Annotated in this window: 122 protein-coding genes (1 of these 122 running past the window's edge); 58 read left to right on the forward strand and 64 right to left on the reverse strand. The window is 59.8% G+C overall.

From position 1 onward, the window contains the following. The coding region (locus tag ACR0JW_RS18065) for a hypothetical protein (protein WP_480441028.1) at positions 1-192 on the forward strand (192 nt) is incomplete at its 5' end. A 14-nt stretch (positions 193-206) separates the two neighbouring features. Here the strand turns inward: ACR0JW_RS18065 and ACR0JW_RS18070 are convergent. Beyond that, positions 207-1,409, reverse strand: a complete 1,203-nt coding sequence (locus ACR0JW_RS18070) for a Zn-dependent hydrolase (protein WP_480714267.1) — start codon at positions 1,407-1,409, stop codon at positions 207-209. A 155-nt stretch (positions 1,410-1,564) separates the two neighbouring features. Between ACR0JW_RS18070 and ACR0JW_RS18075 the strand changes: the two genes are divergently transcribed. Genes ACR0JW_RS18075 through ACR0JW_RS18090 form a run of 4 tightly spaced genes read left to right on the forward strand, consistent with a single transcriptional unit; the run spans position 1,565 to position 5,065 of the window. Continuing rightward, the gene (locus ACR0JW_RS18075) at positions 1,565-2,215 is read left to right on the forward strand and encodes a histidine phosphatase family protein (protein WP_170679797.1); all 651 of its coding nucleotides are present in this window, start codon (positions 1,565-1,567) and stop codon (positions 2,213-2,215) included. A 19-nt stretch (positions 2,216-2,234) separates the two neighbouring features. Beyond that, positions 2,235-2,849 carry a glutathione S-transferase family protein gene (locus tag ACR0JW_RS18080; RefSeq protein WP_170679800.1) on the forward strand — a complete coding sequence of 205 codons (615 nt, stop codon included), beginning with the start codon at positions 2,235-2,237 and terminating at the stop codon, positions 2,847-2,849. 14 nt (positions 2,850-2,863) lie between these two features. Continuing rightward, complete coding sequence (locus ACR0JW_RS18085) at positions 2,864-3,919, forward strand: saccharopine dehydrogenase (protein ID WP_170679803.1); 1,056 nt, start codon at positions 2,864-2,866, stop codon at positions 3,917-3,919. Positions 3,920-3,922: 3 nt separating this feature from the next. Further along, positions 3,923-5,065, forward strand: coding sequence for a saccharopine dehydrogenase family protein (locus ACR0JW_RS18090; RefSeq protein ID WP_480714268.1), 1,143 nt, complete (start codon positions 3,923-3,925; stop codon positions 5,063-5,065). A 68-nt stretch (positions 5,066-5,133) separates the two neighbouring features. Here ACR0JW_RS18090 and ACR0JW_RS18095 read toward each other — a convergent pair whose 3' ends face one another. The 4 genes from ACR0JW_RS18095 to ACR0JW_RS18110 form a co-directional block, all read right to left on the reverse strand. Then, positions 5,134-5,334: a DUF1127 domain-containing protein gene (locus tag ACR0JW_RS18095; protein ID WP_170613123.1), complete on the reverse strand. Its 201-nt coding sequence runs from the start codon at positions 5,332-5,334 to the stop codon at positions 5,134-5,136. A gap of 54 nt (positions 5,335-5,388) precedes the next feature. Next, positions 5,389-5,622 (reverse strand): YjiS-like domain-containing protein, encoded by a 234-nt coding sequence (locus ACR0JW_RS18100; protein WP_170679806.1) that lies wholly within the window; start codon positions 5,620-5,622, stop codon positions 5,389-5,391. 177 nt (positions 5,623-5,799) lie between these two features. Then, on the reverse strand, positions 5,800-6,117 hold the full coding sequence (locus ACR0JW_RS18105; RefSeq protein WP_170613119.1) for a DUF3775 domain-containing protein: 318 nt from the start codon (positions 6,115-6,117) through the stop codon (positions 5,800-5,802). A 99-nt stretch (positions 6,118-6,216) separates the two neighbouring features. Continuing rightward, a complete protein-coding gene (locus tag ACR0JW_RS18110; RefSeq protein ID WP_170679807.1) occupies positions 6,217-6,987 on the reverse strand; it encodes a DUF1365 domain-containing protein in 771 nt (256 codons plus the stop codon). Between the two features lie 149 nt (positions 6,988-7,136). Here ACR0JW_RS18110 and ACR0JW_RS18115 point away from each other — a divergent pair, with 149 nt between their 5' ends. Next, positions 7,137-7,793: a sigma-70 family RNA polymerase sigma factor gene (locus tag ACR0JW_RS18115; RefSeq protein ID WP_170680285.1), complete on the forward strand. Its 657-nt coding sequence runs from the start codon at positions 7,137-7,139 to the stop codon at positions 7,791-7,793. A gap of 7 nt (positions 7,794-7,800) precedes the next feature. Next, positions 7,801-8,451, forward strand: coding sequence for a ChrR family anti-sigma-E factor (locus ACR0JW_RS18120; RefSeq protein WP_170679810.1), 651 nt, complete (start codon positions 7,801-7,803; stop codon positions 8,449-8,451). A gap of 9 nt (positions 8,452-8,460) precedes the next feature. Here the strand turns inward: ACR0JW_RS18120 and ACR0JW_RS18125 are convergent, their stop codons facing one another. The 6 genes from ACR0JW_RS18125 to ACR0JW_RS18150 all read right to left on the reverse strand — a co-directional run bounded on the left by ACR0JW_RS18125 (position 8,461) and on the right by ACR0JW_RS18150 (position 15,785). Further along, positions 8,461-9,690, reverse strand: a complete 1,230-nt coding sequence (locus ACR0JW_RS18125) for a DNA recombination protein RmuC (RefSeq protein WP_480714269.1) — start codon at positions 9,688-9,690, stop codon at positions 8,461-8,463. 52 nt (positions 9,691-9,742) lie between these two features. After that, positions 9,743-11,608 (reverse strand): DNA mismatch repair endonuclease MutL, encoded by a 1,866-nt coding sequence (mutL, locus tag ACR0JW_RS18130; protein ID WP_170679815.1) that lies wholly within the window; start codon positions 11,606-11,608, stop codon positions 9,743-9,745. Positions 11,609-11,888: 280 nt separating this feature from the next. Further along, a complete protein-coding gene (locus ACR0JW_RS18135; RefSeq protein WP_170679817.1) occupies positions 11,889-12,818 on the reverse strand; it encodes a metal ABC transporter permease in 930 nt (309 codons plus the stop codon). Continuing rightward, positions 12,815-14,020, reverse strand: coding sequence for a metal ABC transporter permease (locus tag ACR0JW_RS18140; RefSeq protein WP_170679819.1), 1,206 nt, complete (start codon positions 14,018-14,020; stop codon positions 12,815-12,817). The genes ACR0JW_RS18135 and ACR0JW_RS18140 overlap by 4 nt, the downstream gene beginning before the upstream one ends. Positions 14,021-14,023: 3 nt before the next feature. Beyond that, complete coding sequence (locus ACR0JW_RS18145; RefSeq protein WP_170679821.1) at positions 14,024-14,827, reverse strand: metal ABC transporter ATP-binding protein; 804 nt, start codon at positions 14,825-14,827, stop codon at positions 14,024-14,026. A 4-nt stretch (positions 14,828-14,831) separates the two neighbouring features. Beyond that, complete coding sequence (locus ACR0JW_RS18150; protein WP_170679823.1) at positions 14,832-15,785, reverse strand: metal ABC transporter solute-binding protein, Zn/Mn family; 954 nt, start codon at positions 15,783-15,785, stop codon at positions 14,832-14,834. A gap of 199 nt (positions 15,786-15,984) precedes the next feature. Between ACR0JW_RS18150 and deoC the strand changes: the two genes are divergently transcribed. Genes deoC through ACR0JW_RS18165 form a run of 3 tightly spaced genes read left to right on the forward strand, consistent with a single transcriptional unit; the run spans position 15,985 to position 20,200 of the window. Next, positions 15,985-16,983 carry a deoxyribose-phosphate aldolase gene (gene deoC / locus ACR0JW_RS18155; protein ID WP_170680287.1) on the forward strand — a complete coding sequence of 333 codons (999 nt, stop codon included), beginning with the start codon at positions 15,985-15,987 and terminating at the stop codon, positions 16,981-16,983. Positions 16,984-17,031: 48 nt separating this feature from the next. After that, positions 17,032-19,365: an aldehyde dehydrogenase family protein gene (locus ACR0JW_RS18160; RefSeq protein WP_170679826.1), complete on the forward strand. Its 2,334-nt coding sequence runs from the start codon at positions 17,032-17,034 to the stop codon at positions 19,363-19,365. 25 nt (positions 19,366-19,390) lie between these two features. Next, positions 19,391-20,200, forward strand: coding sequence for an SDR family oxidoreductase (locus ACR0JW_RS18165; protein ID WP_170679829.1), 810 nt, complete (start codon positions 19,391-19,393; stop codon positions 20,198-20,200). Between the two features lie 21 nt (positions 20,201-20,221). On the opposite strand, the gene ACR0JW_RS18170 is transcribed toward ACR0JW_RS18165, so the two are convergent. The 7 genes from ACR0JW_RS18170 to ACR0JW_RS18200 form a co-directional block, all read right to left on the reverse strand. Continuing rightward, positions 20,222-21,532: a M16 family metallopeptidase gene (locus ACR0JW_RS18170; RefSeq protein WP_170679831.1), complete on the reverse strand. Its 1,311-nt coding sequence runs from the start codon at positions 21,530-21,532 to the stop codon at positions 20,222-20,224. Beyond that, a complete protein-coding gene (locus ACR0JW_RS18175) occupies positions 21,529-22,869 on the reverse strand; it encodes a M16 family metallopeptidase (RefSeq protein WP_170679840.1) in 1,341 nt (446 codons plus the stop codon). Before ACR0JW_RS18175 ends, ACR0JW_RS18170 begins: the two co-directional genes overlap by 4 nt. An 81-nt stretch (positions 22,870-22,950) precedes the next feature. Next, positions 22,951-23,469: a DUF3035 domain-containing protein gene (locus ACR0JW_RS18180; protein ID WP_480714270.1), complete on the reverse strand. Its 519-nt coding sequence runs from the start codon at positions 23,467-23,469 to the stop codon at positions 22,951-22,953. Between the two features lie 50 nt (positions 23,470-23,519). Continuing rightward, positions 23,520-23,996: a signal peptidase II gene (gene lspA, locus ACR0JW_RS18185; protein WP_170679842.1), complete on the reverse strand. Its 477-nt coding sequence runs from the start codon at positions 23,994-23,996 to the stop codon at positions 23,520-23,522. Then, a complete protein-coding gene (gene purH / locus ACR0JW_RS18190; protein WP_170679844.1) occupies positions 23,996-25,585 on the reverse strand; it encodes a bifunctional phosphoribosylaminoimidazolecarboxamide formyltransferase/IMP cyclohydrolase in 1,590 nt (529 codons plus the stop codon). Before purH ends, lspA begins: the two co-directional genes overlap by 1 nt. A gap of 22 nt (positions 25,586-25,607) precedes the next feature. Then, the gene (locus tag ACR0JW_RS18195) at positions 25,608-27,347 is read right to left on the reverse strand and encodes a heparinase II/III family protein (protein WP_480714271.1); all 1,740 of its coding nucleotides are present in this window, start codon (positions 27,345-27,347) and stop codon (positions 25,608-25,610) included. A gap of 90 nt (positions 27,348-27,437) precedes the next feature. Next, positions 27,438-28,694, reverse strand: coding sequence for a transcription antitermination factor NusB (locus tag ACR0JW_RS18200; protein ID WP_170679848.1), 1,257 nt, complete (start codon positions 28,692-28,694; stop codon positions 27,438-27,440). 89 nt (positions 28,695-28,783) lie between these two features. Here ACR0JW_RS18200 and ACR0JW_RS18205 point away from each other — a divergent pair, with 89 nt between their 5' ends. Further along, positions 28,784-28,966: a DUF1674 domain-containing protein gene (locus tag ACR0JW_RS18205; RefSeq protein ID WP_170613083.1), complete on the forward strand. Its 183-nt coding sequence runs from the start codon at positions 28,784-28,786 to the stop codon at positions 28,964-28,966. A 4-nt stretch (positions 28,967-28,970) separates the two neighbouring features. On the opposite strand, the gene ACR0JW_RS18210 is transcribed toward ACR0JW_RS18205, so the two are convergent. Beyond that, positions 28,971-29,825: a LysR family transcriptional regulator gene (locus ACR0JW_RS18210; RefSeq protein WP_170613081.1), complete on the reverse strand. Its 855-nt coding sequence runs from the start codon at positions 29,823-29,825 to the stop codon at positions 28,971-28,973. 98 nt (positions 29,826-29,923) lie between these two features. On the opposite strand from ACR0JW_RS18210, the gene tmpA reads away from it, so the two are divergent. From tmpA to ACR0JW_RS18225, 3 genes are read left to right on the forward strand one after another with little or no spacing between them, the layout of a single operon-like run. Further along, positions 29,924-31,060, forward strand: a complete 1,137-nt coding sequence (tmpA, locus tag ACR0JW_RS18215; RefSeq protein WP_170679850.1) for a 2-trimethylaminoethylphosphonate dioxygenase — start codon at positions 29,924-29,926, stop codon at positions 31,058-31,060. Continuing rightward, positions 31,057-31,647: a (R)-1-hydroxy-2-trimethylaminoethylphosphonate oxygenase gene (gene tmpB / locus ACR0JW_RS18220; protein WP_170679852.1), complete on the forward strand. Its 591-nt coding sequence runs from the start codon at positions 31,057-31,059 to the stop codon at positions 31,645-31,647. Before tmpA ends, tmpB begins: the two co-directional genes overlap by 4 nt. After that, the gene (locus ACR0JW_RS18225; protein WP_170679854.1) at positions 31,644-32,312 is read left to right on the forward strand and encodes an ureidoglycolate lyase; all 669 of its coding nucleotides are present in this window, start codon (positions 31,644-31,646) and stop codon (positions 32,310-32,312) included. The genes tmpB and ACR0JW_RS18225 overlap by 4 nt, the downstream gene beginning before the upstream one ends. Here the strand turns inward: ACR0JW_RS18225 and ACR0JW_RS18230 are convergent. Together ACR0JW_RS18230 and dapB are read right to left on the reverse strand one after the other, a co-directional pair. Further along, positions 32,299-32,982 carry a DUF2306 domain-containing protein gene (locus ACR0JW_RS18230; RefSeq protein ID WP_170679856.1) on the reverse strand — a complete coding sequence of 228 codons (684 nt, stop codon included), beginning with the start codon at positions 32,980-32,982 and terminating at the stop codon, positions 32,299-32,301. The genes ACR0JW_RS18225 and ACR0JW_RS18230 overlap by 14 nt on opposite strands. 38 nt (positions 32,983-33,020) lie before the next feature. Continuing rightward, a complete protein-coding gene (dapB, locus tag ACR0JW_RS18235; RefSeq protein WP_170679858.1) occupies positions 33,021-33,830 on the reverse strand; it encodes a 4-hydroxy-tetrahydrodipicolinate reductase in 810 nt (269 codons plus the stop codon). 103 nt (positions 33,831-33,933) lie between these two features. Between dapB and rbfA the strand changes: the two genes are divergently transcribed. From rbfA to pnp, 9 genes are all read left to right on the forward strand, one after another. Then, a complete protein-coding gene (rbfA, locus tag ACR0JW_RS18240; protein WP_170613070.1) occupies positions 33,934-34,329 on the forward strand; it encodes a 30S ribosome-binding factor RbfA in 396 nt (131 codons plus the stop codon). After that, positions 34,326-35,069 (forward strand): phosphodiester glycosidase family protein, encoded by a 744-nt coding sequence (locus ACR0JW_RS18245; RefSeq protein WP_480714272.1) that lies wholly within the window; start codon positions 34,326-34,328, stop codon positions 35,067-35,069. Before rbfA ends, ACR0JW_RS18245 begins: the two co-directional genes overlap by 4 nt. Positions 35,070-35,123: 54 nt before the next feature. Continuing rightward, positions 35,124-36,032 (forward strand): tRNA pseudouridine(55) synthase TruB, encoded by a 909-nt coding sequence (gene truB / locus ACR0JW_RS18250; RefSeq protein ID WP_170824934.1) that lies wholly within the window; start codon positions 35,124-35,126, stop codon positions 36,030-36,032. Between the two features lie 46 nt (positions 36,033-36,078). Further along, the gene (locus ACR0JW_RS18255; RefSeq protein ID WP_170613064.1) at positions 36,079-36,843 is read left to right on the forward strand and encodes a DNA repair protein RecN; all 765 of its coding nucleotides are present in this window, start codon (positions 36,079-36,081) and stop codon (positions 36,841-36,843) included. Positions 36,844-36,886: 43 nt separating this feature from the next. After that, positions 36,887-37,390, forward strand: a complete 504-nt coding sequence (locus ACR0JW_RS18260) for a DUF1643 domain-containing protein (RefSeq protein WP_170613062.1) — start codon at positions 36,887-36,889, stop codon at positions 37,388-37,390. 84 nt (positions 37,391-37,474) lie between these two features. Beyond that, positions 37,475-38,497 carry a calcium-binding protein gene (locus ACR0JW_RS18265; RefSeq protein ID WP_480714273.1) on the forward strand — a complete coding sequence of 341 codons (1,023 nt, stop codon included), beginning with the start codon at positions 37,475-37,477 and terminating at the stop codon, positions 38,495-38,497. A 144-nt stretch (positions 38,498-38,641) separates the two neighbouring features. Further along, the gene (gene rpsO / locus ACR0JW_RS18270; RefSeq protein WP_170613058.1) at positions 38,642-38,911 is read left to right on the forward strand and encodes a 30S ribosomal protein S15; all 270 of its coding nucleotides are present in this window, start codon (positions 38,642-38,644) and stop codon (positions 38,909-38,911) included. A gap of 162 nt (positions 38,912-39,073) precedes the next feature. Then, positions 39,074-39,763: a hypothetical protein gene (locus ACR0JW_RS18275; RefSeq protein ID WP_170824936.1), complete on the forward strand. Its 690-nt coding sequence runs from the start codon at positions 39,074-39,076 to the stop codon at positions 39,761-39,763. A gap of 9 nt (positions 39,764-39,772) precedes the next feature. Next, positions 39,773-41,923 carry a polyribonucleotide nucleotidyltransferase gene (gene pnp, locus ACR0JW_RS18280; protein WP_170679870.1) on the forward strand — a complete coding sequence of 717 codons (2,151 nt, stop codon included), beginning with the start codon at positions 39,773-39,775 and terminating at the stop codon, positions 41,921-41,923. Between the two features lie 73 nt (positions 41,924-41,996). Here pnp and ACR0JW_RS18285 read toward each other — a convergent pair whose 3' ends face one another. Beyond that, complete coding sequence (locus ACR0JW_RS18285; RefSeq protein WP_480714274.1) at positions 41,997-42,860, reverse strand: LysR family transcriptional regulator; 864 nt, start codon at positions 42,858-42,860, stop codon at positions 41,997-41,999. A gap of 133 nt (positions 42,861-42,993) precedes the next feature. Between ACR0JW_RS18285 and ACR0JW_RS18290 the strand changes: the two genes are divergently transcribed. The 4 genes from ACR0JW_RS18290 (at position 42,994) to ACR0JW_RS18305 (ending at position 46,005) form a co-directional block, all read left to right on the forward strand. Then, a complete protein-coding gene (locus ACR0JW_RS18290) occupies positions 42,994-44,301 on the forward strand; it encodes an aminotransferase class I/II-fold pyridoxal phosphate-dependent enzyme (protein ID WP_170679874.1) in 1,308 nt (435 codons plus the stop codon). Positions 44,302-44,517: 216 nt separating this feature from the next. Further along, positions 44,518-44,820 carry a hypothetical protein gene (locus tag ACR0JW_RS18295; protein WP_480714275.1) on the forward strand — a complete coding sequence of 101 codons (303 nt, stop codon included), beginning with the start codon at positions 44,518-44,520 and terminating at the stop codon, positions 44,818-44,820. Continuing rightward, positions 44,721-45,212 carry an outer membrane protein gene (locus tag ACR0JW_RS18300; RefSeq protein WP_480714276.1) on the forward strand — a complete coding sequence of 164 codons (492 nt, stop codon included), beginning with the start codon at positions 44,721-44,723 and terminating at the stop codon, positions 45,210-45,212. Before ACR0JW_RS18295 ends, ACR0JW_RS18300 begins: the two co-directional genes overlap by 100 nt. A 70-nt stretch (positions 45,213-45,282) precedes the next feature. Then, positions 45,283-46,005 carry a glycosyltransferase family 25 protein gene (locus tag ACR0JW_RS18305; protein ID WP_170679878.1) on the forward strand — a complete coding sequence of 241 codons (723 nt, stop codon included), beginning with the start codon at positions 45,283-45,285 and terminating at the stop codon, positions 46,003-46,005. A gap of 82 nt (positions 46,006-46,087) precedes the next feature. Here the strand turns inward: ACR0JW_RS18305 and ACR0JW_RS18310 are convergent, their stop codons facing one another. Beyond that, on the reverse strand, positions 46,088-46,738 hold the full coding sequence (locus ACR0JW_RS18310) for a peroxiredoxin (RefSeq protein WP_170613045.1): 651 nt from the start codon (positions 46,736-46,738) through the stop codon (positions 46,088-46,090). A gap of 202 nt (positions 46,739-46,940) precedes the next feature. Here ACR0JW_RS18310 and ACR0JW_RS18315 point away from each other — a divergent pair, with 202 nt between their 5' ends. Next, positions 46,941-48,380 (forward strand): aldehyde dehydrogenase family protein, encoded by a 1,440-nt coding sequence (locus ACR0JW_RS18315; RefSeq protein ID WP_170619085.1) that lies wholly within the window; start codon positions 46,941-46,943, stop codon positions 48,378-48,380. 54 nt (positions 48,381-48,434) lie between these two features. Here ACR0JW_RS18315 and ACR0JW_RS18320 read toward each other — a convergent pair whose 3' ends face one another. Then, positions 48,435-49,277: a bifunctional helix-turn-helix domain-containing protein/methylated-DNA--[protein]-cysteine S-methyltransferase gene (locus ACR0JW_RS18320; RefSeq protein WP_170679880.1), complete on the reverse strand. Its 843-nt coding sequence runs from the start codon at positions 49,275-49,277 to the stop codon at positions 48,435-48,437. A gap of 120 nt (positions 49,278-49,397) precedes the next feature. On the opposite strand from ACR0JW_RS18320, the gene ACR0JW_RS18325 reads away from it, so the two are divergent. The 6 genes from ACR0JW_RS18325 (at position 49,398) to ACR0JW_RS18350 (ending at position 53,342) form a co-directional block, all read left to right on the forward strand. Then, positions 49,398-49,847 (forward strand): MarR family winged helix-turn-helix transcriptional regulator, encoded by a 450-nt coding sequence (locus ACR0JW_RS18325; RefSeq protein ID WP_170679882.1) that lies wholly within the window; start codon positions 49,398-49,400, stop codon positions 49,845-49,847. Position 49,848: 1 nt separating this feature from the next. Continuing rightward, positions 49,849-50,487, forward strand: a complete 639-nt coding sequence (locus ACR0JW_RS18330; protein WP_170679884.1) for a cysteine hydrolase family protein — start codon at positions 49,849-49,851, stop codon at positions 50,485-50,487. 101 nt (positions 50,488-50,588) lie between these two features. Then, positions 50,589-51,233, forward strand: coding sequence for an endonuclease III (nth, locus tag ACR0JW_RS18335; protein WP_480714277.1), 645 nt, complete (start codon positions 50,589-50,591; stop codon positions 51,231-51,233). Further along, the gene (locus ACR0JW_RS18340) at positions 51,230-52,219 is read left to right on the forward strand and encodes an adenosine kinase (protein WP_170679888.1); all 990 of its coding nucleotides are present in this window, start codon (positions 51,230-51,232) and stop codon (positions 52,217-52,219) included. The genes nth and ACR0JW_RS18340 overlap by 4 nt, the downstream gene beginning before the upstream one ends. Positions 52,220-52,226: 7 nt before the next feature. After that, entirely contained in the window at positions 52,227-52,442 is a 216-nt protein-coding gene (locus ACR0JW_RS18345) for a hypothetical protein (protein WP_170679890.1), read from the forward strand. A gap of 126 nt (positions 52,443-52,568) precedes the next feature. Then, positions 52,569-53,342, forward strand: a complete 774-nt coding sequence (locus tag ACR0JW_RS18350) for an extensin-like domain-containing protein (RefSeq protein WP_480714278.1) — start codon at positions 52,569-52,571, stop codon at positions 53,340-53,342. 49 nt (positions 53,343-53,391) lie between these two features. Here ACR0JW_RS18350 and ACR0JW_RS18355 read toward each other — a convergent pair whose 3' ends face one another. Beyond that, on the reverse strand, positions 53,392-53,877 hold the full coding sequence (locus ACR0JW_RS18355) for an RNA pyrophosphohydrolase (RefSeq protein WP_170679894.1): 486 nt from the start codon (positions 53,875-53,877) through the stop codon (positions 53,392-53,394). Between the two features lie 138 nt (positions 53,878-54,015). Here ACR0JW_RS18355 and ACR0JW_RS18360 point away from each other — a divergent pair, with 138 nt between their 5' ends. Genes ACR0JW_RS18360 through ACR0JW_RS18370 form a run of 3 tightly spaced genes read left to right on the forward strand, consistent with a single transcriptional unit; the run spans position 54,016 to position 56,766 of the window. Then, the gene (locus ACR0JW_RS18360) at positions 54,016-56,043 is read left to right on the forward strand and encodes a 2,4-dienoyl-CoA reductase FMN-binding domain-containing protein (protein ID WP_480714279.1); all 2,028 of its coding nucleotides are present in this window, start codon (positions 54,016-54,018) and stop codon (positions 56,041-56,043) included. After that, positions 55,976-56,392 carry a hypothetical protein gene (locus ACR0JW_RS18365; protein WP_480714280.1) on the forward strand — a complete coding sequence of 139 codons (417 nt, stop codon included), beginning with the start codon at positions 55,976-55,978 and terminating at the stop codon, positions 56,390-56,392. Before ACR0JW_RS18360 ends, ACR0JW_RS18365 begins: the two co-directional genes overlap by 68 nt. Continuing rightward, positions 56,389-56,766, forward strand: a complete 378-nt coding sequence (locus ACR0JW_RS18370; protein WP_170679898.1) for a hypothetical protein — start codon at positions 56,389-56,391, stop codon at positions 56,764-56,766. The genes ACR0JW_RS18365 and ACR0JW_RS18370 overlap by 4 nt, the downstream gene beginning before the upstream one ends. Positions 56,767-56,791: 25 nt before the next feature. Here ACR0JW_RS18370 and ACR0JW_RS18375 read toward each other — a convergent pair whose 3' ends face one another. Beyond that, positions 56,792-57,232 carry a DUF4399 domain-containing protein gene (locus tag ACR0JW_RS18375; protein ID WP_170679900.1) on the reverse strand — a complete coding sequence of 147 codons (441 nt, stop codon included), beginning with the start codon at positions 57,230-57,232 and terminating at the stop codon, positions 56,792-56,794. A 229-nt stretch (positions 57,233-57,461) separates the two neighbouring features. Between ACR0JW_RS18375 and ACR0JW_RS18380 the strand changes: the two genes are divergently transcribed. Further along, a complete protein-coding gene (locus ACR0JW_RS18380; protein ID WP_170679902.1) occupies positions 57,462-58,367 on the forward strand; it encodes a LysR family transcriptional regulator in 906 nt (301 codons plus the stop codon). Positions 58,368-58,450: 83 nt separating this feature from the next. Here ACR0JW_RS18380 and ACR0JW_RS18385 read toward each other — a convergent pair whose 3' ends face one another. The 4 genes from ACR0JW_RS18385 to ACR0JW_RS18400 are packed head-to-tail and all read right to left on the reverse strand — an operon-like array spanning position 58,451 to position 61,366. Then, positions 58,451-59,353: an OmpA family protein gene (locus ACR0JW_RS18385; RefSeq protein ID WP_170679904.1), complete on the reverse strand. Its 903-nt coding sequence runs from the start codon at positions 59,351-59,353 to the stop codon at positions 58,451-58,453. Next, positions 59,350-59,922 carry a peroxidase-related enzyme gene (locus ACR0JW_RS18390; RefSeq protein ID WP_480714281.1) on the reverse strand — a complete coding sequence of 191 codons (573 nt, stop codon included), beginning with the start codon at positions 59,920-59,922 and terminating at the stop codon, positions 59,350-59,352. The genes ACR0JW_RS18385 and ACR0JW_RS18390 overlap by 4 nt, the downstream gene beginning before the upstream one ends. Before the next feature lie 14 nt (positions 59,923-59,936). Further along, positions 59,937-60,647 (reverse strand): GNAT family N-acetyltransferase, encoded by a 711-nt coding sequence (locus ACR0JW_RS18395; protein ID WP_170679906.1) that lies wholly within the window; start codon positions 60,645-60,647, stop codon positions 59,937-59,939. Next, positions 60,644-61,366, reverse strand: coding sequence for a competence/damage-inducible protein A (locus tag ACR0JW_RS18400; RefSeq protein ID WP_480714282.1), 723 nt, complete (start codon positions 61,364-61,366; stop codon positions 60,644-60,646). Before ACR0JW_RS18400 ends, ACR0JW_RS18395 begins: the two co-directional genes overlap by 4 nt. Before the next feature lie 49 nt (positions 61,367-61,415). On the opposite strand from ACR0JW_RS18400, the gene sfsA reads away from it, so the two are divergent. Further along, complete coding sequence (sfsA, locus tag ACR0JW_RS18405) at positions 61,416-62,117, forward strand: DNA/RNA nuclease SfsA (RefSeq protein WP_170679910.1); 702 nt, start codon at positions 61,416-61,418, stop codon at positions 62,115-62,117. A 123-nt stretch (positions 62,118-62,240) separates the two neighbouring features. Here the strand turns inward: sfsA and ACR0JW_RS18410 are convergent, their stop codons facing one another. Next, entirely contained in the window at positions 62,241-63,917 is a 1,677-nt protein-coding gene (locus tag ACR0JW_RS18410) for a tetratricopeptide repeat-containing sulfotransferase family protein (RefSeq protein ID WP_170679912.1), read from the reverse strand. A gap of 179 nt (positions 63,918-64,096) precedes the next feature. Between ACR0JW_RS18410 and map the strand changes: the two genes are divergently transcribed. Beyond that, a complete protein-coding gene (gene map, locus ACR0JW_RS18415) occupies positions 64,097-64,909 on the forward strand; it encodes a type I methionyl aminopeptidase (protein ID WP_170679914.1) in 813 nt (270 codons plus the stop codon). On the opposite strand, the gene ACR0JW_RS18420 is transcribed toward map, so the two are convergent. The 4 genes from ACR0JW_RS18420 to ACR0JW_RS18435 all read right to left on the reverse strand — a co-directional run bounded on the left by ACR0JW_RS18420 (position 64,897) and on the right by ACR0JW_RS18435 (position 67,590). Then, positions 64,897-65,076: a hypothetical protein gene (locus ACR0JW_RS18420; RefSeq protein WP_170679916.1), complete on the reverse strand. Its 180-nt coding sequence runs from the start codon at positions 65,074-65,076 to the stop codon at positions 64,897-64,899. The genes map and ACR0JW_RS18420 overlap by 13 nt on opposite strands. Positions 65,077-65,100: 24 nt before the next feature. After that, positions 65,101-65,736, reverse strand: coding sequence for an HAD family hydrolase (locus ACR0JW_RS18425; protein ID WP_170824944.1), 636 nt, complete (start codon positions 65,734-65,736; stop codon positions 65,101-65,103). 85 nt (positions 65,737-65,821) lie between these two features. Further along, positions 65,822-66,382 carry a 16S rRNA (guanine(966)-N(2))-methyltransferase RsmD gene (gene rsmD / locus ACR0JW_RS18430; protein WP_170613002.1) on the reverse strand — a complete coding sequence of 187 codons (561 nt, stop codon included), beginning with the start codon at positions 66,380-66,382 and terminating at the stop codon, positions 65,822-65,824. Continuing rightward, complete coding sequence (locus tag ACR0JW_RS18435) at positions 66,379-67,590, reverse strand: NAD(P)/FAD-dependent oxidoreductase (RefSeq protein ID WP_170824946.1); 1,212 nt, start codon at positions 67,588-67,590, stop codon at positions 66,379-66,381. Before ACR0JW_RS18435 ends, rsmD begins: the two co-directional genes overlap by 4 nt. 99 nt (positions 67,591-67,689) lie before the next feature. Between ACR0JW_RS18435 and ACR0JW_RS18440 the strand changes: the two genes are divergently transcribed. From ACR0JW_RS18440 to ACR0JW_RS18455, 4 genes are all read left to right on the forward strand, one after another. Next, positions 67,690-68,175 carry a peroxiredoxin family protein gene (locus ACR0JW_RS18440; protein ID WP_170612998.1) on the forward strand — a complete coding sequence of 162 codons (486 nt, stop codon included), beginning with the start codon at positions 67,690-67,692 and terminating at the stop codon, positions 68,173-68,175. Between the two features lie 107 nt (positions 68,176-68,282). Next, on the forward strand, positions 68,283-68,525 hold the full coding sequence (locus ACR0JW_RS18445) for a glycine zipper 2TM domain-containing protein (protein ID WP_480714283.1): 243 nt from the start codon (positions 68,283-68,285) through the stop codon (positions 68,523-68,525). Between the two features lie 11 nt (positions 68,526-68,536). After that, positions 68,537-68,884, forward strand: a complete 348-nt coding sequence (locus ACR0JW_RS18450; protein ID WP_170612994.1) for a hypothetical protein — start codon at positions 68,537-68,539, stop codon at positions 68,882-68,884. A 53-nt stretch (positions 68,885-68,937) separates the two neighbouring features. Next, positions 68,938-69,249 carry a hypothetical protein gene (locus ACR0JW_RS18455; protein WP_170612992.1) on the forward strand — a complete coding sequence of 104 codons (312 nt, stop codon included), beginning with the start codon at positions 68,938-68,940 and terminating at the stop codon, positions 69,247-69,249. Here the strand turns inward: ACR0JW_RS18455 and ACR0JW_RS18460 are convergent. From ACR0JW_RS18460 to ACR0JW_RS18475, 4 genes are read right to left on the reverse strand one after another with little or no spacing between them, the layout of a single operon-like run. Then, positions 69,246-69,539, reverse strand: a complete 294-nt coding sequence (locus tag ACR0JW_RS18460) for a 4a-hydroxytetrahydrobiopterin dehydratase (RefSeq protein ID WP_170612990.1) — start codon at positions 69,537-69,539, stop codon at positions 69,246-69,248. The genes ACR0JW_RS18455 and ACR0JW_RS18460 overlap by 4 nt on opposite strands. Continuing rightward, a complete protein-coding gene (locus tag ACR0JW_RS18465; protein ID WP_170679924.1) occupies positions 69,536-70,723 on the reverse strand; it encodes a GNAT family N-acetyltransferase in 1,188 nt (395 codons plus the stop codon). Before ACR0JW_RS18465 ends, ACR0JW_RS18460 begins: the two co-directional genes overlap by 4 nt. A 46-nt stretch (positions 70,724-70,769) precedes the next feature. Beyond that, entirely contained in the window at positions 70,770-71,537 is a 768-nt protein-coding gene (locus ACR0JW_RS18470) for a glycerophosphodiester phosphodiesterase family protein (RefSeq protein WP_480714284.1), read from the reverse strand. Then, complete coding sequence (locus ACR0JW_RS18475) at positions 71,534-71,989, reverse strand: RidA family protein (RefSeq protein WP_170612984.1); 456 nt, start codon at positions 71,987-71,989, stop codon at positions 71,534-71,536. Before ACR0JW_RS18475 ends, ACR0JW_RS18470 begins: the two co-directional genes overlap by 4 nt. Positions 71,990-72,283: 294 nt before the next feature. On the opposite strand from ACR0JW_RS18475, the gene ACR0JW_RS18480 reads away from it, so the two are divergent. Both ACR0JW_RS18480 and ACR0JW_RS18485 read left to right on the forward strand, forming a co-directional pair. Continuing rightward, complete coding sequence (locus ACR0JW_RS18480; protein ID WP_480714285.1) at positions 72,284-73,099, forward strand: MlaA family lipoprotein; 816 nt, start codon at positions 72,284-72,286, stop codon at positions 73,097-73,099. Beyond that, positions 73,089-73,697 carry an MlaC/ttg2D family ABC transporter substrate-binding protein gene (locus tag ACR0JW_RS18485; RefSeq protein ID WP_170612982.1) on the forward strand — a complete coding sequence of 203 codons (609 nt, stop codon included), beginning with the start codon at positions 73,089-73,091 and terminating at the stop codon, positions 73,695-73,697. Before ACR0JW_RS18480 ends, ACR0JW_RS18485 begins: the two co-directional genes overlap by 11 nt. Positions 73,698-73,755: 58 nt before the next feature. Here ACR0JW_RS18485 and ACR0JW_RS18490 read toward each other — a convergent pair whose 3' ends face one another. From ACR0JW_RS18490 to ACR0JW_RS18505, 4 genes are read right to left on the reverse strand one after another with little or no spacing between them, the layout of a single operon-like run. Beyond that, positions 73,756-74,853 (reverse strand): sn-glycerol-3-phosphate ABC transporter ATP-binding protein UgpC, encoded by a 1,098-nt coding sequence (locus tag ACR0JW_RS18490; RefSeq protein WP_170679928.1) that lies wholly within the window; start codon positions 74,851-74,853, stop codon positions 73,756-73,758. A gap of 3 nt (positions 74,854-74,856) precedes the next feature. Further along, positions 74,857-75,756: a carbohydrate ABC transporter permease gene (locus ACR0JW_RS18495; RefSeq protein ID WP_170444061.1), complete on the reverse strand. Its 900-nt coding sequence runs from the start codon at positions 75,754-75,756 to the stop codon at positions 74,857-74,859. Further along, a complete protein-coding gene (locus ACR0JW_RS18500; protein ID WP_170612976.1) occupies positions 75,749-76,621 on the reverse strand; it encodes a carbohydrate ABC transporter permease in 873 nt (290 codons plus the stop codon). The genes ACR0JW_RS18495 and ACR0JW_RS18500 overlap by 8 nt, the downstream gene beginning before the upstream one ends. 57 nt (positions 76,622-76,678) lie before the next feature. Further along, positions 76,679-77,923, reverse strand: coding sequence for an ABC transporter substrate-binding protein (locus ACR0JW_RS18505; RefSeq protein ID WP_170679930.1), 1,245 nt, complete (start codon positions 77,921-77,923; stop codon positions 76,679-76,681). 218 nt (positions 77,924-78,141) lie between these two features. On the opposite strand from ACR0JW_RS18505, the gene ACR0JW_RS18510 reads away from it, so the two are divergent. Further along, positions 78,142-78,879, forward strand: coding sequence for a response regulator transcription factor (locus ACR0JW_RS18510; RefSeq protein ID WP_170824950.1), 738 nt, complete (start codon positions 78,142-78,144; stop codon positions 78,877-78,879). After that, a complete protein-coding gene (locus ACR0JW_RS18515; protein ID WP_480714286.1) occupies positions 78,876-80,327 on the forward strand; it encodes a sensor histidine kinase in 1,452 nt (483 codons plus the stop codon). The genes ACR0JW_RS18510 and ACR0JW_RS18515 overlap by 4 nt, the downstream gene beginning before the upstream one ends. Before the next feature lie 9 nt (positions 80,328-80,336). On the opposite strand, the gene fliP is transcribed toward ACR0JW_RS18515, so the two are convergent. From fliP to fliF, 4 genes are read right to left on the reverse strand one after another with little or no spacing between them, the layout of a single operon-like run. Then, entirely contained in the window at positions 80,337-81,068 is a 732-nt protein-coding gene (gene fliP / locus ACR0JW_RS18520) for a flagellar type III secretion system pore protein FliP (RefSeq protein ID WP_170679936.1), read from the reverse strand. Beyond that, a complete protein-coding gene (locus ACR0JW_RS18525; protein ID WP_170679938.1) occupies positions 81,068-81,355 on the reverse strand; it encodes a FliM/FliN family flagellar motor C-terminal domain-containing protein in 288 nt (95 codons plus the stop codon). The genes fliP and ACR0JW_RS18525 overlap by 1 nt, the downstream gene beginning before the upstream one ends. Continuing rightward, positions 81,348-81,944: an ABC transporter ATP-binding protein gene (locus ACR0JW_RS18530; RefSeq protein ID WP_170679940.1), complete on the reverse strand. Its 597-nt coding sequence runs from the start codon at positions 81,942-81,944 to the stop codon at positions 81,348-81,350. Before ACR0JW_RS18530 ends, ACR0JW_RS18525 begins: the two co-directional genes overlap by 8 nt. Next, on the reverse strand, positions 81,944-83,539 hold the full coding sequence (gene fliF / locus ACR0JW_RS18535) for a flagellar basal-body MS-ring/collar protein FliF (protein WP_170679942.1): 1,596 nt from the start codon (positions 83,537-83,539) through the stop codon (positions 81,944-81,946). Before fliF ends, ACR0JW_RS18530 begins: the two co-directional genes overlap by 1 nt. A gap of 119 nt (positions 83,540-83,658) precedes the next feature. Between fliF and ACR0JW_RS18540 the strand changes: the two genes are divergently transcribed. From ACR0JW_RS18540 to ACR0JW_RS18560, 5 genes are all read left to right on the forward strand, one after another. Next, positions 83,659-84,150 (forward strand): flagellar basal body-associated FliL family protein, encoded by a 492-nt coding sequence (locus ACR0JW_RS18540; RefSeq protein WP_170679944.1) that lies wholly within the window; start codon positions 83,659-83,661, stop codon positions 84,148-84,150. A gap of 9 nt (positions 84,151-84,159) precedes the next feature. Beyond that, positions 84,160-84,678, forward strand: a complete 519-nt coding sequence (locus tag ACR0JW_RS18545; RefSeq protein ID WP_170824954.1) for a hypothetical protein — start codon at positions 84,160-84,162, stop codon at positions 84,676-84,678. Between the two features lie 626 nt (positions 84,679-85,304). Next, positions 85,305-86,174 (forward strand): flagellar motor stator protein MotA, encoded by an 870-nt coding sequence (gene motA, locus ACR0JW_RS18550; protein ID WP_480714302.1) that lies wholly within the window; start codon positions 85,305-85,307, stop codon positions 86,172-86,174. Beyond that, complete coding sequence (locus ACR0JW_RS18555; protein WP_480714287.1) at positions 86,171-88,306, forward strand: hypothetical protein; 2,136 nt, start codon at positions 86,171-86,173, stop codon at positions 88,304-88,306. Before motA ends, ACR0JW_RS18555 begins: the two co-directional genes overlap by 4 nt. A gap of 498 nt (positions 88,307-88,804) precedes the next feature. Next, positions 88,805-89,134: a hypothetical protein gene (locus ACR0JW_RS18560; RefSeq protein WP_170612952.1), complete on the forward strand. Its 330-nt coding sequence runs from the start codon at positions 88,805-88,807 to the stop codon at positions 89,132-89,134. A 25-nt stretch (positions 89,135-89,159) separates the two neighbouring features. On the opposite strand, the gene ACR0JW_RS18565 is transcribed toward ACR0JW_RS18560, so the two are convergent. Both ACR0JW_RS18565 and trhO read right to left on the reverse strand, forming a co-directional pair. Further along, on the reverse strand, positions 89,160-89,702 hold the full coding sequence (locus ACR0JW_RS18565) for an ion channel (protein ID WP_480714288.1): 543 nt from the start codon (positions 89,700-89,702) through the stop codon (positions 89,160-89,162). A gap of 41 nt (positions 89,703-89,743) precedes the next feature. Beyond that, on the reverse strand, positions 89,744-90,649 hold the full coding sequence (trhO, locus tag ACR0JW_RS18570; protein ID WP_170679952.1) for an oxygen-dependent tRNA uridine(34) hydroxylase TrhO: 906 nt from the start codon (positions 90,647-90,649) through the stop codon (positions 89,744-89,746). A gap of 96 nt (positions 90,650-90,745) precedes the next feature. Here trhO and pncA point away from each other — a divergent pair, with 96 nt between their 5' ends. Then, positions 90,746-91,339, forward strand: coding sequence for a bifunctional nicotinamidase/pyrazinamidase (pncA, locus tag ACR0JW_RS18575; RefSeq protein ID WP_170679954.1), 594 nt, complete (start codon positions 90,746-90,748; stop codon positions 91,337-91,339). Here the strand turns inward: pncA and ACR0JW_RS18580 are convergent. Further along, a complete protein-coding gene (locus ACR0JW_RS18580) occupies positions 91,336-91,785 on the reverse strand; it encodes a hypothetical protein (RefSeq protein ID WP_480714289.1) in 450 nt (149 codons plus the stop codon). The two genes, pncA and ACR0JW_RS18580, sit on opposite strands and share 4 nt — an antisense overlap. A 272-nt stretch (positions 91,786-92,057) precedes the next feature. On the opposite strand from ACR0JW_RS18580, the gene pncB reads away from it, so the two are divergent. Further along, a complete protein-coding gene (gene pncB / locus ACR0JW_RS18585) occupies positions 92,058-93,350 on the forward strand; it encodes a nicotinate phosphoribosyltransferase (RefSeq protein WP_170679958.1) in 1,293 nt (430 codons plus the stop codon). 1 nt (position 93,351) lies between these two features. Here pncB and ACR0JW_RS18590 read toward each other — a convergent pair whose 3' ends face one another. The 6 genes from ACR0JW_RS18590 to ACR0JW_RS18615 all read right to left on the reverse strand — a co-directional run bounded on the left by ACR0JW_RS18590 (position 93,352) and on the right by ACR0JW_RS18615 (position 100,842). Next, positions 93,352-94,806, reverse strand: coding sequence for an aldehyde dehydrogenase family protein (locus ACR0JW_RS18590; protein ID WP_170679960.1), 1,455 nt, complete (start codon positions 94,804-94,806; stop codon positions 93,352-93,354). A gap of 34 nt (positions 94,807-94,840) precedes the next feature. After that, the gene (locus tag ACR0JW_RS18595) at positions 94,841-96,439 is read right to left on the reverse strand and encodes an ABC transporter ATP-binding protein (protein ID WP_480714290.1); all 1,599 of its coding nucleotides are present in this window, start codon (positions 96,437-96,439) and stop codon (positions 94,841-94,843) included. Next, positions 96,436-97,251: an ABC transporter permease gene (locus ACR0JW_RS18600; protein ID WP_170824956.1), complete on the reverse strand. Its 816-nt coding sequence runs from the start codon at positions 97,249-97,251 to the stop codon at positions 96,436-96,438. Before ACR0JW_RS18600 ends, ACR0JW_RS18595 begins: the two co-directional genes overlap by 4 nt. Next, positions 97,248-98,195: an ABC transporter permease gene (locus ACR0JW_RS18605; protein WP_170612937.1), complete on the reverse strand. Its 948-nt coding sequence runs from the start codon at positions 98,193-98,195 to the stop codon at positions 97,248-97,250. The genes ACR0JW_RS18600 and ACR0JW_RS18605 overlap by 4 nt, the downstream gene beginning before the upstream one ends. Positions 98,196-98,235: 40 nt before the next feature. Continuing rightward, positions 98,236-99,270: a ligand-gated ion channel gene (locus ACR0JW_RS18610; RefSeq protein ID WP_170679966.1), complete on the reverse strand. Its 1,035-nt coding sequence runs from the start codon at positions 99,268-99,270 to the stop codon at positions 98,236-98,238. Positions 99,271-99,366: 96 nt separating this feature from the next. Next, positions 99,367-100,842, reverse strand: coding sequence for an ABC transporter substrate-binding protein (locus ACR0JW_RS18615; RefSeq protein WP_170680297.1), 1,476 nt, complete (start codon positions 100,840-100,842; stop codon positions 99,367-99,369). Positions 100,843-101,025: 183 nt separating this feature from the next. On the opposite strand from ACR0JW_RS18615, the gene panB reads away from it, so the two are divergent. The 3 genes from panB to glpK all read left to right on the forward strand — a co-directional run bounded on the left by panB (position 101,026) and on the right by glpK (position 104,250). After that, positions 101,026-101,865, forward strand: coding sequence for a 3-methyl-2-oxobutanoate hydroxymethyltransferase (panB, locus tag ACR0JW_RS18620; protein ID WP_170679968.1), 840 nt, complete (start codon positions 101,026-101,028; stop codon positions 101,863-101,865). After that, a complete protein-coding gene (gene panC, locus ACR0JW_RS18625; protein WP_170679970.1) occupies positions 101,862-102,704 on the forward strand; it encodes a pantoate--beta-alanine ligase in 843 nt (280 codons plus the stop codon). Before panB ends, panC begins: the two co-directional genes overlap by 4 nt. 67 nt (positions 102,705-102,771) lie before the next feature. Continuing rightward, positions 102,772-104,250, forward strand: coding sequence for a glycerol kinase GlpK (gene glpK, locus ACR0JW_RS18630; protein WP_170679973.1), 1,479 nt, complete (start codon positions 102,772-102,774; stop codon positions 104,248-104,250). Positions 104,251-104,263: 13 nt separating this feature from the next. Here glpK and smpB read toward each other — a convergent pair whose 3' ends face one another. The 8 genes from smpB to ACR0JW_RS18670 all read right to left on the reverse strand — a co-directional run. Next, on the reverse strand, positions 104,264-104,740 hold the full coding sequence (smpB, locus tag ACR0JW_RS18635; RefSeq protein ID WP_170679982.1) for an SsrA-binding protein SmpB: 477 nt from the start codon (positions 104,738-104,740) through the stop codon (positions 104,264-104,266). A gap of 47 nt (positions 104,741-104,787) precedes the next feature. Further along, on the reverse strand, positions 104,788-105,330 hold the full coding sequence (gene idi / locus ACR0JW_RS18640; protein ID WP_170679984.1) for an isopentenyl-diphosphate Delta-isomerase: 543 nt from the start codon (positions 105,328-105,330) through the stop codon (positions 104,788-104,790). A 209-nt stretch (positions 105,331-105,539) separates the two neighbouring features. Beyond that, entirely contained in the window at positions 105,540-105,953 is a 414-nt protein-coding gene (locus ACR0JW_RS18645) for a c-type cytochrome (RefSeq protein WP_170612926.1), read from the reverse strand. A 113-nt stretch (positions 105,954-106,066) separates the two neighbouring features. Next, positions 106,067-107,083 carry a P1 family peptidase gene (locus tag ACR0JW_RS18650; RefSeq protein WP_170679986.1) on the reverse strand — a complete coding sequence of 339 codons (1,017 nt, stop codon included), beginning with the start codon at positions 107,081-107,083 and terminating at the stop codon, positions 106,067-106,069. Between the two features lie 71 nt (positions 107,084-107,154). Beyond that, positions 107,155-107,901: an SDR family oxidoreductase gene (locus ACR0JW_RS18655; RefSeq protein ID WP_170612922.1), complete on the reverse strand. Its 747-nt coding sequence runs from the start codon at positions 107,899-107,901 to the stop codon at positions 107,155-107,157. 60 nt (positions 107,902-107,961) lie between these two features. Beyond that, positions 107,962-108,381 carry an alternative ribosome rescue aminoacyl-tRNA hydrolase ArfB gene (arfB, locus tag ACR0JW_RS18660; protein WP_170679988.1) on the reverse strand — a complete coding sequence of 140 codons (420 nt, stop codon included), beginning with the start codon at positions 108,379-108,381 and terminating at the stop codon, positions 107,962-107,964. 263 nt (positions 108,382-108,644) lie between these two features. Further along, a complete protein-coding gene (locus ACR0JW_RS18665) occupies positions 108,645-109,289 on the reverse strand; it encodes a queuosine precursor transporter (RefSeq protein WP_170679990.1) in 645 nt (214 codons plus the stop codon). A gap of 96 nt (positions 109,290-109,385) precedes the next feature. Then, positions 109,386-109,400: the final stretch of an esterase-like activity of phytase family protein gene (locus ACR0JW_RS18670; RefSeq protein WP_480714291.1), read on the reverse strand. 870 nt of this gene lie beyond the right edge of the window; only the last 15 of its 885 coding nucleotides appear in the window; its start codon lies off the right edge, out of view — the gene reads right to left on this strand; the stop codon is at positions 109,386-109,388.

Here is a 109,400-nt window from a genome sequence, read left to right on the forward strand (position 1 = left end):
CAACTTCTCCTTCAACTCGCAGCCACTCGTGCTCTTCAGAATAATACGTCGACATTCCTGTTCTCTCCTGACTTCAACGCTTGTAGTTTTGCAAAACAAACGGCAACGACACAATCTCAGATGGCTGAGGCGCAAACGTTGTTTTTGGCAGCAGTTGTATACCAGGATATACAACCAACAATTCCCCTTTAGGAAACTTTTCTCCGTCAGGCAACGGATTTGCCCGAAGGCAGCGCGTTGACTGCATGTTCAAGAACATGCAGCCCCGCGATCAGATCATGTTCGGACGTATCTTCTGAGAAGTCATGACTAATCCCGTTGATCGACGGCACGAACAGCATAGCAACCGGCATCAGGCGGGACACATTGGTTGCATCATGCAACGCGCCGGACGGCATGGAGCGCCAGCGGGATGGGGCAATTCTTTCCGCCCCCTGTTCCAGCGCCGCGCGGAGTTCCCGATCCATCGCCACGGGCTCCAGCCCCAGCAACGGCCCGTAGGTCACCGACATGTTCATCCGATCGGCGACCTCCTGCGCGGTCGTGCGGATGATCTGCTCCATCCGTTCCAGCCGGTCAGATGTACCGTCGCGCCATTGCATCGAGAAACGCGCAAGCCCCGGCACGATGGACGAGGCGTTGGGATGCAGATCGACATGGCCAATGGTCCAGACCGTTTCGGGCGCAACCACATTCCGGAACCGGTCGTTGATCAGCGAATTGAACAGGGACACTGCCTGAAACGCATCCCGACGCAGATGCATCGGTGTAGTGCCCGCATGATTCTGCTGTCCTTCAAAGGTGATTTTCATGTCGCGGATGCCAACGATGTCGGTCACGACACCGATCTGATCCCCGCTTGTGTCCAGCGCGGGTCCCTGTTCGATATGCATCTCGAGAAACCCGGTGAACTGATCGGGATCGACGAAGTCCTGAGCCAGACCACTCATCAAGGCACGGGCCTCGGAAAATGCCGTGCCTTCATGATCGGTGAGAGCATCCGCTGCGGACAAAGGCAGCGTTCCCGACCACACGGCAGACCCGGTGGTCACGCCAAACCGCCCTTCTTCATCCTGAAAGCTGACGACCGAAATCGCGCGATCCGTTGCGCGCGCCACTTCAAGTGCCGCGATGACGCCCAGCGCACCATCCAGCCAACCACCTTCTGGCTGGCTGTCGGAATGCGACCCCATCAGCCGCGACGGACCGGCGGCCAACCCAAACAGGTTTCCGACCGGATCGAAATGCGGGCGCAGTCCGGCGTCTTCCATCCGACCGGCCAGCCAGCGGCGCGCCGCGATATCCGCGTCGGAATAGGCGGGCCTGACCACGCCCTTCCCAACACCCGCCGCCCCAAATGAACGCAATTTGTGCAGATCGGCCAGAAACCGGTTTTCATCGACAGCCATGATTGCCCCCTTTGTGCCGATCAACCTTATGGGCTGCGCCTTGACCTGCAAGTCTTCCGCTGCATCAAATCCGCGATTTTTCACTCCGGGCGGGTGCAACACCTCTGGCCCCGGCAATGAAGCTGTCTTAAGACATGACGCCAAGAGGAACCACCATGTCACATATTACACTGGTTCGTCACGGACAGGCCAACACCTCTGCGCGTGATGAAAAAGACTATGACAAGCTCAGCGAGCTGGGCCATCAGCAGGCGCGGTGGCTTGGGGGGTACCTCAAGGAAACGCATACGCATCACACGCGGGCGTATTGTGGCACCCTGACCCGGCATGTGGAGACCGCTGCCAGTATGGGTCTCCTCAACCCGGTGCGCGACGCGCGGCTGAACGAGATTGAATATTTCACAATCGCAAAGCTGTTCGAGGAACAGCATGGCGTGGCCGTCCCAATCGACCGGGAAGGTTTTGTCGAACACCTGCCCCGAACCTTTGCGGCCTGGGCAAGCGGCGATATCCGCAACACACCAGAGACCTTCGCTGAATTCGAAGCCCGGGTTTCGGCGGCATTGCGGGATATCGGAACCGAGGGCGGCCCGGCCATCGTTGTCACCTCGGGCGGACTGATTTCCATGGTCGTGCGGCAGGCTATGGGGCTGGACATACCTTCCATGGCTCGCGTGGCTCTTGCCATCATGAACACGTCCATGCATCGTCTGCATCCGATCGGCCCGCAGCTCAGCACGGTTCTGTTCAATGCCGTGCCACATCTGGAAGCGCCCGACCGGCAGTTTGCCCAGACCCATCTGTAAGGAAACCGGAGGCCATCTGATGCAACTCTACTACGCGCCCCGCACGATTTCAGTCGCCGTCGCCATCGCGCTGGAGGAAGCGGGTTTGGAATACGAGGCCATACGTCTGGATTTTGCAGAAGCCGAGCAGACCAAACCGGCCTACAAGCAGATCAACCCCAAAGGACGCGTGCCGGCATTGGCCGTTGACGGCGGTATTCTGACCGAAACAGGCGCGCTGCTGGACTACATCGCGGCCAAAGCGCCCGAGGCCGGGCTGGTGCCTGACGACCCGGTCATGGCGGCCCGTATGCGCGAAGTGATGTACTATCTGGCCTCAACCATGCATGTGAACCACGCGCACAAGCTGCGCGGGCCGCGTTGGGCAGACAAGAAAGCCAGCTGGAAGGATATGAAGGACAAGGTACCGCAGACGATGACCGCATCCTGCGACTATATCTCGTCGAACGGTCTGCGCGGACCGTTTGTGCTGGGCGACGCGTTCTCGCTGGCTGATGCCTATCTTTATGTTGTCTGCAGCTGGCTTGAGGGCGACGGCGTGGACGTCTCGGCCTTTCCCAAGATTGTCGCCTTCCGCGAGGCGATGGAAGCACGCGCATCGGTTCAGGCGGTGCGCGCCACCGGAATGCTCTGACAAAAGGACAACGAATGACACATCTCTGGGTCCGGGCAGAACAGCGCCCGAACGAAGAACGGGTCGGCCTGACCCCCGAAGGCGCCGCCGCGCTGCTTGCCGCAGGCATCCGCGTAACGGTCGAGGAAAGCCATGTCCGTGCGATCCCGATCGACGGCTACAAGGACGCCGGGTGTGAGATCGCGGCCGAGAATTCATGGCCCGACGCCCCGCGTGACGCGATCATCTTCGGCCTCAAGGAACTGCCCGAGGATCGCACGCCTCTGCCGCATCGACACATCATGTTCGGCCACGCCTTTAAGGGCCAGCATTCTGGCCGCGCGCTGCTGGAGCGGTTCAAGACCGGTGGCGGCACGCTTTATGACCTGGAATATCTGGTCGACGAAAACGACCGCCGGGTTGCGGCTTTCGGGTACTGGGCCGGGTACGCAGGCGCGGCGGTGGCGCTGAAGACGTGGGCCGCACAGCAGCGCAATGAGGTATGTCCGCCCGTGGGTGTTTATCCCAGCAAAGATGCGCTGAACGCGGAGCTTCTGGCCGAACTGGACGCGACCGGCACCGACCGCCCCCGCGCCATTGTCATCGGTGCCTTGGGCCGCGTTGGCACGGGCGCGGCTGATCTGTGCGAAGCCATGGGCGTTACTGTTACCAAATGGGACATGGCCGAAACCGCCAGCGGCGGGCCCTTTCCGGAAATTCTCGACCATGACCTGTTCCTGAACTGCATCTTCGCCCGCCCCGGTACGCCCGTCTTCGTCCCGCGTGAGGCATTGACCGCAACTCGCAAGCTGACCGCCATCGGTGACGTGGCTTGCGACCCGGACAGCGACTACAACCCGGTTCCGGTCTATGACCGAGCCACCACCTGGGACGTCCCCGCCCTGCGCGTGGCAAGTGATCCGGTGATGGATGTGATGGCGATCGACAACCTGCCGTCGATGCTGCCGGTTGAAAGTTCCGAAGACTACGCGGCGCAACTGCTGCCCTCTCTGCTGACTCTGACCGATCTGGAAAGTGGTGTCTGGGGCCGGGCAGAAGCAACCTACAAAACACATATCGAAGGGATCTGAGCGATGACGATTCACTGGTGTGGCACCGGCCTATCGGCCATTCCCGGCCTGCGCCGCCTGTTCAAGGGCGGGCACAAGATCACTGTCTGGAACCGGACCATCGAAAAAGCCAAAGCCGAGGTCGGAGACCTGACGGATGACATCCGCGCCTTCGACATCGACGCAATTGGTGCGGTACTGGAAAAGGGCGACGTGATCGTGTCCATGCTGCCGGGCGACTGGCATGTGCCGCTGGCGGAGCTGTCGATTTCGAAAGGGGCGAATTTTGTCTCGTCGTCTTATATCGCGCCCGAAATGCGCGCGCTGGACGACAAGGCGCGCGAGGCCGGCGTGGCGCTGGTCAACGAGGTCGGTCTGGACCCGGGTATCGACCATCTCATGGCGCATGCACTGGTCGATGTGTACCGCGCCTCGGATGCGTTCGATCCGCAGAACCACCTGAGCTTCATCTCGTATTGCGGCGGCATCCCGAAGAACCCCAACCCGTTCCGGTACAAGTTCAGCTGGTCGCCGTTGGGTGTGCTCAAGGCGCTGCGCTCGCCCTCGAAATCGATCCGCGATTACGCCCCGCTGGATGTCGCACGCCCATGGGATGCTATCAGCAGCTATATCGCGCCGCTTCCAGCGCCGGAAAGCTTTGAGGTTTACCCGAACCGCGACTCGATCCCTTTCATGGCGCAGTATCACTTCGAGGATCACTGGCCGGTCAAGGAATTCGTCCGCGGTACTCTGCGTCTGAACGGCTGGGCGGACGCCTGGTCGGACGTGTTCCGCGAAATCGAAACCCTGACCGGACCGGACGGCGATGCGCGGCTGAAAGAGATGTCCGATCAGTTCTGGGAAGAAAACGCCTATGACGACGGCGAACCCGACCGCGTGGTTCTGTGCGTCGGCCTGAAGGCCGAAAAAGACGGGGCCGAGGTCTGGCACAAAACCTACGTCATGGACGCATGGGGCGATGAACGCGGCACTGCCATGGCCCGTCTGGTATCGATCCCGGTCTCATTGGCCGTCGAAGCCGTCCTGAACCGCGCCATTCCCGCTGGCGTTCACGCGGCGCCCAGCGATCCCAAGCTGGTGGGGGCGTGGATGGGCGAAATCGACACGCTGGCGCAGCATTTGCAGATTGTGGATCACACAAGCTGAGCTTTTTCTAAGCGCGCAAGAAGACAGCCACATCGGCGTGACGATGCGGCTGTTCCGACATCCCGCTTTCAGATGTAAAGCTGGATCGTTTCATCAAGGTCAGACCGATTGATTCCAAGCTCGGACAGCTGGTTATCGGACAGACGATTCAGCTCCTGAGCGGCTCGCACAATATCGGACCGAACAGCACGGATTTGCATGGCCCGGTCAAAAAGCAGCAATGCGCTGGCAATGGGGCGCTCCTGGTGTACTCCAATAGTATCTAACATCGTTTTGTTCCTTGAATTGCAGACAAAGATCGGTCCGTGCCGGGACGAACCAGCTTAGCGACGCAGTTCCAACGGGGACTGACCATAGACGCTTTGATAGGCGGATCGTGCGATCCGATGGCGCGGAATGCCGATGTCGTCCAATTGTCGGTCAGTCATTTTTTCCAGCGTTTGCATCGACTCAGCGACCTGCCGGCGACGCGCAAACTCATCTCTGAGCGCGCGATAATCTGAACTTAAACCGGCAAAGAAGCTGCGCTGCGGTCTGGCTGTGTGTACATGTGCCATCGCCTTCTCCTTCTCATCCGAACAACGTTTCTGGTCACAGTTCTGATAAAGGAGCGGAGTGTTAACGATGCCAAAACACCGGATTAATCCGAATTAATGTTCGGCTTGCGGGTATTCGAAATCCAAAGTTGGGATCAGACGACTCTGGCCCTGTTCGATGGTTCAGGCATATGGAGCCTACATCAGGTCATTCTCGACATCCTCGGCCGAAATCCCCAGCGCATCCAGCCCGTTTTCCAAATGGTCAGACAGGTGCGGCGTGCCAATCAGGTAGTCGGCACAGGGGGTCGAGGCCTCGGACTTTGCGGTTGCGATGGCTTCGGCCAGATCTTCGGCGAAAAAGCTCTCGCGGCCGATCCACATGATCGCCACCAGTTCGGCCTGCTCATCTTCACTCATGCGGTCGACGAAAGCGCGCAGCTCTGCTTCGGCACGCCCCAGCTCGCGCCCCATCATTGCCACCTGGGCAACCTTTCTGGCCGAAATTTCCAGCATGTCCCATCTCCTTGTGTTCGCGGGTTTCAGGCTATCACAATCACGACGCAACGGCCGCGTCTTTGATCTTACGCAAACGTCGCCTGGTCTGAGGGAATCTTACATGCGGGGGCGCGACACCGGCTGTTCTGGCACCGGTGCGGTTCGAAAGGGTCGGAACGTGGCCTTCTTGATCCACAGCTTCAAAGCCTGCCACAGGATCAAGGCAAATCCCCGGCGCGCCCCAAAGGGGCGACGGACAAGCGCCGAAAGGATGGAGCGGTTGGTCAACGGTGCCCGCAACCCGGTCAGGGTTGCCACCAATCCGCCATCCTTCCGGGAATAGTCGATCATGACGCCAACTCGGTCCGGTCGGAAGTCAAACCGGAAGCTGTACGTCCCTTCGATCTTCTGAAACGGAGAAACATGCATCTTCTTGTCCGCCACTATTCGATCTTCGGGCCGGATCGGCGACAGATCGGGCTTGTGACAAAGATAGCTGTGCCGCGTCCCATAGGTATTGGTCACTTCGGCGATCACCGCAAACAGTTGCGCCTCCGGGTCAAGGCAAAGCCAGAAGCTGACCGGGTTGAACACGTGCCCCAGTACGCGCGGTTGCGTCAGCAGCAAGATTCGAGACGGCGAGGGCAAGCCCGTCTCCTCAAGCCGACTGCGCAGCCAGTTCACGCCCTGCCCTTCACCCGGGCTGCCACCATGATCGCGGTCGCGCCAGTTCATCAGGTTGGCACGCCGAAACGAGAACAGATATGGTGTTTTCGGCAGGTTTTCGGGGTCGAACAGAATGAAATCGACCGAATACCGAAACGCGTTCTCAATCGCACCTTTCCGGCTGTGATAGGTGTGCCCCGCGATATGGTCGATTTTATTCATGCGGCTTCGGGTTCCTGTCAGTCTACCGATAATACAGTGTCTGCAAACTTAGTGCGCTGATTTCAGTTTTTTTACGGCCAGATAGGCAAATCGGATCAAAAAATGCAGGACTATATGATCCGGCTTTGGCGCTGCCACGTAATGTGGTTATGTTTACCGAGATCGACACCGCGACGCTTGACGATCCTGCGCCCCCAAGTGGCGCGGGCCAGCCTTGGGTCGCAAAGAAACGCATCAAGGGTAAACAATTGAACGGAACGCAAAAGAAGTGCGGTGTCAGGTCCGAATGGGTTGATCACGTAAAGCGCATCCGCGACGCGCAGGATCAGGCGGCTTTTGCCGAGCTGTTCCGGCATTTTGCTCCACGTATCAAGGCGTTCCTGATCAAGTCCGGTGCCGATGGCACCACCGCTGAAGAATGCGCGCAGGAGGTGATGGCAACGTTGTGGCACAAGGCGCATCTGTTCGATCCGACCCGCGCTACCGTGGCAACCTGGGTGTTCACGATTGCAAGGAACAAGCGGATCGACATCCTGCGCAAACAACGCCGCCCCGAACCCGAGGATCTGGGCTGGGGACCCGAAGCCGAACCGGATCAAACCGAGGTTGTTGCCCTGCAACAGGAAACCGACCAATTGCGGATTGCGATGAAGGCTCTGCCCGAAGCGCAGCGCCAACTGATCGAAAAAGCATATTTCGGCGATCTGAGTCACCGCGAAATCGCGTCGGAAACCGGATTGCCGCTGGGAACAATCAAATCACGAATTAGACTGGCGCTGGATCGTCTGCGCCATGCGATGAACTGAGAAAACGATGACAGACGCAATTAAACATCACCTGACCGACGACCTGCTGATGGCCTATGCAGCAGGTACGCTGCCCGAAGCATTCGATCTGATGGTCGCAACACATTTGTCACTGTGCGACCGCTGCCGGGCTGCGGCTGAAAGCTACAACATCATTGGTGGTGAGGTTTTGGAGGATCAGGCCGAGATGCCCACAATGAGCGAAGACTGTTTGGCGGCGACCATGGCCTTGATTTCTCAGGGCGCGCCAACGCCCAAGCCGGCACAGCCAGCCTGCTCCGTTCTGCCCGCGCCCTTGCAGGATTACGTCGGTGGCGATGTGAACGCGATCCGCTGGAGGCCGATTGGCATGGGCGTCAAGCAAGCGATCCTGCCGACGACACGCGAGTCAACGGCCCGGTTGCTGTTTATCCCTGCAGGGTCTGCCGTACCGGATCACAGCCACCATGGAACAGAACTGACCATGGTGTTGCAGGGCGCGTTTTCGGATGAGGTCGACCACTTTGCGCGTGGTGATGTCGAAATCGCCGATCAGGACCTGCATCACATGCCGGTGGCCGACATCTCGGCAGACTGCATCTGTCTGGCGGTGACGGACGCGCCCCTGAAATTCACCAAACTGATGCCGCGCCTGTTCCAGCCATTCCTGCGCATCTGACCCGCGCGATCAGGCCTGGGTTTTGCCCAAGGGCACAAAGTTGGCGTGATCGTCCGGGGACAGTTCCTCAAAATCGAAATTGTCCAGCCGTTGTGCCCGGCGTCCCGCCTTTTCGGCGCTTATCTTGATGTCCGAGATATCTTTGGCGGCCTGCCCGAAATGCCGGTCCAGATTGGCCACGCGATCGCCCAGCCTTTCGACATCCTTGTGCAGCATCCCCAACTCCCGGCGGATCGCGCCAGCCTGTTCGCGCATCCGGGCGTCCTTGAGGATCGCGCGCATCGTGTTCAGTGTTGCCATGCAGGTCGTGGGTGAAACGATCCAGACACGGGCCGCGAACCCTTCGCGGACCACTTCGGGCAGGCGCGCGTGCAATTCGGCATAGATGGCTTCGGACGGAACAAACATAAGCGCACCGTCGGCTGTTTCACCGTCCAGAATGTACTTCTCCGAAATAGTCCTGATGTGCACCTTCACCGCCGCACCAAAGGCCTTCAGGCATCTGTCCACTTCGGCTCGTGTCTGAGCAGCGGCCAGCGCTTCGAAATCTTCCAGCGGAAACTTTGCGTCAATCACGATGGGGCCGGGCGGGTTGGGCAGGTGGATCAGGCAATCCGCCCGTTTGCCGTTCGAAAGGGTGGCCTGCAAAGAATAGCTGTCGGTCGGCAGCGCCTTGGACACGATGTCGTTCAGCTGGATTTCCCCGAACATCCCGCGCCGCTGTTTGTTGGAAAGAATATCCTGCAAGGACAGCACATCCCCTGACAACTTGGTGATGTTGTCCTGCGCCTTGTCGATGGCGGCCAGCCTTTCCTGCAATTGGGTCAGCGAGGTCGCGGTCTGTTTCGACGACCCGTGCAGCGATTCCTTCATCCGTTCCTGCATCTCGGCCAGGGCGCGGGCCGACTTCATCGCGTTGTCCGCCAGCCGGTCGTTCATCTGCTGCTGGACCGAAGACAGGCGCGCCTCGACCGTCTGGATCACCTGAACCTGCGCATTGGCCTGCGTGTCCGACACGTGCTGCAGCCCTCCACGCAGCTGCTCCTGCCCTTGCCCCAACTGCTGCACATGCTGGCCCAGATGCGCCATCTGCCGCGCCAGCGGTTCCGCCATCCGGGCTGAGCGGTTGGCCGCCCGCAGCGACAGGAACAACAGCAGCAAGATCAGCGCAACCACTCCACCCACGATCAGGATCAATGGGTCGTTCAACGCGTATTGTGTACCTGTAATCTCGATCATGCTGCCTCGGGTGTTCTTGTTTTATTCCCCTTAGCCTGTATTGGGCACAGGATCAACTGCGCCCAAACAGGCGTTCGATATCGCTCAGCTTCAATTCGACATAGGTGGGCCGACCGTGGTTGCACTGGCCTGAGTGAGGCGTGGCTTCCATCTCGCGCAGCAGAGCATTCATTTCTTCGGCCCGCATCCGGCGGCCTGACCGAACGGAACCATGACAGGCCACCCGGCTGAGGATCGCCTCGATCCGCGCCTGTACCTTCTGGCTCTCGCCCTGATCGGTCAGCTCATCCAGGATATCCAGGGTCATCGCCCTGGCATCGACCTCACCCAGAATGGCCGGGGTTTCGCGAACGGCGATTGCGCCGCCCCCAAAGGGTTCGATCGTCAGGCCAAGGCGGGACAGATCTTCGGCCACCGCCATCAGACGCGAACAATCCCCTTCAGACATTTCAACGATTTCGGGGATCAGCAAGGCCTGCGCGGCAACGCCATTTGCGGCCATCTGGTTTTTCAGCTTTTCATAGACCAGCCGTTCATGCGCCGCGTGCTGATCAACGATCACCATGCCATCGGCGGTCTGGGCAATGATGTAGTTCTCATGCACCTGCCCGCGCGCCGCACCCAGCGGCAGGTCCTGTGCAGGCGGTTCTTCCACCGTCGCAATCGCAGACGCCAAGGGCGTCGCGTCAACGATGCTCCCGCTGTAGTCGTTTGCCAGTTCGGCAAAGCCTGGGGCCTGCGCCCGGTAGGCCGTCTGGCGCGCGGCTGGTGAAGGGCGGTCCATCTGATAGACCCGCGCCGGCGCCGATTGCGCCGGTTCCGGCCGCATCGCACCCAAAGTGGCATTGGCCACGGTCGAGGACGCCCGGTGCCCGGCATCAGCCAGCGCATGACGCAAGGCGGACACGATCAACCCGCGCGCCAGACCCGGGTCGCGGAACCGCACTTCGGATTTGGCGGGATGTACGTTCACATCCACAAGCGTCGGATCACAATCGATGAACAGGGCTGCTGCCGGATGGCGGTCTCGGCTGAGGAAATCGAAATAGGCTGCCCGCAACGCGCCGGTCAGCATCTTGTCGCGAACGGGTCGCCCGTTCACGAACAGGTACTGCGCCACCGCTGCCCCCCGGGAATAGGTCGGCAACGCGGCGTAACCGTAAAGCCGGATGCCCTCGCGCGTGGCATCGATCTGCAACGCGTTCTCGGCAAACTCGCGCCCGATCACGCGGGCCAGACGGGCGTGCAGGGCGTCAAACAGATCGCCGTTCTCGCGGCCGGCGCGGAAGGTCACGCGCCCCTCTCCCCCGCCTGAGACGTCGCGCAGGGCGAAAGTGATCGAGGGCTCGGCCATGGCCAGACGTTTGACCGTGTCGGTGATCGCCTGTGCCTCGGCCCGGTCAGTGCGCATGAACTTCAGGCGCGCGGGTGTGGCAAAGAACAAGTCGCGCAATTCGACCACGGTGCCTGCGCGCAGAGCCGCCGGCTTAACCGGCTCTATCTTCCCGCCCGACACATGGACCTGTGCCGCATCCGCCCCCGGCACGCGGCTTGTGATGGTCAGGCGGCCAACGGCACCCAACGACGGCAGCGCCTCACCCCGGAAGCCGAAGGTGTGGATGTTCAGCAGATCCGTCCCATCGATCTTTGACGTCGCATGGCGGGACAAGGCCAGCGGCAGATCCTCGGGCGCGATGCCGCAGCCATCGTCTGTGACTCGAATCAGCGTCTTGCCGCCATCGGCGATATCTATGGCGATCCGCGTCGCTCCCGCATCAATGGCGTTTTCGACCAGTTCCTTAACCGCCGAGGCAGGGCGCTCCACCACTTCACCTGCAGCGATACGATTAATAGCCGCGTCGTCAAGTTGACGGATTTTGGGGCGATTTTCGCCGATATTGGGGTATGCCTGCGCCATACCACCAGACCTAGCACAATCACGAGCGATTCTGCCACCGATTTGAAACCTGTATTTCGGGAAACGAGGGGGCGTTCGGACAATTGCATCGCGCCGGTCTGATAGCGGCGTCATGATCACAATTGCCCGAACGTTCTTTGGTGAGTGGTGGTCGTTCGAAGTTCAATTGACCCGTCCCTAGCACGGGACCTGATGAATTTCGCGTTAACTCTGAATGCGCATTCACTTGGGCAGGTTTTGGCCGAGACGTTGCGTCAACGGTTGGCGGGAAAGCGCCGCTTCAGGCAGCCGCAGGCGCCCCGGCACGGGTCCGGCACGGGCCGAATACGGCGGCCAACGCGAGTATCAGACCCGACATGGTCGCAATCATCCCTGCCGCGCTGACCGCATCCGCACCGCCCAGCCACAGTGGCCCGTACCCGGCCAGTATGTAGCCGGAAACGGCGGACAGTACGGCGAAGAGAACACTCCATGCGATCTGGGTTTCCAGCCGGTTTGTCATCATCCGCGCCGCGGCAGGCGGGCAGATGAACATCGCGATCACGATGATTGACCCTACCGCGTCAAACGCCGCAACCGCTGCGACCGCCGCCACGATCACAAGCGCCATACCCAAGGCACCCGTTCGTATGCCCATCGTGCGCGCGAACCCTTCGTCGAAGGTCGAGATCTTGAGCGGTCGCCAGAACAGCCAGGTGAACAGAACCACACCGGCCAGCGTCAGGGCGATGCGCGGCAGTTCCGGCGGCAGGCCCGCCAGCGCCGCGGCGTCCAGCAGCGAGGCCCAGCCCGTGGCGTCCAACCAGATCAGGCTTTCCAAGTTTCCGTAAAGCGCATGCTCGACGTCCAGATGCACGGTCGAGGTGTCGGTCTGTTCCAGCAAAAGCACACCAGCGGCGAACATGGTGGTGAAGACCACGCCCATCGCTGCGCCGGGTTCAATCTGACCAAGACGCCGGATCGCCTCGATCATCACAACGGCGACAACGGCAGCACCCGCTGCGCCCAGCATCATCGGCCAGGTCGAAATCGCTCCGGTCAGCAGAAAGGCCACAACGATACCGGGCAGCACGACATGGCTGATGGCATCCCCGATCAGCGCCTGCTTGCGCAGCACCAGAAAGTTACCGGGCAGAGCGCATGCAATCGCCGCAAACGTTCCGATCAGCAATGGCGTCAGGGATAAGGGAACGAATTCTTCACCGCTCATGGCATGACCTCCTGCGGGCCACCGATGCGGCGGTCGATTTCAGTGATCTGATCGCGGGTCAGTACAGATTCGATGTCGCGCAACCCGTCATACAATGCCGCTGTTGCCTCGTGCGCCTGATCGGCGCGCACGATCTCCCACCTTTTTTCATCACGCAGGGCTTTGGCGGCGCGCGCCTTGCCCGCCTCAGTCGCCACGCCATCGGCACGCACAAGCCCGGCCCGGCGCAGCAACCGCAAGGTCAACGGCTCGTATATCTTCTGCCCCTGCGCCATTGCCAGCAAACCCTGACGGATATGAACGCGACGCTGGAACCTCAGGTGGCGCAAAATCGCGGCCAGAACGCCGCGAACCGGCGCAAAAAGCAGCGACAGGGCAAAAAAGCCAAAGCTGACCAGCACGATGATCGGCCCCGTCGGCAGATTGGGGGCCGAGGCTGAAATCCCAGCACCCAGATACCCAGCCATCCCACCGGTCAACCCGGCCAGCAGGACGACGCGGTCCGACCGGTCGGACCAGAACCGCGCAGTCACGGGCGGGATGATCAGCAGGGCGACGATCAGGATCAGCCCAACGATTTTCAGGCCCACAACCGTGACGGCCATGACCAGCCCCATCATGGCCAGATCGACCCGGTGCACCGGCACTCCTCGGGCGGCCGCGTATTCCGGGTCAAAGGCCACCATCATCATGGGGCGGCGAATAATCATCACCAGCAGCAGCGTAACCGCCCCGCCCATGGCGATGATCAGTGCGTCAGCCCAAAGCATCCCTGCGGTCGAGCCCAGCAGGAACCCCTCCAACCCGGCCTGACGGCCTACACCCATGGTCTGGATCACGGTCAGCAGAACGATCCCCATCCCGAAGAACACGGACAGGACGGCGCCGATGGCGGCATCCTCGGCCAGACGGGTGTGCCGGGTCAGCCAGTTCATGCACAGCAGACCCACCCAGGCAGATACAGCCGACCCCGCCAGCAGGCCAATCAGATTGCGCCCGTCGCCGCCCAGCGCAACCAGCACCATGAAGGCCAGGCACACGCCCGGAAGGGTCGCATGGCTGATCGCATCGCTTACCAACGCGCGTTTGCGCAGAAACAAGAAGGTTCCAGCCACACCGGCAGACACGCCCAGCAAGCTTGCACCTATGGCGACCAGCGTGGCGTTATAGCCAAGCTGCAGGGTCAGGGCGTCCCAAAGCATGATTTACCCCAGCGCGCGGGAAATCTGGTCGATCTGTGCGGTTGCCAGACGACCTCCATAGGCGGATTGCAGGGTTTCGGCCGTAAAGGCCTGCGCCACGGGGCCTTCGGCAACCTTACGGGTGTTGATCAGGAAGACATGGTCGAAATAGTCGGTGACGGTGGCCAGATCATGATGCACGACCACGACGGTCTTGCCGGCTTCTTTCAGTGATTTCAGAACCGCGATGATGGCTTTTTCGGTAGCTGCGTCGACACCGGCAAAGGGTTCGTCCAGAAGATACAGATCGGCATCCTGCGCCAGCGCGCGGGCCAGGAACACACGTTGCTGCTGCCCGCCGGACAATTGGCCAATCTGACGATCGGCGAAATCGCGCATCCCGACGCGGTGCAGGCAGTCCATCGCCCGCGACATATGCCGCGCACGTACGCGGCCCAGCAGCCCAAGTTCGCGCGACAGCCCCATCAGCACCACATCAATCACGCGGGTCGGGAAATCCCAATCCACGCTGGCGCGCTGCGGCACATAGGCAATACGAGCGCGCTGTTTCTCCAGCGGCTGACCATAGACCGTGACTTGCCCCGACAAAGGCGACACGATCCCCAGAGCCGCCTTGAGAAGGGTCGACTTACCAGCGCCGTTCGGCCCGATAATCGCCGTCATCGCCACCGGTTGGACTGTCATGTCCACCGAAAACACCGCCGGTTTCTGACCATAGGAAACGGTCAGCCCGCGAATGGCCAGCGGGCTGTCTCCGGCGCTTTGGTCGGTCACTGAAACACCCTGATTTGCGGCCAGTTCAAGCATCGCCTCAGAACCCCGCCGACAATTTGCCGTTCATGCCGCGTGCAGGCACATCAGCCCCAAGCGCGCCGGCAATAACCGTAATGTTGTGATCCAGCATGCCGATATAGGTACCCTCATACGTGCCCGGTTCGCCCATGGCATCTGAATACAGCTCGCCACCAACGCCCACTTCATGGCCTTTCGCTGCGGCGCCTTCAATCAGTGCACGCATCGAGCGGTCGGAGACCGAGCTTTCCACAAAAACTGCGGTCAATTGCTTCTCGACCAGCGCATCCACCAGCTCTCCGATCCGGTTCAGACCAGCCTCGGACTGGGTCGAGATGCCTTGAATACCCATCACTTCATAGCCGTACTCGGCCCCGAAATAGCCAAAAGCATCATGCGCGGTGACAAGTACACGGTTGTTTTCCGGAACAGACGCCAGGGCCTGACCGGCATAGGCTTCAAGCTGTTCGAGTTCGGTCAGATGCGCCTGTGCGTTGGCGGCAAAGATGCCCGCTGCTTCGGGGCGCGCCTCGGTCAGCGCCTCCTGCACTTCGATCACAACATCACGCCACAGGGCCGGGCTCATCCACACATGCGGGTCGTATTTGTCGGCATAATCGTCATGCGCCCGCAGCTTGGATTTGTCGACTCCTTCGGCAACGGCAACGACGGTGCGCTTGCGGCCAAGGTCATGAAAGAAATCTTCCATTTGCGCTTCAAGGTACAGACCGTGCCATAGAATAAGATCGGCGCGGGTCATCGCAACGATGTCGCTGCGAGTCTGGCGATATGCATGCGGGTCGACGCCGGGGCCCATAAGACCCTTAACCTCGACCTGATCACCCCCGACCTGACGGGCGGCATCGGCGATCATGCCGGTAGTGGCGACCACCTTCAGCGGCGCTTCGGCCAAGGCGGACAAAGGCAGAATGGCGACCACGGCCAGTACTGCAAGAAAGCTGCGACGAATCATATTCAGCCCCAAAATGGCATCCTCTTGAGAATGAATATGCGAACCATTCGCAACTAAGTCAATGCTATTGCGAATTACTCGCAAGAAAACGCCTGTTTTTGTCCAAATGGTCAAAAAATTTGTGCTGAGAGCAGCCGAACACCTTCCCTTTCACCTCGTCCCGTGCGATTTTGGCGCAAACCTCCCAAAGGACGTGATGATGGATACGCAGAGCTCAGAAAGCCCCGTGCGCACCGCGCATCTGCCGCAAGTGACAGAACCCAGAAACCCCGGCATGGAACTGGACATGGACTGGGTGCGCGCCGTTCAGGCCAACACCTCGGCGATCGAGCGCCGCGCGGCGACGCTGCCCGGCCGCCGTTCAGTCAAAAAGGAATATCAGGCGGCCTGGCTGCTCAAGGCGATTACCATGATCGACCTGACGACCCTGTCCGGCGACGACACCGTCGGACGCGTGCGTCGCCTGTGCGCCAAAGCCCGGCAGCCTGTGGCGCCTTCGGTTCTGCAAGCGCTGGATATGCCGCCGATCACCACAGGGGCGGTTTGTGTCTATCACGACATGATCGAAACTGCCGTGGACGCGCTGAAAGGAACGGGCATTCCGGTTGCGGCTGTCTCGACTGGTTTTCCGGCGGGTTTGTCACCCTTCCACCTGCGCGTGGCCGAGATTGAAGAAAGCGTGAAGGCTGGTGCCGAAGAGATCGACATCGTGATCTCGCGCCGTCACGTGCTGTCGGGCGACTGGCAGGCGCTGTACGAGGAAATGAAGGCCTTCCGCGTGGCTTGTGGCGATGCACATGTCAAAGCAATCCTTGCAACCGGAGAACTGGGCAGCCTGCGCAATGTCGCGCGCGCCTCGCTGGTCTGCATGATGGCCGGGGCGGACTTCATCAAGACCTCGACCGGGAAAGAAAGCGTCAACGCCACTTTACCCGTGTCGCTGGTGATGATCCGCGCGATCCGTGACTACTATGACCGCACCGGCTATCGGGTTGGCTACAAGCCTGCGGGCGGAATTTCGAAGGCCAAAGATGCGCTGGTGTACCTGTCGCTGATCAAGGATGAGCTGGGGGACCGCTGGCTGGAACCCGATCTGTTTCGCTTTGGCGCGTCATCGTTGCTGGGCGATATCGAACGGCAGTTGGAACACTATGTCACCGGGGCCTACTCGGCTGGTTACAGACATTCTATGGGCTGAGCCCCGTTTTGAAGTCTGGACAGTGAGTATTTGGGAAAAGATGAAGTCATGACAGTCAAAGAGATATTCGAAACCATGGACTATGGCCCCGCCCCCGAAAGCGCTGCCGAGGCGCTGGCCTGGCTGGTCGATCAGGGCGACAAGTTCGGTCACTATATCGATGGCGCCTTCACCAAGCCCGGCAAGGGCTTTGACAGCCGCAATCCAGCCACCGGAGAAGTGCTGGCCAGGCTGACGCAGGCCAAACAGGCAGACGTGGACGCCGCTGTTGCTGCCGCACGCGCGGCGCAGCCGAAATGGGAGAAACTGGGTGGCGCTGGACGTGCGCGGTATCTCTATGCCATTGCACGGCTTTTGCAGAAACATTCGCGCCTGTTTGCGGTTCTGGAGAGCCTGGACAACGGAAAGCCGATCCGCGAGTCGCGCGATATCGATATCCCTCTGGCGCAGCGGCATTTCTATTACCACGCGGGCATGGCGCAGCTGATGGAGAGCGAATTGCCCGGTGCCGAGGCGTTGGGGGTTTGCGGCCAGATCATTCCGTGGAACTTTCCCCTGCTGATGCTGGCGTGGAAAATCGCTCCGGCGCTGGCGATGGGGAATACGGTGGTTCTGAAGCCAGCCGAATACACCTCGCTGACTGCGCTGCTATTTGCCGATATCTGCTCGCAGGCGGGCCTGCCTAAAGGGGTGGTCAACATTGTAACCGGTGATGGTGCAGTGGGCGAGATGATCGTGGCGTCGGACGTTGACAAGATCGCCTTTACCGGCTCGACCGTCGTTGGCCGCCGGATCCGGGAAGCGACAGCTGGATCGGGCAAGGAACTGACGTTGGAACTGGGCGGAAAGTCCGCCTACATCGTGTTTGACGACGCCGATATCGACAGCGCCATCGAAGGTCTGGTTGACGCGATCTGGTTCAATCAGGGTCAGGTCTGCTGTGCGGGATCGCGCCTTTTGGTGCAGGAAGGCATTGCCGACCGCTTCCACGACAAGCTGCGCGCACGCATGGACGGTTTGCGCGTCGGCAATCCGCTGGACAAATGCATCGACGTGGGAGCCGTTGTGGACCCGGTTCAGTTGCAAACCATCAAGGGCATGGTCGAAAGCAACACGGCTGGTCATGTGCATCAGGCCGCTTGCGAGCTGCCCGCGAACGGCTGCTACTATCCTCCGACGCTGATCTCGGGGCTGGAGACGTCCGATCCGCTGATGCAGGAAGAGATCTTTGGTCCCGTGCTGGTGTCCTCGACCTTCCGCACGCCGGAAGAGGCGGTCGAACTGGCCAACAACACCCGCTACGGGCTGGCCGCGACTGTGTGGACCGAGAATGTGAACCTCGCGCTGGACATCGCTCCCAAGCTGGTCGCGGGTGTGGTCTGGGTGAATGCCACCAACCTGTTCGACGCCGCCGCAGGCTTTGGCGGCGTGCGCGAAAGCGGCTTTGGCCGTGAAGGCGGCTGGGAAGGTCTGGCGGCCTATACCAAACCCAAGGGCAAGGCCAAGCCACTGGCGAAGGTCGAAGCAACGACGGGCGAAGGCGCACCGGTCGACCCCATCGACCGCACCGCCAAGATGTATGTCGGCGGCAAGCAGGCGCGGCCCGATGGGGGTTATTCGAAACCGGTCTGGGGCAAATCCGGCCTGCTGGGTCATGTCGGCCTTGCCAACCGCAAAGACGTTCGCAATGCGGTTGAAGCTGCAGCGGGGGCCAAAGGCTGGTCAAAGACCACCGGCCATCTGCGCGCGCAAATCCTGTATTATATCGGTGAGAACCTCTCGGCCCGTGCTGATGAGTTCGCCGCTCGTATCGACGCCATGACCGGAAAGAAGGACGGCGCCAAAGAGGTTGAATCATCAATCCAGCGCCTGTTCACTGCCGCTGCCTGGGCCGACAAGTATGACGGTCAGGTGCACGGCGTTCCGATCCGCGGCGTGGCGATTGCCATGAAGGAACCCGTTGGCGTGATCGGTGCGCTCTGTGCGGATGAGACACCTTTGCTGGGTCTGGTCTCTGTAATGGCTCCGGCGATTGCGATGGGCAACCGCACGGTTCTGCTGGCCTCGGAGCCTTATCCTTTGGCGGCAACCGATTTCTACCAGATCCTCGAAACCTCGGACGTGCCCGCTGGTGTGGTCAACATCCTGACCGGCAGCCACGCGGAACTAGCGAAACCGCTGGCCTCGCATCTGAACGTCGATGCGGTCTGGTCGTTCTCTTCCACCGACCTGTCGAAAGAGATCGAGGTGGTCTCGGCCGGGAACCTGAAACGGACCTGGGTCAATAACGCGACGGCATTTGACTGGAGCATGGACCATTCCCGCCGCTTCCTGCAGGCTGCCACGGAAGTGAAGAACATCTGGGTGCCTTACGGCGAGTAGGGCTCCCGCATCTCGGGAGGCCTACATGGACTTTTCAGGAAAGACCGTCATCGTCATCGGCGGAACCAGCGGTATCAACCGGGGCATTGCCGAGGCCTTTGCGGCCTCGGGTGCCAAACTGGCCGTTGCCAGCCGGTCGCAGGAGAAGGTCGATGATACGGTTGCCGCACTGAAAGCTGCGGGCGCACAGGATGCCGTCGGTGCGGCGTTTGACGTGCGTGACCCTGAGGCTGTGGCTGAGGGCCTCAAGCAATTCCACGGGGCATTTGGAGATTTCGACGTTCTGGTGTCGGGCGCGGCGGGCAATTTCCCCGCCTTGGCGGCCGAGATGTCGGTCAATGCGTTCAAGACCGTGATCGATATTGATCTGATGGGCACGATCCACGTGATGAAGGGGGCCTATCCTTACCTCAAGCGCCCCGGGGCCAGCATCATCAACATCTCGGCCCCGCAATCCTATCTGCCTTACGAAGGTCAGGCCCACGTCTGTGCCGCCAAGGCAGGCGTTGATCAGATTACCCGCACATTGTCGATGGAATGGGGTGTCGAGGGCATCCGCGTGAACTCGGTCGTGCCCGGATTCATCGAGGGCACAGAAGGGGCCAGACGTCTGGCCCCCACCGAAAACGCCCACGAAGAGCTTCGCAAGGACGTGCCCTTGGGCCGCTGGGGACAGCCGAAGGATGTGGCCAATGCCTGTCTGTTCCTCGGCTCTGACCTGGCCAGCTATATCAGCGGCACGGTTCTGGCCGTTGACGGAGCACTTTACCAGCGTGGTTCGGGTAAGTTCGGACAGATGATGGGTGAGATGTTGCGGAGTATGAAAAAGGGCTGAACATTGCTCAGCCCCTGATCATCAGTTTGTCGTTTCCAGACCGACCGGCTTGCCCACGACGGTAAAGTGCAGGCCTTCGGGGTCCAGCAGTTCGGATGCCACACGGTTCACATCCTCAAGCGTCACGGCATTCACCTTATCGTTGCGGGTGGCGATATAATCGATGGGCAGGCCTTCCATCTGCATCCCGACCATGATCCCGGCAATCTGGCCATTGCCGTCAAAGCGCAGCGGATAGGCACCGGTCAGGTAGGTCTTGGCATCATCCAGTTCCTTCTGAGTCACGCCTTCGGACGCGGCGCGCGCCCATTCATCTCGGATCACCTCGACCGCTTCTGCGATCCTGTCATTGGCCGATGACACCGACCCCAGATAGACCGAGGCCAGATCCTTGGGCACAAGATAGGTTCCGACACCGTAGGTCAGGCCCCGCTTTTCGCGAACTTCCTGCATCAGGCGGCTTTCGAACCCGCCGCCACCCAGAATGTGGTTCAGAATAAAGGCGGGAAAGAAATCCGGATCGTCACGGTCAATCCCCTTCTGGGCAAACAGGGCGACCGATTGCGGGGTATCGAAATCAACGACGCTGATGCCGCCCGTGATTGAAACCTGCGCCTTGTCCGGGATCGGTTTGCCGGTTTCGGGCAGATCGGCCAGCAGCTTGTCCAGCAGCGCACCCAGGTCTTCTGCCGATATGTCGCCGACGGCCCCGACATACAGCCGGTCCCGGGCAAAGACGTTGTCGTAGGCCGCAACGATGTCGTCGCGCGTCAGGGCGGAAACGCTTTCGATCGTTCCTTTGCCCTCGGACCCGTAGGGATGGTCCCCATAGGCCATACGGGCAAAGCTCCGGCCAGCTATGTCGTTGGGATCGGTCTCATCCGACCGCAAACCGGACAGTACCTGAGCGCGAACCCGGTCAATCGCGTCCTGATCGAAGCGGGGCTCATGAATCGTGGTGCGCAGCAGATCGATCACTTCATCCCGGTTTTCGGTCAGAAACCGCGCCGAAATCGAAACCGTGTCATCGCTGGCGTTGTAGGTGAATGAGGCCGCAAGCGATTCCAGTTCTCGCGCGTAGGACCGCGCGTCCATGTCGCCCGCGCCTTCCTCAATCAGGCCGCTCATCAGATAGACCGCGCCACGCTTGTCCGGGTCATCCAGCGAGGTGCCGCCGCGAAACCGCAACTCTAACGCGGTGAAAGGGATCGACGGGTCCTCGACCAGCCAGGCCTTGATGCCGCCGGGCGAGGTGACTTCCTGAATCTCGATCTCGGCCCATGCGGGCATCGCAATGACCAAGGCGATCAGGGTTGCGAATATCCGTTTCATTGCGTCACCTCATCGTCACGCATCAGCCATCCGGTGACAGACGCTTCGGGCTGCAGCACCTCGCGCGCGGCCGCGATGATCTCTTCCCCGGTCACGGCCTGCAGAATGTCGGGCCAGGCCTGCACATCCTCGATCGTCAGGCCGGTGGTCAGCGCGCGGCCATAGCGGTTGCCGATCCCGTCGACATTGTCGCGCGCATAGGTTTGGGCGGCACGCAGCTGCATCTTGATCCGGTCAAGATCCTCTGCGTTCACACCTTCGGCAATGAAGTCCGCAACCGCCTGATCCATCGCATCCTCAGCCTCTTGCAGCGAGACGCCCTCGGCCGGGACGACCACCATATCGAAGGTCGTGTCATCCAGCGATACGCCCCGATAGAACGCGCCTGCATAGACGGCCATCTGCTTCTCGAACTGCAGTCTTTCATTAAGGTACGAGGTGGTGCCGCCGCCCAGCAATTCGGCCAGCAAATACAGCGCTGCGGCCTTTTCTTGCGCGCCGGCGTCACGTTCCGGCGCCAGATAACTGCGCTGCAGGTAGGGCTGCGCCACGCGCGGATCCTTGAAGGTCAGGCGTCGTTCGGCGGTTTGCGGCGGTTCCTGCGAGCGGACCCGTTCAGGCAGGTCCGGGTTGGCCGGGATCACGCCATAGTATTTTTCGGCCAGAACGCGGACCTCCTCCGGGTCGACGTCACCCGTGACCACCAAAATCGCGTTGTTGGGCGAATAGTGTATCCGATAGAAGGAAAGCGCATCGTCCAGATCCAACTCCTCCATCTCGTGCTTCCAGCCGATGATCGGCACACCATACCGGTGGTTGAGATACTGCGCCGCGCTCATCTGCTCGCCGAAGAGGGCACGAGGGTTGTTTTCGGTGCGCTGGTTGCGTTCCTCAAGGATCACATCGCGTTCGGTTTCGATATCGGCTTCGGTCAGGCGGATGTTGCGCATCCGGTCCGATTCCATCTGCATCATCAGTTCCAGCCGGTCGGCGGCGACGCGCTGGAAATAGGCGGTGTAATCATACGACGTGAACGCGTTGTCATTGCCGCCATTGGCCGCCACGGTGGCCGAGAACTCTCCGGCCTCTAGCGTGTCAGTGGCCTTGAACAAAAGGTGTTCCAAGAAATGCGCCACACCGGACGCGCCGATGGGCTCGTCCGCCGAACCGGCCCGATACCAGACCATATGCTGTACGACCGGGGCGCGATGATCCTCGACCACCACGACATCCATGCCGTTATCCAGTGTAAAAGTCGTGACTGCCTCCTGCCCGTCTTCGGCCAGAAGCGGGGTCGCGGTCATCAGGGCGGCAAACAACGCCAGTGCCCGAACCATGCGGCATCCTCCGTTTGGTTTATGCGTTTCAAACTACGGTGGCGCCGCGCGGGTTCAAGGGCGATGACGGAAAGTTAAGAATTATTCATCGGCAGGCGGGGCCGAGGGAGTCTCAATCCCTGCCGCGCGGGCTGCTTCGTTTTGTGCATTCGCGTTGATCGCCTGCCGCTCGTAAACCTGCTCATAGCGGTCAACCGGGAACAGTTTCAGACCAGTCCAGCGGCCACGGCGCTTGCGGAAATCGGCATCTTCCTGCGCCACGACCTGCCGCGTATTGGCCGGAACGCCGTAACGGCTGGAGGCGGTGACCAGTGCCGCATCCGAAGACGGAATGCTGGTATTCGAGTTCAGCGCCGCCGCACTGCCCCCCAGCGCCACGACAGCATCCGCCTTGGGCGTCGGATCAACCAGATTGCCGCCGCCCGGTGTGGGGGCCGGCAGGAAGCTGTAATCCTTGGGTGCTGTCAGCGGCTTGACCGGCTGCACCGAAAATTCGTCCGGACCCGGTCCGGGTGGCTGAAGATCGCGCAGACCACGTTTGGAACAGCCCGCCACGGCAACGGCAAGTGTCAGTGCAAGTATGGCAAGCGGCATCCGCATTTGTGTCTCCAGCCTGTTTGAGGCGCTTTTATCGCATATCGTCCGGCGCGTCACGAGGGCTTTTTGCCATCAAACAGAACAAGTCCCAGCGCTCCGGCAAAAATGAACACATCGGCCAGGTTGAAGACAAACGGGTTATCGATGCCACAACAGGACATGTTCAGGAAGTCCAGGACATAGCCATAGAGAACCCGGTCCACCACATTTCCAAGCGCCCCGCCAATCAGCAAGCCGCCGCAAATCTGCATCAGCTTCGACGGGGTCGTCCGCATCAACCAGATCAGAACGGCCGTGCAGATCACGACCGATATGCCAATCAGAAACCAGCGGGCTGCGTCCGTGTTCCCCTGAAACAGGCCAAAGTTAATCCCGCGATTCTCGCCGTACTTGAACACAAGCAGCGGCGGCAACACGTCGACACCCCCGGGCCTTTCGGCCACGCGCATCACGTGAACGACCAGATATTTACTGATCTGGTCGATCAACAGCGCCGCCAGCGCGGCCCAGAGCAGCAGGCGATAACGCATCAGTGACGGAAATGGCGCATGCCGGTGAAGACCATTGCAAGGCCTGCCTCGTCCGCCGCAGCGATCACCTCGTCATCGCGCATCGAACCGCCCGGCTGGATCACGCAGGTCGCGCCAGCTTCGGCGGCCTCCATCAGCCCGTCAGGGAAGGGGAAGAACGCATCGGACGCCACGGCCGAGCCAATGGTCAGCGGTTGCGGCAAGCCAAGCGCATCGGCCATGCGTTCGGCCTTCTTGGCGGCAATCATGGCAGAGTCCAAACGGCTCATCTGGCCCGCGCCCACGCCCACGGTCGCACCGTCTTTGACGTAGACGATGGCGTTGGATTTGACGTGCTTGGCGACTTTCCAGGCAAACAGCAGGTCGCGCATCTGCTCTTCGGTCGGGGCCTTTTTGGTGACAACCTTCAGGTCATCCATTCCGATGAACCCATTGTCCTTGTCCTGCACCAGCAGGCCACCGGCCACCTGTCGCACGGTTTTGCCACCAGTGGTCACATCCGGCAGGCCTTCGGTGGTCAGCAGACGCAGGTTTTTCTTGGCCGCGAAGATCGCCCTGGCCTCGTCCGACGCGCCGGGGGCGATCACGACTTCGGTGAAAATCCCGGTGATTTCCTGTGCGGTTTCCGCGTCGAGCGGCTGGTTCAGTGCCACGATCCCACCAAAGGCCGAAGTCCGGTCGCAGTCGAAGGCTGACTTATACGCTTCCAGCAAGGTCGTGCCTGTGGCTACGCCGCAAGGGTTGGCATGCTTAATGATCGCACAGGCCGCACCTTTTGCAGGATCGAACTCGGCCACCAATTCAAAAGCCGCGTCTGTGTCGTTGATGTTGTTGTAGCTCAGTTCCTTGCCCTGGTGCTGAACGGCGGTCGCCACACCCGGACGGTTGGTTCCATCAGTGTAGAATGCCGCCTGTTGATGGCCGTTCTCACCATAGCGCAGGGTCTGTTTCAGCTCACCCGCAAAAGATCGGCGCTTGGGCGCTTCAAGCTGCAATGCGTCGGCCATCCAATTCGAAACTGCGGTGTCGTACGCCGCGGTGCGGGCGTAAGCCTTTTGCGCAAGCCACTGACGGAAACCATAGGAAGTCTTGCCGTAGTTTTCTTCCAGTTGATCCAACAGTGAGGAATAATCCTCGACATCCACGACCACGTTCACGAAGGCGTGGTTCTTGGAGGCCGCGCGGATCATCGCAGGTCCGCCGATATCGATATTTTCGATACACTCGTCGTAGCCCGCGCCTTTGGCCACTGTCGCCTCGAACGGGTAGAGGTTCACCACCAGCAGGTCGATTGGACCGATGCCGTGTTCTTCCATCGCAGCAACGTGGGTGTCGTTGTCGCGTAGCGCGAGCAGCCCGCCATGCACCATCGGATGCAGGGTTTTCACACGGCCATCCATCATCTCGGGGAAGCCTGTGATGTCACTGACGTCCTTCACCTCAAGCCCTGCCTCGCGCAGCGCCTTGGCGGTGCCGCCGGTCGACAACAACTCGACCCCTCGCTCGGCCAGCGCCTTTCCCAGCTCGATCAGCCCGGTCTTGTCGGAAACGGAAAGCAACGCGCGGCGCACGGGGTGAAGGTCGGTCATGGGTCCAAAGGTCCTTTTGGCGTCAGTCAAACTCGGGCTCTTCCCGGTGCAGATCGCGTACGGCATAGGCTGTATCCTGTGCCTTGCTCAGCGTCCACCGGATGCGGGTCGCATACTCCATTGCGCGCCCGGATAGAACGATCTGTTTTGTCGCGCGCGGCTTCAAACGCCCTTTCTCAAGGTAAACGCTTGGCTCGACTGACAATTTTCCCGCGCCATCATGGCGAAAAACCCAGATCTCACCGCTTTTGAGAGCCATCGACACCGCAGCGCCCCCCAAATCCAGCGCTGCATCCACGTCGGGGTGCAGGTGAAACCGGATATCAAACGCGATCCCCGACAGGCCCGAGGCATCCATCGCCTTGTCAAACTGCCGCTTCGCCTTGTCGGTTGCGGTCAGCAAAATGTCCTCACCCACAAGTTCGCGGCCGTCAAAACGCAGTTCAAAAGTACGGGCGTGGGTCAGACCAAACACTTTTGCGTACCCGTCATGACCAGCCATGAAGCGGGTTCCTTCAAAACCGGCCTCAACCTCGGTCAGGATCTGCGAGGGCGCATCGACCAGCGCTTCGTATTCCGTGCCCGGGGCCGGATCGGTCAGGCGGGCGCTGGAGTATCCGTCCAGGCACAGGGTGGAATGCGAAGGCGTCGCCCGCCCGGCCCGACGCCATTCGACCCCGAAACTAGCGCCGGACCCGCAATTCACGACCAACGGCCTGCGTCCGGATGTCAGCTCAAACGCCAGGGTGGAAGCGTGCGCGTTATAGGATGCAGCCCCTTTGGGCGGTGCGCTGGCATCGATGATCACGCTGGTTCTTGCGGCGTAGAGACGGGCATATCCCATTGACAGCCCTGTTGAATGGTCCGGCTTCACGCCACTTTGCGCCAGGGCCTGATCCAGCCGCCCTTCGAGGCCGCGCCCGCCACCATGAAACCGGGCCAGCGCGCCGTCCGAATGCCGCAGACTGCGCAGGGTCGGTGCAATGCGTCTGATCGCGTTCAGCTGAGATCCCGGCGTCCCCCGGCCCAGTTCACTCAGCGCGGCGGATGTCCAGGACAGAAGCGTAAATACCTCAAGCAATTCTTCGGGGTTCCGGGTGCTGATCCCGCCCTGCTTATCCACCTGCCGCTCGCATTCCCGCGACAATGCGCTGAGGGCGGGATCGGCCAGTCTCTCCAATCCCTCCAGCGCCAGACCGGCCTGCACCAGACCGGTCAACGCTTCGAACCGGGGCAAGCCCGGCGTCGCGGCGTGCCAGCGTTTGGACAGATACCACGTTTGCTGCGCCAGAGAGCGGAAGAACAGCCTGCTGTGCTGCTCGTCCACACCGCGCAACAGGAAAATGGCGTGGTTGATCCAGCGGATCACCCGGCGACCTGTCAGGTCGGGCGCCCAGCCGGGTCCCTGCCCCCGGCCATGTGTCGCGATCCAACCCCAGACCCAACGCTGGGCTTTTTCCCGCGCGCGCATGTCTCCAACTGCGGCCAGATCGTCCAGCCAGGCAAATCCGTGACGCTCATTGTCAAAACCGGCACTGGGCGCTGCGACATCCCACAGCCCGGTATCCTGCGCCTCGACCAAGTAACCGGCGAACAGCAGGTTCCCGGCCACCAACTGCCTGCCGCGCGCGAATGAGCCGACAGCGCGGGGTTCGGGCTGGCTGACAAATCCGGTGACCGCCTTCTGGCGCTGGCTGAGGCGCGCGTAGAAACGGTTCTGAAACCGCATCCACCGGTTGGCCATGGTGTCCGACTTCGACATGACGCTTGTTTCTCTGCCCCTTGCGCTCTGCTGGCGCCTGAGACCCAACGATAGACCGGGCGGCGCGTCAAGTCATCGAAAAGCGTGCCTTCAGGCGGATTTGTTCAGGCAGGCGATATAGAACCCGTCCATGCCGCCCCGATCCTCCCAAAAGTCTGGCCGCAGGCGCAACCCGCCTTCCTGCGTGATCCAGTCGGAATCGACACCTTCGATGCCCAGCCCGCCTCGGTCGATCTGCATATCGGGATATTGTTCCAGCGCCTCTTCGACCTGCACCTCGCCTTCATCCGGCAGCAGCGAGCAGGTGCAATAGACCAGCCGCCCGCCCGGTTTCAGAAGGGTCCAGGCATGAGCCAGCATCTGGGCCTGCAATTCGATCAGCCCGCCAAATTCCGAACCATCCTTGGCAAAGGGCAGGTCAGGGTGCCGACGAATGGTGCCCGTGGCGGAACAGGGGGCATCCAGCAGGATGGCATCATATTGACCCTGATGCTCCAACGCGTCGCCGGCGATGACCTTCGCTGACAAACCGGTGCGGGCAAGGTTCTCGCGCACCCGCTCCAGCCGCCCTTCCGAGATGTCCAGCGCAGTGACATCTGCCCCTGCCGCCGCCAGTTGCAACGTCTTGCCGCCGGGGGCGGCACAAAGGTCCAGAATTCGCTCACCCGCTTTTGGCGCCAGCACCCGCACGGGCAAGGCCGCCGCTGCATCCTGTACCCACCACGCACCCCTGTCATAACCCGGCAGGGTCGATACCTGGCCGGCATCGTGAACGCGCATTGAACCCGTTGGCAAAGCCTCACCGGGTCCGGTCGCGCCGGGCTTCAGCGTGATGTCCAGTGGCGCGCCATTGAAATGAGCCCTCTCCATGCCCGCAACGGCATCGGGACCCCAGGCCATGATCAGCGGTTCCCGCAGCCAATCCGGCAGGCGCGGCACCCGCATTCTCGGCCAGGCATCCGGCCCTTCAGCGGCGACTTTACGCAGCACGGCGTTCACCAAGCCCTTTAGGCGTCCATGCTTGCGCGACCGGCCTACGATCTCGACCATGGAGTTGACGACGCCATGTGCCGCCTCACCGTGGCACAATTCGACCGCGCCAAGGCGCAAGGCGTTTTGGACAGTCAGCGCCGGTGTCCGGTTCAGGTGATTGTCCAGCAGGCGGTCCGCCCGTTCCAACCCGCGCAACGTTTGCAGCGCAAGACGCTGAGCCCTTGCACGGTCCTCGGGTTCAAGACGATCCAGCGCGCCTGCGGCCAGGCATTCCGACAGCAATCGCCCTTCTCCCAAAATCTGATCCAGCAGATAGATCGCGCTGCGCCGCGCCGCTGTTGCGCTGTCAGACATGGATTCGCCTTTCCTGTGACCCAAGCCCGCATTGCCAAGGGCGGACGCGGGCGTATATCAAGCCCATGCACGGAAAGGAACCCGATGTCATGACCGATCAGCGCAAAGACCTGCCGCCTGCTGCCCAGCGCGCGCTGGCCGAAGCCGAAGAACGCCGCAAGAAGGCCGAGACCGAAGCCAAGGAAATGCCAAAGGAACTGGGCGGGCGCGACGGTCCCGACCCCGCCCGCTATGGCGACTGGGAGAAAAAAGGCATCGCCATCGATTTCTGATCGTTCAGCCCCGCAAAGCCTGCAGAAAATCAGCAATCAGAGCGCGCTGCTTGTTCGATTTCGCACGCTCTTCGGGCCATGTCAGCCAATAGCCATCCTTGGTCGGCAACTCGGGCAGATCCAGCCTGCACAATCGTCCCGCATGTAAGTCCGAATGGGCCAGAGGCACCGAACCCAGCGCCACGCCGATCCCCTGCCGAGCTGCGGAAATCGCGTGTTCCATCGAATCGAGACTGATCTTTGACGGCGGCAATTCCGCATTGTCCGTCTTGCGGGCCCAGTCCCGCCATGCTGGTCGTTCCCCGCGCAGATCAATCAGCGGCGCGCCCCATTCGACACCCGGCGCGGCCATCGGCACCAGAACCTCACGCGCGATCAGCGCCGCATCGCGCCCGGGCCAGGTTCCGCGGCCGTAGCGGATTTGCAGCCATGTCCGCTCCTCGTCCAGCGACGACCGGCGCGCAACCGAGTCGGTCATCACCCGCACCTTGGGCCGCACCTCCTGAAACCGCGCGACGGCCGGCAGAACCAGTGCGTGGATGTTCGAGGACAGGCCCGCGACACGCAGCTCTCGCGGGGATTTGCCGAACAGGTCCTCCGTATTTCGCTCCAGTGCCTGCAGGCTGTCTTGCACCAGCGGCAGGTAACTTTCGCCTTCAACAGTCAGGGACACGCCGCGCGCTTCGCGCACGAACAATGTTCGGCCCAGCCAGGATTCAAGGTTGCCGATCCGCTGGCTTACCGCCGCCTGCGTCAGGCCAAACTCACGCGCGGCGGCTGAAAACCCGCCAAGACGCCCGGCGGCCTCGAACACGCGCAGCCAATCCAGAGGGGGCAGACCGGCTTTCTTTCTATCCATTAGTTTTTCCGGGCCTCAGCAGAAAGAAGGATTAATTGTATTAATGCCACAAGCACCGTATCTCCTCAACCAAAGCCGCGCTGAACAGGAGATTCCCAATGCTGCGCACCGCCACTTTCACCCCTTCCGTCGTAACTGTCACTTTTGCCGACGCGTCCCAATCGCGCTTTCACGCCATCTGGCTGCGTGACAACGCGCTAGACCCCGACACCCGCGCGCCGGGCAACGGACAACGTCTGATCACCATCGGTGACATTCCCGCAAATGTTTCGGTCAGTGCGGCAGAAATTGTCGGCGGCGATCTGCAGGTCACCTTCCAGCCCGAAGGCAAGACCGTTTCCTTCCCGGCCGACTGGCTGGCCGACCACGGCTATGATCACGATCACGGCGGTGCAGTCGGGCGAGTCGCGCAGGGCATCACAACCTGGGAACGCGGCATGAACGCGCCCTCCGGCGACTGGACTGCGGTTCATGTCAACCCCGGTGCCAAACGGGACTGGCTGGCCGCAGTGGCCGAGTTCGGTTTTGCCAAACTGACCGGCGGTCCCGCCGAACCGGAATCGCTGCTGAAAGTGGCCGATCTGTTCGGTTACGTCCGCGAAACAAACTACGGCCCCTATTTCGAGGTCCGGACCGAGGTGAACCCCACCAACCTTGCCTATACCGGCCTTGGTCTGCAGGCCCATACCGACAATCCCTACCGTGATCCGGTTCCGACGCTGCAAATCCTCTATTGCCTGGAAAACAGCGCCGAAGGCGGTGACTCGATCGTGGTCGATGGCTTCCGGGCCGCTGAAAAGCTGCGGGACCTGAACCCTGAAGGCTTCGCCCTGCTGGCGGGCTATCCGGCAAGGTTCGAGTATAAGGGTTCGGACGGTGTCTGCCTGCGCTCACGCCGCCCGATGATCGAGCTTTCGCCTGACGGAGAACTGATCTGCATCCGCTTTAACAACCGCTCATCCGCGCCGTTTGTGGATGTGCCGTTCGACAAGATGGAAGCCTACTACGCCGCCTATCGACAGTTCGGTGAAATCATCGACGACCCGGCCATGGGCGTGTCGTTCAAGCTGGAACCGGGCGAAAGCTTTATCGTCGACAACACCCGCGTGCTGCACGCCCGTCTGGGCTATTCCGGTGCCGGATCACGCTGGCTGCAGGGGTGTTATGCCGACAAGGATGGATTGCTGTCCACTCTAGCCGCGATGGAGATGGCACAACCGGAGGCGGCGGAATGAAACCCGATTTCTCGACCTTGAACCGCGACAATATCGTGGCTTTCATCGGTGATATTTTCGAGCGCCGTGGCGGAGAGGAGTATCTCGGCGAGCCCGTCACCATGGCTCAGCACATGTTGCAGGGGGCCACGATTGCCGAGCAGAACGGCCAGACCGAAGAGATCATCGTCGGAGCATTGCTGCACGATATCGGCCATTTCACGTCCGAATTCGGCACCTATCATCCCGACGACACCGAGGATCGCCACCACGAGGACGCTGGTGCCGAGGTGCTGGAGCAGTTTTTTCCGTCGGTCATCACCGATTGTTGCCGCTATCACGTCGCGGCCAAGCGCTATCTCTGCGCCACCAAGCCCGAATACTTCAACCGCCTGTCCGCCGCGTCGGTCCACACGCTGGAACTGCAGGGCGGACCCATGAGTGCCGATGAAGTGGCAGAGTTCGAGGCCAACCCGAACCTGAAAGAGATTATTCAGGTGCGGTATCTGGATGAGGCGGGCAAGCGTGCCGACATGGAAACTCCGGAATTCGCCCATTTCGCACCGATGGTGCAGCGTATGGTCGACAGACATTTGGGGGCATCATGAACGCGCCGGAATACATCTTCGAAGCGAGCTCCAAGCCGTCGCTGCCATGGCATGAGGTTCCGCTGATCCGGGCGACGGAGCAGTCGGTAAAAGGCTACGGCTGTCTGGTCGATGATCCTGATACGTTCGAAATCGAAATCGTCCGCTGGCCCCAACAGGGTTGGCGGCCGATCGACGACGGCACCGGTGACGAAGGCGGCTGGGTCGAGGGCACATTCCATGGAGAATGGAAGGGTGATGTGCTTTATGGTCGAAACGAGGCCGTCAATGGTCACTATGTGCTCGGCTGGTCGACCGATCCGCAGCAAGCGCAATCACAACAACAAACCGCGCCGCGCGATCAGGTGTTGTTGTGGCACATGAACTATCACCCGGATGGCGGGCAGATGTTCTGGCCGCTGGACAACAAACCGTTCATCGTGCCTGCCGCGCTGCCCGGCGACAACCTGACCCCCGACAAGGTGGTGGCGTTCTGGTGCGACGGCTCGCGCGGTCTCTATATCCATCCCGGCATCTGGCACGAGGGGATTTTTCCCGTTGAGGACAATCAACGGTTCCTGGACCGTCAAGGCAAAGTCCACGCCCGGGTCAGCGCTGACATCGGGAAGGAATTCGGTGTCTACCTCGCCTGCCCGCTGCGTGCGGACAAGATCAGGGATCTGTGACCAACGCCCGCTGATGGTCGTTACGTCGCCCTGAAATCCAAACCTGCACGGCCAGCAGATAGGGAAGAAAGAACGCGAAATTCTGCACCAGATCAAAAGGGCCCGAAAAATCGGGCTCTGACCCAAGCCCTCCGGTCAGCAGGTACCATAATGTGTAGTGCACACGGTATAACCAAGACCCAAGCGCCAGCCAGAACAGTCGCAATCCCCACGCCCAGTGACCAGCGCGATCACCTGCCACTGCCTTTTGGGCCAGCATCCGAGCCGAAACAAACAGGCACAGGCCATAGAGGAAGAAGCCCACAGACATCACCGGGCCACCAATCGTTCCCCGCAACAGGATATAGGCCATTCCCGCCGCGCCTGTGATCAATGCCAGCGAAATCAGAACAGAACCCAATGCACGGTGAAATCGGTTGAATCCAAGCCGAAGCCTTTTGATCAGTTGCAGCGGCACCAATGCCACCAGCACCGTTCCGGCCAGTATGTGCACCATCATCATCGTATTGCCGATGCTCTGACCGTCGGCAAACAAATAGCTGCGCTGGGCTGCATCGTCAGACAGCCCAATACCGATCATGCCAAACCCATGCACCAGAAAAGGCAGCAGCGTCAGGTAAAACGCCACGAGCAACAGGCCGGACGCCACTGGGGATTTCAGGATACGCATACCCGGACTTTAGCGCCGGCTTGCGACCTGTCTACGGGTCAGAGCCCCAGCACATCCACCATGTCATACTGACCGGGCGCCTTGCCCTGCCCCCACAGCGCCGCCTTCAGCGCACCGCGTGCAAAGATGGCGCGGTCCGAGGCAAGATGGCGCAATACGATGCGTTCGCCGGGGGCTGCGAACAGTACGTCATGCTCGCCGACAACGTCCCCGCCCCGAATGGCGTGGAACCCAATGTCACCGCGCTTGCGCGCGCCGGTAATGCCGTCGCGGCCCCGGTCGGACACATCGGCCAGATTGACGCCCCGTCCTTCGGCGGCCGCCTCGCCCAACATCAGCGCGGTACCTGAAGGTGCATCGACCTTGTGGTGATGATGGCCTTCGATGATCTCGATATCGAAATCCTCATCCAGCGCGGCGGCAACCTTTTTGGTCAGTTGTACCAGCAGGTTGACCCCCAGACTCATGTTACCGGCCCGCACGATTACGGCATGGCGCGCGGCCGGTTCCAGCGCCGCGATCTGTTCTTCGGTCATGCCGGTGGTGCCGATCACGTGCACGCAACGCGCTTGCGCTGCCAGGGCGGCAAATTCCAGCGTCGCCTCGGGTGCGGTGAAATCGATGACAGCCTGCGCCTGCGCGAAAGCCTCGAGCGGGTCATCGGTCACGGCCACGCCCAGCGCCTGCCCACCCATCGCCTCGCCGACATCCTGACCGATCCAGTCGTGGCCGTTACGCTCGACCACGCCGACCAGACGAACCTGATCACTGTCCGTTACGGTCTTGATCAGCATCTGCCCCATACGGCCCGAAGCCCCTGTGATGACGATCCCCGGAATATGGGTCATTGCGCTGGTCCTTTCGCGTTGCCTGCCGGATGGTCGGCTCAAAGCCTCCTACCCCGTTCGCGCCCGCTTGGCAAAGCCCCGCTTTGCGCTTAGATCGGGGTTTATGGCAAAGAACAAATTCCACGATGGCCCCGGCCCGTCCCAACGACAGCTGCGCGTCGGCGAACTGATCCGCCGCACCCTGTCCGAGGTTCTGGCGCGCGGAGATGTCCACGACCCCGACCTGAATCGCATGTCGATCACCGTGGGCGAGGTGCGCACCTCGCCCGATCTGAAGATTGCCACTGCCTACGTGCTGCCGCTGGGCGGCAAAGGGCAGGAGGACGTGATCGCGCTGCTCGCCCGCAACAAGGGCGAGCTGCGGCGCATGGTCGGCAAGAAGGTCGGTCTGAAATTCTCGCCCGATCTGCGGTTCCGGCTGGACGACACGTTCGACCGGCTGGACGACACCCGCCGCATGTTCGATCAGGACGCGGTGCGCCGCGATCTGGACGAGTGATCCGCCCCGCCGTCTCGCTGATCGCGGCCTTCTGGGCCGCGCAAGCCTCTGCGGTGACCTGTGATAAGCTGACCCATGAGGGCAAGCGGTACACAGTCTGCGAGGTGGATGCCGCGAACGAAGATCTGCGTCTGTTTCTGAACGATGAAAACGGCGAGCTGCTGGGGCATTTCTCTTCCGTCAATGATGCACTGAAACCGGGCGACAAACGGCTTGCCTTCGCGATGAACGCGGGCATGTATCACGAAGACCGCTCACCTGTCGGTCACTATGTCGAAGACGGCCAGGAACAGATGCGCGTGATCGCCAATCCGGGCCCCGGCAATTTCGGTCTGTTGCCCAATGGCGTGTTCTGCATTCGCGAGGGTCGCGCCGACGTGTTCGAGACGCTGGATTTCGTCGATCAGGTTCCCGACTGCCGTTTTGCCACACAATCCGGCCCGATGCTGGTCATCAACGGCGAGCTGCATCCGCGCTTCCTGCCAGATTCGACCTCGCTCTATGTGCGCAACGGTGTGGGCACCAGTGCCGACGGCACCCGCGCTGTGTTTGCAATTTCGGATGATTACGTCACTTTCCACGAGTTCGGCGGCCTGTTCCGGGATCTTCTGGGTACGCCCAACGCGCTGTTCTTCGACGGCAATATCTCTCGGATGTATGACCGGGCGAACAAACGGTCCGATGTCGGGTTTTCGCTGGGGCCAATCGTCGGCGTGGTCGAGGATGCGCCAGCAAATTGACAGCAGTGGGGCGATCCGCTAACCCGCGCGCCTCAGCAATCTTCTAGGTGCAGTATGGGACGCAAACGCAAGGGCCGCGATATTTCCGGTTGGCTGGTGGTGGACAAGCCCGCGGGCATGACCTCGACCGCAGTGGTCAACAAGGTGCGTTGGGCGATGGATGCAAAAAAGGCGGGCCATGCGGGTACACTTGACCCTGAAGCGACCGGTGTTCTGGCCGTAGCTCTGGGCGAGGCGACCAAGACCGTTCCCTACATCACCGATGCTTTGAAAGCCTATACTTTCACCGTGCGTCTGGGTCAGGCCACCAACACCGACGATGCCGAAGGCGAGGTGATCGCTGAAAGCCCCGCGCGCCCCTCGGATGACGACATCAAACAGGCACTGGCCCCGTTTCTGGGTGACATCATGCAGGTGCCGCCCAAGTTCTCAGCCGTGAAGATCGACGGCCAGCGCGCCTACAAGCTGGCCCGCGACGGCGAGGATGTGAACCTGTCCGCCCGCCCGTTATGGGTCGAGGAACTGGTACTGGTCGACCGCCCCGATGAAGATCACGTCGTGCTGGAAATGACATGCGGCAAGGGCGGCTATGTCCGTTCGATCGCACGCGATCTGGGCGAGGCACTGGGCTGTCACGGCCACGTCAGAGAGCTGCGCCGCATCTGGTCCGGCCCGTTCGAGGCCGAAGACGGACTGAGCATCGAACAGATCGATGAAATGGCCAAGACCGAGGCGCTGGACGATTACCTGCACCCGCTGGAGACCGGCCTGTCCGACCTGCCCGAGCTGAAATGCACCCCCGAAGGTGCTACCCGCCTGCGCAATGGCAATCCGGGCATGGTTCTGGCATCGGACGTTGAATACGGCGATGAGGCCTGGGCATCACTGGATGGCAAGGCTGTGGCCGTGGGTATCTACAAATCCGGCGAATTGCATCCCAGCCGGGTGTTCGTCGACAGCTGAGCGATGTTCCCCCAACTGGGTTTTGCCGCTACGGTCGGATTACCGATTGCAACGATGGGGGTTCACGTTGGAAAACGATGCGGTCTTCCAATACCTGAAGCTGTTTCTTGAAAACATCTCGATCTGGTCGCTGATCGCCCTGGGGCTGGTCATATGGATCATCCGCAAGCCCGAGCGCCTTAAGGCGATCCCTCGCTACATTTCGTCCGCAAAGCTTGGCGAGTTCGAAGTTCAGCTTCGTGAAGTCAAGCAAAAGCTCGACGAAACAGAGGCGCATGTCGCCGAGTTGGAAGAGGAAAACGCGCGTCTGAACACGTTGTATTCGGCCTTCGACATTCACGCGCCGGTGTCCGAACTGGAAGAAACCCGGCAGTCGCTGAAAGTTCTGGCGGGGAACCTGCCCGATACGGCGCCGATCCATGACGGGTTGAAACCCGGCGCGGACCCTGCAGATGTTTACGTGGCCGCCGAGATTTTGCGGACAAACAGGGACCTGACCTTCTATGACGTTTTGGTTGCCGTCATCGCCCGCATCGCGGCGCACCCAAAACTGGAAGGCCTGCGGTATCATACGGTCTGGACACTGGCTTCGGCGCTGCATCGGATGACACTGGCAGCCGTCAAGCACAGCGACGTACCCAAAGTCACCAAGGACCAGTTGGCTGCGGCCAGGGACGCGCTCACGCTTCTTCGTGACAATCCGCATGTGCAGCTTGATTGTCCCACGAATCCGAAACAGGGCATACGCGGGCCAGCGGGATATGCCTTGAACTGGGTCGACAAAGGTTTGGACAAATACACCGACCGCTGAGCTTGCGCTTGCGAAAGCCGGCGCAATTGGTCACTAACCCATCATGATCACCCGTTCCCACACCAAAGGCGACGCGCCCTCGACCGCCGTGTATTCCGATTGCGAGAACTATCGCTATAGCCTGACACGCATCTGGGATCCGACGGGGCGCAAGGCGCTGTTCGTCATGCTGAACCCATCGACCGCGACCGAGGTACAGAACGACCCAACGGTGGAACGGTGCGAACGTCGGGCGCGGGCATTGGGGTTCGGCGCATTTCAGGTGACCAACATCTTTGCCTGGCGCGACACCGACCCGCGCAAGATGCGAGCCGCCCCCGATCCGGTCGGACCCGAGAATGACGCGGCCATTCTGGACGGTGTCCAATGGGCCGACCAGGTCATCGCCGCCTGGGGCACCCACGGCGCACATCTTGAGCGTGGCCCTGCTGTTGAAAACCTGCTGCGCGGAACCGGCCAGCCCCTGTTTCATCTTGGGCTGACAAAAGACGGGCATCCCAAGCATCCCCTCTACATCGCCTACTCTCAGCAGCCCCAAGCGTGGTGACAAAAGGTTAACCACACCTTCAGGCTTGCTTTGACCAAACTTCTGAATCCATGGGATATTTCACCAGGCTTTCGGAGGATTTTCATGTTTCTGATCGGTTTGCTTGGACTGGCGGCCGTAGGCGGTGCCGCCTACGCGGTCAGCGATATCTTTTCGTCCGAAGATGAAGAATCAGATGACGACGTCGCACCGGATCAGCCGGATGACGCCGGACAGGGGGCATTTCTGGAAATCGACGACAATGTCGATGACCCGGCCCCTCCCGAGGTTGAAGACCTGCCCACCGGAACTGAAGAACCCGAGTTCGAGGGCACTGAAGTCCCCGAAACGGGCGATGACACCGAGACGCAACCAGACGCGGCCGGGGACGATCCGACTGACGTTCAGGACAGCAATTTGATCATCGAAGGCAGCCATGAGGACGACATGTTGTTCGGGGACACCGGCGACGACATCGTGTCCGGTGCAGAAGGCGATGACCTGATTCATGGCATGGATGGGGATGATCTTCTGAATGGCGATTGCGGGGATGACGAGCTTTATGGACATGGCGGTTCGGACGAGATGCACGGTGGGCAGGGTGACGACACGCTTATTGGTGGGCAAGGTGATGACATTCTGACCGGCGGGGAAGGCGATGATGTGCTGCAGGGCGGCTATGGCAATGACACGCTAAGCGGCGGGGCCGGTGAAGACGTCGTTTTCGGCGGCGATGGCGATGATCTTATTTCAGGCGACGATGGCGACGCGGAACAATCAGCAGACTTCCTGAACGGTGGCGCAGGGGAAGACACGATTCTGGCGGAAAGCGGCGATATCGTCACTGGCGGACAGGACGCGGATACATTTGTTCTGAGCACCGAGGACGACGACGATCAGGTCACAGTGACGGATTTTCAGCCAGGTCAGGACAAGTTGCTGATTTCCTGGAACGACGCTGAAGAACCCGATATTCGCCTGGAAACCGACGCCGAAGACGAAAACCTGATCCGGGTGATGGTCAACGGGCAGGATGTGGCGCATCTGCTCGGTGCCGAAGGTATCACGGCAGATGATATCCAGTTGATGACCGATGCAGAACTGGAACAGCTGGGCCTTCCGGACTGAGCCAGGAGATTCCCTTTGCCATTTGCCGCAAATGCGCCTATACGCGCGCATCCGCATCGGAATCGGTGCGGTTTTCTCCATGGGCCTGCGCTGGACGACATCCCGGCCTGCGCCATTCACTCTAACCTTTCAAAGGAGACCCCGATGTCGATCACTGCCGCTGAAAAAACACGCGTCATGAAAGAATTCGCAACCAAAGAGGGCGACACCGGTTCGCCTGAAGTCCAGGTTGCCATCCTGACCTCGCGCATCAACACCCTGACCGAGCACTTCAAGACCCACAAGAAAGACAACCACGGTCGTCGTGGTCTGCTGAAGATGGTTGCTCAGCGCCGTAAGCTGCTGGACTACCTGAAAGGCAAGGAAGAAGCGCGTTACCAGGACCTGATCAAAAAGCTGGGCATCCGCCGCTAATCGCTTTTTGCATTTGTTTCAAACGCCCGCCATTCTGGCGGGCGTTTTTTGTTGTGGCCATCGAACCTCTTTTTCAGAACGGTCGACCCACTCAGTTGACATTGCCAATGGGTTGAGATTTATCCACCTGCACAACTTAAGGTTATGTCAAAAGCCTGTTTAATGCTTCTAATTCTGAACTCATTCGTGCTGTCGCTCCGCGTCACTCCCCGCATGATTTTCCCCATCCTTGCGATCAGCCTCGCCTCAATAGTTGTGTGGATGGTTCTGGATATTTTCACCCTCGGGCTGGCCGGTAATGTCAGCGAGCCGATTACAAGCGCCTTCATCAGCCTGTTCGGGATACGCGCTGCTCTGGCATTGAAGGGGGAAACGCGGCGCACGGATTACAGGGCTTTGGTTCTGTATTCGGTAATGTACGGGTTGTTCTTTGCGGCGGCACTGTGGTGCCTGACCTTCATTGTGAACCTGTCCGCTATCTTGTTTGCCATCTGGCAGGTGGGTGAACCCTTCTCTTGGAGCGCTCTGCAAAATGCAGCCGAAAGCACTCAGGTCGCGTTCGCGCTAATCGCAGTGGGCAGCAAGTGCCACAACCGCGCCGACGGCAGAGCCCGCGCAAGACATCCGCGCGCTGCGCAAATCGCGCGAACGGTCTTTCTAAACGCTTTCGGCACCCTTTCGCTATCGGCATCCGGTTTCCCTTCCCTTCGGGCCAAAACTCATGTATGCGCGCGGGTATCTGAGACGTTGTGCCCTGACCCCGGCACTCGAATGGAAGATAAAGTGGGGTCGGCGGCAATGGGGCCGCCATGCAAACGGGAGACCCGGAGGGCCGGGAGTGCTCCCTTCTAGGATACGCATATGTTTGATGTAACAAAGAAATCAATTCAGTGGGGCGAGGAGACGCTTACACTGGAAACCGGCAAGGTTGCCCGTCAGGCCGACGGCACCGTGATTGCCACGCTGGGTGAAACCAGCGTCATGGCCAACGTGACCTTTGCCAAGCAACAAAAGCCCGGTCAGGATTTTTTCCCGCTGACCGTGCACTACCAAGAGAAATACTATGCCGCCGGTAAGGTTCCGGGTGGTTTCTTCAAGCGCGAGGCGCGCCCGACCGAGAAAGAGACGCTGACCGCTCGTCTGATCGACCGTCCGATCCGCCCGCTGTTCGTTGACGGCTTCAAGAACGAAGTTCTGGTGATGTGCACTGTGCTCAGCCACGATCTGGTCAACGACCCCGACATCGTTGCGATGATCGCCGCCTCGGCTGCCCTGACCATCTCGGGCGCGCCGTTCATGGGCCCGATCGCTGGTGCCCGTGTTGGTTTCGTGGATGGCGAATACGTCCTGAACCCGACTGTGGACGACATGCAGGACCTGCGCCTGAACCCCGAACAGCGTCTGGATCTGGTTGTCGCCGGCACCAAGAACGCCGTGATGATGGTGGAGTCCGAAGCGTACGAGCTGTCCGAGGCCGAAATGCTGGGCGCCGTGAACTTTGCGCACGAGCAGATTCAGCCGGTTCTGGACCTGATCATCGATCTGGCCGAAGAAACCGCTAAAGAGCCGTTCGATTTCCAAGCGCCCGATTATTCGGACCTCTACGCCGCTGTTGCCGCAGCCGGTGAAGAGCAGATGCGCGCCGCCTTCGCGATCACAGACAAGCAGGAGCGCACCGCCGCTGTTGCCGCTGCCCGTGAAGCGATCAAGGAAGCGTTGACCGAGGAACAGCTGGAAGACGCGAACCTGGGTTCCGCGATGAAAAAGCTGGAAGCTGGCATCCTGCGCGGCGACGTCGTCAAAGGCGGCAAGCGCATCGACGGCCGTTCGACCACCGATGTCCGCGCCATCGAAGCCGAAACCTCGCTGCTGCCGCGTACGCATGGCTCCGCCCTGTTCACCCGTGGTGAAACGCAGGCGCTGGCCGTGACCACGCTGGGCACTGGTGACGATGAGCAGTTCATCGACGCGCTGCACGGCAACTTCAAATCGAACTTCCTGCTGCACTACAACTTCCCTCCGTATTCGGTTGGTGAAGTTGGCCGCGTTGGTTCGCCCGGCCGTCGTGAGATCGGCCACGGCAAGCTGGCATGGCGTGCGCTGCAGGCGGTTCTGCCTGCGCCGACCGACTTCCCCTACACCATCCGCGTGGTGTCGGAGATCACTGAATCCAACGGCTCGTCCTCGATGGCGTCTGTCTGCGGCGGTTCGCTGTCGATGATGGATGCAGGCGTTCCGCTGAAAGCGCCGGTTGCCGGTGTGGCCATGGGCCTGATCCTGGAAGATGACGGTGATTACGCCGTTCTGACCGACATTCTGGGTGACGAAGATCACCTGGGCGACATGGACTTCAAGGTGGCGGGTACCGAAAACGGCATCACCTCGCTGCAAATGGACATCAAGGTCGCAGGCATCACGCCGCAGATCATGGAAACTGCTCTGGCACAGGCCAAAGAAGGCCGGATGCACATTCTGGGCGAGATGGGCAAAGCCCTGTCCGAGACCAACGAATTCTCGGTCCACGCTCCGCGCATCGAGACCATGAACATCCCGACCGACAAGATTCGCGAAGTAATCGGCTCGGGTGGCAAGGTCATCCGCGAGATCGTCGAGGTTTCGGGTGCCAAGGTCGACATCAACGACGACGGCGTCATCAAGATCGCCTCGCCGGATGGTGAATCGATCAAGAAGGCCTATGACATGATCTATTCGATCGTGGCCGAGCCGGAAGAAGGTCAGGTCTATACCGGTAAAGTGGTCAAAATCGTCGACTTCGGTGCCTTCGTGAACTTCTTTGGCAAGCGCGACGGTCTGGTCCACGTGTCCCAGATCGAGAACCGCCGCCTCAACCATCCGTCGGATGTTCTGAAAGAAGGTCAGGAAGTGAAGGTCAAGCTGCTGGGCTTTGACGATCGTGGCAAGGTCCGCCTGTCGATGAAAGTCGTCGATCAGGAAACCGGTGAAGAGATCGTCCCCGAGAAGAAAGAAAAGAAAGAGGAAAGCGCAGAGTAATCTGCCCCTTTTTCGGGAATACAGAAGACCCCGGCTTTGGCCGGGGTCTTTTTTATGGGCTTTGGTTTTCAGGTCAGGTTACCGGCGACTGAACGCTCTGGCTCAGCAGGTCGGCGATTTCATCGACCTCTGGCCTGCGCCGGGTCCTGTGCGGGCGGTTCAGGACCAGTGAGAGGCCGCTCTCGCATCTTTCGGGAAATAACGGGCAGAGCAATCCAGTGTTCAGCGCCTGTTCGATCAGGCAGGCATGGCCCATCAAGACCCCCGCCCCGGATTTGGCTTCCTCGACAGCCAGACTGTACAGGGAATAGCGCGGTCCTTTTTGCGGATCAGCCAGCGCCCGCCCGGATTTATCCGACCAAATCGCCCAATCGTCCTGCCATGTCTGATCGTGCAACAATGGAAGGGTGCCCGGATCGCGACCCTTTGCGACGTCTTTGGCCAATGCCGGAGTGCAGACGGGAAAGATGATATCCCTGGCCAGGACCACCTGCTCGGCGCTGCCATCGGGGATGGCGAAGAATACGGACAGGTCGAAAAACTCGCGCGTCAGGCTGGGCGGTGTTTCCAGTGCGGTGACCGAGAAATTGATATCAGGATAGATTTTCCGGATTCGCCCAAGCCGGGCGGGCAGCCAAAGCTGCGCGACCGACGGCAGAGCGGCGATATGGATATCCGCATTGGGTCGCTGGTTCCTCAGGCTTTGCGTCGCGGATGCAAGCGCGTCAAAGGCCTCGGTAAATTCGCGGCTCAGACTGCGGGCAGCCGGGGTCAACTGTACGCCCTGCGCATTCCGGCGGAACAATGTCACCCCTGCCCAGCCCTCCAACGCCTTGATATGCTGGGAAATCGCACCGGGTGTGACGTTCAGTTCATCCGCAGCGGCGACAAAACTGCCGTGACGCGCCGCGGCCTCGAAGGCGCGCAGGGCGTTCATGGGTGGCCCCTTGGGGCGGCGTGGTGAAACGGGCAAATTCCTAGCCTTAGCTTTTCTACGCCAAGAAATAGCAAATCTGATTTGCGCTGTCATTCGAAGTGATCAATCTTGGCCACAAATGGAGGACACAGATATGACAATCGAACTACGGGCCTGGGTTCCTGCGGCATGCGAGACACTTGTGCAGGATATCGCGGCCAGGACGGCACAGGCGTCCTCGGCAGATCTGCTGGGGCGGATTGACCAGCTTGTGGCACGAAACCGGGACATCCACGAGAAAGAGTGCTTCAACCTCAACCCTGCCACAAACGTGATGAACCCGAAGGCCGAGGCATTGCTGGCATCGGGCATCGGCTCGCGCCCTTCGCTGGGCTATCCCGGCGACAAGTACGAGATGGGCCTGGAAGCCATTGAAGAGATCGAGGTGATTGCGGCCGAGCTGTGTGCCGAGATTTTCGATGCAAAATACGCCGAGATCCGGGTGCCTTCTGGGGCGATTGCGAATCTTTACGGCTTTATGGCCACCTGCAAACCGGGCGACACGATCATCGCACCACCCGCGTCAATCGGCGGGCATGTCACCCATCACCTGGCCGGCTGTGCCGGACTGTTTGGCCTGAGAACCATCGAGGCGCCGGTCAATCCCGATGGCTACACCGTCGATCTGGACCAGCTGCGGCAGATCGCGCTGACGGAACGGCCTCGCCTGATCACGATTGGCGGCAGCCTGAACCTGTTTGAACATCCGGTCGCCGAAATCCGTGCCATCGCCGATGAAATCGATGCCAGGGTCATGTTCGATGCCGCACATCAATGTGGGATCATTGCCGGAAAGGCTTGGCGCAACCCACTGACCGAAGGCGCACATTTCATGACCATGAGCACCTACAAAAGCCTGGGCGGACCTGCAGGGGGACTGATCGTCAGCAATGACGCCGAGATTGCGCAGGCGCTGGATCGCATCGCCTTTCCCGGCATGACGGCAAATTTTGACGTGGCCAAATCGGCGGCCCTGGCTGTGACGATGCTGGACTGGCGCGATTTTGGTGCAGAATACGCGGCGTCGATGATCGCGATGGCCAAAGCGCTGGCCGACGCGTTGGATGCCAGAGGGGTTCCGGTTTTTGCGGGTGCCGGGGGCTTTACCGCCTCGCATCAGTTCGCCGTGCTGGCGGAGCCCTTTGGCGGCGGGCAAGCGGCCTCAAAAACACTGCGGCATGCGGGTTTCCTGGCCTGTGGTATTGGGTTGCCCGTTGACGCTGTCGCCGGCGATCTGAACGGCCTGCGCATCGGAACACCGGAACTGGTCCGGTGGGGCATGACTGCCGCTAACGCCGAACAGCTGGCCGCGCTGATTGCAGACGGTTTAGCGAAAAAGGATATCGCAGAACAGGTTTCAGACTGGCGGCAAAGCTTTTCGACCCTGCATTTCATGCACTAAGACGATGCGGGCGCGTGAGCCGCAAACTCATGCGCCTGCGGTTGTTTTCCTCCTACATTACAGCAGCTTGTATCATTGCCAATGGGGCCGATGCCACCGGCGAAATTATTCACTCACGCTGTTCAAATCCACCGTGACCCGAGTTGATCGGGGACCGGCTTTCGTTTGTTCCGATCCGCCCCACATGTGCCCCGTGCATCTTACGGAACAAAGGACATGACCATGATCACCCGTTTCATCCTCGCCTCTGCCGCATTGGGCCTGGGCGTTTCCGCCGCTGGCGCGCAAAGCCTGACCGAGGGCGCTTATATTCAGGGCTTCGCCGGCTACAGCCAGTTACAGGACAGCGATTTTGCGGGCTCGATCGGTAGCGCGAACCAATCGGTGATACCGATTTCGACGCAGGCTATGGGCTTGGCGTGGCAATCGGGACGGAAGTTCCGCAATGGTCCAACGACAGGATCGGAACCCGGATCGAGCTGGAATTGTCCTATCGCGAAAATGATGTGGACGGGGTGAACTTCTCTGGCAACGGTCCGGCGACCGAGGGCAATATCTCGGGCGATGTCACCCAGACCTCGCTGTATGCAAACATCCTGTTCGACATCAAGCAAAGCGGACCGCTGACACCCTATTTCGGCTTTGGCCTGGGCGCGACCTATTCAGATCTGGATTTCGCCTATGGTCCGGGGGTTGAGCTGAACGACAGCGGCACCGATTTCACGGCGCAATTGATTGCCGGGGCGGCGTATGACATCAATGACAACACCGCATTCATCGTCGATGCCCGCTATTCGCGCGCCTTTGATGTTTCGTCCGATCGTTTGGCGCCAAACGGCGCGCTGACCGGGTCGGTCGAGGACGATCTGGATACGTTCAGTATAAATCTCGGACTGCGCTACAGGTTCTGACGCGGTACGGGAAAGTGTTTCCCTCCGGTTTCGCTTTCCCCGCGTGCCCGCGTGATCTATGCACGGGGGCATGCGATCCTTTGTCATTCATATGTCCTCAAGCACAGCGCGCCGCGCCAATGCCGATCAGTTGTGCCAAGACCTTCCCAATGCCGAATTGTTCGAGGCCGTGAACGGTCGCGACCCGGACCAGATCGCACATGTCAGACTGCATCCCGGCAACCTGCACCGCCCCCATTATCCGTTTCCCCTGCGCCCCGCTGAAATCGGCGTCTTCGAAAGCCACAGGCGGATCTGGAAAAAGATAGTCGATGAACAGATCGATCTGGCCATCATCACCGAGGATGATCTGCGCGTAGATCCCCCCCGCATGGCCCAAGCACTGGACATGCTGGACTCTCTTGCGACACCCGACCAATACATCCGCATCCCTGTGAAACAGCGCGAAGTGCCGGTGCAGACCCTGGCCGAGAAGAACGGTTTGAAACTGATCCTGCCAAAAGTCATCGGACTGCAATGCGTGTGCCAGATGGTTGGCCGGCGCGCCGCAGAACGGTTGCTGGCCGCAACCAACGAAATCGACCGCCCCGTGGACACGTTTCAGCAGATGCACTGGCTGACCGGCCAGCCGATCCACACCCTGCTGGGCAGCGGCAACCGTGAAGTGGCGCGGGAAATCGGCGGCTCCACCATTCAGATAAAACCGCCGCTCAGCGACAAGCTGACACGGGAATTCAAGCGCGCTGCCTACCGGGCGAAGCTGCACCTGCACCCACAAAGACCACTGCCGTAAGCAGATAGACAGTACCTTCGGGAGAAATCGCGCCCCGAGGGGCGCGATGGGGGGGGCAACCCCCCCTGGACCCAAGCAGCCGTTACGACGGCGCCTTGGTCTTGCGCAGATATGGGAAGATCGTCTCGAACTCGCCAAACTTCGCTTTGGCGTCTTCATTCGACACGGTGGGCGGGATAATCACATCCTCACCCGGAACCCAGTTTGCCGGGGTCGCTACGCCCTTCGCGCTCATCTGCAGCCCGTCCAGCGCGCGCAGGATTTCAGCAAAGTTGCGGCCGACAGTCATCGGATAGGTCATGGACAGCTTCAGCTGCTTGTCCGGCCCGATGATAAAGACCGACCGCACCGTGGCGCTGTCGGCAGGTGTGCGGCCATCGGGCAGGTAGGCTTCGGCAGGCAGCATGTCAAAGGCCTTGGATACCGCCAGACCGTCATCGGCGATAATCGGGAAACCGGGGTTGGCATTGCCATAGGCCTCGATATCCTTTTTCCATTTCTTGTGATCTTCCACACCGTCGACGGACACGCCGATCACTTTGGTGTTACGTGCAGCCCATTCATCGTTCAGCTGCGCCACAGCCGAGAATTCGGTGGTGCAGACCGGGGTAAAATCCTTGGGGTGCGAAAACAGGATGGCCCAGCTGTCACCGATCCAATCGTGGAACTGAACAGTGCCCTGATCCGTTTCTGCAGTGAAATTCGGGACGGTATCGTTGATGCGCAAACCCATGGGGCATCTCCTTTCCTGTGAAAAAACCGAGTCGGTTGCCGTAAACCTAAACACTTTCCGCAATTGTTAAACCATATGCAGAGCAAAGCAGTCAGCAATTCGCAGAAATAATTTGATCAAATTATCTCTTGCCCGTATTTGGCGGCAGTGACAGAGTGACGCCGAGCCCGAAGCCGGAGCAACAGGGTCAGGAGGACAGGCCATGATCGAGAAACGCAATTTCTACATCAACGGACAGTGGGTCGCGCCGTCAGCGCCCCAGGATTTCAACGTCATCAACCCCTCGACCGAGGAACCATGCGCGGTGATTTCACTGGGCTCGCAGGCGGATACCGACGCTGCAGTCGCTGCTGCCAAGGCGGCTCTGCCGGGTTGGATGGCGACACCGGTGGCGCAGCGGATCGCAATGGTGGAAAAACTTGCAGATATCTACCAGACCCGCAGCGAAGATCTGGCGCAGGCGATGTCGCTTGAGATGGGTGCGCCGATCGACATGGCGCGCACCCAGCAATCAGGTGCAGGTATCTGGCACCTGAAGAACTTCATCCGGGCCGCCAAAGCCTTTGAGTTCGAGCGTCCGCTGGGCGACCACGCCCCAAATGACCGAATCATCTACGAGGCCGTCGGCGTGGCGGCCCTGATCACCCCGTGGAACTGGCCGATGAACCAGATCACGCTCAAGGTCGGTGCGGCGGCGATCGCGGGCTGCACCATGGTGCTGAAACCCTCGGAACAAAGCCCGCTGAACGCGATGATCTTTGCCGAGATGATGGACGAGGCAGGCTTTCCGCCCGGTGTGTTCAACCTCGTGAACGGTGATGGCGCCGGGGTCGGCTCGCAACTGTCTGCGCATCCGGATGTGGATATGGTCAGCTTCACCGGCTCGACCCGTGCTGGGACCGCAATTTCGAAAAGCGCGGCTGATACCTTGAAGAAAGTTCATCTGGAACTGGGCGGCAAGGGCGCCAATGTCGTCTTCGCCGACGCGGACGAAAAGGCGGTCAAGCGCGGTGTTCTGCACATGATGAACAACACGGGCCAAAGCTGCAACGCGCCCAGCCGTATGCTGGTGCAACGTCCGATTTATGATCAGGCGGTCGAAACGGCGGCCGAAGTGGCCGGTAAGGTCACTGTCGGCAGCGCCGCCGAAGAAGGTCGCCACATTGGCCCGGTCGTGAATGAGGTGCAGTGGACCAAGATTCAGGACCTGATCCAGAAAGGCATTGACGAAGGCGCACGCCTGGTCGCGGGCGGCACCGGTCGGCCTGAAGGTTTGAACAAGGGCTACTATGTTCGGCCCACAGTGTTTGCCGATGCCAACAACCAGATGACCATCGCCCGCGAGGAGATCTTTGGCCCGGTTCTGACCATGATCCCCTTCGACACCGAGGAAGAGGCCATCGGGATCGCCAATGACACGCCCTACGGCCTGACGAACTATGTCCAGACACAGGACGGTGCGCGCGCCAACCGGATGGCCCGCGCCCTGAGGTCCGGCATGGTTGAGATGAATGGCCAGTCCCGCAGTGCCGGCTCGCCCTTTGGCGGCATGAAGCAATCCGGCAATGGGCGCGAAGGCGGCGTCTGGGGGCTTGAGGATTTTCTGGAAGTCAAAGCCGTCGGCGGCTGGGCGGCAGAGTAACGCGCCACAACAAGTCAGATGCGCGGCACCCGAGGGTGCCTCGCTTACTGGGCGTCAGGCATCCGCCTGCGCGGCTTCGTATGCCAGCATCGCGCGTTTCACCGGCAACCCCCAGTGATAGCCACCCAACCCGCCGGATTTGCGCAGGGCGCGGTGGCAGGGGATCAGCCAGCTGACCGGGTTGCGGCCCACGGCTGTTCCCACGGCGCGCACGGCTTGTGGTGAACCGACCCGCTGCGCAATCTCGGAATAGGTCGTGACCTGACCCGACGGGATGTGCATCAGCGCTTCCCACACCTTGATCTGTAGAGGAGAGCCAAGCAGGTGCAGCGGCGTCTCGGCGCGGCTGGGCCCGAAGGCACCTTGCACCCAAGGGTTCAGGCGTTCGGAATTTTCCACAAACTCCGCATTCGGCCAGCGCGCGACCATGTCCTCCATCGCTGCTTCCCCGCCCGTCTCGGACGCAAACGCGATACCGCAGATGCCCTTTTCCGTTCCCATGACCAGAGCCGGGCCAAAGGGGCTTTCGAACCAGCCCCAGAAGATCGCCAGTCCTTCGCCTTTGCGGGCGTATTCGCCGGGGCTCATGGATTCCCATTTGAGGAACAGATCGTGCAGGCGGCCACTGCCGGACAGGCCGACATTGTGCGCGGTTTCCAATGTGGTGAACCGTTCCCTCAGCAGCGCCTTGGCGTGGCCCAACGTCAGATATTGCTGGTAACGTTTCGGCGACACCCCGGTCCAGCGCGAGAACAACCGCTGAAAATGCGCGGGGCTCATATCCATCTGGCGAGCAAGCTCATCAAGGCTGAGCGCTTCGCCGCCCTGGTCGATCAGATCGATGGCCCGGCGCATGACGTTGTAGTGATAGCCGGTTTCTGGATTCTGGACGTTCATGTTGCACCTCTTCGCTTGCACTAACATTACCGCGCTCAGACCAATGCCGCGACCCGGAACCTGCGCATATTCTTGTCAACTGAGTTGACGAATTGTTTTTCGCCCATCAAGATTGAGGTCATGGAACATTCGTTGGATCAGCTCTATCAGGCAGTTCAGGCCACACGGCCCCTGCTACGCAACATTACAGCCGCGGTTGAACGCGGCAGCAATCGCGAAGGCGTAACTGTTGGACAACGTGCGATCCTTGAGGGGTTATCCCTTTTCCCCGGAGCGACGGCCCCACAGTTGTGCACCGAGTTGCAGCTAAAACGGCAATACGTCGCGCGCATCCTGCAGGAAGTGAAGAAGGCCGGTCTGGTCGACAGTCGCGCCAACCCCAAGCGCGCGCGTTCTTATTGCTATAGGCTGACCCCCACCGGCCAAGACATCATCACTGCGATCAGAACAGATGAAATGTCAAAACTGGCCGGTTTTTCCAAAGACTTCTCTCCCGAAGAGCTTGCGACTTACCATAAGGTGCAACTGGCGCTCACACGGTTTTTTGCCAATCTGACTGAGGAGGTATGAGATGTCAGTTCTTTGGATCATCGTCGCCGGAATTGTGATCGCGGTTCTCTATGTTCTCAATGAAATTCGCAGGATCGGCACGCCAACAACCGGACCGGCAATTGATCTGGCCGCTCGCCCGGCAACGGCGCTGGTGGTGATCGACATGCAAACTGATTTCACCTCAGTGCCCGGATGGGATGCAGCGGAGTTGGATGGTACCATTTCGAACATCAGAGACTCCGTCAGGCAGGCTCACGAGGACAGAATGCCCGTGATCGCCATTCGGCACGTTTTCAAGGGCAGGCTGGCGAACCTTCTGAACGGCTGGTTTAATCAGGGGCGTGGCAATGAAGGGTCGGCCGGGATCGAGACCGATCCGCGCCTCGGGCTGGATGCGGAAACGGAATTTGTGAAATCCATAGGTGATGCCTTTTCCTCGAATGCGTTTGAACAGTTTTTGGAAGACAATCGGATCGGAACACTGATCCTGACCGGTCTTGATGGTTGTCATTGCGTCAACAAGACGGCGCAGGGGGCGCTGAACCGGGGGTATCGGGTGCACATAGACCCGACGGCTGTTCTGGCGGCCAATCCAGCAAACTGGGCGAAGGTCAAGGAGCGGCTGGAGTTAAATGGGGCGGAGCTTCGAGGTCTGTAGGCGTGAAATTCCGATAGCAGCCCCGACACTCGGCCATTCGTATTGTCAATTTCCCGCCTTTTTAATTGCGGGCAGCGATCCGGCAGGGCATACCGTTCTGGATGGCTAAACAACTCGACTACCACACGATCCGAGAGATCTTCACACGCTTTCAACAAGCCGACCCGGAACCCAAAGGCGAGTTGGAACATGTCAATGTCTACACCCTGGTCGTGGCGGTGGCGCTTTCGGCGCAGGCAACAGATGCGGGTGTCAACAAGGCCACGCGCGCGCTGTTCAAGATCGCAGATACACCGCAGAAGATGCTGGAGCTGGGCGAAGAGGGTCTGACCGAACACATCAAGACCATCGGATTGTTTCGTCAGAAAGCCAAGAACGTCATCAAGCTGAGCCGAATTCTGGTCGAGCAATATGGCGGCGAAGTTCCCAACTCCCGTGCCGCGCTGCAATCGCTGCCGGGGGTGGGGCGCAAGACGGCCAATGTGGTGCTGAACATGTGGTGGCGGCAACCGGCGCAGGCGGTGGACACACATATCTTTCGCGTTGGCAACAGAACCGGGATCTGCCCCGGCAAGGACGTGGATGCCGTCGAGCGTGCCATCGAGGACAACATTCCGGCCGATTTCCAATTGCACGCGCATCACTGGCTGATCCTGCACGGCCGCTATCATTGTAAAGCGCGCAAACCTCTGTGCGGAACCTGCATTATCCGCGATCTCTGTCAATTCGAGGACAAGAACCTATGAAAACCTACCAGCTTGTCGGCATCGGAAATGCCGTCGTTGACGTGATTTCCCAAGCCGATGACAGCTTTCTTGAGCTGATGGGTATCGAGAAAGGCATCATGCAACTGATCGAACGCGAGCGAGGCGAGGTGCTGTACGCCGCGATGGGCAGTCGGGTCCAGACGCCCGGTGGCTCGGTGGCCAATACCATCGCCGGGGCCGGAGCGCTTGGGCTGGACGCTGCCTTCATCGGTCGGGTGCATGACGATGCGCTGGGCCGGTTCTATGCCAACGCGATGAACGAAGACGGTGTGGATTTCGTGAACGCCCCGGTCCCGGGTGGTGAACTGCCGACCTCGCGCTCAATGATCTTTGTCTCGCCCGATGGTGAACGGTCGATGAACACCTATCTGGGGATTTCCTCGGAACTGTCGTCCAAGGATGTTCCAGCGGACGTGGCAGGCAACAGCCAGATCATGTTTCTTGAGGGTTATCTGTTTGACAAGGAAAAGGGCAAGGCTGCGTTCCTTGAGGCCGCGCGCAATTGCCACAAAGGCGGCGGCAAGGCGGGTATCGCCATTTCAGATCCCTTCTGCGTGGAACGCCACCGGGTGGACTTCCTTCTGCTGATCGAGAACGAACTGGATTTCGTAATCGGCAACGAAGCCGAGATCAAGTCGTTGTTCGAAACTGACGACCTGGAAGAAGCGTTGGCCAAAACCGCCGAGATTTGTCGGCTGGTCGTATGCACCCGCTCGGGCGACGGTGTGACGATTCTGCACGAAGGACAGCGCATCGACGTTCCCGTTCAGAAGGTTGTACCGGTGGATGCGACCGGCGCGGGCGACCAGTTCGCCGCCGGGTTCCTGTTCGGCATGGCCACAGGCCGGGATTATGAGACCTGCGCCCGGATCGGCAATATCTGCGCCCGTGAAGTCATCAGCCATATCGGACCGAGGCCCGAAGCGGATCTGGTCGCGCTGTTGCGGGAAGAAGGATTGCTCTGACCCCTGCATGGATGCATTCCTGACCCGCCTGCCGGATCGGCTGGCGGGTTTTCTTTTTCAGGATCGGCGGATCGGGCGCGGGTATTTCTGCGAAACATTGCGCCGACGTGTCCTGATCGCTTGGAAAAAACTGTTTAACAACAGAAGGCATTTCTTCTTATCATTCAGCCGAAGCCCTTCGCTGCTCCCGGCGTTCTGGCACTGTTTGAAAAGCGAAACTTAATTTGGCACGTAAATCCGATAATTCCTTTCTGGGCCCATTCTTTATCCGTTCCCGATCCGGATGTACCCACAAGTCAGCGGCGTCCCAGGATTTGAAGGTGAAGAACCTTTCGGTGGATTCAGCGCGTTGAGGCGGGGTCTGGTCGCACTTCTGGTGCTATGGGCCGCCGCAGCGCAGGCCGAACCGGATTGTGCCGAAAGCCCGGTGCGAAACGCGGTCGATCTGGTTGCCTTTGAAATCGACGCACTTGAATCGGACAAGGCATCGGACCTGCCTGCCGAAACACCCGGGACCGAAGTCACCGAGTCACGGCGACCGCAATTAAGGCCCTGCAAGTTCCGCAACATTGCCCGGGGACGCGAACGCATGCGCAATCGGGGTGCGGTGTGCAAAGACTGGACCATTCTGGGCGAAACGCTCAAACAGATATCGGGGCCATACAGGGGGTGCAGGATCGCGAACCCGGTTCGTGTCCGAAAGATCTCGGATGTCGCGCTCAGTCAATTGGCGTTGATGGATTGCGAAACCGCAATCACGCTGAAGACCTGGATTGAAAACACGGCCAAACCGGCGTTCGCGGATCAGGGCGGCGGCCTGAAAGGAATGCGGCTTGCGGGCCACTACGCCTGTCGGACGCAGAACAACCGGCCACGCGCGCGCCTGTCGGAACACGCCAGAGGCCGTGCCGTGGACATTTCTTCCTTTGTGCTCTGGGACGGCACCATCATCACGGTGGGCGACGGTTGGACAGATGAGGACAACAGCGACGTTTTGCGTGAACTGCACAAGGGTGCCTGTGGTCTGTTCGGAACAGTTCTCGGCCCAGATTCAGACCGGTTTCACAAAGGCCATTTTCATTTCGACACCGCCCGACGCGGCGGTGGGCCGTTGTGCCGGTAGGCGCAAGGCATAGTCATCACGCAGTCAAGTCGGCCGACGGACGCCTGACTTAGGACAGGTATTCTTCAAAGGCCTCCAACACACTTTGGTACACGTCCCGCTTGAACGGAACGATCTCGTCGACCAGGTGTGCGGGTTCCTGCCATTTCCAGCGTGTAAATTCCGGGTGTTCGGTCTGGATATCGATCTGATCGTCACGGCCTGTAAAGCGTAGCAGAAACCATTTCTGCTCCTGCCCGCGAAAGCGGCCCTTCCAGATTTTCGGAACGATGTCATGCGGCAGATCATAGGGCAGCCAGCCGTCGGTCTCGGCCACGATCTGAACCAGGTCCGCGGTGACGCCCGTCTCTTCCATCAGTTCGCGCAGGGCCGCATCGCGGGGGTCTTCGCCCTCGTCCACGCCACCTTGCGGCATTTGCCAGGCCTCGGCGTGGCGGTCGTTGCGCTGACCGACGAATATCCTGCCCTCGCCATTCATCAGCATCAGCCCGACGCAGGGACGATACGGCAGTCTGGCGATTTCTTCAGGTGTCATGTGCGGCCTCGTGAAAATGCTGTGTAGCGTCTGTAACAAGCGGCACGGCGAAGGCAAAGAGTATGACGTTAGGTTTCACGTGACAATGTTGACGCGAACGTCAATCTATCAGCCGAGTTTACGAGGGAGAGTTCCGCCATGACTGCGTACCCAAACATGCTGGCCCCGCTGGATCTGGGCTTTACCACGCTGAAAAACCGCGTGTTGATGGGGTCGATGCATACTGGGCTTGAGGAAACCGGCGACTGGAACCGGGTGGCCGAATTCTATGCCGACCGGGCGCGGGGCGGCGTGGCGCTGATGGTGACAGGCGGAATTGGCCCGAACCTTGAGGGATCGGTACTGCCCGGGGCGGCGATGATGACCAACGAGACAGAAGTGGCGAACCATTCCATCGTGACCCAGCGCGTGCACGACGCGGGCGGCAAGATCGCCATGCAAATCCTGCATGCGGGCCGTTATGCCTATGGCCCCAAATGCGTGGCCCCCAGCCCGGTCAAATCCCCGATCTCGCCGTTTCCCCCGCATGAGCTGGATGAAGAGGGTATCGAGAAGCAGATCAGCGACATCGTGACTGCCGCCGTTCTGGCGCAGAAAGCGGGCTATGACGGGGTCGAGATTATGGGGTCCGAGGGGTATTTCCTCAACCAGTTTCTTGTGACGCACACGAACAAGCGCACCGACCGCTGGGGCGGTTCCTACGAAAACCGGATGCGCCTGCCGATCGAGGTTGTGCGCCGCACGCGCGAGGCGGTGGGCGCCGAATTCATCATCATCTATCGCCTGTCGATGATCGATCTGATCCCCAACGGCTCGACCCATGACGAAGTTGTGCAACTGGCGCAGGAGATCGAAAAGGCGGGGGCCACGATCCTGAATACCGGGATCGGCTGGCACGAAGCGCGAATTCCGACGATTGCCACCAGCGTCCCACGCGCAGCTTTTGCGTGGGTGACCAAGAAGCTGATGGGCAAGGTGTCGATCCCGGTGATCACCTCGAACCGGATCAACACACCCGAAGTTGCCGAAGAAGTTCTGTCGACCGGTTGCGCCGACATGGTATCCTTGGCGCGGCCAATGCTGGCGGATGCGGATTTCGTGAACAAGGCCATCGCTGGCGACGGCGCAAAGATCGCGCCCTGTATCGCCTGCAATCAGGCCTGTCTGGATCATACATTCAGCGGCAAGCTGACCACCTGCCTGGTCAACCCGCGTGCCTGCAATGAAACTGAGCTGGTGATTTCCCAGGCGGAGGCGCCAAAAACCGTTGCCATTGTTGGCGCAGGGCCTGCCGGACTGTCCACCGCGATGACCGCCGCCCAGCGTGGTCACGACGTGACGCTGTTTGACCGCGCCGCCGAAATCGGCGGCCAGCTGAACATGGCCAAGCAGGTTCCGGGGAAAGAAGAATTCTGGGGCCTCGTCGATTGGTACCGCACCATGATGAGCGATCTTGGCGTGAAGCTGGAGCTGAACCGCGAGGTGCGGGCAGAGGACCTGACCGGATATGACGAAGTGGTGATTGCCACCGGCGTCACCCCGCGCGATCCGCAGATTCCGGGGCAGGATCGGGACAATGTCCTCAGCTATGTCGACGTATTGCGCAACAAGGCCGAGGTCGGGAAGTCCGTGGCCGTGATCGGCGCGGGCGGCATCGGGTTCGACGTGTCTGAGTATCTGGTCGAAGAAGGCCACAGCCCGACCACTGACCTGCCAGCTTGGATGAAGGAATGGGGTGTTACTGACCCGGCCAGGCACCGCTCGGGCCTTGCGCCGGAAGGGCCGCAACCCGAAGCGCCAAAACGCCAGGTCACGCTGCTGCAGCGCAAAAAACAGGCGCATGGCAAAGGTTTGGGCAAAACCACCGGCTGGATTCATCGAACGACACTGAAAATGAAGGACGTCAATTTCGTGGGCGGCGTGAACTATGAGCGTATCGATGATGAGGGCCTGCATGTCAGCTTTGGCGAAGAACGCGCCGACCCGACGGTGATTGCAGCGGACACGATCGTTCTGTGTTCCGGTCAGGTGTCCGAACGCAGTCTGGCAGATGCGCTGATCGAACGCGGAATTACGCCACATGTCATCGGTGGCGCGGATGTTGCGGCCGAACTGGACGCCAAACGGGCAATCAATCAGGGCACGCGGCTGGCAGCTGCGTTTTGACAGGAAGATCACAATTGCGCTGAGGGAAGCCGTCTCGAAAGAGGCGGCTTTTTTTGTGTCGCTTGACTCCTTTGGTACTAATGTACATATGTACCCAATGAGTCTAAAAATAGAGCGCACCCAGACGGGAATTCGAATCGAAAAGCGCCTGCTGAAAGTCCTGAAAGGACTGGCAGAGTCGCTGGACATGACCCTTGGCGATCTGATCGAAGGCATCGCCTTACACTGTTTTGAAAACAAGCCCGCGTTTTCTCAAGAGACGCTGGAGAAGATCAAACAGCTCAAAAGTGTCTATGACCTCGACTGGACAGCCGAGGACAGTCACCGTTTCAAGGAGGACGGAGAATGAGCGCCGATATCACCAACGCGTTTGAGGCACACGCCATCGACAACACGACGTTCGGACATGCTGAACATGTGCGGGTCGCTTACGACCTGCTTCGCAAATATGATTTTATCGATGCCGCCGCAATCTACGCCAAAGGAATTCGCACGCTTGCGGCCAAGGCCGGCGCTCCGGACAAATTCAATCTGACGATCACATATGCATTCATGAGCCTGATTGCAGAGCGCCTTGCCGATACTCAAACCGATGACTTTGAGTGTTTCACGCGGGAAAACCCCGATTTAATGGCCAAGACCGTGCTCGACCAGTGGTATTCAAAGGAACGGCTGAATTCCGCATTGGCGCGCGGTGTTTTCCTGCTGCCTGCCGCCGCTTAGAAGCATAGACTGCGCGACCTTTAGCTTATTCCACCGTAATCGTAATCACCTCGGACACAATCGGGGTCGCATGCGGTACGTGGCCCGCATCGCCCAAAACCAGTTGCAGCGTGTGTTCGCCCGGCGCAAGGTCCAGCGTTACCTGGGTCTGGCCGCCACCGAAATGCAGGTGATTGTCGTCTGCGGGCAGGCCATAGGACAGCTCGTCCGCTCCGTCCTCGCCCTCACCCAATGGCGGGCGGTCGATCAGCAGGTGGTGATGGCCGGTGTTTTCCTTTTCCGTCCCCGCAGGGGCAACCCCCATGCCGCTGAGGCCAAACACCACCGTGACCGGCGACTGGACGGTGGCACCATCCGCGAGATTGACAAAATAGACCCGGGCGTCGGGGTTTGACGGCGTCTCACCCTGGGCCAGCGCAAGCGAAGCGGACAGGCAAAGCGCGGCAACACCAAAAAATGATTTCATGATTCCCTCCCTGGACACAAATTTGCCATTCTCAACATAGCACGATTGGGCAATTATCCCCTGATTTGCTGACAAGGCACGTCCTGTAGCGCGCATGGAAACCACTGTTTCAGCGTTTCCCATGTGCAAACGATCCGAATCAAATCCCAGATATTATCCCATGTCTGCCCCGTTTCCGCCCAAGTTCAGGGCCATGGTCAGGCAAAGAACCAAGACCTGGGGTACGCGAATGGACCGATTGACCGAAATGGAAGCCTTTTCCAATGTAGTGGATCAGGGCGGCTTTACAGATGCGGCCAAAAAGATGGGCATCTCCAAATCGGCTGTCTCCAAGCATGTATCGAGCCTTGAGGCACGATTGGGTGCTAGACTGCTGAACCGGACAACGCGCCGCGTTTCGCCCACTGAGATCGGGCTGGCTTATTATGATCGTGCCCGCCGGGTGCTGAATGACGCAGGCGAAGCGGACGCGCTGGTGACATCGATGCAGTCCGCACCGTCCGGTCTGCTGCGGATCAGCGTGGCCACGGATTTTGGTGTGAATCACCTGTCGCCTGTGTTGTCCGGCTTTTTGTCGGCCTATCCCGACATCACCGTGAACATGGTGCTGAACAACCGGTACGTGGAGCTGATCTCAGAGGGGTTCGACGTCGCAGTGCGAATCGGAGAGCTGGAAGACAGCACGCTGCGCGCACGCAAGCTGACCGAAACCGTCAAACGGATGGTTGCGGCCCCCAGCTATATCGAGAAATACGGACGCCCGCAGAAGATTGACGATCTGAACGAACACAAGCTTCTGCACTATTCCAGCCAGTCATCCGGCAATGTCTGGAAACTGACTGCACCCTCGGGCGAAAAGCGGCAGGTTCGCACCGCCGGATGGCTGAGCGTCAATGACGGCCAATCCCTGCTGAACGCCGCCATCTCAGGGTTGGGTATCGCCTACCTGCCCAGCTATCTTTATGCCGACGCGATGAAGTCCGGCGCGGTACAGGACGCGATGCCGTCCCTGCCGGATGAGGTACAGGGCGTCTATGCCGTCTACCCGCCCGGCCGCTTCACGCAGCCCAAGGTACGAGCATTCATTGATTTTCTGGCTGATTCATTCAGCGACAAGGGTCCGATGGACTGGTAAATTCTCCCCGTGGCAACTGAACGGCCCGCACGCCTTTTGTGCGGGCCTTTTTTTGTCGCAGCCTAGGCAGGTCTGTTTGACACCTAATTGATCAGCAAAACCGCCTCGACCCGGCGATTGAGATCACGGCCTTCCGGCGTTGCATTCGAGGTGATCGGTGCCAGATATCCAACGCCTTCCGCCTCGATCCGGTCCGGCGCGACGCCATGTGCCTCGATCAGGCGGGTACGGACCGATTGGGCGCGTTTTGTGCTGACCGAGATATTGGCTTGCAGGTCGCCGGTGTCATCGGTGTTGCCCACAAGCGCCAGGCGCAGGTCGGGATTGTCGCCCAGAAACCCCGCCAGCAGCGCCAATGAGGCAAACGGACCCTCGCCCAAATTAACTTCACCGGTGCTGAAATGCAGGTCGTCCAGAATGACATGCCCATTCTGCTGCAAGTCCGCCAGCAGGCCACCTTCGGTTTCGACCGTTTCCTCGACCACAACCGGGGGCGGCGCGGTTTCCGCCACTGGTGTAACACGGATCATCTGCACGTACCCGTCGGGCGGATTGCGGCTGACCAGCAGGCTCAGCACTTCCAGATCGCGCGAGGCGGACAGAAAACGATAATCCTGAATGGCGACATACATGTCGGGCGTCGGAACCACTTCGATGCCAAAGCGGAAATCGAAACCGCCACAGGCGCGGGCCTCACATTCGAACCCAATATCAAAGCCCTGCGCGACAAGCTGATCCCTGAGCGGGGCCAGAATCTGCAACGTCGTGCTGGATCCGGCCTGAAGCTTCCAGGTAAAGCGTTCGACCCGCCCCTCGACCTCGCGTGTCGGGACTGCGCCATCGGCGAACGGACCGGTCGGCAGTGCGTAACTGTCCAGCGGGCTGGTACGGTCGCTGATCTGACGGGCACCGGTTGGCATCGTCAGGTCCTGCGCCGCTGCCGGAGCGGCCAGCATCAACAGGCAAAGGGCAACGCGGCGGATCATCTGAACTGGGCGTGATAATCGTCGTTCGGGACCATACCCGTGGCGCTGGCCACCCGGTTCGACATGTTGAAAAAGCCGGTCACGTTGGCGATGTCCCAGATATCACGATCCGAGAAACCAACGTCACGCAGCCGCTGGCGGTCGGTTTCCTCGATCTCGGCGCTGGCTGTCGTCATTCTGGCGGCGAAATCCAGCATCGCACGCTGCTTGTCGTCCAACGGCGCCACGCGGTAGTTCATCACCAGCATCTCGCCCAGCTGCGGGTTGCCGGACAATTGCCGGACGGCTGCGCCATGGGCCACAAGGCAGTAGAAACACTTGTTGATGGACGAGACCACAACCGCGATCATCTCGCGTTCCAGCTTGGTCAGCCCGCTGTCTGCCAGCATCAGATCGTTATACATCGCGGTGAACGCGTTCAGCTTGTCGATATCAAACGCATTGGCCTTCAGCACATTTGGCACCATGCCCAGCTTTTCGACGCAGATGTCGAAATACTTCTGTGTCTCGGGCGGCAGCGGGTCGACCATGGGGAGGTTCAGCGCTGTGGGCATGTCTTGATCGGGCACGGCTGTCTTTCTCCTCAGGCCAGCTGGCGGTAGTGATACTCTCCGGCGATCTCCATCCCAAGCGAGTGATAGAGACGATTGGCGCCGGTATTTGCCTTGGTGCAGATCACGCTAAAGGTATGGGCGCCGTTGTCCAGCGCCCATAAGGCCGCGGCGCGCATGGCCCATTGTCCCAGACCCTGTCGGCGATGGGCGGGCAGGATTTCCAAAGCATGCATCATGGCAACCCCTTCATGTACAGCCACAAATCCAACCCCCGCCGGTTGGTCCTTGCGCCGCAGAAGCAGGCCGGTCTTCGGGCCATCCGCCCGGTCCATGACGGCCAGACGCTGTGGCCCGATACCGGCCGTTGCCCAAATCTCGCACATGATCGCAAGCGGTTTCCAGATGGTAAAAACAGTCACGCGCGGCACCGGCACGTCCGTCAAATGCCCGACCGGGCAGGTGTAGATGTTGACCGGATCAAGCACCGTGTAGCCGCGTCCGGCAAGCTGGGCATCCAGCGCGTCGTCCCCCGGACGCAGACAGAAGAGGCGTTTCTGCCCCAGTTCCACCATAGCTTTCTCGGCCGCATCAATATCGGCTTCGGTCGCGGAAGAAGTCGCACTGGCGGCGGACACCCGAGAGCCGCCACCCTGCCCTTGCCGCAGCCGGAACGGCCCGATTGTTTCGTACGCGGCGGCTGGCCATGTGCCATCCACCACGGCTTCCCAGTTGACGCTCAAAGCTGAAGCTCTTTCGCCAGGCGGGTGGTTGCGGCGTCGATGCGGGCACCATCGGTGCCGCGCACGACGACGTTGGCACCAAAGACCCCGTTGATCTGGAACGGGTAGCAGCCGATGGTCAGATCGGAAAACTCCTCGGCCAGCGACGCCAGGGTTTGCGCGATATCCCCTTCACCGCGGTCAATGCGCAGGGTCTGCGACAACAACGGGCTGCCGCCGGTCAGCGTGGGCAGAACGCTGGCCACCATGGCCTGAAAGACGGAGGGCACCCCAGCCATCACATGCACGTTTTCGATGGTGAAGCCTGGCGCCGTCGAGACCGGGTTTTCGATCAGTACGGCACCGTCCGGAATGCGCGCCATGCGCAGACGGGCAGCGTTCAGGTCCAGCCCCGACTTGTCGTAATGCGCCTCCAGCAGGGCACGTGCGTCGGCGCGAATATCAATTGGGGTTTCAAACGCGCGGGCGATGCAATCGGCGGTGATATCGTCATGGGTCGGGCCGATGCCACCGCTGGTGAAGACATGATCGCGCGCATCGGACAGCGCCCTGACCGCCGCCTCGATGGCCGGTGCCTCATCTGAAACGATGCGGACCTCTTTCAGGTCGATGCCGTGCTTGGTCAGCTCCTGAGCAAGATAGTGCATATTGGCGTCGCGGGTGCGGCCGGACAGGATTTCATCCCCGATCACCAGCATTGCGGCGGTTGGATTGGCCATGTGCGCTCCCCTCTTGATCGACCGTTTGGGCAGGTATAGGCCGTGAGACATGCGATTTGAAACCCCTCTTGTCCCCGCCCGCCTGATCCGCCGATACAAACGCTTCTTGGCCGACTGCACGCTTGAGGACGGGCGCGAGGTTACAGCCCATTGCGCCAACCCAGGCTCGATGATGGGGCTGGCCGAACCGGGTGAGCAAATCTGGCTGGAGCCCAATGACGATCCGAAGAAAAAGCTGAAATACGGCTGGCGGCTGGTCGATCACGAAACCGGACATTTCACCGGGGTCGATACATCGGTTCCGAATAAAGCCCTGCGCGCAGCACTGAACGCCGGTGAAATCCCGGAACTGGCGGCATATGAAACCATCCGAGCCGAGGTGAAATACGGCCAGAACAGCCGCATCGATTTCCTTCTGACCGGGCCTGGGCTGCCGGACGCCTATGTCGAGGTCAAAAGCGTCACACTGTCCCGCCAGCCCGGTCTGGCCGAGTTCCCAGACAGCGTAACCGCGCGCGGCACCAAACATCTGGGCGAGCTGGCGGCGATGGCCACACAAGGACACCGCGCCATTATGCTTTATCTGGTGCAGCGCACCGATTGCGACCGGTTTGCGCTGGCCGACGATATCGACCCCGCCTATGCGGCAGCCTTCGAGGCCGCGCAGGCGCAGGGCGTCGAGCGGCTGGTTTACGGAACGCGGATTTCGCCGGAAGGTGTTTGGGTAAACCCGAGACCCATTCCCACCTAAAGACGCCTTGCACGGCGCAGGCGTTTCGTTTCAACCCAGATTTGGATCACCACACTGATATCGACGGGTTACCTGCGTTTCCTGGCAAGGTGGAGTTCATGGGTCTCCTTGAATTTGGGCCTCTTACTTCACGGCGTCTTGAGCCTCTCCGTACACCTCCGGCCAAAGCTCCGCATCCAGTCGCTTCACAAATGGCGCCAAGTGATCCGCCACCTCGCGCCAACGCCCGACCGACGACGTGCTGACGGGCCGGCGGACCTGAAGGCTGCTGGCGGTTTTGACCGCGTCCGATGAGGATTGCGGCGCCAGCATGCTTTCTTCGAACGACAGGTCGCAAACCCGGGCAAGCTCTGCTGCGGCGTCCTGCAGATTGTTGACCAGATACTCGTACCGGATCTCGTGAATACGGCCCGGTAGTTCCTTGTGCCAGTGCTGTATGTAGCGGCGGTAACGGTTGGCCTCGGCCGCCATCCATTTGAAGTCATGGGTGAAATACATCCCCTGCGCACCGAAATTCTCGCGCCACATCGACAGGGCGACGTCCCTTGGATCGCGCTGGACGTTCAGGATCAACGCATTGGGAAAGGCCTGTGCAATCGCGCCGAGATAGGCGTAGTTGCCCGGCATCTTGTCCACAAAGGCCGCGGCGTCCCGGTTCAGCTCGGGCAGGCGCTCGACATAGTAATCCGTCAGCGGTTGCGCCTGTGAATGCAGGCTTTCCTCCTTCATCACCCAGAACTGAACGGTGGCAAGCTCTCCAAGCCCCTGTACCCGTGAATGTGCCGACAGGATACGCTCGACCAGAGTCGTGCCCGATCTGGCAAGGCCGACAACGAAGATCGGGCGGGGAATGTCGGTTCGCGGGTCCGAAGATTCCTTCGGCAAAGGCGCAGCAAGACGGTCGCGGCATTCCTTCTCGCGGCTCTCCTCAAGACTTTCCAAACCGTCGCGCCGCAGTTTGTGCGCCTCGTCCAGATGATGCATCTCCTGCGCCATGTCCTTGTCCAGACGCGCAAGGCTTGCGGCGGCGAAGTGAATCAGCGAGGCACTTTCACGGTTGGCGATCGGCCCCTCGCCGAGGAATTTTGAGACCTGAGCCTGCAAGGCAGGCAGATCGTCCTGCTTCAGGCCCGGCAGCTTGCAAATGAACTCCAGTGTTTCCGGATGACCGGGCGCCAAGGCAAGCGCGAGACGTGCGTGTTTCAGGGCTTCGTCCAGCCGACCGACCCCGGCCAGAGCCTTGGACAGTCGCAATTGCCCGTACTGAAACTTGGGATGCTGTTTGACAAGCGCCGTCAGGAGCCCGACCGCATCATCCCAGCGGCGCAATTCGTCCAGAATGTCGGCTTTCAGGCACTGCGCCTCGAGATTGCCGGGCTGGCGTTTCAGCACCAGATCAACGGCTTCCAACGCCTTTTGTTCCTTCTGCTCTCGCAGAAACGCCATCGCGCGAATGAACTGCTGGGGTGGCGTCAGGGGTGCGCGCGCGCCGATTTTGTCAATGAACGCCAGCGCCTTGCCAGCGTCGCCACCCTGAACAAGGCTCATGCCGTAATTCTGGATCAAATCCGCGTTTCCGGGTTCCAGCCGCCATGCCCGTTCGAAATAAGTCTGGGCCAGAGGGAACTTGCCCTGCTGGATCGCACACAGACCGGCAAGTCTTGGCAATGCCGACACGTTCGGCCATTTCTTGGCGGCCTTGGTTGCCCGTTTGAAAGCCCGATCGGCCCGGCCTTTCCTGAGCAGATCGCTGATGCTGGCGATTTCGGCCCTCAGCTGATCAGCTTTTTGCATTGCCATGCCTTTCTATCATTTGCACAAACCCGGCGGCTTTTGCCATGTGCTATTTCATTCTGCCCGCAGGGTCTACCAGAGATGAGGCAACCCTCCGACTGCAGGTGCTACCCTGCACCCTCTGGTACTTTCTGCACAAGCAGCGTAAAAGGAATGCTGCGCGACACATTTGGAGCTTAGCGTCGATGAAAGAGCATCGTGGCCGTCTGACCAAGGACGGCATCCGCATTTATGAACAGGGTGACTTTGCCGGGATGCATTCGGCAGGGGCGCTGGCGGCGCGGATTCTCGACGACATTGCCGACCACGTATTTCCGGGTCAGACGACGGGCGCGATTGACGGTCTCATCACGCGGATGGTCGAAGATGCGGGCGCGACATCGGCAACTATCGGTTACAAGGGCTATCAGCACGCAAGCTGCATCAGCGTGAACCACGTGGTCTGCCACGGCATCCCCGGCGACAAGAAGCTGAAGGACGGCGATATCCTCAATGTCGACGTCACCGTCATTGTTGATGGCTGGTTCGGCGACACGTCGCGCATGTATGTTGCGGGCAAACTGCCGCGCAAGGCGGAACGGCTGATCCAGGTAACCCATGACGCATTGTTTAAGGGCATCGAAATGGTCAAGCCCGGCAATACGTTCGGCGATATCGGTCATGCCATTCAGACCTATGTCGAGGCCCATCGGATGAGCGTTGTCCGCGATTTCTGCGGCCACGGTCTGGGCCGGGTCTTCCACGCCCCGCCGAACGTGCTGCATTACGGTCGTCCGGGTACCGGAGCCAAACTGGAAGAAGGCATGTTCTTTACCATCGAGCCGATGGTGAACCTGGGCCGTCCCGAAACCAAGACCCTGGCCGATGACTGGACCGCTGTTACCCGCGACAAGTCGCTGTCGGCGCAATTCGAGCATTCGGTAGGGGTGACTTCGGACGGGGTCGAGATCTTTACCCTGTCACCAGGCGGAAAGTTCCACCCGACCTATTCTTCCTGATCGGCAGCCTGCTCGCGCAGCAGTTTCAGCAGCATCGTCTCCTCACCCCATGGGGTGATTGCGTCGTGGATAAACACGGGCGCGCGACGCGGCTTTGGCGGCGGGCCGGTCGTTGTGTCGGTATCGGATGTGATCGTCCAGAACGGAGACGGTAAGGCGCGGTCCATATCAGGGATGGTAGCACGCCCAGCTCAGATTCCCAAAAGCCGCGGGGCGTCGGCCATGTCGTGAAACACCTCTGCCCCCAATTGCGCCAGAGATGCCCCATCGTCATGGGCGGCAAACCCCAGGCACCGCATTCCGGCACGAATGGCGGCAGTGACGCCATTCACGCTGTCTTCGATCACCACCGGGGACATCGAACCGAAACGTTCAGCGGCGGCCAGAAACATATCCGGCTCGGGTTTGCCGGTTCCCAGCACATGGGCGGAAAACATCACATCGCTGAACCGGTCCCACAATCCATTCTGGCCCAATGTGATCCGCATCTTGTCCGGGCTTCCATTGGACGCGACACAGAACGGAATGCCCTTCTGATCCAATAGCGTCAGCAGGCTTTGCACACCTGCCACCAACGGCACGCCCGCTCGCAGCTTTTCGTATGTTTCCGCATAAACCTGATCGGTCCAGTCCTCGGGCAGGTCCGCGCCCAAAGCCCGCGCTTTGTCCCGGACACCTGCCATGGTTCCTCCCACGAACAGAGACATACAATCCGGCAGTGACAGGCTCAGCCCGTATCGCGCCAGATTTTCCATCAAGACCCGGTTCGAGATGACCTCACTATCAACCAGAACTCCGTCGCAATCGAATATGACCAGATCGTGCATGGGGTCCTCCGCCTTTTTCGGTTGAGCTAGCCGAGGATCGACCAGCCTGCAAATCTGGGCTCGGCGTCACTCCGCGCAGGCCGTTTCAATCTGAAACGCCACGCTGCATCAATGAGATATGGGTGTCGCCGTATTTCCGTGCATCCAGCAGGCTGAACCCCTCAGGTACAACCATGGCAGAGTTTTCTTCCCAGACCAGAACCGCGTGGTCGCTGATCCAGCCGCCGGTCAGGGCAGCGGCGATTGCCTTCTGGCCCAGCGCCTTGCCGTAAGGCGGATCCAGAAAGATCAGATCACAGGGCGCGCCGGGGTTTTCCCCCAACCGGGTCGCATCGCGGCGGATCAGGTTGGTGCGGTCGGCACTGCGGGTCAGGTCGATATTGCGTCGGATCAGCCCCTGCGCCACGCGCCCGTCATCGACAAAGGTCACATGAGATGCTCCGCGTGACAGCGCCTCGAGCCCCAATGCGCCTGTGCCCGCGAACAGGTCCAGCACACGCAGACCGTCAAAATCGATCTTGTGGGCCAGAACGTTGAACAGGCTTTCGCGGACCCGGTCCGTGGTGGGGCGCAAATGCGCGCCTGCGTCCCCCTTGCCGACCGGGGCCAGCGCGCGGCCCCGGAAGTCTCCGGCGATGATCCTCACGCCTTGAGCAGCGGTTTCAGGTCCGCGTCGGGGTCGGCCACAGTGGCCGGATCCGCCGTCTTGCCCATTTCGATCAGGCGCTTGCCGACCATGTAGGCGCGCGGGTCGTTCATCGCATCAACGGCAATCAACCGATCCCCGCTGTAATACCAGAACGACACCGTCTGACCCTCGCCCTTTCGGGTCACAACGCGGTCATAACCGGTGTTCAGCCCCGCGATTTGCAGTTTCACGTCGTACTGGTCTGACCAGAACCACGGCGTTGCAACATAGTCCTTTGCAGCCCCCAGCATGTTCTGGGCCACGATCTCGGCCTGATCGATGGCGTTTGGCACGCTTTCAAGGCGGATACGATCGCCCTTGTGCGGGAAGGACGCGCAGTCGCCCGCCGCCCAGATCGACGGGTCAGAAGTGCGGCCATGGGCGTCGGTCTTGATGCCGTTGTCCAGTTCCAGGCCTGCCATTTCAGCCAATTGGGTCGACGGGGCGATACCAACGCCGACCACCACGAAATCAACCGCAAGCTCGGTGCCGTCGGTCAGTACCGCGCCGGTGACCTTGCCGTTGTCGCCAACCAGACGGTCCAGCCCGACGCCTTCGCGGATGTCGGCGCCATATTCACTGTGCAGGGCGCGGAAATAGTCGCTGGTCTCGCGGGCAGCGACCCGTTGCAGGATGCGGTCGGCCATCTCGACCAGCGTCACCTTGACTCCGCGCTTGGCGCAGACCGCCGCAGCCTCGAGGCCAATGTAACCGCCGCCCACGATCAACGCGCGTGCGCCGTCTGTCACACGGGGCTCCATCTCGTCGATATGGGCCAGATCACGCACCACGTGCACGCCGTCCAGATCCCCGCCTATGGATGCGGGCAGGCGGCGCGGGTCCGATCCGGTGGTCAGTGCCAGCTCGTCGTAGGGAATGACCTCATCGCCCAGAGTCACGGTTTTTGCCTTTGGGTCGATGGCGGTGACACGCTGGCCGAGACGCAGGGTGATATTGTTCTCGGCATAGAAGCTTTCGGGTCGCAGGAACAGGCGTTCCAGCTCCATCTCACCCAACAGGTAGGCTTTGGACAATGGCGGGCGCTGGTAGGGCAGATGCGGCTCGGCCCCGATCAGGGTAATGTCCCCCTCAAACCCGTCCTTGCGCAGTCTGGCAACTAGCGAAGACCCGGCCTGACCGGCACCAATCACGACAATATGGCTCATGTTCCTCTCACCCTGTCGAATTCCCGTGGTTAACTTGATTCGCTCACCTATATTGCGGCAGGGACCGACTCTGCAAATCCAAATGACAGGAGCGCTAAAATGATTTCAACAGGTGATATGCTGCCCGAGGCCACGCTGACCCAGATCGGTGCGGAAGGCCCGGAAGAGGTTCGGGTGTCGGACAAGACCAAAGGGCGCAAGGTGGTGATTTTTGCCGTACCGGGCGCATTCACGCCGACCTGCCATTCGGCGCATGTGCCCAGCTTCATGCGCACCAAGGATCAGTTCAGCGCCAAAGGCGTCGACGAGATCATCTGCATCTCGGTCAACGATCCGTTCGTGATGAAAGCATGGGGCGAGGCGACGGGCGCCTCGGATGCGGGCCTGACCATGCTGGCCGATGCAGCATCCGAGTTCACGAAAGCCATCGGAATGGACTTCGACGCCCCGCCCGCGGGTCTGATCGCGCGGTCGAAACGTTATGCGATGCTGGTCGAAGATGGCCGGGTCGTGGCGCTGAACCTCGAAGAAAGCCCGGGCGCATGTGAAATTTCGGCCGGCGAAGGTCTGCTGGACGTCATCTGAAATTGGAAGGCCCCGGGGCAAGCCGGGGCCGGTTAAAGTGCATTTAACTTGATGCAACGCCCCGAAGTGCGAATACTTGGCACATATAACCGGGGAGTTTGTTTATGATGCTAAAGATTTTTCCTTTGATTTTAGGTGGCGCAGGCTTGTTGGCGGCCTGTGGACCGGCCCCCACACCGCAGCAGCAAGCCGCACGGCAGCATGAGATTGCCTGCCTCAGCGGGACCTTGGGTGGTGCGCTGATTGGCGGGGCCATCGGCAATCAGTTTGGCGGCGGATCGGGCCAAACGATCCTGACGGCAGCCGGTGCGGCAGCCGGTGGCGTGTCCGGTCAACGTTACGCGTGCTGAGGAGAGGCAGGATGAAACGTGGTATTATAGTGATCATGGCCATGATGATGGCCGGTGCCGTTTCCGCGGAAAGCGTCGCCGAATTGCATGAGGGCGAGCTGAACGCCATCGACGGAAACAACGACGGCTTCCTGTCGCGGGACGAGTTCAACGCCTTTTCCGACTATGCCTTTCAGGCAATGGATGAGGACAAGAATGGCACCCTGGGTCAGGCCGAAGCGAAACCCTTTCTAAGTCTCGACATGTTCCGGAAAGTGGACCGCAACAACGATAGCCAGGTTTCTCGTGCCGAATATGACGCACAGATGAACCAAGATTTTCTGGCCGCCGACCAGGACGGCAATGGCCAGCTGGACTGAAACGGACCGGCCGCGGAACAACCGGGGCTGATCTGATGGGACAGGAGCCTTTGATGAACAAATGGATTGGCCTTGGTGTTCTGAGCGTGATGGCGGCCTGTAACGTCCCGCAGGCCCCGGTAGTGACAGGCCCCGACGGGCAGGCGCGTATCCAGATCAACACCAATGGTCTGACCTGTTATCAGACACGTTGTCTCGATATTAACCCGGCGGCGCGCAGCGTCCGGTCGATCGGCAACAAGACAACCCGGATTCCAGGCGGCATCAATGTCAGCGATGGCACGGTTACTCCGGCTGAATTCGAACAGATGGGCGTAGCCGCATCATTGGCGGGCGGTGTGGGCTCGGGTAGCGACCGGGGCTAGAGCAGACTGTCCATCTTGCGCGCCAGCTTGGCATCCAGCGCGGAAAGGCCGCCTACGTCATGGGTGGACAGGACCACTTCGACCGTGCGGTAGATATTCGACCATTCGGGGTGGTGGTTCCACTTTTCCGCAAAGATCGCCACCTGCGTCATCCAGCCAAAAGCGTGGACAAAATCCTCGAAGATAAAGGTTTTTGTGATTGCATCCCGGTCATCGACCATCGTCCAGCCGTTCCTGAACAACGGATCCAGTAGCGGGCCGCGTGTCTCGGTCGACAATAGTTCGGTCATTGCTGTTCCTCCGGGTTCGATTTTCTGAACGGGCCATAGTCCGTCAGAATCTCAATCTCTTCTCCCACCGCGCGGGCTTCGGCGTCCAGATAATTCTGCACAGCGTCCGCAAATCCCGGATCGCCGATCCAGTGCAGACTGTGCGTACGCGTGGGCAGATAGCCGCGGGCCAGCTTGTGCTCGCCCTGCGCGCCCGCCTCGACCCGTTTGAGGCCATGAGCGATGGCGAAGTCGATCGCTCTATAATAGCACAACTCGAAATGCAGACAGGGGTGATGCTCGACACAGCCCCAATAGCGTCCGAACAGCGTTTCACGCCCGATGAAGTTCAGCGCCCCGGCAACCGGATACCCATCGCGTTCAGCCAACACCAACGCCATGTCCTCTGCCATGGTTTCCTGTGCAATATCAAAGAACTGGCGCGTCAGATAGGGCGCGCCCCACTTGCGCGACCCGGTATCCTGGTAAAAGCGCCAGAAAGCGTCCCAGTGGTCGGGATGCAGATTCGTGCCCGTCAGTGTGCGAATGTCTCCGCCGAAGCCGTTTGCCTGTGCCCGTTCCTTGCGGATGTTCTTACGCTTGCGGGACGACAGTGCCCTCAGAAACGCATCGAAATCGGTGTAGTCGTCGTTGAGCCAGTGAAACTGCTGCGAGGTTCGGTGCATCAGTCCCATCTGCTCACCTGCACGCGCCTCATCATCGGTACAAAAGGTTATGTGGATTGACGAGACCCGGTTGTCGGCTGCCAGCTGCACCGCGCCCTGAACCAGCGCCGACGTGCCGACACCTTCATAGCCGGGGCGCACCAGAAAACGGCGCCCGGTTGCCGGGGTAAAAGGTACTGCGATTTGCAGCTTCGGATAGTAGCGCCCGCCGGCATTCTCATAGGCATGGGCCCAGCTATGGTCGAAGATATACTCGCCCTGGCTGTGCGATTTGGCATACATCGGGGCGGCAGCAATCAGCATCCCGTCCAGATAAGCCGCCAGATATTGCGGCTGCCAGCCGGTACCGCGCCCGACCGAGCCGCTCTCTTCGAGCGCCAGCAGGAACCGGTGCGTGGTGAACGGGTCCAGCGGACGCCCACCATCATCAGTCTCGGGACAAGCGCAACTGTCCCACTCGACCGCAGGTATCTGCGAGAGCGACCCAAGAACCCGAACCTCAATCTGTGCCTGATCCATATCCCCTCCCGCGTCTGTTCTTTATCTGTGACGGCCCGGGGCGTGATCAACCCGGATGTGCCGCCAGATACCCCTCGAAGGTCACGTTGTCGGCAACCTTGCGCGCCTCGGCCTCCTGCCCGGGCGAGCGAACGGTCCAGCACAGGATCGGCACGCCACGCGCCTTGAGTTCAGCCACGCGGGGGCGGGAAAGGTCCTCCGCCTCGTGACTGATGAAAGCGGCACCGACCCGGTCGAAATCCGGGATTTCGCGCAAGTGGTCGCAAACCTTTTGCGGCAGAAGCTCCACCTTTGGATCGTAGGAACACGTGACCAGACCACGTGGCAGATGCGGCGCAAGCCGCGCCAGTTCCGCAACGCTGTTGGGGTTGAAGGACATCAGCGCCACGGGGCCTTCATACCCGCGCAGTGCCCGCACGGTGTCGTGTTCCAGCGGCCCGATATCAGTGCCCATGGCACCGTCCTGATCCTTGAGCTCGATCAGCAGTGGTACCTTGCCCCTAATCAGCTCCAGCACCTCGTCCAGCGTGGGAATGCCGTCATCGCCATGCAGCAGAGACGTGGCCTGTGCCTGCGCGCAGGTGGTCTGACGTATCGGGCCAGGCCGCCCGGTCAGCCGGGTCATGTCATAGTCGTGAAATACCATGGCCCGGTCATCGGCCGTCAGTTGCAGATCAACCTCAATGCCGTACTCGGCCGCGACAGCCGCGCGAATGGCCGCCCGGCTGTTTTCCGGGCGGTGATCCGCAATGTCGTGCAACGCCCGATGTGCAATCGGGGCTCGCAGGAACTCTGCTGGCAGAGATGGCGTCATTGGACTTCGAAAATGCCTTCGATCTCGACCGCGACACCCAGCGGCAGGGATGCCGCACTGACAGCCGAGCGCGAGTGGCGACCGGCTTCGCCCAGCGCCTCGACCAGGAAATCGGACGCGCCGTTGATGACCTGCGGCTGGGCCGTGAAATCAGCGGTCGAGTTCACAAAGCCGGTCAGCTTGATAACGCGCACGAGTTTCTCGATATCGCCGCCACAAGCCGCCTTGACTTGGGCCAGCAGGTTAATGGCGCACACCCTGGCTGCAGCTGCGCCTGCCTCGACATCCATGTCGTCGCCCAGTTTGCCGGTGATCAGATCGTCGGCCTTGGAAATCTGACCGGAGACATAGACGATGTTGCCAACACGTACGAAGGGCACGTAGTTCGCGGCCGGTGCGGGTGCGTCGGGAAGGGCAACGCCCAGGCTTTCCAGTTTCGCTGCAATGCTCATGTGATGATCCTCACCTTGTTTGACTTGGGCGGACGCTAACCGCGAACACGCGGTTGGGAAAGCTGGAAACCGTCATTTTTCATCGCTGATCGGCCTTGGCGAAACTTTTCTTATTCTGAACTGTTGAACTTGAGTCACTTTACCTACTTCCTTTCGGCGGGTTAAACGCTATGTGTTTCAAAGTGATTGCGAAACACATATGTGACGGCGAATTGGGCCTTGAAGCGCTGAAAAAGGCCACATTGATTAAGTATCCGGTGTACCCGCAACGGATGTATTGGAGTAACGAAGACCGTGTCGAGTAAATTCAGCCTGAAATCTCTGATCCTGCTGTCTGTGTTTGCTGTCCTGAGCGCCTGCGCATCCCAACCGCAGGACGAAGCCGCACGCGGAGAAATCTTTGATCCGTATGAAAATGCCAACCGGGGTATCCACAAATTCAACCTTGGAGTTGACCGGTTTCTGTTTCGTCCCGCCTCGAAAGGCTACGTGAAGATCGTGCCCGACCCGATGGTCACAAGCTTCAACCATTTCGCCGAGAACCTGACCATGCCCGGTCAGGCCCTGGACTATCTTTTGCAGGGCAATATCAAACAGTCCGGCAATGCGCTGCTGCGGTTTCTGATCAATACGACCGTGGGCGGTGTGGGCCTGTCCGACCCGGCAAGCGAATTGAACCTGCCGCCTGTGGATACGGATTTCGGTGAAACACTGCATGTCTGGGGGGTCGGTGAAGGCGCCTATGTCGAACTGCCTTTCTATGGTCCGTCGACCGCGCGGGACTCGGTCGGGGTGATCGTCAACCTGTTCTCGAACCCGATCAATTTCAGCCCGGTCCGCCCGGTGGACAACATCGGCGTCTATGCCGAAGTTGTACGCCGGATGGGTGACCGGGGACGGTTTGCAGACACGATCGACTCGATCCTGTATGAAAGCGCCGACAGCTATGCCCAGGCGCGCACGATCTACCTGCAAAATCGCCGCTTTGAACTGGCCAGAGACGATGAGGACGCCTATCTGGGTCTTTATACTGACCCCTATGCCGAAACCGGAACCGACCCTGTCAGGGACCCCTATCTAGACCCTTACGAGGACCCCTATGCCGAATAACCCTCTGAACAGACGCGATTTTGTTGCCACCGGATTGGCAGGCCTTGCGCTTGCCCTAGTCCCCCTGCCCGCGCTCGCCCAGACCGAAGCCAGTGCCAAGGCTTTGGTTGTCAGCGTTGTTGACGACATCAATCGCGTGATCGCCTCGGGCAAATCCGAAAATGCCATGTTGCGCGATTTTGAAAAGATCTTCGTGCAATATGCCGATGTGCCGATCATGGCGCGTTATGTGCTGGGCGCCGACGGCCGCGCGGCCAGCCCAACGCAGCTGAAACAGTTCACCAAGGCGTTTCAGGGCTACATTTCCACCAAATACGGACGCCGGTTCCGCGAATTCATCGGTGGCGAAGTAACTGTTCGCGACGCGCGGAAAATCAAGGCTGGCTACGAGGTCCGAACCTCGGTCAAGCTAAAGGGATCCGCGCCGTTTGATGTAACCTTTCTGGTCTCGGACAAATCCGGGCGTGACCGGTTCTTCAATATGTTCATCGAAGGGGTGAACATGCTGCTGACCGAACGGACAGAAGTCGGAGCGATGCTGGATGCGCGTGGCGGCGACCTGAACAGGCTGATCAAAGACATGAACCGGCTCAGCTGATCCCATTCGAGAGATCAAAAAAGCGCCGCGCGAAATCCTCGCGCGGCGCTTTTTCATTTCAGTTGAGGCGTTCGCCGGTCTCTTCGGCGAAATAAGACACTTTGCTCATGTCGAAAGCCAGGTTCAGCATCTGACCGGCCTGTGCGCTGGTTTCCGCATGCAGGCGCGCCGTGACTTGTTTGCCGCCCAGTTCCGAGACCACATAAGTGTCCGCGCCTGCCGGTTCGACCATATCGACCATGCACGCAGCCTCCTGTACGCCCGCTCCGGCGCGGAAACCCGCTTCGGCGATATCCTCGGGGCGCAGGCCCAGGATCACATCCTTGGGCAGGGACAAGTCGCGGGCATCGTTCAGCACCAGTGTTTCGCCCTCTCCGCGCGAGATTGCGATCTCGGTGCCTGACCCGGTGTTCGATGCTTTTGCCGGAATCAGGTTCATCGCAGGTGAGCCCATGAAGTCAGCGACAAACAGGTTGGCCGGATTGTTGTAGATCTCGGCCGGGCTGCCGATCTGTTGCACGATCCCACCTTTCAGAACGACGATCTTGGTGGCCAGCGTCATCGCCTCGATCTGATCATGGGTCACATAGACGATTGAGGCATCCAGCGTCTGGTGCAACTTCTTGATCTCGGTCCGCATCTCGACCCGCAGCTTGGCGTCAAGGTTGGACAGGGGTTCATCAAAGAGAAACAGCTTGGGATCGCGCACCAGCGCCCGCCCCATCGCCACACGCTGACGTTGGCCACCAGACAACTGGCTGGGGCGACGGTTCAGCAACTGCTCGATCTGCAGCAGTGACGCGACCTCTTTCAGTTTCGCGTCCTGCGTGGCCTGATCGACGCCTCGCACCTTCATACCAAAGGTGATGTTTTTGGCGACAGTCATGGTCGGATACAGAGCGTATGATTGGAACACCATCGCGATGTCGCGATCCTTGGGGCTGACATGGGTCATGTCGTTGCCACCGATGGAAAGGGTGCCGCCCGAGATCGGCTCCAGACCTGCAATGCAGTTCAACAGGGTGGACTTGCCGCAGCCCGAGGGGCCGACCAGCACCAGGAAATCGCCCGGTTCGATCGAGATGTTGATGTCCTTCAGAATCTCGGTCGCACCGTAATTCTTATACAGGTTGTTGATATCGAGGATGGGAGCCATGGGTTATCCCTTCACGGAACCGGCGGTCAGGCCGCGGATGAAATACTTACCGGCAACGACATAGACGAGCAGCGTCGGCAGCCCCGCGATGATCGCGGCCGCCATGTCGACGTTGTATTCTTTGACGCCGGTGGTGGAGTTTACGATGTTGTTGAGCGCCACGGTCACGGGCTGTGTACCCGCCTGGCTGAATGACACGCCGAACAGGAAGTCGTTCCAGATCTGCGTGAACTGCCAGATCACGGTCACCACGATAATGGGCAGTGACAGCGGCAGGAAGATCGACCAGAAGATCCGCAGGAACCCGGCCCCATCGACGCGGGCCGCTTTGGTCAGTTCGGACGGAATGGTGACATAGTAGTTGCGGAAGAAGAGCGTGGTGAAGCCCAGCCCGTAGATCACGTGCACAAAGATCAGGCCCGGAATGGTCCCGGCAATCCCCATCATGCCCAACAGGCGCGCCATCGGCAGCAGGACGACCTGAAACGGGATAAAGCAGCCAAACAGCATCAGCGAGAAGATGATATTCGCGCCTTTGAACCGCCATTGCGCCACGACATAGCCATTCAGCGCGCCCAGCAGAGTCGAGATGGCCACTGCGGGCACCGCGATCAGGACCGAGTTCCAGAAATAGGGCCGCAGGCCCTCGCACTGGATACCGGTGCAGGCACCGGACCACGCGGTTTTCCAGGCCTCAAAACTGACCTCGCGCGGCAGAGAGATCAGGCTGCCTGTGCGGATTTCTTCAAGGCTTTTCAACGATGTGGTCAACATCACGAAGAGCGGCATCAGGTAATAGAGCGCGAACAGTCCCAAAAGGACATAGAGCAGCCAACGCAGGGCAATCTTGCCGGTGGCACTTTGGGTGCGGGTTTGGGTTTGGGGCATCGACAGATCAGTCATTTTTCGCCCTCAGCTCTGAGTAAAGGTAGGGAACCACGATCGCAAAGACGACCAGCATCATGATCATCGCGGAGGATGCTGCCTGACCGATATCGCCACGCGAAAACGCCATGGCGTACATGTACGTGGCCGGAAGGTCGGTCGCGTAACCCGGACCGCCACCCGTCAGGGCGATGACAAGGTCAAAGCTCTTGATCGCAAGGTGGGCCAGCACGATGAAGGCGGACAGGAAGATCGGGGCCATCGAGGGGATAATGATTGCAGTATAGATGCGCCATGTGGGGATACCATCGACCTGCGCGGCCTTGATGATTTCACCATCCACCGAACGCAAACCGGCCAGGAACAGCGCCATGACAAAGCCCGAGCTCTGCCAGATCGCAGCAATGACGATGGTGTAGATGGCGTAATCCGGGTTCACCAGCCAGTCGAATTCGAAGTTCGGAAAGCCCCAGCCCTGCACCATCGCCTCGATACCCAGGCCCGGGTTGAGGATCCACTTCCACGCGGTACCGGTCACAATCATCGACAGTGCCATGGGGTACAGATAGATCGTGCGGATCGCCCCTTCGACGCGGATCTTCTGATCCAGCAGAATGGCCAGCAACAGGCCCAGCATCATCGCGATTACGATGAACAGCGCGCCAAAGATATACAGGTTGTTGATCGCCGTATCCCAACGGGGCGAGTCAAACAGGCGTTCATACTGGATGAAGCCCTTGATCTCGTATTTCGGCAGTAGTTTCGATCGGGTCAGCGACACCCACGCGGTCCATCCGATAAATCCGTAGACAAAGATCAATACGGCGATGAACGACGGTGCCAGCACCACCTTGGGCAGGTGGTTTTCCAGCCATTCGGACATTTTTTCCTCCGGGGAAAGATGCTCTGCCCCTCAGTATAGGGGGCAGAGCGAGTTGGATCAGTAGCTGTTTGCCACCGCGTCCGCCAGTTGCTGAACCGCGTCAGCCGAGGACATATCCGAGTTGAAATGCGCGGTCACAACGTCGGTGATCGCACCAGCCTGCGCACCGCGCAGAGCCATACCATGCGCGTAGGACGGCAGCAGAGAACCTCCTGCCGACGTCGAGCCCATGTCTTCGGCCGAAATTTGCGCGCAGATGTCGAACGCATCCAGTGCAACATCGGTCCGGGCCGGGATCGAGCCTTTGTTCAGGTTGAACACTTCCTGGAAGTTCGGCGCAACGATCAGCTTGGCCAACAGTTCCTGACCGGCGCGCTTGTCGTCACCTTCCACGTCAAACATGGCAAAGCTGTCGACGTTGTACAGGTAGCCGTCGCCGGGGGTCGAGGCGCACAGGAAGTCTTCGCCGGGCTTCTTGCCAGCCGCCAGGAATTCACCCTTGGCCCAGTCACCCATGATCTGGAACGCCGCTTCGCCATTCATCACCATGGCGGTGGCCAGGTTCCAGTCACGGCCCGAGAAGTTTTCGTCGACGAACCCGCGCAGGGTGCGCATCTGGTCAAAGACCTGAACCATGGTGTCCGAGGTCAGCGTTTCCGGGTCCAGATCAACAAAGGCCTTCTGGTAGAACTCTGGTCCACCCAGACCCAAAGCAACCGCTTCGAATACGGTCGCGTCCTGCCAGGACTGACCACCATGGGCCAGCGGGATCACACCGGCGGCCTGAAGTTTCTCGGCCGCAGCGTTGAACTCTTCCCAGGACGTGGGCATTTCGATGCCATTCGCGGCCAGCACGTCAGCGTTCGCCCAGATCCAGTCGATGCGGTGGACGTTTACCGGAGCGGCGCACCACGTGCCTTCGCACATCATGTGACCGGCGATCGACGCGGGCAGGACATCCGCCCAGCCTTCGGCCTCGGCCACGTTCGAGATGTCAGCCAGAACGCCTTCTTCGTACCATTCCTGAATGGCCGGGCCTTTCAACTGAACTGCGGTCGGCGCGTTGCCGGCCAGAACACGGGCCCGCAGCGCGGTCATTGCCGCATCACCACCGCCGCCAGCAACGGGCATGTCAGTCCAGGTACCGCCATTCGAGGCGAATTCTTCCTGCAGAACGGCGACCGATTTGGCCTCGCCGCCGGATGTCCACCAATGCAGAACTTCGGCCTGCGGCTCGGCCGTAACCGAGGTGCCTGCGACCACAGCCAGTGTCGAAACTGCGGACAATGCAAAACGTTTCATAAAGGGATCCTCCCAGATACTTTTTTAGCCACCGGACCGGCGGCGATGCGCGATACTACGGATAGCGGATGGCCGTCTGGCAATGATTATCCGGGGTAAATCCCGGCAATGGTGGAATTTTTCCCACCATTTGTTACAGCCTGTTACGTTGAACTTGAATCTGTTGCCGTTCGTTACAATTGGCGAGCCGGACAGAAACCGTGACAGGGAGGAGAAGCGTGACCATTTCGCGCTTGTTGGTGGTGGATGACGACCCCGAAATGCGGTCGATGATGACCCAGTTTCTGCAACAAAACGGGTTCATCGCACTTCCCGCCAGTTCGGACATGGAGATCCGCACGCATATGTCCTCGGGGCGCATCGATCTTATTCTTCTGGATGTCATGCTGGGAGATGAGAACGGCGTGGACATCTGCGCCCGATTGCGGCGCGAACAGGATGTCCCGATCATATTCGTGTCCGCCTTGTCCGCCGATCATCAGCGCATGGCCGGGTACGAGGTGGGCGCGGATGACTATATCGCCAAGCCTTTCAACCCGCATCTGCTGCTGGCGCGGGTGCGGGCCGTGATGCAGCGGACACGGCGCACGCCGTCTCTGGCCTATCGGCGCCGCACCCGGACCTTTCGCTTTGCCGGCTGGGTATATGACGGCAAACGGGACGAGGTTTTTTCGCCCGAGGGCTATCTGGTGCCACTTTCTCAGCGCGAAAGCGCATTGCTCAAGGTGTTGCTGGCCAATCCGCATATCCCGCTGACCCGGGTCGAGATCGCCGCAGCGTTGGACGTCACCGGTGATGGCGACAAGAGCGAGGCACAGGGCCGCGCCATCGATATGCTGGTGGGACGTCTGCGTTCGAAGATCGAGGCCAATCCCAAAGAGCCGCAAATGCTGCGAACCGAACGGGGGCTGGGATATGTCTTTGCCACGGACGTTTCGGTGGAAGAGGACGCATGAACAGGCCTGCGTTGCGTCTGCGCAGCCTGGGCTGGATCTGGACAATCGCCGCGTTTTCCGCCGGTTTGGTTTCAGCCGGGCTTTGGTTTGCGTCTGCGCAGGCGTGGGAGGGCTTCCTGACGCGGGCGCAAGTTGCGGGCTTCGCGGTCTATGAGGACCTGCGTGTCGGCAAAACCCCGCCCTCCGGCATCACGATAACCCGATTGCCCGTGCCAAGCGCCGCCCTGGCCGAGGTCGGCCAGTTCGAACAACTGCCCGGCATGTCGGACCGCAGTTTTGTCACCAACCTGTCGATCTTCACCGACAGTTCCGCCCCGCTGAGCGGGCGCGAACTGACCCTGGCCGTCATGTCGGACCGCCTGGTTTACCCCGTTTCGGACATTCTCTCGGGCAGTGATCAGACTGGGCCGGAAAAGATGGGCAGCCTGACCCGGCTCCTGGCGACCTATTGCAGCGAACCGGTTCTGATCGCCCGCTTTGGGCGCAGTGCGTGGCAGATGGTGGACGGAACCGACGTCTGGGGCTGCGGTGCCGCACCAACTGATCTCCGGCTGCCTGCAATTCTGGTGGCCGTTGTTGCGTTGGCGATCCTTCTCACTTCGGTCGGGAATGTCAGCGATACATTTACCCGTTTCTCACACGCACTGCGCGACCGAAAGCGGCGCGGCGGGCCGGACAGCTACGATACCGAGGGTCCCGGCGAACTGCGCGAAATCGTCGAGGCCGTGAACGACCATCTTGATGCGGAACGGGCGCAGCTGAAAAAGCGCGCCATTGTCTTGTCTGGCGTCAGTCACGATCTGGGCACACCGGCTACGCGCGTTCGGTTGCGCGCCGCTCTGATCCCCGACCGCGACCTGCGCGAGAAACTCGAGGCTGACGTGGACCAGATGACCGGAATGATCGAAAGCGTCCTGACTTTGACACGGTCCGAACTCAGTGTCGAGGAACCACGTCAGATCTCGCTGACGGCGCTGGTTGAATCCGTGGTGGCCGATTACCAGGACATGGACCGGCCCGTCACCCTGAAACAGGCCGCCCCGGTTCTGGTCGAAGGCGGGCGTTCGGTTTTCATGTCGCGCCGCGGCCATGGCTCCATGCCCGAAACGCGGCGCATTCTGGTTATCGGGCGGCCAATTTCGCTGAAACGCGCATTGACCAATCTGATCGACAATGCGCTGAAATACGGGCGGCAGGCCGAGGTCGAGCTTGCGACAGATGCCCAGACGGCCACCATTACGGTCGAGGACAAAGGCGCCGACCTGACCGCCGCGGATATCGAGGCGCTGATGGCACCGTTCCGGCGCGGGTCGAATATCGGATCCTCTGACGGCTATGGCTTGGGTCTGACGATCGCAGCAACCATCGCCGAACAGCATGGTGGAACACTTAGCTTCGAGGCCGGAGAACAGGGATTGCGTGCCCGTCTGCACATCACACGGCAGTAGTGACTCTTGTCAGATCGTGTAACTGCGCACCAATGCGCTTGCGATCATGGACCACCCGTCAGCGATGACAAAAAACGCCAGTTTAAACGGCAGTGACACGGTAGCCGGGGGAACCATCATCATGCCCATCGACATGAGAACCGCTGCGACCACAAGATCAATGATCAGAAACGGCAGGAAAACCAGAAATCCGATCTGAAAGGCCCGCGCAATTTCCGACAGCATGAAAGGCGGCATCAGAATCGATACCGGCGCGTCCGGCGACAGCGCAATCGTGTCGCCGCCCGGACGCAGGGCCGCCATGGCTTGAAACGTGTCCGGGTCGATTCGTGCGGCCATGAAGGCGCGAAATGGAACCAACGCACGTTCCAGCGCCGGTTCCACATCCATTGTCTCTTCAACCATCGGGCGTATTCCGGTTTCCCAGGCCTCGGTGAAAACCGGCTCCATGATAAAATAGGTCAAGAACAGGGCCAAGCTGACGATCAACATGTTCGGCGGTGACTGCTGCAGGCCGATGCCCTGCCGCAATATGGCCAGAACCGTAACCAGAAACGGAAAGCAGGTGATCATGATGGCCAGTCCGGGCGCCAGACTCAGCACCGTGATCGACAGGATCAGCTGCACAGTGCGCGCCGAGATCGACCCACCCTCGCCCAGCGACAAGGTCACATCCTGCGCCGCCGCCAAGGACGGGGTCAGCAGCGCCAGCGCCAAGGCAAGCCAGACCAGCGGACGCATCAGCCGATCCCGCGCTGATGGTCCGATATCTCGGTCAGGCGCACGGCCAGTTGACCGGCCTGATCGCCCTCCAATTCTTCCAGAAGCCCCCGCGCAACCAACTGGTCGCCGACATACAAGTCAACGGGATCCTCGATACGCTTGTCCAGGGTCAGTACCGCGTTTTCGCCCAACGCCAGCAGGTCGCGGATCAATGGCCGCGCCCGACCGACCGAGACCGTCACTTCGATCGGGGCAGTTTCAAATGGATTTGATTTTCCGTTATTTAGGGTCTGATTTTCACTCATTTGACAGTGCCTTTTTTGCCTCGAACAGATAAGCGTCGAATGCGTTGGAAATCGACGCCAGCAAGGCGTTGCAATCCACCTCCTGCTGCGACATGCCAACCTGCAGCCGCGCCTTCCCCGGTTCCAACGATGAATCCTCGATCACTTTTGGGGGTGGGCTCAGACCCAGCGGCACAAGAGCACCGACACCATCCGCCTGCCCCACAGGAACCAGTATTTGCATGGACTGACCGATCTGCTCGCCAGCCAATTCGCACAACTGCTCCACCAGACGGGTCCCAAAGCCCCGCTCCAGCGTTTCCGGCAGAACAAGACGGACGAGCCCCTCGAACATCGGCTCAAGCGACAGCGACATCCGGTTCAGCGCCTCGTGATAGGTGAAGGACATGTCTTCAAGCGAGGCGGCCAGCGCAGCGGACGCCTGATCAAGGCTTTGTTCCTGTGCGGTCAGGGCATCCTCCCAACCTGCCTTGTAGCCGTGTTCAAATGCGGCAAGGCGATGCTCTTCCAGCGCGTCCTCGTCCAGCAGATGCACCTGAACACCACTGGCCTGTGCCGAGAAGTCTTCAAGGAGATGTGCGATGGACATCACACAGCCTCCTCACCTTCTTCAAGCCAGCTGCGCAGAATTTCGACTGTTTCTTCCTGCTTTTCACCGATCAGTGCGCGCAAGCGGTCAACCGGGTCAGTGCCGGCAGGCGATCCCAGCGCGGGAACCTCTGCCTGCTTCGCCTGACTGGGTATTTGCGCAAACTCTACCCCATCCGCCGTCGCGATTTCACCAACAAGAAACGGAGCGTCCTCAGACTCGGGCGTACGGTCCGCAGGCAAAAGCGCGGTGGCCGCAATCGGCTTTGTCAGAATCGGGCGAATGACAAACAACCCCAGGATCAGAGAGACAATCGCCAGCACCGCCATCTGAATCAGAGACATGGCGTCCAGATGGAGTTTCGGCCAGAAGGAACCGGAAACCAGCACTCCTTGAGGCTCTATTAAAGGCATATCCATCGATTTGAGTGTAATCACGTCGCCCCGCGCAGCGTCGAAACCAACGGCAGACGCGACCAGCTCGCGAAGCGCGTCCAGTTCGGTCTGCGGCAACGGCACAAAGCTTTCCGTCCCTTCATCCGTCACTTCCCTGGAACCGTTGACGAGAACTGCCACTGTCAGTCTCTTGACCGCACCAGGGGCGTTGTGCACTTCCAGTTCGGTCTCGGACACTTCGTAATTCACCCGTTCCCGGGTCTGGGTCGCAGTGGAGTTAGATTCGTCACCGCTTGCAGCGTTGCCATCCGGAAGGTTCGACGCGACAGTCACATCCGAGGACTGGTTGCGCGCACTGTCCGAACGTTCTTCTACATCCGTGCTGATCGCCACGCGCGTTTCGGGATCGATGCGGCGTTCGCGGATCGATTCAGTTCTTGTCACCGTATCGACACTGACTTCGACCACTGCGTTTCCCGCACCAACGCGGGCCTCGACCAGGCGCAAAACCCGCTCGCGCAGGGTTCGGGCCTTGTCATCAGCCGTGTCTGCCGCGGCCTGGCTTTCCTGCGCGCCGATCACCGCTCCGTTTGAATCGATAACCGCCACGTTTTCCGGGGTCAGGCCACTGACCGCCGACGACACCAGAAAGCGAATAGCACGGGCCTGATCTGCTGTAATCTGACCACCCGAAGGCACCAGATACACCGATGCTGTTGGCGCGGCGCTGCGCTGGAACGGGTTGGAAGAACTGTTGGCGATATGAACACGGGCCTGACTGACATAGGCACTGCCGACGATGGTCCGGGCAAGCTCACCTTCCTTGGCGCGCCAGTAGGCGGCATCGAACATCTGCGACGTGGTGCCGAACCCGCTAAGCGAGTCGAGCAGTTCGTACCCGCGGTTGCCGTTTGCAGGCAACCCCTCGCTGGCGAGCGTCATGCGCAGTTCATCCCGCTGCGTTCCGGGGACATAAATCGAACCGCCGCGAATCTCGTATGCAACCCCGCGCTGATCCAGAGCCCGGACAATATCGCCAGCGGCCCCACTTTCGAGCCCGGCATATAACAACGTCATCGACGGTGCCGTCACCAGCCGGGACATGGCAAGAACCCCAAGAAAAACCAGCACCACCGCACCGGCGACGACAATTTGCCTACGCCTGTCCAAATTTGCCCAGACAGTTCCGATCTGCTGCACTCTCACCTCCGACTCGCCGACATTCTGCCCGGCGCAACCTCTGTTTGGACGATTGCCCTTAACAATCGGTTAGTCCCTGCGGGGTTATGACGGTGGCCGAACGGATGGATGAGGACGCCATGGCTGACGCAACGGCTGAAGAAAGCGAAGCCCCGGTAAAACCGAGGAAAACGGGCCTGATCGTCGGGGCGGTTTTGGCCGTTCTGGGTGCGGCCGGCGGTTATTTTCTGGCAACGTCCGGCCTGTTGCCGCTGGCTGGCAACGGTACCGAATCCGATGAAGAAACGGCTGAAATCTCTGCCGAAGCAGTGCCCGAGATTGGCTTTGTCGACCTGCCACCCGCGATCATTTCGGTGGATGTCGGCGATTCGCGTCATCTGAGGTTTCATGCCCAGCTTGAAGTGAATGCACCCTACATCGGTGATGTCGAAAAGATGAAGCCCCGCATCATGGACGTTCTCAATGGTTATCTCCGCGCGATCGAAGTCGAAGACTTGGAGGATTCGCTGGCTTTGATCCGCATTCGTGGACACCTGCTGCGGCGTATCGAAATTGTCGTGGGCAAAGGGCGCGTCCGCGATGTTCTGGTGATGGAATTTGTACTGAATTAGGAGGCGAAATTGGAGCTGATTGCGGATATTTTGCTTGTTGCAGGCGCGCTTGGCGCCGGTCTGTATTGTTTTGTACTGTCGCGGCGGCTCCGGAAATTCACTGATCTGGAGCAGGGTGTCGGTGGTGCCGTGGCGGTTCTGTCCTCGCAGGCGGACGCGCTAAAAAGATCGCTTGAGTCGGCCCGGTCTGCCTCCGATCAATCCGGAGTTGCTTTAAAGGAGCTGACCCAGCGTGCCGAGTCCGTAGCCGGGCGTCTCGAGCTGATGATGGCTTCAATGCACGACATTGTCCCGGACGAGGACAACGTTGGCCCAGGTCCGGAAGACCCTGAGCCCGGTGAAGCCGAGACAGAAAACTCCGCGATTGAACCGGCGGTGGATTCGGAGACCCCGGCGCCACAGGGTCCCACAAAGCAACCGGATACGGAGAAACACGAGGATTTCGAGGTCGCACCTCAGCCTAAGGGACAGCCGGAAGGTCTGATGTTTTTCAGGCATGCCCGCAAATCAGGCGAGGCTACGCCATGAAACAACGAAAAACGCCAAGCAGGCGGGGTCGGTCTCGTGGCGGAGTATTGACTGTGATTTCCTTGCTGATGGTCGGGTCCGCTGTGATCCGATTGGGTCTGGAAGCCGGCCCCGCCCTTGCAAAGGCTGCCGACCCGTCTCAGCCACTGCTGCAACCTGCTTCTCAAAAGGCACCGGATGTTCAGGTTCTGCTGACCGAACTGCTTCGCCGGGAAGAACAGCTGGTACAACGTGAAAACACCCTTCTGAATAGGGAAAAGGCCTTGGAAATAGCAGATCAGGCCATCGAATCCCGCCTGATTGCCCTGCAGCAGGCGGAACAGGACCTGCGAGCCACTTTGGCCATCGCCGACACGGCCGCCGAAAGCGATCTGAGCAAGCTTACGGACATGTACCAAAGCATGAAGCCGAAAGACGCCGCCGCATTATTCGAAACCATGGACCCGGTGTTCTCTGCAGGTTTTCTGGCCCGAATGCCTTCCGATGCTGCGGCCGGCATTCTTGCCGGGCTCCCGCCCGAGGTCGCCTACACGGTGAGCGTCGTGATGGCAGGTCGCAACGCTTCGGCCCCGAAGAATGATGAAACTATTGGTCGTACCCAAAACACATTTTGCCGGAGAACGCAGATGATCGGACTTGTAGGAATCATCGTCATTTTCGTCATGGTTTTCGGCGGCTATCTCGCAGCTGGCGGCAAGATGGCTATCATTATGAAATCATTGCCTTTTGAAATGATGATGATCGGCGGAGCCGCTGTTGGGGCATTTCTGATCAGCAACGACATGAGCGCGGTCAAGCATACCGCCAAAGACATGGGAAAGGTATTCAAGGGACCCAAATGGAAACCGCAGGATTACCGCGACCTGCTGTGCCTGTTGTTTTCCCTGATCCGCATGGCCAAAGCCAACCCGGTCGAGGTTGAACAGCATATCGAAGAACCCGAAAACTCTACTCTGTTTTCCGCATATCCGAAAATTCAGGCAGACCAGGAAGCGGTGGATCTGATCTGTGACACGATGCGATCAGCGGCCATGAATTATGACGATCCGCATCAGGTGGCAGAAGTGCTGGAAAAACGGATGGAGGCCAATTTCCACCATGCCATGCATTCCAGCCACGCGTTGCAGACCGTGGCGGACGGGCTGCCAGCGCTGGGAATTGTCGCGGCGGTTCTGGGTGTGATCAAGACGATGGGATCGATCGACCAGCCACCCGAAGTTCTGGGAAAGCTGATCGGCGGCGCCCTGGTCGGCACGTTTCTGGGTGTCTTTCTGGCCTATGGCCTGGTCGGACCGTTCGCGGGGAAACTGAAGGCAGTGGTCGAGGAGGACAACCATTTTTATCAACTGATCAAAGAGGTTCTGGTTGCCAACCTGCACAACCACAACGCTGCAATGTGTATTGAAGTCGGACGACAAAACACGCCAAGGCACAACCGCCCCGGCTTTGCCGAACTGGAGGATGCGCTGAAGGAACTCAAACAGGCGGCGGCATGATCCGGGGTGCTCTTGCTATTTCTCTGTTCGTGGTCGCCAATTGTGCCGCGGCACAATCCGTCACGGTTCGATCCGGCGAACATGACGGGCACACGCGGCTTGTCGCGCAGGTGCCTCATGGAACCGAGTGGGCTTTGACCCAGAAAAAGAACGGTGCGCGTCTGAAGGTGGCCATTGACGATGTCAGGTTCGAAACAGGGTCTGTCTTTGCCCGACTCTCAAGCGCCCGTTTGAGCACGCTTTCTCAGGCTCGGTCTGGTGCCGAATTGGACATGGAATTCGGGTGTGACTGTGCCGCGTCTGCCTTTCTGTATCAGGACACGATGATCGTCATCGATATTGCCCCGGCGGATATCCTGCCACCACTTGGCCCATTGTTGGTGTCCGTGCCAGACATCTCGCAGGGTTTCGAGCAAGTACAATCCGCGTCTGACCGGGCACCAGAGCCATTTGCACTGCCGCTTCTTGAACAAGGATTGCAGAGAATAGAAGAACGGCTTTCTACGCGGTTCGTGCAAGGAGCGGATCGCGACATCCTTGACCTGAACCTTGCCGGTCAAGGACCACGCCGGGTGCCTGAGGTCGACGCTTTGGGAGATTTGCCGGACCTGGAGCCGAGTTTCCGGGTTTCGTCAGTGCTGGAGGACTTGCCGGGCTTTCCGGTGCTGGACATTCCACCGGTGCCTTCGCGCCCGGCCTGCCTGACACGCGCGGAAATCGGGTTTGATAGCTGGTCAGACGGGCGTTCCTTTTCCGAACAGATAGCCGATCTGCGAGTCGGACACTTTGAAGAGTTTGATCGTGTGGATTCGGAAGCTGTCATGAAACTGGCAAGACTATACGCTTTCCACGGTTTCGGAATCGAGGCTTTACAGGTGCTGGATCTGACCACTTCGCAATCTTCCGATAGGGACCGGATCGCGGCCATTGCCCGGATCATTGACGATCAGACAGTCGCTGAACCGAACCCGTTCGAAGATCTTCAAGGGTGCGCCAGTGACGCCGCGCTCTGGTCGGTGTTAAGTGAACGGACATTGCGGGCCGACGCTGATCTGAAGGCCATTGAACAAGCTTTCCCGCGCCTGCCAAACCATCTTCAGCGCCACTTCGGCCCTTCATTGGCGAATATCCTGGTGGAAGGCCAGAAACTTGAGGCGGCGCGGCGGATCCTGCGGACAATCGACAGAGTTGAGCCCGAAAGCCGGCCTGAGGTCAGTCGCGCGAAAGCTGCGGTTGCCAGTGCTGAAGGGGATGACCTGCAAACAGAGGCTTTACTGAACGAAGTCATCTCGTCACCAGATGCCGTGCTGGAAGCCCCGCTGGCGCTGGCGCAACTGATAAAAAAACGCTGGGGGGAAAGGGGTGTGGTCTCGGCTCGGGACGTCGATCTGGCGGCAGCATATGTGCGGGAGTTCCAGAGATCGGAAATTGGGTCAATGATGATGCAAGCCCATGCAGTGGCGCTGAGCCTGAGTGACCAGTTCGATGCGGCGGTGGATCTTGCCGAAAGCCTGCCTGCGGGTGAAGGCAGGGCGGGAACGCTGGACCAGGTTATTTTGATGGTGGCGGAACGCTCGGATGACGTGACATTTCTGCGCCGAACCCTGGGCTTGGCGGATGACTTCGTGTCGGATCTGAGCACCGAAACCGCCATCGCACTTTCCGATCGGCTGGCGACGCTCGGGTTTGCGTCAAAGGCCCATTTCTTCGCCAGCCGTCCGCAAGACAGTATCAAACGGTCGGAGCGTGCAAGGCTGAGGGCTCGCGCGGCCTTGCTGGGCGGGCGTCCTCATCAAGCCATGCTCGAGCTTGCCGACGATGATAGCGTTCAAGCCGACCTACTTCGGATCGAGGCGGCCCGTACTGTCGGAGATTTCGAAAAAGCCGGTGAACTATCGAAGAAGCTTGGGACGCTGAATGAAGCCGATAGGTATTTCTGGCTGGCCAATCTGACAGATCAAACAGCAGATCAAAACGGGCAGTTCGCAAAGATTGCCGCAACGACGCGGGCATTGGCAAAACAACCAGCACGAAACCCGGCCAAACCGCTGGCAAATGCGGCATATCTTTTGAAAGATAGTGAAGATACCCGCCAAAAGATTGCCGAGTTGCTTGCCGCGCTTGATCCTTAACGAAAGCCACTGCCCACGATTGCATGAGTGGTTCGAGGGAATAGACGCATCGGCTGTTCGATCACAAACAGCACTGTAATGCCGTGGGAAAGGTAACTTTAGTCTTACCGGGCTTAATCTCTCCTTACCTATTCGGCAGCGCTTTCTCGGTCGATTGATCTTGATGTACAGAGTCTAAGGTTTCGAGAAGCAGTAAGCTTCGATCTAATTTCACTTAGCAGACTGATCAAAAGCAGGCCGATCCGGGCGCAATACAATTCGCGCGCATTGTCGCCGTTCAACCTGCCACTATCGGCGACGTGACCGAACATGGGTTGAATTCACACCGAATCGTTCCTTCATTTCCATTGGACGCAAAAAAAACGCGCCAAATTGCTCGCATGGCGAGGGGACAGGCTGGACAAATATCGGCTCAATCAGAAGCCGGTCAGCGGAAATCTTGAAAAGTTCCTAAAATGTTCTATATTTGTTCTCATGTGGAACGGAGGTTTTCGAGCTATGACCAACGCTGCCCGCCAAAGCTGGTTTGATGCGCCCAGCAACGACTATCACATGCTGCCAGTGACGGACCGGCAGATGCGATATGCCCGTGCCATTGCGGAAAAGTCTGCTCTGGAAATTCCAGTTGAGGCGCAGCGGGACCGAAAATCAATGTCGGACTGGATTTCGGCACACAAACCTAACGATCCTTCACCCTTCGCCAATTACCCGACTGGCAAGCAGGTGGCCTTTGCCGAACGTATTTCACGCAGCAAACGCCGGCCTATTCCTTCCGAGTGCTTTCGCGACAAGCAACGCATGTCGCAGTGGATTGACAGCAACAAATAGACTCTGTTGCGAGGGTATTCAGGGGTCAGTGCGGATGCCTGTTGTGTTCGCGCCCATACAGCCCAACTGCCGCGGCCACGAACAGGCCCAGCAGAATGTAGCCGGTGATCGCTTCGGCCACTGCCAGGCCGCGGCACAGACCGGCGGGTTTCAGATCTCCAAACCCAACGGTCGTGAAAGTCACATATGAGAAATACAGAACATCGGCCGGACCTTTTGCGCCGACAACACACAGGTCATAATAGCCGAACGCGCCGTAAGCCGCAGCGAACAGAAACGGCACCACCTGTATGAACGATATTCCCATCAACAACAGCTGACGCCGGGGAGACGTGACCTGAGTCATGTAGTACCAGGTCTGCGAGATCAGCCACAGCACCAGCGCGCCCGAAGCAATCGTGCCAATCGTATTCCCTGCCGTGGCCTCGTTGAGGCGGGAAAGAGCGTACCAGGCCAGAAAGCTGACCAGAACCAGCCCGAAGGCGGCGGCCAAAGTCGATTTCCATTCTTCCAGCGTTCTTGGTTCGGTCGACATGGGTGTTCCGGACAGTTGCGTATGCGCGATCATCCGCATTCCGGCGGAAATCGACAACCCTTAACACATGGGGGTCAGTTCACGCCCAGATGCGCGTCACCACGGGCGCGGGCCAGTGCAATCTGTTTCTGCCGTTCGCGAAAGCGCATCTTGTCCGCCTCCGAGGTCTCATTGATGCAATGATGGCATGAAACGCCATGCTCGTATTCTGGCCGCTTCGTGTCTTCCGGCAGAATCGGGCGCCGGCAGCCATGACACAGATTATGCGGCCCTTCGACCAACCCGTGCCCGACCGAGACACGGTTGTCGAACACAAAACATTCCCCCTGCCAGGTGCTGTCTTCGGCCGGAACCTCTTCGAGATACCGCAGAATCCCACCTTTCAGGTGATAGACATCGTCGACCCCCTGTCCCAGCAGGTAGTTGGTGGATTTTTCGCATCGGATACCACCAGTGCAGAACATGGCGACACGTTTGTTGTGGAAACGGTCCTTGTTCGCCTCCCACCAATCCGGAAAATCGCGAAAACTGGCTGTTTTAGGGTCTATTGCGCCCTCAAAAGTGCCGATCGCCACCTCATAATCGTTTCGCGTATCGATCAGCACAACGTCATCCGAGCGGATCAGGTCGTTCCAGTCTTCAGGTTCGACATAGTGACCGACGCGGGCCTGCGGATCGACATCCGGCTGCCCCATTGTCACGATCTCTTTCTTCAGGCGCACTTTCATCCGGCCAAAGGGCGGATGATCCGACGAAGCCTCTTTCCATTCCAGATCGGCGCAACCCGGAAGGGCGCGGATATGGGCCAGAACAGCATCGATCCCGGATCGCGGGCCTGCAATTGTGCCATTGATCCCTTCTTGCGCCAGCAGCAGGATTCCTTTGACGGACTGCGCCTGACACAGTTCCAGCAATGGCTCACGCAGTGCGGCGTGATCGGCGAATCGGGTAAAGTGATAGAGAGCGGCGATTGTGTACATGCGCGCGATCTAATACCACCCGCGCAGAGTCGCAAGAGAACGGATTGACGCCCCCCATCTGCCCGCCTACCGATAGATCGACGGAAGGAGGTCCGCATGACTCATGCCCTGATCGTGATCGATATTCAGAACGATTTCTGCCCCGGCGGCGCGCTGGCTGTTCCCGGCGGCGACGAAGTGGTTGTCCCAATAAATGACATGATGGATGATTTCGACGCGGTCATTCTGACCCAGGATTGGCACCCGGAGGGGCATTCATCATTTGCAAGTTCGCATCCCGGCCGGAACCCATTTGAATCGATCGAGATGCCCTATGGTCCGCAGGTTTTGTGGCCGGATCATTGCATTCAGGGCAGCCAGGGCGGCGCGTTTCATGCGGGGCTCAGAACCGACGCGGATTTGATCATTCGCAAAGGATTTCGCCCTGCCGTCGACAGCTATTCGGCCTTTTTTGAGAACGACCAGAAAACACCCACCGGCCTGGAGGGGTATCTGAACACACGTGGCATCACCAAACTGACGCTTGTCGGGTTGGCCACTGATTTTTGTGTTCAGTTTTCAGCACTTGACGCGGCGCGTCTGGGATTTGACGTGACTGTCAGGATGGCGGCCTGTCGCGCCATTGATCTGGACGGATCCTTGAAGGCGGCAGAAAACGCCATGCACAAGGCCGGCGTCACCCTGATCTAAGGCGTCGCGCCGGCTGCTGCCAGAAATCTGAGCAGGATAATCAACAGCACAGCCAGACCCAGCGCGATTCCAACGCGCCAGGGCAGCGTCCGCCGTTTGGGCGGCACCGGTTGCGGTGCGCTTTCCGGTTCAGGCTGAATGTAGGGCAGCAACTGTATTGGTGGTTTTCGGCGGCGTTTCCCTTGTGGGCGGGCGGTTTTGATGCCGTTCAGAAACGCCCACAAATCAAATTCACCACAATACTCACCCGCCAGGCCCGTGGCCTTGATATTGGCAAAAAGGCGCTGGATGACGAGGTTTCGCAAATCCTCGTCTTCTGCCCGGTAGATACCATTGGGCAAACTGCTGCTCCGGGTTTCAAAATCGAACCCGGCGTCCACAAACATTTTGCGGATATTCGGTGACGTGTCGCGCAGGGCTTCTGCCGTCTGAAAGTCGCGGAACAAGGCTCGGGCCCGCGTCTTCCCATTTTGCAAAGCTACTGTGTCCGCCTGAGCTGGCTCCACTTCGTCCTGTGCAATCGTTACAATATCAAAGTCGTACTCGAGACCCATTCACTAAACTCAACTCACATGTCCATCCCCTCTTTTCACTAACCCGTGAAAAGCACACACAATTTGCCCGCAATGTGACTGGACCTTGTCATTGTCACCAATTGGGCGACTCTTGCCATTCATCGTTCCGATTGATCTAACAATGGAAATCGCAGGAGTTCCACATGGTCGATATTGCGACACGCGTGTACAATCACAAATGGAAGATCGACCCGATTGTCAGGTCTTTGATCGACACGGACTTCTACAAACTTCTGATGTGCCAGTCAGTGTTTCGAAATAAGCCCCAAACGGACGTCGTTTTTTCGCTGATCAACCGGTCGAATCACATTCCGCTGGCGAAACTCATCGATGAAGGCGAACTGCGCGAGCAACTGGATCATATCCGCTCGCTCAGCCTCAGCCGTGGCGAAAGCACGTGGCTGCGCGGCAATACTTTCTACGGAAAGCGGCAGATGTTCCGGTCGGATTTCATGGAATGGTTCGAAAACCTGCGCCTGCCGCCCTATCACCTGGAACGCAAAGGCGATCAGTACGAGCTGACCTTTGAGGGCAAATGGCACGAGGTCATGCTGTGGGAAATCCCGGCGCTGGCGGTGTTGATGGAACTGCGGTCGCGCGCGGTTCTGAATGACATGCGCCGGTTCGAACTGCAGGTACTATATGCCCGTGCGATGACACGGGTCTGGGAAAAGATCGAGCAACTGCGCGGTATTGGCGGCTTGGGGATTGCCGACTTCGGAACCCGCCGGCGTCATTCCTTCCTGTGGCAGGACTGGTGCGTTCAAGCAATGATCGAAGGGCTGGGCAGTTCGTTCACCGGAACGTCGAACTGCCTGATCGCGATGCGACGCGAGGTCGAGGCCATCGGCACCAATGCCCATGAACTGCCCATGGTTTATTCCGCACTGGCCGATAGCGACGCGGACCTGGCCCAGGCGCCTTATGACGTCCTGAGCGACTGGCACGAGGAACATGACGGCAACCTGCGGATCATTCTGCCCGATACCTATGGCACCAAGGGGTTTCTGGACAGCGCGCCCGACTGGCTGGCCGGATGGACCGGCATTCGTATTGACAGCGGCGATCCGGCCGCCGGAGCCGAGATTGCCATCGACTGGTGGAAATCCCGCGGCGAAGATCCGCGCCAGAAACGTATCATTTTTTCAGACGGGCTGGATGTTGCAAAAATTCAGGAATTGCACGGCCAGTTTGCGGAACGGGTCAACGTGTCCTTCGGTTGGGGGACCCTGTTGACCAATGATTTCCGGGGGCTCGTGCCAAATGATGCGCTGGCGCCGTTTTCGCTGGTGTGCAAGGCAGTTTCTGCCAATGGCCGACCGACAGTGAAGCTATCGGACAATCCCGAAAAGGCTATGGGTCCGGCGGATCAGATCGAACGCTACAAGCGTGTATTCGGTGTTGGCGCGCAAAAGGCGATCGAAGTGATCGTCTAGATCATCGCCCGTGGAAAGCCGCCACCGTTTTCAGTTGCGAGAACCCGTACAGCGCCTCGAACCCTTTTTCGCGTCCGTGACCGGATTTTCCCACCCCGCCAAAGGGCAATTCGACCCCGCCACCTGCACCGTAATTGTTGATGAATACCTGTCCCGAACGCAGTTGTTTCGCCAGCCGCATCTGCCGCGCCCCGTCGCGGGTCCAGATGCTGGCAACCAGGCCGTAATCGGTGCTGTTGGCTATATTTAGAGCCTGTTCCTCAGTGTCGAAAGGGATCAGAACCTGTACCGGGCCAAATATCTCGTCCCGGGCCAGGACGTGATCCGGCGGCACGTCCGAGAACAGGGTCGGGCGAACATAAGCGCCACTTTCCGGCGCACCCTCAGCGATCCGCCCTTGTGCCGCGATTTTCAGATCCGCACCCTTTTCCAGAAACCCGGTCACGATCTGCTTTTGCCGGTCTGAAATCAGTGGGCCAACCCGCAAATCCTGCATCGCCGGTCCGACGGACAACTGTTCATAAGCTTGGGCCATGCGCGATCGGACCTGATCGTAGATACCGCGCTGCACCAATATGCGAGACGAGGCGGAACAGGTCTGGCCGGCATTTTGAATCCCTGCGTTCACCAGAAAGGGCAGCGCAGCATCCAGATCGGCATCGTCAAACACCAGTTGAGGAGACTTTCCGCCCAGTTCCAGCGTCACCGGCACCACGTTGCGCCCCGCCGCCTGCTGCACCAATGCGCCCGTGGCAACGGATCCGGTAAATGAGATGTGGTCGACATCCGGATGTGCCGACAGCGCCGCTCCGGCCTCGGCCCCAAGCCCGGGCACGACGTTCAGCGCGCCGGGCGGCAAGCCGGCTTCAAGCGCCAGATGCGCAAAAGCCAGCGCGGTCAGGCATGCCTCTTCTGCGGGTTTCAGAACACAGGCATTGCCCATCGCCAACGCAGCGCCAACAGACCGGCCGATGATCTGCATCGGGTAGTTCCAGGGCACGATGTGGCCGGTAACCCCGTGCGGCTCGCGCAGCGTGTAGACAGTATAGCCGTCCAGATATGGAATCGTCTGGCCCATGACCTTGTCTGCTGCGCCACCGTAGAACTCGCAATAGCGCGCCAACGCAACTGCATCTGCGCGAGCCTGGGTAAGAGGTTTGCCGACATCCATCGCCTCGAGAGTGGCAAGGTCTTCGACCTTTTCCAGAACCAGTTGCCCCAAGCGGGTCAGAATACGTCCTCGGTCCAGCGCCGTCATTCGGCCCCACGCTCCATTCGAAGCGGACCGGGCCGCGCCAACAGCAGCATCGATATCCTGCTTCGTGCCGCGCGCAATCTGGCAGATTTCTGATCCGTCCGAGGGATTGGTCAGGGGCAAGGTACCGCCGCTGATCGGTAATATCCACTCGCCTGCTATCAGACACCGAGTTGGGTCAAACCAGATCTGATCAGTCATTCAAAGTCTCCAATTAAGGCTCTAACAAGGTAGTTTACGCGGCACCTCGATTGTAATCCGGCAGCTTTGGCGCAGCGGAAATCAGCTTTTGTGTATAAGGATGCTGAGGATTGCTGAAGACGGCTTCAGTCTCACCCTGTTCAACAATTCGTCCGGATTGCATCACCATGACCCGATCCGTGATCGTGCGAACGACGCTCAGATCGTGGCTTATGAACAGATAGGTCAGATCATAGGTCGCACAAAGCTCGGCCAGCAGGTCAAGGATTTGCGCCCGAACCGATACATCCAGCGCCGAGACCGCTTCGTCAAACAGGATCAGTTCCGGCCGAATGATCAGCGCACGGGCGATGGCGATCCGCTGACGCTGCCCACCCGAGAATTCATGTATGTACTTTCCGGCGTCACCGGGGCTGAGGCCAACGGCCGTCAGCATATCGGAAATCCTGTCCTGCCGCTCTGATCCCGTCGGCGGGGTGTCCAGCAGGTGAAACGGCTCGGTGATCAGCCGCCCGACACGATGGCGTGGGTTGAAGCTGCCAAATGGGTCCTGAAACACCACCTGCATGTTACGGCGCACCGCAAGATTGGGCTTGTGGGCCGCAAAAACAGGCTGCCCGTTCAACAGAATCTGCCCACCCTGAACATCTTCAAGTCCTAGAATTGCCCGTGTTAGTGTCGATTTTCCACAACCGGACTCTCCGACCAGACCAAGGCGCTCACCCCGGCTGAGGGTAAAGCTGACGTCATCCACCGCCCGGTGGCGAGCAGGTGTTTCGAATAACCGCCTGCGGGGCAAACGGTAGTCACGAACGACATTTGTCACCTCCAGCAGCGGGCCCGGTCGAACGGGATCGGGAAGTGTAACCTGATGGTCCGAGGCTTCGAACAACATACGGGTATAGGGGTGCTGCATGTTCCGCAGCAGATCATTCGTTGCACCCCTTTCCACCACTTCGCCATGGCGCATGACAATAATCTGGTCCGCCATGTCGGCGACAACCGCCAGGTCATGGGTGATCATCAGCAATCCCATGCCGTATTCGCGAACCAGCCCCTTCAAAAGGTCCAGAATCTGTGCCTGCGTGGTGACATCCAGTGCGGTGGTCGGTTCATCAGCGATCAGAAGCCGAGGGCGCAAGGCGATGGCCATTGCGATCACCACGCGCTGACGCTGACCGCCAGATAGTTCGTGCGGATAGCGCGACAGCGGAAACCGGTCGGGCGGCAGGCCGACGCGCGTCAGAACTTCGCGCGTTTGCTCGCGGGCTTTGGCGGGTGACATCGCTTTGTGGATCAGAATCGTTTCCGTCACCTGATCACCGATCGTCATGACCGGGTTGAGCGCAGTCATCGGTTCCTGGAACACCATGCCGATGGCCGCGCCACGCAGGGCGCACATTTGGCTCTCGGACCGCTGCATCAGGTCCTGTCCGTCCAGCTGAATGGTGCCGTTGGCCACCGCTCCGTTCGGCAACAACTGCATCACGGCCAGCGCGGTCATGGATTTGCCGGATCCACTTTCACCGGTTACGGCCACGATCTGTCCGGGATCAATTGTCAGGCCGACTTGTCTGAGGATCGGCGCGCCATGAATCGACAATGACAGGTTTTCGATTTGCAGCAGGCTCATGTGCGGGCCACCCGAATACGTGGATCCAGAAAGTCGCGCAGACCATCGCCCAACAGGTTCAGCCCCAAAACCGTGACGATGATCGCTACCCCCGGAATCAGAGCCAAATGCGGGGCAAAACTGACCATCGTCTGCGCATCCGCCAGCATCCGCCCCCAGCTTGGCGTGGGCGGTTGCGCACCCAGTCCGACATAGGACAGGCCCGCCTCGGCCAGGATGCCAAGGCTGAACTGGATCGTGCCCTGCACGATCAGCAGATTGGCGACGTTGGGCAGGATATGTTCGATCGATATTCGCGCCGCGCCCTTGCCCGAGACACGGGCGGCGAGAATAAACTCCCGCTCCCACAGCGACAAGGCTGCGCCGCGGGTAATTCGGGCGAAGACCGGGATGTTGAAGATCCCGATGGCGATGATCGCGTTGATCGCACCGGCGCCGAAAACAGCGGTGATCAGGATGGCTATGACCAGCGAAGGGAAGGCAAAGACCAGATCGTTGCCGCGCATGATCACCTCGTCCAGCCAGGATCCTTTGCGGGCGGCCGCCGCCAGTCCCAAGGGCACGCCCAGCGCCATGCCGATGCCAACAGCCACCAGCGCCACCGCAATCGACGTGCGCGCACCGACCATGATCATCGAAAACATGTCGCGCCCGAAATGGTCGGTTCCGAACCAGTGCATTGAGTCCGGAGTCTGCAACTTGCCGGGGATGTTCAGCGTGGCGTGGTCGTAGGGCGTCCAGACAAATGACAAAAGGGCCGCCAGCAGAACCAGCGAGGACAGCGCAGTGCCGAGGATCAGGTTTCGGCTCATGTCCGGCTCCTTAACCTTGGATCAACGGCGGCGTAGGCCAGGTCGACCAGGAAATTGACGGTGATGACGGCGAAGACCAGCAGCATGACCACGGATTCCACTACGATCAGGTCGCGCGCCGAGATGGCCTGAAACACCAGTCGCCCGAGGCCGGGCAGATAGAACACCTGCTCGATGATGATCGAGCCGGCCAGAAGGAAGGAAAACTGCAGCCCGATGATGGTCAATACCGGGATCAGCGCGTTTCTAACCCCATGCCGCCACAACGCCCGGCGGCGGGTCAACCCCTTAGCCCGGGCAGTGCGCATGAAATCCTCACCCAGAATGTCCAGAAGGGCCGACCGCATCACACGCGCCAGAATCGCCGCCTGCGGCAAGGCCAGCGCAATTGCAGGCAGGGTCAAGGAATGCAGACCGGTCCAAAGGCCATCCTTCCATCCTGCAAACCCTCCCGCATTGAACCAGCGCAGGTTGATGGCGAAGATCAGCACCAGCATCATCGCAAACCAGAAATTCGGCACCGCGATGCCCAGCTGCGTGGCACCCATAACGGCCAGATCACCCGGCTTGCCACGGCGGGATGCAGCGTAGATTCCGGCGGGAAAGGCGATCAGGGTAGACAGCGTCAACGCATAGAGCGCGAGGGGGAGCGACACCCAAAGACGATCCGCGATCATCTGGGAAACAGGTGTGCGATACGTATAGGACGTGCCAAAATCCCCCACCAGCATGCCGCCGACCCAGTTCAGATACCGTTGCAGCTTGGTCCCATCCAGCCCAAGTTCAGCCCGCAGCGCCGCCAAAGTATCGGGCTGTGCATTCACGCCCAGCATGAAAGAGGCCGGATCACCCGGCGCGACCTCGATCACCGCGAAGATGACAACCGAGGCGACGGCGAGGCTGATCAGCAAAGAAATCAGACGTTTGAGGGCATAGCGCAGCATCAGAACCACGTTAGGGGCGCATACCGCACGGGTCCAGCACCTAAGGTGTCATCAGAAAGGCAAAAACCGCATAGCCGACAATGGCTGCGTAACCCAGCGGGTAGATCCACTTGATCGCGTAGTTGTCCAGGTTTCGTGCCGCGTCCTCGCGACCGGACACTTTCAGTTTGCGCAGCGCAACATTGAACACGATCAGCGCCCCGGTCATCAGGAACATGCATTGCAATATGAAGTCCAGAAAAGTCAGGTAGCCCAGCTTGGGCAGATCCGCGGAAATGGCCCAGTTGAAGGCCACGAATACCAGCAGGTTACCCCCGGCGATCTCGATCCGGCGGCGGTATTCATCCAGAAAAAACAGCGCCCAGCCGACAGAGATCAGCACCAGCATCGGCAGGAATACCCGGATCACATAATAGGTCAGGTGCCGGTGACCCTCGAAGGCCAGGGCGATCTGATCACTGTCCCGGCCGGACAGTCCGATCACGGTCGAGTGTTCGACCCGGGCGTTGTCCAAGATCCACTCTTCCTCACCCAGCAGATCGCCGAGGCCGGAATGGGCCTCGAGCGGGTAATAGGACACGTATTCAGTCGGAAAAACCGAGACGACTTCGAAATAGAACTGCTGCGTGTCGAAGGGGTATTTCCGGAAATCGAAATGCGGGGCCTGCAAAGTCAGCGAGGATTTCTCTACATAGACAACATGCCCGTCATGGCGCAGCGAGGCGGCGGCTTCATGGACCCACTTGTTGGATTGCTGGTTATGCACCACAAACGCAGGCAATACCGCCCCCAATTCGCGGGCGTGATTGGCTAGCACCGGAGGGTTAAAGACCTGAATTTCGCGTCCGACGTCATCCCGGTCAAAGGCCAGCGTCGGATCGGTCCATTCGGCCCTCAATATTACGACGGCCCCGTAATTTTCAGCCTTCTGATCCACGCTTGTGATCTGATCGATCCGGATGCCGATCCCGACCTGCAGCGGGTTTTCCGGTGTCCCCTTCAGCGCGTGAAGCCCGCCGCCCAGCGTGTTCTGCGCCAATGCCGGCCCGCCCCCGATCGCAGAGAGGCATGTCATCACAGCCAGGAGACATATGACGCGGACCAGTTTCACATTCAGGCTCGCTTTGAGTTGGGGATCACCGGGGCCGCCAGGCGCGGCCCCAGCGTGATATTATTCTGACCAGCTGATCCCTGTCAGATCAATTGCGGCGGTGGGCGCATTCTGCCACAGCCCTTGCACTCCGGCCCTGGCCACGCCCAGCTTTGCCAGCTGGAACAGATATCCATTGACGTAGTCATTCGAAATCAGCCGTTGCGCCTCGCCCAGAAGCCGTGCGCGTTCGTCAGGATCGGTCGTGGAATTCAGGGTATCCATCAGGGCCTGAAAATCCGTGCTGTCATACTGGAAATAATAGTCGGGGCGCGCGTAGATACCGATATCCATCGGTTCCGTGTGGCTTACGATGGTCAGGCCGAACTCTTTGCCTTTGAACACCGTCTCAAGCCATTGCGCCCATTCCACGTTGATGATTTCGGCCGTTATTCCGACCTCGGCCAGCTGCGCGGCAATGATTTCACCGCCACGGCGGGCATAAGATGGCGGCGGCAGATGCAGCGTGGTTTCGAACCCGTTTTCCAGACCCGCCTCGGCCAGAAGCGCCTTTGCCTTTTCAGGGTCGTAGGCAGAATTGCCGGTCAGATCGACATAAGCCGGGTTGTGCGGCGCGAAATGTGTGCCGATTGGCGTGCCGTATCCGAACATGGCGCCGTCAATGATGGCCTGACGATCAATAGCATGAGCCAGCGCCTGGCGAACGCGAATGTCATCGAACGGGGTCAGCTTGTTGTTCGTCGACAGAATCGTCTCGCCTTCGGTCGAGCCGACCAGAACCTGAAACCGCGGATCGGCCTCAAACTGAGGCAGATTCTCGGGAGCCGGGTAAATGTCGAAAACGTCCACATCCTCGGCCATCATGGCGGCAAAGGCAGCGGTCGGGTCCGAGATAAACTTGAAGGTGGCCGTTTCCAGTGCGGGCTGGTCACCCCAGTAATCAGGATTGCGGTTCAGCGTAATGCTGTCGCCCTGAACCCAATTGCCAAAGGTATAAGCGCCGGTGCCGACCGGATTTGTCTTGATGTTTTCGATGCTTTCGGGCGCAACGATCACCGCGTCGCCCCAGGCCATGTTGAACAGAAAATTGCCATTGGGTTCGGACAAGGTGACTTTGACGATCAGCGGGTCAACAACCTCGACATCCTGAATTCCGGCGAACAACGCCTTTTGCGCATTGGCGCTGTCTTCGGCGCGGGCGCGATCCAGGCTGAATTTAACGTCCTCGGCATCCATGGTCGTGCCGTCATGGAACGTCACCCCGTCGCGCAGCGTGAAGGTGTATTCGGTGCCATCATCCGAAATCTCCCAGCTTTCCGCCAAACCCGGGACAACGGATCCGTCACCCCTGAAACGGGTCAGGCCCTCGAAGATATTGGTGTAAACGACCGAATCTATCGCTTGTGCTGCCGCGCTTGTCGGGTCCAGATGCGGCGGCTCAAGCCCCATCGCTATTGTGATATCTGATTTGGCCAGGGCTTGGCTGGCAAACAGGCCGACACTGACGGCCAGTGCTGACACAAAGGGTCGAAACATCTGTATTGTCACGAAATTAACTCCCCACTGAAAACAGACCGGCTCATGCTGTCACCGGCTTTATTGATAACAATGTCACTCTAAACCTTGGGTCATTCAAGGAAATGTTCGCGCAACCGGGGTTTCTTCGCCAGCGCGCGATCTGCTATGCTGCACTGCAACATTGACCCTGCAGGAACGAGCATGAGCGCCACAGCCCGCAAAAAAGCCCCAAATGCCGAGGATATTCGCGCCCGAAAAGGCGGTGATCCATTGGTCAGCCTGACCGCCTATACCACTCCGATGGCGCGGCTGATGGATACCCATTGCGATTTTGTTCTGGTGGGCGACAGCGTCGGCATGGTGCTGCACGGGCTGGAATCGACCCTTGGGGTAACGATGGAGATGATGATCCTGCATGGCCAGGCCGTCGCGCGCGGGTTGGAGACGGCCTTGATGGTCATCGACATGCCCTTTGCCAGCTACGAACACGACCCGGCACAGGCGTTCAAGAACGCGGCCCGCCTGATGGCAGAGACCGGCGCGGGCGCAGTCAAGATGGAAGGCGGCGTTGAGATGGCCAAGACGATCCGCTTTCTGGTCAGGCGTGGCATCCCGGTGATGGCCCATATCGGCCTGACGCCGCAATCGATCAACACGCTGGGCGGCTACAAGGTGCAGGGCCGCGATGATCAGGCCCACGCTGTGCTGGCCGACGCCCATGCCGTCGCCGAAGCCGGTGCATTTTCCGTCGTGTTAGAGAAAGTTCCGCAAGGGTTGGCCGACCGCATTACGGCTGAGATTGCGATCCCGACGATCGGTATCGGTGCGTCCGCTGGGTGCGATGGGCAGATCCTCGTGGTAGACGACATGGTTGGCTTTTTCACCGCCTTCAAACCGAAATTCGTCAAACGGTATGCCGAGCTTGGCCCTCTGGCCGAAGCTGCCATTGCCGAATACGCCGCCGAAGTCCGGGCGCGGACTTTTCCGGCGGACGAACATGTCTTTGCCGACCGGACGCCGTCCAAGGGACCCGGGAAATGACCGCTCCAATCCTTCGCCGTCTGGCGGACTTACGCGCGCTGACCAGCGATTGGCGCCGCAAGGGCGAGGTGATCGGGGTTGTTCCCACCATGGGTGCGTTGCACCTGGGGCATCTGTCGCTGGTTGAGGCCGCGAAGGCGGGCACCGAAAGGGTGATCGTCACGATCTTTGTGAACCCCAAACAGTTCAACAACCCCGAGGATCTGGCCAATTATCCGCGCACCGAAATCGAGGACGCGCAGAAGCTGGCCCCATTGGGTGTCGACGCGATCTACGTGCCTGAGCCTGAGGAAATTTACCCGCAGGGCTTCGCCACCAATGTATCTGTCATGGGTCTGACCAATGTGCTTGAGGGCGAATTCCGCCCCGGTCACTTCGACGGAGTCGCCACGGTGGTCGCAAAACTGTTCCTGCAAACACAGTCAGATCGAGCCTATTTCGGGGAAAAAGACTATCAGCAACTGTTGGTCGTTCGCCGGATGGCGCGGGATCTGGATATCCCCATCGAGGTGATCGGATGCCCCACGGTGCGCGAACCCTCGGGTCTTGCCATGTCCTCGCGCAATCTGCGTTTGTCACCCGAAGGGTTGAAGACTGCCGCGAAGATGAGCAGGGTCATGCAGGAACTGGCGGACGCGCTGGATGGCGGGGTAGCTTTCGATCCGCTGGCTTCGAAGGCGCACACTGCCCTGCTGGCTGCTGGCTTTGCGCAGGTGGAATATTTGAAACTGCACTGCGCCGAGACACTGGAACCCTTGAGCCATGCCGAGCGGCCTGCCCGTCTGCTGGCGGCGGCCTGGCTTGAAGGTGTTCGGCTGATCGACAACATTCCTGTCTGAACGCTCTGGCACGATTGTCATTGTTTGCGCTAAAGTTCTGCAAAACCAAACGGGAGAGGGCGCAGGCGTGACCTATATTCTTGCCATTGATCAGGGCACCACATCATCGCGGGCCATATTGTTCGACACGGATATGCAGCGCGTCGGCACCGCGCAGCACGAATTTACTCAGCACTTCCCGCAGGAGGGCTGGGTCGAGCATGATGCCGAGGAAATTTGGGAAAGCGTCCTGCGGGTCTGCCGCGAGGTGATGGACAACACCGGCGTAACCGCAGATCAGATCGCGGGCATCGGTATCACCAATCAGCGCGAAACCACCGTCGTCTGGGACCGCGCCACCGGCAAACCGATCCACAACGCCATCGTCTGGCAGGACCGCCGGACCGCCGAGATTTGTGCCCGCTACAAGCAGGCCGGTTGTGAAGATGACGTCACCGCCCAGACCGGTCTGCTGCTTGATCCCTATTTTTCGGGCACCAAGGTAAAATGGCTGCTGGACACCGTACCCGGCGCGCGGGAACGGGCCGAAGCCGGAGAGTTGATGTTCGGCACCATCGACTGTTTCCTGATCTGGCGCCTGACGGAAGGACGCAGCCACGCCACTGACGCAACCAACGCCGCACGCACTCTGCTGTTCGACATTCACAAGGGTGAGTGGAGCGCCGAGATCTGCGATCTGCTGGATGTACCGATGAACATGCTGCCGAAGGTACATGACTGCGCGTCGGACTTCGGAAATACGTCTCTATTTAGGGGCAATATTCCAATCCTTGGCGTGGCCGGGGACCAGCAGGCCGCCACCATCGGACAAGCCTGTTTCCAGCCCGGGATGATGAAGTCAACCTATGGCACTGGTTGCTTTGCGCTGCTGAACACCGGACCAACGCCGGTCAAATCCAACAATCGCCTGTTGACCACCATCGCTTACCAGCTGGACGGTCAGCGGACTTACGCGCTGGAAGGGTCGATCTTTGTCGCCGGGGCAGCGGTTCAATGGCTGCGCGACGCGCTCAAGATTATCGACTCGGCGCCGGAAAGCGGAGAACTGGCGCAACAGGCCGATCCCAACCAGCATGTTGTGCTGGTTCCGGCCTTCACCGGCCTTGGGGCGCCCTATTGGAAGCCGGATTGCCGCGGCGCGGTGTTTGGCCTGACCCGCAATTCTGGCCGCGCCGAGTTTGCCAAGGCTACGCTGGAAAGCATCGCCTACCAGACGCGCGACCTGTGGCATGCCATGCAGGGTGATTGGGGCGCGGATACTGATGTCACCCTGCGCGTCGATGGCGGGGCGAGTGCATCGGATTGGGCGATGCAGGGCCTGTCGGATTATCTCGGCGCCGAGGTTGACCGCCCTGTGATGCAGGAAACCACCGCCCTGGGCGCTGCCTGGCTGGCCGGGATGCGCGCCGGCATCTATCCGGAGCAGCATGGATTCTCGGAAACCTGGGCGCTGGATCGCCGGTTTGAACCGGAAATGTCCGCCGAAGACCGCGATGCGGCCTATGACCGTTGGAAACGTGCCGTTTCTGCCGCAATGGCGTTCTGAAACCGGTGAAGGATCAGCTGTGATCCTTCATCAACCGCTGCTTCTGCCGTGACCAATCGCGCTTGGCCTGGGTTTCGCGCTTGTCGTGCAGCTTCTTGCCCTTGGCGATGCCGATCTTCAGCTTCGCGCGGCCCTTGTGGTTGAAATACAGAACCAACGGCACCAGTGTCATGCCCTTGCGCTGGGTCGCGTTCCAGAGATTCGACAATTCCTTGCGCGAAACCAGCAGCTTACGGCGGCGGCGTTCTTCGTGTTTGAAGACCTTGGCCTGTTCGTAGGGCGCGATGTAACTGTTGATCAGCCACAATTCTCCGTCATCGACCGAAGCATAGCTTTCGGCGATGTTCGATCCGCCAGCGCGCAGGGACTTGACCTCGGAACCCTCCAGCACGATGCCGCACTCGAGATCGTCCTCGATCGCGTAATCGAAGCGGGCACGCCGGTTTTCGGCGATGACTTTGTAGTTCGGGTCTGTCTTCTGTTTGGCCATGACGCGTTGATTTAGGCGGCTTGGGCGGACCTTGCAAGCCGTAGACGTCAGGATGGCGCCGAGATGATCAGATCGGGGCCAAAAATCGTGTCAGAGTGGTTGTGCAGATAAATCTTCAGCCAAGGCGTAAACCGGGATGGGTGGCGCTGCACCTCGGCCAGAAGATCGTGATAGTCGATCCAGCGGATCTCCATGACTTCTTCCGGATTAGGCTCGATTTTCAGAGAACCACGAGTCCTGGCCAGAAACACGTCGACCACTTCATGTTCGATCATGTTATTGCCGACATCGGCGTGGTATTCCAGCCGATGACGGTATTCCGGGTATAGCCCTGTAATCCCAAGTTCCTCGCGCAGACGGCGCACAGCGCATTTGGATGCGGTTTCACCCCAGTCAGGATGTGTGCAACAGGTGTTCGCCCACAGGCCCGGCGTATGGTACTTTTCCAACGCCCTGCGCTGCAGCAAAATCTCTGTCCCGCGCACGACAAAGACCGACACCGCCTTGTGTCGCAGGCCCTTTTCATGCGCCTCAAGCTTGTCGACGGGGGTCAGTTCGCCATCGACCCATGCCGGGATCATGATACCCATTTGTTGTCTCCTGCTGCCAATCCGCCTGTGTGACGGGACATTGCGGATTACCTTTGGCCGGATCGGCTTGGCGTCGCGGCATCACATGTTCAGAGCGTGACTGGCCGCGCATTCCCAACGTGGCGCTGATCGTACCCGTTATCAACCGCACGAAAGGCCGCAGGGGCTGCGGCCTTTTGTACTCACACAGGTCGTCTGATGGCTGGAGATTATTCGCCCGAAACGCTGACGATATAAGCGTAGACGTCTTCGCCGCCGCTTTTCAGTTTGAAGGTCATCTTGGACTTGGCAGCTGTGTCATCCAGATAGGATTTCAGAAAGGTCTTGGGATCTTGCGAATACTCGACAAAGGTCGCTTCATCCCAAACCAACCCGTTTTCACCGGCAGCAACGATGCTGTCGCCGTATTTGAACCCTTCGACGGTTCCTGCGGTCCGACCCGCGATTCCATACAGGTTCGGTCCGGTTTTGCCGCCCTTGACGATCACTTCGCCAGCAGGATCGGCGATCTGGTGGCAGGATTTGCATTTGTTAAAGGTCTTTTTGCCGGCCTCGGCGTCGCCTTCTGCATATGCGGGTAGGGCCATCAGGCCGACGATTGCGGTTGCGAGGATGCGATTCATAGCTTTTGCTCCGATACGAATTGGCTGCACCGAATGGATCGTCGGCGCAAAAAAGAGTCAACGCGCAGATTGCCGCGCGCGGCAACTGTGCCACTGCGGCATAGTGGCCGTCCTTAACTTATGTCATGTGACCCGGACCAACAGGGCAAAAGATCGCCAGCCGCTGGTGTTGCCAGATAAATCGCCCGCGCAATGGCGCGCGCCAGACATAGCGAGGCGGTGTGGCCGATCATTCCCAGCTCTGCTTCGTTTTCCAAAGGGTGTGACCCGGTACTGACACCAAAGACCAGATCACCGTCACCCGGCGTATGGGCGGGCAGGATGGCGCGGGCAATACCATCATGTGCGGCCACGGCCAGCCTTTGGCATTGCGGTTTGGTCAAAGCGGCGTCCGTCGCCACAACAGCGATGGTTGTGTTGGTCTTGTCCAGCTCGGCCGGGCGCATGGCCTGCGCCTTGAGGCTAACCTGAGGCGCTCCTAGGCCTGCGGTGGAATCAGGCCCTAAACCGCCGAATTCGTCGCCAATTTCATAAGGCGCGGCCCAGAAATGACGGTCGCCGGGCGTGGTGACACTGCCCAGCGGGTTGGCTGCGACCAGAGCCCCGACGGTGACGCCCGTGTCCAGAACAAGCGATGCAGACCCAAGCCCGCCCTTGTGCATAGCGGCTAGGGCTCCGGTTCCTGCACCGGCCGTGCCCAGCGCAAAGTCCTTTGAGGCCGCGTCAAAAGCGGCGCGCCCCAAGGCACGGTACGGGTTCTCGGTCCAGCTTTTGTCACCGCCGTTGAGCAGATCGAACAGGATTGCCCCGGGCACAATCGGGACCACGGTATGGCCGACCGGATACCCCCGGCCTTGCGACCGAAGCGCATCCGACACGCCGGAACTGGCATCCAGTCCAAAAGCCGATCCGCCGGACAGGGCGATGGCATCTATCTTTGTCACCGTTTTGTCGGGGGCCAGAAGATCGGTTTCGCGCGTACCCGGCGCACCGCCCATCACGTGCACGGACGCGGTGAAAGGCTGATTGGCCGTCAGAACGGTTGTGCCGGATTTCAACCGGTCATCCTGAGCATTTCCGACCAAAAGCCCGGGGATATCGGTGATCAGGTTCTTAGGTCCGGGTTTCATCGAGAGGGTTTCCCTTATCTCAGCAAAGCGCTGCCCCCGGTGGAGGTGCTTTTCAAAAAAGAGGGCGCAGGTCAGATACAGCGGCCACCGTCAACCTCCAGCGCGGTTCCGGTAATCATGCTGGCCTCGTCCGAGCACAGGAAACAGGCGGCGTTTGCCATGTCCTGAGGCGTGGAAAACCGGCCCAGTGGAATGGTCGACAGGAACTTGGCGCGAATCTCGGGTGTGTCTTCGCCCATGAAGGATTTCAGCAAGGGGGTTTCTCCGGCCACCGGGCAGATCGCATTCACGCGAACGCCAAAGGGCGCCAGTTCGACGGCCATCGTCTTGGTTGCGGTGATCATCCAACCCTTTGAGGCGTTGTACCAGTTGAGGTTCGGGCGCGGCGACAGACCCGCTGTGGAAGCAACGTTCAGGATCGCGCCCGAGCCCCGCGCCTTCATTGCCGGTACAAATGCCCGCGCAGTGTGAAAGACCGATTTCATGTTAACGCTGAAGACGCGGTCGAAATCCTCCTCGCTCACTTCCTCCAGCGGTGTCGGCAGATGAGTCACGCCTGCGTTGTTCACCAGAATATCAACCTGCCCGAACTGGGCGATGGCGGCGTCTGCCATTGTTTGAACGGAAATCGCGTCGGCGACATCAACGTGCTGGGCCACAGCTGCCCCGCCGAGGGTCGCGGCCATTTGTTTTGCCGCATCCTTGTTGATATCGGCGATCATCACGCGCGCGCCCTCGTCAAGGAACTTTTGGGCAATCCCGGCCCCAAACCCCGAGGCGCCACCAGTCACGATCGCGGTTTTATCCTTAAGCCTCATCGCGTTACCCCTCTGCCGATGTTCCGGGTCAGACTATCAACGCCCCTGCAAGATACCAGATTAATCTTCGGACACCTTGCCCCGCAGCGCTTTGACGTCGCCACGCGCCTTTTTTGCCGCAAGCCGACGCTTGACCGAACCGTAGGTGGGCTTGGTTGCAATACGCCGCTTGGGCTTGACCAATGCGCGGGTGATCAGCTCGGCCATTCTGGCGCGCGCGATGTCACGGTTGCGCGCCTGCGAGCGAGTCTCTTCGCACTGGATGATGATCGCGCCCTCTTTGGTCCAGCGTCGCCCGGCGAGCCGTTTCAGCCGGGCTTTGACCGGATCCGGCAGGGACGGGGAGCGCGCCGCCTCAAACCGCAGCTCGACAGCGGTGGAAACCTTGTTGACGTTTTGCCCGCCTGGACCGGACGAGCGCACAAAGCTCTCGGTCATTTCCCAGTCCTGCAGGATGATATCGTCCGTAACGCGCAACATGCGCGCGACCTTACAGGTGGCGCGTAGAAACAAAAAGGGCCGCCCCGGCGGGACGGCCCTTCGAAAGTTCAGGAGGTCGGGTCGGTTAGATCAATCGACCAGCCGGAGCGAGCGCTCCGCCAAGGGCTGCCTTAACAGGCGATCCCCCCGGTTGTTCCGACACCTCTCTCCAATCTCTTTCTCGACACTGGATCACCTCCTTTTCTATCTGTTGCGGTTGAAAAGAAGCGTGACACAAGTTGTGCCAATCTCAAAGCACTTTTTTACACAGGCTGAGCGGTCAGTCGCGCAACGATCACTTTGAACGGGATCAGTGCGATCATCGCCAGCGACAGTTTCACCAGCCAGTCGGCAAAGGCCAGCGTTACCCACAAAGGTGCCATTGGACCGGACAGCATGAAGGGAACAGGTTCCCATGCCCAGCTGATGGCCGCATCGGCATTGGCGCCGAAGAACGTGACCGACGCCGAGAATGCGATGGTGAAGAACAACGCGGTGTCCAGCGCCGAGCCGACCAAAGTCGAGACCAGCGGCGCGCGCCACCAGCGGCCGCCGCGCATCGCGTTGAACACAGTAACGTCCGTCAGCTGCGCGATCAGGAAGGCGGTTCCGGACGCGACGGCAATCCGCAGCGGCACTGCGGCATAGGTGAAGCCATCGCCCTGCAGCATGATCTGGCTGCCGATGAGCGAGCAGATGATACCTGTGACAAACCCGGCAAACACGACCTTGCGGGCCGGACCCACGCCATAGACGCGGTTCATGATGTCAGTGACCAGAAAGGCCAGCGGATATGTGAAGGCACCCCAGGTCAGCAGGCCGTCAAGGATCAGGAACTGGACCAGGATGTTCGAGGCCACAACGATAGTGGCCATGGCAATAATGCCGGGAATAAAGCTGCGTTGCATTTTCAGATGCCCGTTTTGACAAGGTAGCGGCGACTTGGCCAAGGGTTCATCCCAAGGCAAGCCGCGCTTCTAGCGAGTCGAATCGTGTTTGGCAAGTCATTCGGGCAGCAG

The organism is Ruegeria sp. BG6 (genome assembly GCF_056538465.1).

What these genes read in the sequence shown, in the direction of transcription:
- ACR0JW_RS18070 (WP_480714267.1), bottom strand. Translation starts at nt 1,409, where the DNA reads ATGGCTGTCGATGAAAACCGGTTTCTGGCCGATCTGCACAAATTGCGT.
- ACR0JW_RS18075 (WP_170679797.1), top strand. Translation starts at nt 1,565, where the DNA reads ATGTCACATATTACACTGGTTCGTCACGGACAGGCCAACACCTCTGCG.
- ACR0JW_RS18080 (WP_170679800.1), top strand. Translation starts at nt 2,235, where the DNA reads ATGCAACTCTACTACGCGCCCCGCACGATTTCAGTCGCCGTCGCCATC.
- ACR0JW_RS18085 (WP_170679803.1), top strand. Translation starts at nt 2,864, where the DNA reads ATGACACATCTCTGGGTCCGGGCAGAACAGCGCCCGAACGAAGAACGG.
- ACR0JW_RS18090 (WP_480714268.1), top strand. Translation starts at nt 3,923, where the DNA reads ATGACGATTCACTGGTGTGGCACCGGCCTATCGGCCATTCCCGGCCTG.
- ACR0JW_RS18095 (WP_170613123.1), bottom strand. Translation starts at nt 5,334, where the DNA reads ATGTTAGATACTATTGGAGTACACCAGGAGCGCCCCATTGCCAGCGCA.
- ACR0JW_RS18100 (WP_170679806.1), bottom strand. Translation starts at nt 5,622, where the DNA reads ATGGCACATGTACACACAGCCAGACCGCAGCGCAGCTTCTTTGCCGGT.
- ACR0JW_RS18105 (WP_170613119.1), bottom strand. Translation starts at nt 6,117, where the DNA reads ATGCTGGAAATTTCGGCCAGAAAGGTTGCCCAGGTGGCAATGATGGGG.
- ACR0JW_RS18110 (WP_170679807.1), bottom strand. Translation starts at nt 6,987, where the DNA reads ATGAATAAAATCGACCATATCGCGGGGCACACCTATCACAGCCGGAAA.
- ACR0JW_RS18115 (WP_170680285.1), top strand. Translation starts at nt 7,137, where the DNA reads ATGTTTACCGAGATCGACACCGCGACGCTTGACGATCCTGCGCCCCCA.
- ACR0JW_RS18120 (WP_170679810.1), top strand. Translation starts at nt 7,801, where the DNA reads ATGACAGACGCAATTAAACATCACCTGACCGACGACCTGCTGATGGCC.
- ACR0JW_RS18125 (WP_480714269.1), bottom strand. Translation starts at nt 9,690, where the DNA reads ATGATCGAGATTACAGGTACACAATACGCGTTGAACGACCCATTGATC.
- mutL (WP_170679815.1), bottom strand. Translation starts at nt 11,608, where the DNA reads ATGGCGCAGGCATACCCCAATATCGGCGAAAATCGCCCCAAAATCCGT.
- ACR0JW_RS18135 (WP_170679817.1), bottom strand. Translation starts at nt 12,818, where the DNA reads ATGAGCGGTGAAGAATTCGTTCCCTTATCCCTGACGCCATTGCTGATC.
- ACR0JW_RS18140 (WP_170679819.1), bottom strand. Translation starts at nt 14,020, where the DNA reads ATGCTTTGGGACGCCCTGACCCTGCAGCTTGGCTATAACGCCACGCTG.
- ACR0JW_RS18145 (WP_170679821.1), bottom strand. Translation starts at nt 14,827, where the DNA reads ATGCTTGAACTGGCCGCAAATCAGGGTGTTTCAGTGACCGACCAAAGC.
- ACR0JW_RS18150 (WP_170679823.1), bottom strand. Translation starts at nt 15,785, where the DNA reads ATGATTCGTCGCAGCTTTCTTGCAGTACTGGCCGTGGTCGCCATTCTG.
- deoC (WP_170680287.1), top strand. Translation starts at nt 15,985, where the DNA reads ATGGATACGCAGAGCTCAGAAAGCCCCGTGCGCACCGCGCATCTGCCG.
- ACR0JW_RS18160 (WP_170679826.1), top strand. Translation starts at nt 17,032, where the DNA reads ATGACAGTCAAAGAGATATTCGAAACCATGGACTATGGCCCCGCCCCC.
- ACR0JW_RS18165 (WP_170679829.1), top strand. Translation starts at nt 19,391, where the DNA reads ATGGACTTTTCAGGAAAGACCGTCATCGTCATCGGCGGAACCAGCGGT.
- ACR0JW_RS18170 (WP_170679831.1), bottom strand. Translation starts at nt 21,532, where the DNA reads ATGAAACGGATATTCGCAACCCTGATCGCCTTGGTCATTGCGATGCCC.
- ACR0JW_RS18175 (WP_170679840.1), bottom strand. Translation starts at nt 22,869, where the DNA reads ATGGTTCGGGCACTGGCGTTGTTTGCCGCCCTGATGACCGCGACCCCG.
- ACR0JW_RS18180 (WP_480714270.1), bottom strand. Translation starts at nt 23,469, where the DNA reads ATGCGGATGCCGCTTGCCATACTTGCACTGACACTTGCCGTTGCCGTG.
- lspA (WP_170679842.1), bottom strand. Translation starts at nt 23,996, where the DNA reads ATGCGTTATCGCCTGCTGCTCTGGGCCGCGCTGGCGGCGCTGTTGATC.
- purH (WP_170679844.1), bottom strand. Translation starts at nt 25,585, where the DNA reads ATGACCGACCTTCACCCCGTGCGCCGCGCGTTGCTTTCCGTTTCCGAC.
- ACR0JW_RS18195 (WP_480714271.1), bottom strand. Translation starts at nt 27,347, where the DNA reads ATGTCGAAGTCGGACACCATGGCCAACCGGTGGATGCGGTTTCAGAAC.
- ACR0JW_RS18200 (WP_170679848.1), bottom strand. Translation starts at nt 28,694, where the DNA reads ATGTCTGACAGCGCAACAGCGGCGCGGCGCAGCGCGATCTATCTGCTG.
- ACR0JW_RS18205 (WP_170613083.1), top strand. Translation starts at nt 28,784, where the DNA reads ATGACCGATCAGCGCAAAGACCTGCCGCCTGCTGCCCAGCGCGCGCTG.
- ACR0JW_RS18210 (WP_170613081.1), bottom strand. Translation starts at nt 29,825, where the DNA reads ATGGATAGAAAGAAAGCCGGTCTGCCCCCTCTGGATTGGCTGCGCGTG.
- tmpA (WP_170679850.1), top strand. Translation starts at nt 29,924, where the DNA reads ATGCTGCGCACCGCCACTTTCACCCCTTCCGTCGTAACTGTCACTTTT.
- tmpB (WP_170679852.1), top strand. Translation starts at nt 31,057, where the DNA reads ATGAAACCCGATTTCTCGACCTTGAACCGCGACAATATCGTGGCTTTC.
- ACR0JW_RS18225 (WP_170679854.1), top strand. Translation starts at nt 31,644, where the DNA reads ATGAACGCGCCGGAATACATCTTCGAAGCGAGCTCCAAGCCGTCGCTG.
- ACR0JW_RS18230 (WP_170679856.1), bottom strand. Translation starts at nt 32,982, where the DNA reads ATGCGTATCCTGAAATCCCCAGTGGCGTCCGGCCTGTTGCTCGTGGCG.
- dapB (WP_170679858.1), bottom strand. Translation starts at nt 33,830, where the DNA reads ATGACCCATATTCCGGGGATCGTCATCACAGGGGCTTCGGGCCGTATG.
- rbfA (WP_170613070.1), top strand. Translation starts at nt 33,934, where the DNA reads ATGGCAAAGAACAAATTCCACGATGGCCCCGGCCCGTCCCAACGACAG.
- truB (WP_170824934.1), top strand. Translation starts at nt 35,124, where the DNA reads ATGGGACGCAAACGCAAGGGCCGCGATATTTCCGGTTGGCTGGTGGTG.
- ACR0JW_RS18260 (WP_170613062.1), top strand. Translation starts at nt 36,887, where the DNA reads ATGATCACCCGTTCCCACACCAAAGGCGACGCGCCCTCGACCGCCGTG.
- ACR0JW_RS18265 (WP_480714273.1), top strand. Translation starts at nt 37,475, where the DNA reads ATGTTTCTGATCGGTTTGCTTGGACTGGCGGCCGTAGGCGGTGCCGCC.
- rpsO (WP_170613058.1), top strand. Translation starts at nt 38,642, where the DNA reads ATGTCGATCACTGCCGCTGAAAAAACACGCGTCATGAAAGAATTCGCA.
- ACR0JW_RS18275 (WP_170824936.1), top strand. Translation starts at nt 39,074, where the DNA reads ATGCTTCTAATTCTGAACTCATTCGTGCTGTCGCTCCGCGTCACTCCC.
- pnp (WP_170679870.1), top strand. Translation starts at nt 39,773, where the DNA reads ATGTTTGATGTAACAAAGAAATCAATTCAGTGGGGCGAGGAGACGCTT.
- ACR0JW_RS18285 (WP_480714274.1), bottom strand. Translation starts at nt 42,860, where the DNA reads ATGAACGCCCTGCGCGCCTTCGAGGCCGCGGCGCGTCACGGCAGTTTT.
- ACR0JW_RS18290 (WP_170679874.1), top strand. Translation starts at nt 42,994, where the DNA reads ATGACAATCGAACTACGGGCCTGGGTTCCTGCGGCATGCGAGACACTT.
- ACR0JW_RS18295 (WP_480714275.1), top strand. Translation starts at nt 44,518, where the DNA reads ATGACCATGATCACCCGTTTCATCCTCGCCTCTGCCGCATTGGGCCTG.
- ACR0JW_RS18305 (WP_170679878.1), top strand. Translation starts at nt 45,283, where the DNA reads ATGCGATCCTTTGTCATTCATATGTCCTCAAGCACAGCGCGCCGCGCC.
- ACR0JW_RS18310 (WP_170613045.1), bottom strand. Translation starts at nt 46,738, where the DNA reads ATGGGTTTGCGCATCAACGATACCGTCCCGAATTTCACTGCAGAAACG.
- ACR0JW_RS18315 (WP_170619085.1), top strand. Translation starts at nt 46,941, where the DNA reads ATGATCGAGAAACGCAATTTCTACATCAACGGACAGTGGGTCGCGCCG.
- ACR0JW_RS18320 (WP_170679880.1), bottom strand. Translation starts at nt 49,277, where the DNA reads ATGAACGTCCAGAATCCAGAAACCGGCTATCACTACAACGTCATGCGC.
- ACR0JW_RS18325 (WP_170679882.1), top strand. Translation starts at nt 49,398, where the DNA reads ATGGAACATTCGTTGGATCAGCTCTATCAGGCAGTTCAGGCCACACGG.
- ACR0JW_RS18330 (WP_170679884.1), top strand. Translation starts at nt 49,849, where the DNA reads ATGTCAGTTCTTTGGATCATCGTCGCCGGAATTGTGATCGCGGTTCTC.
- nth (WP_480714277.1), top strand. Translation starts at nt 50,589, where the DNA reads ATGGCTAAACAACTCGACTACCACACGATCCGAGAGATCTTCACACGC.
- ACR0JW_RS18340 (WP_170679888.1), top strand. Translation starts at nt 51,230, where the DNA reads ATGAAAACCTACCAGCTTGTCGGCATCGGAAATGCCGTCGTTGACGTG.
- ACR0JW_RS18345 (WP_170679890.1), top strand. Translation starts at nt 52,227, where the DNA reads ATGGATGCATTCCTGACCCGCCTGCCGGATCGGCTGGCGGGTTTTCTT.
- ACR0JW_RS18355 (WP_170679894.1), bottom strand. Translation starts at nt 53,877, where the DNA reads ATGACACCTGAAGAAATCGCCAGACTGCCGTATCGTCCCTGCGTCGGG.
- ACR0JW_RS18360 (WP_480714279.1), top strand. Translation starts at nt 54,016, where the DNA reads ATGACTGCGTACCCAAACATGCTGGCCCCGCTGGATCTGGGCTTTACC.
- ACR0JW_RS18365 (WP_480714280.1), top strand. Translation starts at nt 55,976, where the DNA reads ATGTTGCGGCCGAACTGGACGCCAAACGGGCAATCAATCAGGGCACGC.
- ACR0JW_RS18370 (WP_170679898.1), top strand. Translation starts at nt 56,389, where the DNA reads ATGAGCGCCGATATCACCAACGCGTTTGAGGCACACGCCATCGACAAC.
- ACR0JW_RS18375 (WP_170679900.1), bottom strand. Translation starts at nt 57,232, where the DNA reads ATGAAATCATTTTTTGGTGTTGCCGCGCTTTGCCTGTCCGCTTCGCTT.
- ACR0JW_RS18380 (WP_170679902.1), top strand. Translation starts at nt 57,462, where the DNA reads ATGGACCGATTGACCGAAATGGAAGCCTTTTCCAATGTAGTGGATCAG.
- ACR0JW_RS18385 (WP_170679904.1), bottom strand. Translation starts at nt 59,353, where the DNA reads ATGATCCGCCGCGTTGCCCTTTGCCTGTTGATGCTGGCCGCTCCGGCA.
- ACR0JW_RS18400 (WP_480714282.1), bottom strand. Translation starts at nt 61,366, where the DNA reads ATGGCCAATCCAACCGCCGCAATGCTGGTGATCGGGGATGAAATCCTG.
- sfsA (WP_170679910.1), top strand. Translation starts at nt 61,416, where the DNA reads ATGCGATTTGAAACCCCTCTTGTCCCCGCCCGCCTGATCCGCCGATAC.
- ACR0JW_RS18410 (WP_170679912.1), bottom strand. Translation starts at nt 63,917, where the DNA reads ATGGCAATGCAAAAAGCTGATCAGCTGAGGGCCGAAATCGCCAGCATC.
- map (WP_170679914.1), top strand. Translation starts at nt 64,097, where the DNA reads ATGAAAGAGCATCGTGGCCGTCTGACCAAGGACGGCATCCGCATTTAT.
- ACR0JW_RS18420 (WP_170679916.1), bottom strand. Translation starts at nt 65,076, where the DNA reads ATGGACCGCGCCTTACCGTCTCCGTTCTGGACGATCACATCCGATACC.
- ACR0JW_RS18425 (WP_170824944.1), bottom strand. Translation starts at nt 65,736, where the DNA reads ATGCACGATCTGGTCATATTCGATTGCGACGGAGTTCTGGTTGATAGT.
- ACR0JW_RS18435 (WP_170824946.1), bottom strand. Translation starts at nt 67,590, where the DNA reads ATGAGCCATATTGTCGTGATTGGTGCCGGTCAGGCCGGGTCTTCGCTA.
- ACR0JW_RS18440 (WP_170612998.1), top strand. Translation starts at nt 67,690, where the DNA reads ATGATTTCAACAGGTGATATGCTGCCCGAGGCCACGCTGACCCAGATC.
- ACR0JW_RS18445 (WP_480714283.1), top strand. Translation starts at nt 68,283, where the DNA reads ATGCTAAAGATTTTTCCTTTGATTTTAGGTGGCGCAGGCTTGTTGGCG.
- ACR0JW_RS18450 (WP_170612994.1), top strand. Translation starts at nt 68,537, where the DNA reads ATGAAACGTGGTATTATAGTGATCATGGCCATGATGATGGCCGGTGCC.
- ACR0JW_RS18455 (WP_170612992.1), top strand. Translation starts at nt 68,938, where the DNA reads ATGAACAAATGGATTGGCCTTGGTGTTCTGAGCGTGATGGCGGCCTGT.
- ACR0JW_RS18460 (WP_170612990.1), bottom strand. Translation starts at nt 69,539, where the DNA reads ATGACCGAACTATTGTCGACCGAGACACGCGGCCCGCTACTGGATCCG.
- ACR0JW_RS18465 (WP_170679924.1), bottom strand. Translation starts at nt 70,723, where the DNA reads ATGGATCAGGCACAGATTGAGGTTCGGGTTCTTGGGTCGCTCTCGCAG.
- ACR0JW_RS18470 (WP_480714284.1), bottom strand. Translation starts at nt 71,537, where the DNA reads ATGACGCCATCTCTGCCAGCAGAGTTCCTGCGAGCCCCGATTGCACAT.
- ACR0JW_RS18475 (WP_170612984.1), bottom strand. Translation starts at nt 71,989, where the DNA reads ATGAGCATTGCAGCGAAACTGGAAAGCCTGGGCGTTGCCCTTCCCGAC.
- ACR0JW_RS18485 (WP_170612982.1), top strand. Translation starts at nt 73,089, where the DNA reads ATGCCGAATAACCCTCTGAACAGACGCGATTTTGTTGCCACCGGATTG.
- ACR0JW_RS18490 (WP_170679928.1), bottom strand. Translation starts at nt 74,853, where the DNA reads ATGGCTCCCATCCTCGATATCAACAACCTGTATAAGAATTACGGTGCG.
- ACR0JW_RS18495 (WP_170444061.1), bottom strand. Translation starts at nt 75,756, where the DNA reads ATGACTGATCTGTCGATGCCCCAAACCCAAACCCGCACCCAAAGTGCC.
- ACR0JW_RS18500 (WP_170612976.1), bottom strand. Translation starts at nt 76,621, where the DNA reads ATGTCCGAATGGCTGGAAAACCACCTGCCCAAGGTGGTGCTGGCACCG.
- ACR0JW_RS18505 (WP_170679930.1), bottom strand. Translation starts at nt 77,923, where the DNA reads ATGAAACGTTTTGCATTGTCCGCAGTTTCGACACTGGCTGTGGTCGCA.
- ACR0JW_RS18515 (WP_480714286.1), top strand. Translation starts at nt 78,876, where the DNA reads ATGAACAGGCCTGCGTTGCGTCTGCGCAGCCTGGGCTGGATCTGGACA.
- fliP (WP_170679936.1), bottom strand. Translation starts at nt 81,068, where the DNA reads ATGCGTCCGCTGGTCTGGCTTGCCTTGGCGCTGGCGCTGCTGACCCCG.
- ACR0JW_RS18525 (WP_170679938.1), bottom strand. Translation starts at nt 81,355, where the DNA reads ATGAGTGAAAATCAGACCCTAAATAACGGAAAATCAAATCCATTTGAA.
- ACR0JW_RS18530 (WP_170679940.1), bottom strand. Translation starts at nt 81,944, where the DNA reads ATGTCCATCGCACATCTCCTTGAAGACTTCTCGGCACAGGCCAGTGGT.
- ACR0JW_RS18540 (WP_170679944.1), top strand. Translation starts at nt 83,659, where the DNA reads ATGGCTGACGCAACGGCTGAAGAAAGCGAAGCCCCGGTAAAACCGAGG.
- motA (WP_480714302.1), top strand. Translation starts at nt 85,305, where the DNA reads ATGATCGGACTTGTAGGAATCATCGTCATTTTCGTCATGGTTTTCGGC.
- ACR0JW_RS18555 (WP_480714287.1), top strand. Translation starts at nt 86,171, where the DNA reads ATGATCCGGGGTGCTCTTGCTATTTCTCTGTTCGTGGTCGCCAATTGT.
- ACR0JW_RS18560 (WP_170612952.1), top strand. Translation starts at nt 88,805, where the DNA reads ATGACCAACGCTGCCCGCCAAAGCTGGTTTGATGCGCCCAGCAACGAC.
- ACR0JW_RS18565 (WP_480714288.1), bottom strand. Translation starts at nt 89,702, where the DNA reads ATGATCGCGCATACGCAACTGTCCGGAACACCCATGTCGACCGAACCA.
- trhO (WP_170679952.1), bottom strand. Translation starts at nt 90,649, where the DNA reads ATGTACACAATCGCCGCTCTCTATCACTTTACCCGATTCGCCGATCAC.
- pncA (WP_170679954.1), top strand. Translation starts at nt 90,746, where the DNA reads ATGACTCATGCCCTGATCGTGATCGATATTCAGAACGATTTCTGCCCC.
- pncB (WP_170679958.1), top strand. Translation starts at nt 92,058, where the DNA reads ATGGTCGATATTGCGACACGCGTGTACAATCACAAATGGAAGATCGAC.
- ACR0JW_RS18590 (WP_170679960.1), bottom strand. Translation starts at nt 94,806, where the DNA reads ATGACTGATCAGATCTGGTTTGACCCAACTCGGTGTCTGATAGCAGGC.
- ACR0JW_RS18595 (WP_480714290.1), bottom strand. Translation starts at nt 96,439, where the DNA reads ATGAGCCTGCTGCAAATCGAAAACCTGTCATTGTCGATTCATGGCGCG.
- ACR0JW_RS18600 (WP_170824956.1), bottom strand. Translation starts at nt 97,251, where the DNA reads ATGAGCCGAAACCTGATCCTCGGCACTGCGCTGTCCTCGCTGGTTCTG.
- ACR0JW_RS18605 (WP_170612937.1), bottom strand. Translation starts at nt 98,195, where the DNA reads ATGCTGCGCTATGCCCTCAAACGTCTGATTTCTTTGCTGATCAGCCTC.
- ACR0JW_RS18610 (WP_170679966.1), bottom strand. Translation starts at nt 99,270, where the DNA reads ATGACATGCCTCTCTGCGATCGGGGGCGGGCCGGCATTGGCGCAGAAC.
- ACR0JW_RS18615 (WP_170680297.1), bottom strand. Translation starts at nt 100,842, where the DNA reads ATGTTTCGACCCTTTGTGTCAGCACTGGCCGTCAGTGTCGGCCTGTTT.
- panB (WP_170679968.1), top strand. Translation starts at nt 101,026, where the DNA reads ATGAGCGCCACAGCCCGCAAAAAAGCCCCAAATGCCGAGGATATTCGC.
- panC (WP_170679970.1), top strand. Translation starts at nt 101,862, where the DNA reads ATGACCGCTCCAATCCTTCGCCGTCTGGCGGACTTACGCGCGCTGACC.
- smpB (WP_170679982.1), bottom strand. Translation starts at nt 104,740, where the DNA reads ATGGCCAAACAGAAGACAGACCCGAACTACAAAGTCATCGCCGAAAAC.
- idi (WP_170679984.1), bottom strand. Translation starts at nt 105,330, where the DNA reads ATGGGTATCATGATCCCGGCATGGGTCGATGGCGAACTGACCCCCGTC.
- ACR0JW_RS18645 (WP_170612926.1), bottom strand. Translation starts at nt 105,953, where the DNA reads ATGAATCGCATCCTCGCAACCGCAATCGTCGGCCTGATGGCCCTACCC.
- ACR0JW_RS18650 (WP_170679986.1), bottom strand. Translation starts at nt 107,083, where the DNA reads ATGAAACCCGGACCTAAGAACCTGATCACCGATATCCCCGGGCTTTTG.
- ACR0JW_RS18655 (WP_170612922.1), bottom strand. Translation starts at nt 107,901, where the DNA reads ATGAGGCTTAAGGATAAAACCGCGATCGTGACTGGTGGCGCCTCGGGG.
- arfB (WP_170679988.1), bottom strand. Translation starts at nt 108,381, where the DNA reads ATGTTGCGCGTTACGGACGATATCATCCTGCAGGACTGGGAAATGACC.
- ACR0JW_RS18665 (WP_170679990.1), bottom strand. Translation starts at nt 109,289, where the DNA reads ATGCAACGCAGCTTTATTCCCGGCATTATTGCCATGGCCACTATCGTT.